The organism is Curtobacterium sp. C1 (genome assembly GCF_021049325.1).
GTDB lineage: Bacteria > Actinomycetota > Actinomycetes > Actinomycetales > Microbacteriaceae > Curtobacterium > Curtobacterium citreum.
Genome location: NZ_CP088076.1, coordinates 1,689,085 through 1,804,427, shown reverse-complemented (window position 1 = coordinate 1,804,427; position 115,343 = coordinate 1,689,085). Strand labels below are relative to the sequence as shown.

The following is a 115,343-nucleotide window of genomic DNA, read 5'->3' as shown; positions in this document are numbered from 1 at the left end:
GACGGCCCCGTTCGTGGTGACCGCCCAGCCGTCCGTGGGCAGGGGCAGGCGGATCCGCCGGTACTGCGCCACGGTCCGGGTCGTCACCGGCACCACGGTCGCGCGTGTGCCGAGGGCGGCGAGGGCGTCCTCGGCGGGACGGGTCATGAAGGACAGGGGCGCGCCCTGGTACACCTCGGCGACGACGAGCGGTGGTGCCTGGTCGTCCGGGCCCTCGAGCAGCAGGGCGGCCGCGGAGTAGACGAGCGTGCGGTCGAGGTCGAACCCGACGACGGCGCTCACGGTGTGGCCGCCGTGACGGGCTGCTCGACGACCCGGCTGCCGAGCGGGTGGATGAGGCCCACGCAGCTGTACGCCAGGTCCGGCCGGGTCACGACGGGCACGCCGCGTTCGCGAGCGAGGGCGACGACGTGTGCGACGTCGACGTCCTCGGGGTCGCGGACGAGCACCTGCCACGGGACGCGGCGGAGCAGCACGCGGGTCGTCTCGCCGACACCGGGTTTGACGAGGTGCAGGTCCTCGATGCCGTACTCGGCGCCGATCGCCTCGACGGTGCGCATGCCCCGCCAGTCCACCGCGCGGTCGGCGGCGGCCGCGGCCGCGGTGGGGGCCTGCGCCGCGTCGGTCGCCAGCGCGGCGATCACCCGGGGGCGGACGGCGTCGAACCGGTCCTCGATCGCGGCCACGAACGCTCGCGAGTGGTCGCGGTCGCCCAGGTGCCGGTACTGCTTCGCACCGTGCAGCGTGCCGAGCGGCGTCACCGACCGGTTGAACACCGTGCGCGAGACCAGGCCGGACACCGTCGAGTTGAGGCACGCCGACGGCACGAGGTAGTCGTCCCGGGTGCCGTGCAGCGGGGTGCACCCGGCCGGGTCGGCCAGCACGGCGAGGTCGTCCCGGAACCGGACTCCGTCGGTCTCCGCGAACCGGTCGAGCGCGGCCGTGAGCTCCCGGGTGATCGCGCCCTTGCCGGTCCAGCCGTCGACGAAGACGACCTGGTCGGGGTCGTGGTGGGCGGCGAGCCACCGGAGCGCGGTCTCGTCGATGCCGACGCCGCGGACGATGCTCGCCGTGACGTGGGGGAGCAGCACGCCGTGGTACCGGGCAGCCCAGCGGCGGACGAGGATCCCGATCGGGGTCCCGGCCCGGGCGAGGGACACGAGCACCGGACGCTCCCGGTCGTGCAGGACGAGCTCGGTCACGGTGCCGACCGCCTCGGCCACGCGGTCGGCCGAGCGGCGCAGCGCGTCCTCGTAGAGCCGCTCGTAGGCGGGCGACGGCACGTACTCGACGGGCAGCGACTCGGCGTAGTTGGCGCCCTCGAGCTGGATCGCGCGCTCCCGGTCGGCGGTGTCGGCCTCGAGTGCGACGTCGGCCAGGTCCTGCAGCAGCCACGTGACGTCGTCGGGCTCGTACGACCCGAACGACGGCCCGGTCAGCGGACGCGGCCCGGTGTCGGCGGGGGAGCCGCCGGACCGGTCGAGCGCCGACTCGACGAGGACCACCCGGGGCGTCACCGCGGCCAGGGCGGAGAGGAGGCCGTCGTCGCCCTCGAGCAGCGCGCGGTCCGTCCCCGGCTCGGGCAGCACGACGATCGCGTCGAAGCCGCGGACGTTGTAGGCGTACCGCTCACCCGGACCGTCGACGGTCCGTTCGCGCGACCGGAACCGGATCCCGGACCGCACCGGCCACGCGGAGTCGTCGAGCACGGCGACGGGGGAGCGGGTGGTGGTCGAGGACGTCACGTCCAGCCCGGTGCGCCGGAGCGCGTCCGCCACGACGAGCGGCGTGTGCATGTGTTCCTCGGCGCCGAGCACGAGCACGCGTCCGGGTGCGGCCCCGAGCAGGGACCGGAGGTCGGCGGCGGTGCCCTCGACGTCGGTGCGCGGCAGGCGGGTGCGGCTCGCGGGGACGCCGGTGCGGTCCGTCGCGGTCGGTGCGGCCCGCAGGGTGGTCACCTCGGCGGCCGGCCGGGAGGCACGGGGTGCGTCCGTCGGGTCGTTCCCTGTCCCGACGTGGCTGGCGCTGTCGGCGCTGACGGCGCCGGGGCTGAGGTCGACGGCGTGGGCCGCGATGAGGTCGGCGGCCGCCTGCGGCAGGCCGTCGGGCAGCGAGACCGCGCCCCGCCCGAGCGCGACGACCGTCACGGGCGCGCCGAGCTCGTCACCGAGGGCGTCGGTGGCCGCGACGTCCGCCGGGGTCCGGAGGTCGACCAGGGTCGCCACCACCCAGCGTCGCTGCGGTGCGAGGGCGTGGAGCGCGCGGATGGTCGCTCGGGCGGTCGCGCCCGTGCTCAGCTCGTCGTCCACGAGGACGACCGTGCCGTCGCCGGGGAGCCAGTCCGGGTCCTCCGGCAGCAGTCGGTGGGCGGTCGCGTGCGAGTGGGCCTCGTCGAAGCCCGCCGCGGCGACGGCACCCTCGGGGTCGTGCCGCGTCGAGTGGAGGGACCGCGCGCCGAGGGTCTCGGCGACCATCGCGCCGAGGGCAGTGGCGGTCTCCGCGAAGCCGAGAACGAGGACGTCCGGGTGGTCCGGGCGGTGGACGGCGAGGTCGGTGCGGAGCGTGGTCGCGGCGCGGTGCCGGTCGGCGCGGTCCCGTTCCCCATCCGTGGTGGCCGTCGGCAGCAGGGCCGTGAGGCGACCGATCGTCGCGTCGTCGACCCGGTGTCCGTCGTCGAGGACGTCGGCGACGCGGGCGCCCAGGACCTCGCCGGCGGCGAGGGCCACGGCCGGCACCGTGGGGACGTGCTTGGCGAGGACGGTCGAGACGAGCAGGTGCGCGCGCTTCGGGTTCCGTCGGAGGGCGACGCGCACGAGCTCGCCGAGCGGGACGGTTGCGGTCCTGTCGGGGGCGTCGGTGTCCTTCGGCGCGTCGCTGAGCACGACCCCGAGGTCGGCGGGCGTGGGCAGGGTCACGGCAGGCTCCGTTCCAGCAGGTCGACGAAGGTCACGTCGGGTGCGGCCACCCCGAACGCACGGGCCCGGAGCAGCGTCCGCTCGGCCCACTCGTGGTGGGGCTTCATCTCGTTCATCTTGTTGCCGTAGCGCGAGGCCGCGGCGCCGCCCGAGGTGTTCGCGAGCACGTCCTCGGCGTCGGAGAACTCCTCGTCGCTGACGACCGACATCGCGTGCACGAGGGGCACGTGCCGGGGATGGATCACCGTCTTGCCGGTCAGGCCGTTCGCGCGGTCGAGCGTGACCTCGCGCAGCAGCCCGTCGAAGCCCTCGAGCAGCAGCTGCCGGCGGAGGGCGAGGTCGCCCGCCTGCTCGAACGGCGTCGAGCGGAGCTGCGTCCGGAAGACCCGGTCCGAGTCGGGGTAGTGCTCCCACACCGGGCCGGCGACCACGAACCCGTCGCCCGAGCGACCGAGGACGTTCACGACCTCGCCGATCACGGACGCCAGCACCTGCACGTCGTACACCGTGAGGTGCGACGGCCGCCGGAGCCCGTAGACGCTCGACAGGTCGGTCGCGCCGATGCGCACCGCGAGGACGTCGCGCCGCCTGTCGACCAGCACGTCGCGGATCGCGGTGAGGGCGTCGGTGCGGGTCTCGCGGTGGATGATCGACGGCGACTCCAGGATGGGCATCACCACGAGCCGGTGGTCGTCCGGGCGCCCGGCGTTGCAGTCGTCCAGGACCCGGAACCAGCGGTCCCCGACGCCGTCCTGCGCCTCGAACTTCGGCAGCACGATGCCGGTCAGGACGTCGAGCGCCTCTCGTCCGACCCGGTCGGCGAAGCGCGCCAGGTGCTCGGCGTCACGGACGCGGACGAACAGCTGCGGGAGCGTGTCGGGGTCCTCCGACCGCGCGAGCTCGCGGAGCGCGGCGTCGACGTTGTCCTCGGCGCGGGGCAGGTCCGCGTCGGCGACCGAGTCCTCGAGGCAGAGCACGATGGAGGCGGCCCCGAGCTCCCGCTGCCGGCGGACGTCACGGACCAGGTCCGGACGGATCCCCGGTGTGTACAGCGTCGCGCCGAGGGCGACCGCACGGAGGGCCGTGTCGCTGCTCCGGGTGACGTCCTCGGGCGGCTGCCGGAAGAACGCCCGGTGCCCGTCCGGATCGCTCCGTTCGAGCTCGGCGAAGTGGCGCACGGGTCAGGCTCCGATCGACGGTGCGGAGAGGGTGAACCCGAAGGCGGCGAAGACCTCGCCGTCGTGCGGGGCCCGGGGGAACGGTTCGGCGCGGAGTTCGAGCTCCCCGTCGACGACCGACAGCGCGAGGATCGTCGTCGTGTCACCGGTGCCGGGATCGACCGCGAGGGTGGTGCCGTCGTGCAGTGCGACGGTCATCCGCTCGGCGCCCCTCGCGATGAACAGCGCACGGCGCAGACTGCGGACGTGCCGGAGCGCGACGAGGGCGACACCGTCGTCGAACCCGACGAGCGGCCGGTTGCCCGGGGTCTGGACGGCTCGCCCGGCGGTGGCGCCGTCGACGGTCGCCGCGCCGACGTCGTGGTCGGTGCCCTCCCAGACCGTGCTCGTGCAACCGGCGACGACGAGGCTCCCGACGGCGGAGCGTCGACGGTCGACGCGGACGACGGGCGTCCCGGCGTCGAGGACCTGCACGTCGCGGGGGTCGACAGCCGGGAACGGACGGACCCGTCGAGCGCGGGCAGCGAGCCTGGCGGCGACGCGCGCCGACGGGCCGGTCGACGTCGGTGTGGGGGTGGACCCCGGACTCGGCACGGACGGCGTGCGGGGGACGGAGGGCGTCGTCCGCGCCGTGGGGCCGGACAGGGTCAGCCCGGTCCCCCGGGGCGGGGCGCCACCGTCCGTCGGTCCTGCGATCGGTGGCGTCGCCGCAGCGCGCTGCGTGCCGGCCGTGTCCCGCGGCACCGGTGGGACCCGCCGCCGGAGGTACGGGTGCGCCGAGGTCATCGCCGCCGACCGATGCCGTGGTCGTTCCGGAGCCCGGTGAGCCCCGTCGTGTAGCCCTGGCCCACCGCGCGGAACTTCCAGTCCGTCCGGTGCCGGTACAGCTCGCCGAGGATCACGGCGTCGATGGTGTGGTTGCGGTCCGACGGCAGCGCGAAGGACACCAGTTCGCGGCCGTCCGGCGCGCTGACGCGGATCGACATCGAGCGCACCGAGCCGAGGTCGCCGGGGGAGCGGCGGTCCGGGTCGAGGTACACCGCGAAGACGATCTTGTCGACGACGTCCGGCACCGACCCGAGGTCGACGTCGATCTCCTCGTCGTCGGACTCGTCGAGGTACGCGACGGAGGCGTCGACGCTCTCGAGCTGGTTGAAGAAGACGAGGTCCTCGTCGGAGAGCACGAGTCCGTCCGCGCCGCACACGAGGGCGACGGGCACGAGCTCGGCCGACGGACCACGGCTGACGATCTGGTCCCACGCGATGCCGACGACGACCGCCGTCAGACCGGGGTTCTCGGCCGTCAGCGCGGCGTTCGCCCCGGGGACGAGCCGGCCGCTCACGAGTCCGCTCCGCGGAGTCGCAACCCCGGATCGCCGTCACCGAGACGCTCCCGCAGGAACCGGCCGTGGGTGGAGAGCTCGGCGATGGCGCCGCTCCGGATCTGTTCGTGCATGTCCTCCACCGTCTCCGCGACGACGTCGAGCTGGTCGGCGAGCGTCCGGGTGGCGTCGCTGTCGTCGCGCCGGTCCGCCGCGGGCAGCGAGCGGTACGTGCGGACGGGTGTGGGCAGGTAGTCGTCGACGACGGCCTGGAACAGGTAGCGCTGCTCCGTCGAGGCGCCGCGGGCGACGGTCGTGTCGGCGGCCTCGCGCAGGAGGTCCTCGACGTGGCGGATCCGCGAGGCGATCACCGTCGGCAGGTCGGCTCCCGCGGCACGGACGAACGCGCGCAGGTCGTCGAGCCCGGCGGCGACGGCACGGTCGTCCGCCGAGCCGCCGGCACCGCGGACGTCGATCCGGGCCGCGGCGGCCGCAGCCGCTTCTTCGGGCGTCGACGTCCGGTGCACCTCGTCGTGCCGGTGGTCGGCACGGTCGTCGTCCCGGCCGAAGAGCGCCCGGAAGCGGTCACGCACGGCGCGGGGCCGTGGAGGTCATCGGGCGACCGACCGGGGGTCGTCGTCGCTCTGCCGCGCGCGCTCCAGGTAGGGCTTCGCCCGCTGGATGCCCGCCTCGAGCGCGCTCACGGTCGACGACATGTTCTTCGCCGCCTCGGAGCGGAAGGAGTCGATGGCGTCCATCGTCTGGAACACGTTGTCGAACGCACGCTGCAGGGTCTCCACGCTGACGCCCGAGTTCGTCGCCTGCTGGTGGATCCGCGTGGTCTGGTCGCGGAGCATCTCGCTCGTCTGCAGGATCATCGCGTTCGTGGTGTTGTTCACGGCGTCGATCTGGTCGAGCACCATGCGCTGGTTCGCGAGCGCCTGGGCGACGACGACCGCGGTGCGGAGAGCCGCGACGGTCGTGGTGCGCGCTCGCTCGACGCCCTTGATGAGCTCGGTGTTGTTCTTGCGGACGAGGTCCATGGCGAGGTACCCCTGCACCGAGACCGCGAGCTGCGTGAGGATGTCCTGGTGCCGCTGGCGCACCGGGAACAGCACGTCGGACTCGAGCTTCTGCGCCTCGTCCACGCGGCCGGCGTTCCGCAGCGACTCGACCTTCGTGACGGCCGCCTGGTCGAGCGCCTTCGCGAAGACGGCGTACTCGCTCAGCTGCTGCATGGTCTCCCACAGCTGGACCTTCTCGTCGGCGAGCGTCGCGTTGTCCTTGCGGAGCTCGTCCTGGCCGGCCATGAGCGACTTGATGACGCGGTCGAGCTGCGTCTGCGCGGACTCGTAGCGCTGGAAGTACTTCGCGAGCTTGTTGCCGCCCGGGATCATCCCGAGGATCTTCCGGCCGGTGCTGAGGTCGGCCTGGTTCGGGGTCAGGTCCTCGACGGTCGAGCGGAGATCGCCCAGGGTCGTCGCGACCTTCACCTGCGCACTGTCGCCCGTCCGGCGGGCCCCCGCGACCGAGGACTGCGACCGCTCGAGCATCCGCGACGAGAACCCGCCGGACCGGGCGATCTCGCTGCTCGCGATCTGGTTGATGCCGTCGACCTTCTCGCCGAAGGCCGGGGAGCGCGGGTCGAGCGCGGCGACCTCGTCGACGAACTCGCGCGCCTGCGCCGCGATCTGCGCCTGCCGCTCGGCGTCGACCGGCACCATGCCGGGGGCGTCGTCGGGCGTGATCGTCTCCGCCGCGTCGGCCGGCCGCAGGACGAGGGCGTCCTCGGACGAGTCAGCGGGCTCCGGCGGTGCGAGGGGTCCGGGCATCGGTGTCTCCTGGGTCGTTCGAAGGGGTCGCGGGGTCGCGGGTCGAGGGGAGCGGCTCAGCCGAGCTGGACGCCGAAGTCGGTGGCGATGCCGGCGAGGCCGGTCGTGTAGCCCTGGCCGACGGCGCGGAACTTCCACTCGGCACCGTTGCGGTACAGCTCGGAGAAGATCATCGCCGTCTCGGGCGCCGCGTCCTCGGACAGGTCGTAGCGGACGATCTCGTTGCCGTCCTGGTCGAGCACGCGGGAGTACGCGCTCCGGACCTGGCCGAAGTTCTGCCGCCGGGCCTCGCCCTGGTCGATCGACACCGCGATGACCACGCGGACGACGTCGGCGGGGAGCGCCTGCAGGTCGACGGTGATCTGCTCGTCGTCTCCGTCGCCCTGACCGGTGCGGTTGTCGCCCTGGTGCGCCACGGCACCGTCGACGCTGCGCGGCTGGTTGTAGAAGATGAAGTCGGCGTCCGAGCGGACCTTGCCCGACTCGCCGAGCAGCAGCGCAGACGCGTCGAGGTCGAACTGCTCGCCCGAGGTCGTGCGCGGGTCCCAGCCGAGGCCGACCGTCGCGACGGTCAGCCCGGGGCTCGTCTTCGTGAGGGAGAGGTTGTTGCCCTTGGCGAGGGAGAGTCCAGCCATGATCGGGTCCTTCCAGGTGGTGCTGTCGGTGCGGGTGCGGAGGTCAGTCGAGGACGACGCCGAAGTCGGTCGCGACGCCCCGGAGTCCGGTGGCGTAGCCCTGGCCGACGGCGCGGAACTTCCACTCACCGTTGTACCGGTAGATCTCCGCGAAGATCATGCCGGTCTCCGACGCGGCGTCCTCGGTGAGGTCGAAGCGCACGACCTCGTTGCCGGTCTCGTCGTTCACGACCCGGCAGAAGGCGCCGCGGACCTGCCCGAAGTTCTGCCGACGGGCGTCCGCCTGGTCGATCGTCACGACGATGACGACCCGCTCGACGTCCGCGGCGACGGCGTCGAGGTCGATGAGGATCTGCTCGTCGTCGCCCTCGCCCTCGCCGGTGCGGTTGTCGCCCTGGTGGACGACCGAGCCGTCGTTCGACTGCAGCTGGTTGTAGAAGATGAAGTCGTCGTTCGAGCGCACCCGACCGTTCGCGCCGACGAGCAGCGCGGAGGCGTCGAGGTCGAACTGCTCACCGGCGGTCGTGCGGGGGTCCCAGCCGAGACCGATCATCGCGCGCCGGAGACCCGGGTCGGTCTTGGTGAGCGAGAGGTTGTTGCCCTTGGACAGCGAGAGGGTCGCCACGGAGGTCTCCTGTTCCCTGATCAGAGGGCCGCGGCCGCGGGGGCGACCAGGTCCTGGACGGTGCGGCCGTTCGCCCGCTCGCCGATCGCGCTGAACGACCAGCCGGCCGAGCCGCGGGCAACCTTCGCCATCACCATGGCGGTGTGCGGACCGGACTCGGTGAGCTCGTAGCGCACGACCTCGGGGGCACCGGCGGTGGAGTCGTCGACGACGCGGCAGAACGCGTTCTTGACGCTGTCGAAGGTCTGGCGGCTGTAGCTGCTGATCACGAACACGATCTGAGAGACGGCGGGGTGCACGGCGCTCAGGTCGATGCGGATCGTCTCGTCGTCGCCCTCCCCGGCGCCGGTGAGGTTGTCGCCGGTGTGCTGGGCGGAGCCGTCCTTGCTGCGGAGCTGGTTGAACCAGACGTAGTCGATCGGCGTGCCCTGGGCGTCGAAGAAGATCGCCGAGGCGTCGAGGTCGACCTCCGCCTCTTTCCGGCCGCCGAACAGCCCGCGCTTCGCGGCGACGGCGTCCCACCCGAGGCCGAGGCGCACGCGCGTCAGTGCGCTGCCGTCCTGCTTCATGAGGGAGAGTGACTGGCCCTTCTGGAGGCTGAGTCCCATGGTGTGACCTTTCGTTGGAGCAGTTCGGTGTCGTCCGCGCGGGACCGGTGTCGTCGCGCGGATCAGTGGACGAGCTGGGCGGGTTCCGCCGGCTGCTCGGCCGCGGCCTTGCGGCGGTTCCGGACGACGGAGGAGATGAAGGCGGCGAGGATGAAGACGACGCCGATCAGGCCCGTGACGACCTCGTTGACCTCGGTCGTGATCGTGACGAGCAGGATCACGGCGAGGGCGCCGATCGCCCAGTGCGCGCCGTGGTCGAGGTACTCGAACTCGTCGAGCGTGCCCTGGCGGACGAGGAACACCGTGAGCGAGCGGACGAACATCGCGCCGATGAGGCCGAGGCCCAGGGCGATGATGATCGGGTCCGCGGTGATCGCGAACGCGCCGATCACGCCGTCGAACGAGAACGACGCGTCGATGACCTCGAGGTACAGGAACAGCAGGAACGCCGCACGGCCGGCGACGTGCCCGAGGCGGCGCTTCTTCACGATGCGGTCGGCCTCGGCCACCATGTGGTCGGTGCTCTCGAGCGCGTCGCCCTCGTCCTCGGGGTCGTCGACGTCGAAGAGTCCGCCGAGTCCGGTGACGAGGAAGTAGGTCACGAGTCCGGCGATGCCGGCGATGAGCACGACGCTCTGGTGGTCGCCCGAGGACACCGCGAAGACGGCGAGCAGCACGAGGGCGACGACGACGTTGACCATCGGGAGCTTGCCGATCACGTGCAGCGGGCGCTCGAGCCACTTCAGCCACAGGATGTCGCGGTCCTCGAACATGAAGTCGAGGAAGATCATCAGCAGGAACATCCCGCCGAAGGCCGCGATCTGCGGGTGCGCCTCGTGCAGCAGGTAGGCGTACGTGCCGGGCTCGTCGATCGGGCCCTTCTCGAGCGCGAGCTGGACGGCCTCGACCGGGTTCAGCTGCGCGGTGATGCCGACGATGAGGAGCGGGAAGAGCACACGCATGCCGAACACCGCGATGACGATGCCCACGGTGAGGAACATCTTCTGCCAGAACGGGCTCATCCGCTCGAGGATGCGCGCGTTCACGACGGCGTTGTCGAAGCTCAGGCTGATCTCGAGCACACCGAGGATGAGCGTGATCACGACGGCGGTCCAGCTGCCGTAGATCAGCGCCGTGGCGAGGGCGAGGACGGTGATCACGAGGGACCACCCGAAGGTCTTCAGGAACACGTGCGGCGGTCTCCCGGTCGGTGCGTCGTCGAGCAGGGGCTGAGGACGTTCGCAGTCGAACGAGCCCCCGCGGCGATGCTACATGCTCGGCGCCGTCCCGCGGTGGGGCCAGCGGCCGTCCGCGGTGAATGCCGGATCGCGTTGCTTCCGCATGTACTCCTGGAACGAGGACGCCTGGTCGGCGCACCACCCGACCTGCTTCCGGTGGAGCTCCTCGGCCGAGACGCCGAGCTCCTCCGGGTACTTCGCGGCGATGGCCTGCGCCACCCTTCCCGCGGCGACGGCGTCGGCCCCGGCGTCGTGGGCGTCGTCGAGCTGCACACCGTAGAGCGCCGACGCGGCCTCGAGCGTGCGCTTGCCCTTGCGGTAGGTGTCGAGCGCCTTGTCGATCACGAGCGGGTCGACGACGTTGCCGACCACGGGGGAGGGCAGGCCGTGCCGTCGGGCCTCGCGGTCGAGCACCGTGAGGTCGTACGGGGCGTTGTAGATGACGAGCGGGATGCCGCGGGCGAACACGGCCTCGACCGCGGCGATCACCTCGGCCACGACCTCGCCGGCGGGACGGCCCTCGGCCTGCGCCCGCTCGGTGGTGTAGCCGTGCACCGCGGCGGCGCCCTCGGGGATCGCGATGCCCGGGTCGGCCACCCACGCGCCCTCGACGATGGAGCGTCCGGTCATGTCGATGAGCCCGACGTGCGCGGTGACGATCCGGGCGGTCTCGACGTCGACGCCCGTGGTCTCGAGGTCGAACACGCCGAGTGCGTGCCACCAGGGGCGACCGGAGAGGTCCTGCACCGGGGCGCCCGGAGCGGACGTGTCGGTCACTGCTGCGGAGTACGTCACGTGCCGAGGCTAGCCGGACGGTCCGACACGACCGACACGACCCGCCACGTCACGTGCGGAGGGCAGCGCCCATCCGCGGACGGTCCGACACGACCGACGCGACCCGCCCGCCGGACCCGACCCGTGCCTCCAGGCCGGTACCGGCGCCGCCCACCGGACGCGACCGCGACCGACGGCCCGGTCCGCTCCCTACTGCGCGACCGGCCGCCCGACGTGCAGCCAGTAGAACGACTGCGTCCCCATCGTCAGCGTGACGTTCCCCTCGTCGTCGAACGACGGGAACGACCCGCCGCCGAACAGGTCGTACAGCGGCCGCCCCGCGAACTCCGGCGCCGACACCGTGACCGACGTCGGGTTCGTGGCGAACGAGAACACGCACAGGACGTCCTCGGCGCTCGGCCCGAACTGCTGCCCGGAGCCCTCCCACGAGCGGACGAACGCGAGCACCGACTCGTTGTCGGTGTCCTGCACGTGCAGGCTGCCCATCCCGAACACCGGGTGCGCCTTGCGGACGTGGATCACGTTCCGCACCCAGTGCAGCAGCGAGCGGGACTGCGCGAGCTGCGCTTCGACGTTCACCTGCGCGTAGTTGTAGACGAGCGACTGGACGACCGGCAGGTAGAGCTTGCCCGGGTCGGCGGTCGAGAACCCGGCGTTCCGGTCCGGTGTCCACTGCATGGGCGTGCGCGAGGAGTCGCGGTCGGGCAGCCAGATGTTGTCGCCCATGCCGATCTCGTCGCCGTAGTACAGGAACGGCGAGCCCGGCAGCGAGAACAGCAGCGCGTGGATGAGCTCGAGCTCGGCGCGGGAGTTGTCGAGCAGCGGCGCGAGGCGACGGCGGATGCCGATGTTCGAACGCATCCGCGGGTCGTAGCCGTACCAGCCGTACATCGCCTGGCGGTACTCCTCGCTGACCATCTCGAGGGTCAGCTCGTCGTGGTTCCGGAGGAACACGCCCCACGCGGCCTTCTCCGGGACGTCGAGCGTCTCGGACAGGATCGCCTTGAGCTCGGCGGCGTGCTGCGCGCGCAGCGAGTAGAAGATGCGCGGCATGACCGGGAAGTCGAACGCCATGTGGCACTCGGGCTCCTCGTCGGTGCCGAAGAACGCGGCGGTCTCGCGGGGCCACTGGTTCGCCTCGGCCAGGAGTACGCGGCCGGGGTACTCGTCGTCGACCATCGCGCGGAGCTTCTTGATGAACTCGTGCGTCTCCGGTTCGCCCTCGCCGTTGCCGTCCTCGGACTGGAACAGGTACGGGATGGCGTCGAGCCGGAGCCCGTCCACGCCCATGTCGAGCCAGTGCCGGACGACGTCGTAGACGGCCTCGACAACCGCGGGGTTCTCGTAGTTGAGGTCGGGCTGGTGCGAGAAGAACCGGTGGAAGAAGAACTGTCGACGGACCGGGTCGAACGTCCAGTTCGACTCCTCGGTGTCCACGAAGATGATGCGGATGTTCTGGTAGTGCTCGTCGGTGTCGCGCCAGACGTAGAAGTCGCCGTAGGGGCCGTCCGGGTCCTCGCGGGACTGCTGGAACCACTCGTGCTGGTCGCTCGTGTGGTTGAGGACCATGTCGATGACGATGCGCATGTTCCGCTCGTGCGCCTTCGTCACGAGTTCGCGGAAGTCATCGAGGGTGCCGAACTCCGGCAGGATCGCCTTGTAGTCCTGGATGTCGTACCCGCCGTCGCGCATCGGCGACTGGAAGAACGGCGGCAGCCACAGGGCGTCGACGCCGAGCCACTGCAGGTAGTCGAGCTTGCCGATGACGCCCTGGATGTCACCGATCCCGTCGCCGTTCGAGTCGACGAACGAGCGGATCATGCACTCGTAGAAGACCGAGCGCTTGTGCCACTGCGGGTCGAGCGTGAGTCCGGGCAGCTGGATCGGGGCCGTGAACGTCAACCGTGCTCCTCGTCGAAGGTCGGCGGGCCGGCGGCGTGGCCCGTCCCCGCCACAGTAGGCGCGCGGCCCTGCGACTGTCCGCGGGTTGCGCGGGTCGTGTTCGGTCGCGTTCCGTCGCGTGCGGTCCGCCGGCCTGGAGGCACGGGGCGCGTCGCCGGGGCGGCTGCGGTCCGGTGCGTGGTCCGGTAAGCCGGGGTGGGCTGCGGTCCGGTCCGTCGGGGTGGGCTGCGGTCCGGTGCGTGGTCCGGTTCGTCGGGGTGGGCTGCGGTCCGGGGCGTGGTCCGCTTCGTAGACTGGCCGGGATGCGAGCGCCCGTGATCTCCCCGTACCAGTCGCTGACGGCGTCGACCCCCGTCGTGCACCGCTCCGTCGTGGTCGGCGGCCGCACGACGCACTACTGGGAGTACGGGCCGGCCGACGCGCAGGAGACGGTCCTGGCCGTCCACGGGTTCCGCGGCGACCACCACGGCCTCGAGACGATCGCCGCCCATCTGGTCGGCAAGCGGGTGCTCGTGCCGGACCTGCCCGGCTTCGGGATCTCGGATCCGCTGCCCGTGTCGGACATCGACGGCTACGTCGGCTGGCTCACCGGGTTCCACCGTGCCCTCGGGCTGACGCGGGACACCGTCGTGCTCGGTCACTCCTTCGGCTCGATCGTCACCGCGGCTGCCGTCGCCGCCGGGCTCGGCACCCGGCTGCTCGTCCTCGTGAACCCCATCGCCGCGCCGGCGCTCCAGGGGCCGCGTGCCGTCGCCACCGGCATCGCGATCGGGTACTACCGCGCGGGGGCGCTGCTGCCGCGGCCGCTCGGGCTCGGGCTGCTCCGGAACCGTGCGATCGTCCGGGCGATGAGCGTCGCGATGCTCAAGAGCCACGACCGCGACCTCCGCCGCTGGGTGCACGAGCAGCACGACCGGTACTTCTCGGCGTTCGCGGACCGCACGAGCGTGCTCGAGGCGTTCCGCACCTCGGTCACGCACGACGTGTCGGAGTACGCCGACCGCATCGACGTGCCCGTCCTGCTCGTCGCGGCGGAGCACGACGACATCACCGCGGTGCCCGAGCAGCGGGCCCTCGCGGCCCGGCTGCGGGACGCCGAGCTCGTGGTGGTCCCGGGCGTCGGGCACCTCGTGCACTACGAGACCCCGGGCGCGGCGGCCGAGGCCGTGCTCCGGCGGATGGCCGACCGACCGCGTCGCGCGGGGCACCCGCGTCGGACCGGGTCCGGCCGGGCGGACGGGGCGACCTCGTGACGCGCCTGCGGATCGGCATCGACTGCCGGTACGTCCGCATCGGGCGGCACGACGGCATCAGCCGCTTCACCGCCGGCATCGCGGCGCACCTGCCCGACCGGCACGACGCCGTGCTGCTCGTGCACGACGAACGGCAGCTCGAGTCGCTGCCGTCCGGACTGCCGTGGGAGCTCGTCCCGGCGCCGACCGACGCGGGGGAGCCGTTCGTCGCCCGGGTCGTCAACCGGCTCGGCCTGGACGCGGTGTTCTCGCCCATGCAGACCATGGGGTCGCGTGGTCGGCGGTACGCCCTCGTGCTGACCCTGCACGACCTCATCTACTACCGGAACCGCACGCCCCCGCGGGAGTTCTCGTGGCCGATCCGGCTCGGCTGGCGGCTCTTCCACCTCAGCTGGGCACCGCAGCGCTTCCTGCTCGACGGCGCCGACGGCGTGGTCACGGTCTCGCGGACGACCGCCGGCCTGATCGCGGAGCACCGGCTCACGAAGCGCCCGGTCACGGTCGCGTACAACGCGGCGGACCCGGCGGAACCGCGCGACCCGGCGGCCGGGCGGCAGCGCTCCCTCGTCTACATGGGCTCGTACATGCCGTACAAGAACGTCGAGACCCTGGCCGCCGCGCTGCCGCTGCTCGGACCGGACTGGACGCTGCACTGCATGTCCCGGGTGTCCGACGCCGACCGCCGGCGGCTCGAGCGGCTCGCACCGGCGGGCTCGATCGTGTGGCACGACGGCGCGTCCGACGAGGAGTACCTCGCGACGCTGCGGTCCGCGACGGCACTCGTCACGGCGTCCCGCGACGAGGGCTTCGGCATCCCGCTCGTCGAGGCGATGGGTGTCGGCACACCGGTCGCGGTGAGCGACATCCCGATCTTCCGTGAGATCGGCGGCGACGCCGCGGAGTACTTCGACCCGTCGTCGTCCGCGGCCGTCGCCGCCGCGGTCCGTCGGCTCGAGGAGCGCTGGGACACGGCGTCGGCGGCGTCGCGGGAGCAGGCCGCCCGGTTCCGCTGGGCGGACTCCGCCGAGCAGGTCGTGCAGGCCGTCGAACGTGCGGTGGCCGACCGGGCACGACGCCGCGGCTGACGGCCGCCCGCGCCGGAGGGCGTGCACGCCACGTCACCGCGCCCGGAGTGGTCTGTCGCGCTCCGTGCCCGATGCGGTTCACCGCGTCACCGGTCGGTCGCGGTGACCGTCGCTCCCGGGAAGACGGCGTGCGTCCGCTCCGACGCGGTCGCGACCACGGCGTCGAGCGCTGCTCCGGTCCCGCCGGTCACCACGACGACCCGCTGGAGTGCCGGGTCGTCCGCCGTGCGTTCCGGCCCGGAAGAGCAGCGCACCGCCACCACCCCGCCGACGTCCGCGACCGAGCGGGCGACCTCGAACCGCTGCCGGCTGACGGTCGCGTCCGAGGAAACGCCCACGTCGAGCGCCCCGATCCGCGCGATCGCCGTCACTCGGACGCCGTTGCCGCCGGCGTCGGCCGCGGCGGCGCTCAGCCGCGTGACCACGTCGACCTGCTGACCGGGGGAGAGCGCGGTGTCGACCACGACGACCGCGGCCACGTCGTACGCCGCGAAGGCCTGCTTGTCGGTGGTCGGGTCCTGGACCGTCTGCACGCCCGGGACCGCGCGGGCGTCGGCACGGAACCGGTCGAGGGCCGCCTGCGGCTGCGGGAACACCCCGCCGACGCCGTTCTGCACGCTGCCGACGATGGTCGACAGCACGACGGCGATCACGACGCCTGCGACCACGAACCCGAGCAGCACGAGGGACCCCCGTCGCAGGCGCTGCGCCCCGGTGACCGTTCGGACCGCCGCCGTGCCCGGTCCGAACGCGCGGTCCAGGTCGTCGTCGGAGGCGTGCCGACCCGAGTCAGCGGCGGCGAGCCGACCCGAGTCAGCGGCGGCGTGCCGACCCGGGGCCGCGGCGGCGCGCCGAGCGTCGGGCAGGGGGCGTTCGGACCACGGTGGGTCGTCGTCGGTCCGCCTGGCGTCCATGCCGTCCCCCTCACGCCGTCCGGGTCGGGCGGCCCGGGAGCCGGCCGTCCGTGCAGCGGAGCGTAGTCCGGCGACGGTCAGGGGGTTGCGGGTTCCGCGGGACGTCGCCATGGGTCAGCCGCGGCGCTCCAGCGGGTTCTGCTCCGCGAACGATTCGTCGCCGGTCTGCTCGGAGACCTCGTCCAGCGGGTCGTCGAACCGGACGAGCTCGGCTCGGAAGCGCTCGGGGTCCCAGCGGAACGAGTGCACCGACCCGTTGCGGATCGGCGTCGACCAGCGGTCCGCGGTGCCGGGAGCGGCGGCGTTGACGAGTGCACGGATCACCGCGCCGTGGGTCGCGACGACGACCGACCCCGCGTCGAACCGGACCGCGATCTCGCCGAGGGTCTCGGTGGCGCGGGCGAGGAGGGCGCTCCGCGACTCACGTCCGGGAACGACGTCGTCCGGGTAGCGCTCGACGACCTCGGAGTCGGTGAGGCCCTCGGCTTCGCCGTAGGACCGCTCGGCCAGGCCCGGGTAGGTCGACGGGACGTCGAGCCCGAGGTGGGCGGCGATGATCGACCCGGTCTCGAACGCGCGCGAGAGCGGCGACGCGACGACGGCGTCGAAGGACCGACGCGCGAGGAGTGCTGCGGCCGCGGCCGCCTGGGAACGGCCGGTGTCGTTGAGCGGGATGTCGGTGGAGCCCTGGATGCGGCGCTGCGCGTTCCAGTCGGTCTCGCCGTGCCGGACCAGGGTGAGGAGCGTCGTCACCCGTCGATCATCGCAGACGGCAGCAGACGCGCTGCCAGGGCCTCGAGCGTCTCGGTGGTCCCGCCGTCGATCTTCACCGCTGCTCGCCGGTCGCTGCGGGTGGTGCCGCGGTTCACGATGACGACCGGGTGCTTGCGGCGCGTGGCGTGGTCGACCAGGCGGACGCCGGAGTTCACGGTGAGGGACGACCCGACGACCAGGAGCGCGTCCGCGTCGGCCACGATCGACACGGCCTCGCGGAACTTCTCGGCCGGCACGAACTCGCCGAAGAACACCACGTCGGGCTTCAGCACCCCGCCGCACACCGAGCAGTCGGGCACGCGGAAGCGCTCGACGTCGGTGATCTCGACGTCACCGTCCGGCTGCAGCTCGACGTTCCCGGGTTCGTCGATCCACGGGTTCTCGCGGTCGAGCACGGCGGCGAGGTCGGCGCGTGAGAAGACCTGCCCGCACGTCAGGCACACCGCGCGGTCCATCGAGCCGTGGATCTCGACGACCCGGCGCGACCCGGACCGCAGGTGCAGGCCGTCGACGTTCTGCGTGACGACCCCGGTGACGAGCCCCGCTCGCTCGAGCGCGGCGAGGGCGCGGTGCCCGGCGTTCGGACGTGCCGCGGCGAACGAACGCCACCCCAGGTGCGAGCCGGCCCAGTACCGCTGTCGCTTCGCGGCGTCGGAACGGAACTCCTGGAAGGTCATCGGCTTGCGGACCACCCGGCCGTCGCCGCGGTAGTCGGGGATCCCGGAGTCGGTGCTCAGCCCCGCCCCGGACAGCACCGCGATCCGCTTGCCCGCGAGGAGCTCGACCACGCGGTCCAGCTCGGCCTGCATCGGGTCGGTCAGCACGTCGTCCACGGTACCCTCAACAGCCGACCGCCCAGCCGCCTTCCCACGAAACGAGCCCCGTGCACCCCGTCCGCATCGACACCCTCGACGACCCGCGCCTCGACGACTTCGCCCGACTGACCGACGTGGCGCTCCGACGGGTCTCCGAGCCAGAGGGCGGGCTGTACATCGCGGAGTCGAACACGGTGATCGAGCGCTCGGTCCGGGCCGGGCACGTGCCCCGGAGCGTCCTCGTGCAGGAGAAGTGGCTCGACAGCGTGCTGCCCCTGGTGGCGGACCACGAGGGCCCGGTCTTCGTCGGGCCCGACGCCCTGCTCGAGCAGCTGACCGGGTTCGCGATGCACCGGGGCGCCCTCGCCGCGATGCACCGTCCGGAGCTGCCGAGCGTCGCGGACGTCGTGCGGGACGCCCGGCTCGTGGTCGTGCTCGAGGACATCGTCGACCACACGAACGTCGGTGCCGTCTTCCGGAGCGTCGCCGGACTCGGCGCCGACGCGGTGCTCGTCAGCCCGCGCTGCGCCGACCCGCTCTACCGACGGAGCGTCCGGGTCAGCATGGGCACCGTCCTGCAGGTGCCGTGGACCCGCATCGGCGACTGGCCCGCCACCGGCGACGACCTCCGCGCGCAGGGGTTCCACCTCGCCGCGATGGCGCTCACCGACCGCTCGGTGGACCTGGACACCTTCGTGCAGGACGTCCCCGAGCGGATCGCGCTCGTGATGGGCACCGAGGGCCAGGGCCTCACGCCCGCGGCGATCGCCGCCGCCGACACGACCGTCCGGATCCCGATGGCGCACGGCGTCGACTCCCTCAACGTGGCCGCGGCGAGCGCCGTCGGCCTGTGGGCGGTCGCCCACGCGCAGCGGGCGGCCCGCTAGCTGCCCATCCAGTCGGCGGGCAGCAGCACTGGCCGGGAGGATCGTGGCGGGTCAGGCGGGCAGCCACCGTCCGACGGCGGTCACCAGGGCGCGGTCCGTGTCCGGCCCGCCGGTCAGGCACCCCCCGACGGGCGCGCCGTCCACGGTGAGCACCGGCGCGCTCACCGAGGGGAGGCCGCCGACGCTCGCGAGCGCGGTCATCGCGGTCGTCGCCGTCCGGACCCGCTCGAGCTCGTCCGCGTCGGCGGCGAGCGCGGGAGCCGGGCCGGGCACGGTCGGCGCCAGGAACGCGCGGTAGTGCAGCGCCTCGCGGATCGCGGCCCGGACGACGGGGAACCGCTCGCGCGCCGCCGCCACCTGGTCGGCCGGAGCGGCGGCGGCCGCGGCGAACCGTCCACCGACGACGGCGCCGAGCGCTCCCGGGTGTGCGGCGATCCAGTCGCCGTGCACGGCCGTGGCCTCGGCGCCCTGCACCAGCCGGAGCAGCTCGCGCAGCTCGTCGAGTCCGGGGAGTCCGAGCGCGGCGAGGGAGGTCTCCGGCACGTCGGGCCCGACCGCGGCGCGGAAGGCCTCCCGCGTCGCCGGGTCCGCGGCGTCGAGCAGGTCCGTCAGGACCACCGGGTCGCCGACCGGCTGTCGGGCGGTGTCGTCCGGCACCGAGGCGTCGAGCGCGCGGAGGAGCGTGTCGGCGTCCCGCGTCAGCCATCCGACGGTGTCGAACGACGGCGCGAGGGGCAGGAGTCCGGCCCGGTCGACGAGCCCGTGCGTCGTGCGGAGGCCCCACAGCCCCTGGTAGGACGCCGGGACCCGGATCGAGCCGGCCGTGTCGGTGCCCAGTCCGATGTCGGCCGTCCCGGAACGGACGGCCGACGCTGAGCCGCTGGACGATCCTCCCGGCACGGCGGTCGGGACCGCCCCGTTGGGTGGGGTGCCGTGGTGTTCGTTGCGTCCCGTGAGCGCGTAGGCGAACTCGTCGGTCCGCGCGATGCCGCGGATCGACGCGCCGGCGGCGAGGAGCGCCGCGACGGCGGCCGCTGCCGTCGCGGCGGGGACCGACTCCCGCAGGTACGTGGGGTTCCCGGCACCGACGGGGTGCCCGGGGACGGCGTAGAGGTCCTTCACGGCGACGGTCTCGCCGTCGAGCGGGCCGGTCCCGGTCGGGGCGACGAGCGGGTCGCCGAGCACGCGCCAGACCGTGGTGTCGAACGCCCGCGGGCGTCCGGTGACGTGCGCCGCCTCGATCCGCCACGTGCCGTCCTGGCGGCGCCACAGCTGGGTCTGCAGGCCGGAGCCGCCCGCGTCGAAGGTGGACACGGCGACGACCAGGGCGAGGTCGTCGGCGAGCGGTCGGACCTCGACCCGGGTCAGGGTCCGGCTCGCGACCCCACCGCGCGCGCCGCGGAAGGCGCTGATCGCGTCGTGGCCGACGAGCAGACCGCGGTCGTCGCCGCGCAGGGTCGTGGGGGAGCGGACGAAGGCGTCGTCGAGCGCGGCGAGGTCGTCGGCGGCGAGGGCGCGCTCGTAGGCGTCCAGGGCCTCGAGGAGCCCGGCAGGGGCGTCCGGCCCGCTCACCGGAGGTCCTCGAAGTCGGCCTTGCGGATGCGGGCGTGCGCCCCCGTGACGAGGTCGACCACCTGCGAGACGTTGAAGTCGGTCGCGGCGCTGAGGTACGCGTACGCCAGGTGCGGCTCCATGCCGTAGCGGGCGCCGAGGATCGCGATCGCGTGCCGGACGCAGGCCCGGACGGCCTCGTCGAGGTCGGGGTCCATGCCGGTCGGGACGAGGAACTCGTGCGTCTCGACGAGCGGCCACACGAGGTCGCCGAACCGCTGGACTGCCTCGGCAGCGGGCGTCAGGTCGAAGCGCAGCGTCGCCCGGAGCGAGGCCTCCATCGCGGTGAGCGCGACCTCGCCGTCCCCCTGCGCGAAGTGCGGGTCGCCGACGTACACCGACGCGCCCGGCACGAGCACGGGCAGGTGCAGCTGGGCTCCGGCCTGCAGCAGGTTGACGTCGACGTTCCCGCCGTGCCGCCCCGGTGGGACCGAGTGGAGCCGTTCGCCCGGGGTCGCGACACCGGTGATGCCGAGGAACGGGGCGAGCGGGAAGCGGGCGTACCGGTCGCGGGACTCGGTGAGCGGGATGCGGCCGAGCAGCCCGTCCGGTCCGGGGACGACGTCCGCGAAGACGCTCACGGTCGTGCCGTCGACCGGGTACTCGCCGTGCAGCGCGCCGCGGCCGTGCCGGTTCGACACGACCCCGTACGGGACCCGGGGCAGCGTCTCGAGCACCGTGACGGTCAGGACGTCCCCGGGCTCTGCGCCCTCGACCGCGATCGGGCCGGTGACCACGTGCGGTCCGTCGTGCTCCGGGTCGCGGCGAGCGGCACGGGCCACGGCGACCGCGTCGTCGAGGACGTGCTCGCGGGGCACGCCGTGCCGGGCGAAGAACGCCACCGGGTCGCTGCCCTGGTCCGGCAGGAGCCCCTCGTGGCTGAGCGTGTCGATCGTCACCTCGGCACCGGACGGCACCGTCATCACCGGGCGGTCGGCGTCGCTCGGCAGGCGTCCCCACAGCGCCCGCTCCGGGTCGACCGGCAGGTACCGGTCGGAGCGGACCGGACCGGTGCCCGGTTGCAGGACCGGCACGGCAGGGGCGGACGACGGCGGCGGCACGGGCGCGGTGCCCGGGGTGGATCCGTGGAGCATGTCCGTCACGGTAGGGGGCGTCCGGGGCCGCACCGGGCCGTCCTGCCGATGTTTTACACGTTCGTCACACGCGGCACCCGGTCACGCCCCGGTACGCTCCTGTGCCGTGCCAGCAGTCGTGCGTCGTCCCCGTACCGCCATCAGGAGGCCCGTGACGATCACCGTCGTCGCCGTCCTCGTGCTCGTCGTCGGGTTCCTCGTCGCGGCGGCCGTCGTGCCGTTCGCCCCGGCGAGCGCGCGGACCACGACGTACGCCGCCCCGACCTCGACGCTGCCGGCGCTGTCCTTCCCGGGCTACGGCGCGACGGCGGTCGAGGCCACCGACTTCCCGGAGAGCCTGCGGACGAGCGGGGACCGGAAGGCCCGGTCGATCGCGAGCATCTCGAAGGTCGTGACCGCGCTCGTCGTCCTCGACGCGAAGCCGCTCCGGCAGGGCCAGGCGGGTCCGACGATCACGTTCGACGCGCAGATGCAGGGGCTCTACGCGACCTACGCTGCGCAGAACGGCGAGGTCGCCCCGATGCCCGCGGGGCTGCAGCTGTCGCAGTACCAGACCATGCAGGTCATGCTCATGAAGTCCGCGAACAACTACGCCGGCGCGCTCGCACTCTGGGCGTTCGGCTCGATGGACGCCTACCAGCGCGCCGCGACGACCTGGCTGCACGCGCACGGCCTCGACGACACCACGATTCACGAGCCGACGGGCCTGGACGCGGGCAACACCTCGACCGCGACCGACCTCGTCGACCTCGGGCAGCTCGCACTCGCGGACCCCGTGGTCAAGGAGATCGTCGGCACCGCGCAGGCCACGGTCCCTGGCGCCGGGCAGATCGAGAACTCGAACAAGCTGCTCGGGATGGACGGCGTCGAGGGCATCAAGACCGGAACGCTCGACCAGGCCGGCGCCTGCCTGCTGTTCGCCGCCACCTACGAGCGGGGCGGCCGGACCGTCACGGTCGTCGGGGCGATGCTCGGCGGGGTCGACCACGACTCGCTCGACGTCGACGTGCAGCGGCTCCTGCGCTCGGTCGCCGACAACTTCCAGGTCGTCACCCTGACGCACGCCGGGCAGACGTTCGGGACGTTCTCGACGCCGTGGCGGGACGAAGCCGACGCCGTCTCGGCGAAGGCGGCCGAGGTCCTGGTCTGGGGACGGACCACCGTGACCGCGAAGACCACGCTCGAGCAGCTGACCTTCGGCGCCGCGGGGGAGCGGGTCGGGCGTGTGCGCTTCACGATCTCCGACCACGACCCGGTGACCGTGCCGCTCGTCCTCGAGCGCGGGATCGAGGACCCCGGCGTCTGGTGGCGCTGGACGAACCCGTTCCAGGGCACCGCCGCCTGACCCGAGCACCGCGTAGTGTCGGCGGGGTGACGACGACGTTCCCCCGGTCCACCCCGTCCGCCCTCGGCATCGACCCGCGCGGGGTGTCCGCGTTCCTCGACGCCCTCGAGTCCACGCCGGGTGTGGAACCCCACTCGTTCCAGCTGCTCCGGCACGGGCAGCTCGCCGCCGAGGGCTGGTGGGCGCCGTACGCCCCCGATCGCGTGCACCTGCTCTACTCGCTGAGCAAGAGCTTCACCGCAGCGGCCGTCGGCACCGCGGTCCGCGCCGGCCTGGTCGACCTCGACGCCACGGTCCTGTCGTACTTCCCCGAGCTCGACGCCGACGTCACCGACGAGCGCAGCCGGCGCATCCGCGTGCGGCACCTGCTCGCGATGGCGTCCGGGCACCGCGAGGAGGCCCTCGAGCGCGCCCGCGCCGCCGACCCGACGAACCTCGTCCGCGGGTTCCTCCTGACGCCCCCGGACGAGGAGCCCGGCAGCGTCTTCGCCTACAACCAGCCCTGCACGTACACGGCCGCGGCGATCGTCCGACGTGTGACCGGCGGTTCCCTGGTCGACTGGCTCCGCCCGCACGTCCTCGACCCCCTCGGGATCGACGACCTCGCCTGGAAGACCGACGAGACCGGCGCCGAGCTCGGCTTCAGTGGCTGCTACGCCCCGACCTCGGCCGTCGCCGCACTCGGGCAGCTGTACCTGCAGCGGGGCGTGTGGGACGGCCAGCGCATCCTCGACGAGGACTGGGTCGCCGCCGCGACGAGCGCCCAGGTCGCGAACCCGGACGAGGAGAACGTCGACTGGCGGCAGGGCTACGGCTTCCAGTTCTGGATGGCCCGGCACGGCTTCCGCGGCGACGGCGCGTACGGCCAGTTCTGCGTCGTCCTGCCCGAGCAGGACGTCGTCCTCGCCATGACCGGACAGAGCACCGACATGCAGGCCGTCCTCGACGCGGCCTGGCAGCACCTGCTGCCCGCCGTCGGTGCTGTGGACACAGACGCTGCGGACACCGACGTGGCAGCCGACACCGCCCTGGAGGCACGGCTCGCCTCCCTGGGGCTGCCTCCCGTCGAGGGGGTGGAGCTGCACGACGACGCGGACGGGTCCTACGCGGCGACCGGCGTCGCCGACGGGGTGCGTCTCGCGCGTTCGGGCGACGGCTGGCGCGTCACGGTGGACGTCGACGGCGGCACGCTGACGTGCCCGGTCGGTCAGGGCACGTGGGCGGTCGAGGGTCCGCTCGCCGCGAGCGGGGCCCGCCGGCGCGAGGGGGTCGTCGCGGTCGACGTCCGTTTCGTCGAGAGCCCGCACCGGCTCCGCCTCCGGCTCGACACCGGCACGGGCACGGCGACCTCGTCGTGGGCGACGCAGCCGTTGCACGACGGACCGCTGACGCTCCGGCGCCCGGCCGACTGATCGGCCGTCGCCCGGGCTAGGGCGTGTCGGAGCGGTGCTCGACGACGTCCTGCAGCTCCGGGCGCTTCGGGGAGACCCCGTCGCCGGAGGACGTGTGCCGGATCCGGCGCACCACCCAGGGCACGAGGTACTCCCGCGCCCACCCGAGGTCCTCGACCCGGGCCTCGCGCCACGGTCGGGACTGGAGCGGCTCAGGCACGAACGGCTCCAGCCCGTGGTCGACGCCCAGGGTGTCGAGCACGGCCGCGGCGACCGTGGCGTGGCCCGTGGGGGAGTGGTGCAGCCGGTCGGGTGCCCACATCCGCGGGTCCCGCAGCACCCGGAGCGCCCACAAGTCGGCGACGAGCGCCCCGTGCTTCAGCGCGATGGCGTGCAGGTTCTCGTTGTAGATCGCCGTCTTGCCGCGGACCATCCCGAGCACCGGGGTCATGCCGACGTCGGGGCCGGTGAACAGCACGACCGTCGCACCGTCGCTCCGGAGCCGCTCGACCATGCCGTCGAACCGCTCGGCGAGCTCGTCAGGGTCCGACCCCGGTCGGATGATGTCGTTGCCGCCGGCCGAGACCGTGACGAGGTCCGGCCGGAGCGCCAGGGCGGGCTCGACCTGCTCGTCGACGATCTGGCCGAGGAGCCGACCGCGGATCGCGATGTTCGCGTAGGCGAAGTCGTCGGTGCGGTGCGCCAGGACCTCGGCGACCCGGTCAGCCCAGCCGCGGTTGCCGCCGGGCACGGTCGGGTCGGGGTCCCCGATGCCCTCGGTGAACGAGTCACCGATCGCGACGTACCTGGACCACGGATGACGATCTGACACGTCCCGAACCGTAGTCTCGTGCCATGACGAAGGCCAACCCCGCCTGGAGCCTGCCCGAGGACCTGCTCGCCCGGATCGCGGCGCGGGCGCCCGGGTACGACGCGGACAACGCCTTCTGCGCCGAGGACCTGGCCGAGCTCCGTGCCGCCGGGTGGCTGCGGATCGGGGTGCCCGTCGAGCAGGGCGGCTCCGGGCTCGGCCTCGCCGCGACGGCGCGGTTGCAGCAGGAGCTCGCGCAGGCCGCACCGGCGACCGCGCTCGGGTTGGGGATGCACCAGGTCTGGGTGCAGGCGGCCCGCAGCGTGTCCGCACAGGGTGGGTCGTTCCTCCAGGCCGTCACCGACCACGCGGCGGACGACCACCTGCTCGCGTTCGGGGTGAGCGAACCCGGCAACGACGCCGTCCTGTTCGACTCGTCGACGACGGCGGAGCCGGACGGCGACGGGGGCTACCGCTTCACCGGGACGAAGGTGTCGACGTCGCTCGCACCGGCGTGGGACGTGCTGAGCGTGTTCGGGAAGGACACCAGCGGGCCGGAGCCGCGGCTGGTGCACGGGTTCGTGCTCCGCTCCGACGGCGACGTCGAGCACCTGGACGACTGGGACACGCTCGGGATGCGCGCGACGCAGAGCCGGACCACCCGGCTGCTCGGCGTGCACGTGCCCGCGGAGCGCATCGTGCGGTCGCTGCCGGTCGGCCCGACGAACGACCCGCTCGTGTTCGGGATCTTCGCCGCTTTCGAGCTGCTCGTGGCGTCGGTGTACGTCGGGATCGCGTCCCGCGCGGTGGACCTGGCGGTCACGGCGGTGTCCGGTCGCGCGGGGCGGGACGGGGTCCCGCGGTCGCAGGACCCGGACGTCCGTCGGACGATCGCGGACCTGCGCGGCGCCGTCGACGCCGTGGCGCTGCAGGTCGGGTCGCTCGCCCGGTCGGTGGACGAGGGCGAGGACCTGGGCGCGCGGTGGTTCCCCCTGCTCGTCGGGACCAAGGCGCGGACGGTCGACGCGGCGCAGCACGTGGTGGACGAGGCGATGCGCGTCGTCGGCGGGCGGGCGTACGCGGCGGACTCGGAGCTGGCGCGGCTCGCCCGGGACGTCCGGGCCGGGCAGTACCACCCGTCCACGCGGGACTCCGCGGCGCGGACGATCGCGGCGGCGGAGCTCGGCCCGCTCGTGTAGCGCCGCGGGAGCGCGGCGGCCGGTCGTCGGTGTCGGTGGGGCGTGGCATCATCGGCGCGTGAGCAAGCAGGACGGACGCAACCGGCTCGTCTCGGACCGTCCCGTGGACGACCTGACGGCGACGGTGCTGCACGTCGACATGGACGCCTTCTTCGCGTCCGTCGAACTGCTCGACCGTCCCGACCTGCGCGGCCTGCCCGTGATCGTCGGCCACGACTCCGACCGGTCCGTCGTCACCGCGGCCACGTACGAGGCCCGGAGGTACGGCGTGAACTCCGCGATGCCGATGGCCGTCGCCAAGCGCCGCTGCCCGAACGCGATCATCGTCGAGCCGCACTTCGAGAAGTACACGGCGAAGTCCGCCGCCGTGATGCGCGTGTTCGAGAGCTTCACGCCCCGCGTCGAGAAGCTCGGCATCGACGAGGCGTTCCTCGACGTCGCCGGAGCGCTCCGGCTCTCCGGCACCCCGTGGGAGATCGGTCGGGCGATCCGCTCCGCGGTCCTCGCCGAGACCGGGCTGCACTGCTCGGTGGGCGCAGCCTCGACCAAGTTCGTCGCGAAGCTCGCGTCCAGCCGGGCGAAGCCGGACGGGCTCCTCGTCGTCCCGGCCGAGCACACCGTCGCGTTCCTGCACCCGCAGCCCGTCTCCGCGCTGTGGGGCGTCGGCGGCACCACGCAGGAGAAGCTCGAGCGGCGCGGCATCCGCACGGTCGGCGACCTCGCGCACACCCCGCTGCCCTCCCTCGTCGCGGCACTCGGACCCGCCGGCGGCCAGCGCCTGCACGACCTGTCGTGGGGGCGTGACCCGCGGGTCGTCGACACCGGCGTCACCGAGAAGTCGATCGGGCACGAGACCACGTTCGGCCACGACCTCACCGAACGCGACGACGTCGCCCGCGAGCTCCTCCGCCTGGCCGACAAGGTGGCCGTCCGGCTCCGGCGCGCCGACGTGCAGGCCCGCACCGTGGCGCTCAAGGTCCGGTACACCGACTTCAGCACGCTGACCCGGTCGCGCACCCTCGCCGAACCCACCGACGTCGCCAAGCGGCTGCACCACGAGGCCGTCGAGCTCTACGACGTGCTGCACCGGCCGGGCAACCGGATCCGGCTCATCGGCGTCCGCGGCGAGAACCTCGTGCCCGCCGCCGCGAGCAACGCGTTGTGGGACGACGACGCGCCGTGGCGGGACACCGAGACCACCGTGGACGCCGTTGCTGCACGCTTCGGCGCGGGCGTGCTCCGGCCCGCCTCGCTCGTCCGCGGCACGCCCGAGCAGCGGCCCCCGCACGCCCGGCAGGACCCCGCGTGACGGTAGACTCGCGTGAAGTGAGCGCAGCGGAGTACGACGACCAGCAGCAGCCCGCGACACTGTGGGGCGACACCCCCGAGACCGTCGCGGACGGCGCCGTCCGCCCGCACGAAGACGCCGTGGCCCAGGCCGAGAACGCCGGCAACGCGGCCGCCGAGCACCTGTCGCCGGCGTTCCCCGAGCGGGCCGCGTGGGGCACTGCGTCCAAGCTCCGCGCCTGGCAGGTCGAGGCCCTCACGAAGTACTTCGAGAAGGAGCCGCGCGACTTCCTCGCAGCCGCGACCCCGGGCGCCGGCAAGACCACCTTCGCGCTCCGGCTCGCGACCGAGCTCCTCGCCCGCGGCACGATCGACCGGATCATCGTCGTCGCGCCGACCGAGCACCTGAAGCGGCAGTGGGCCGACTCCGCCGACCGCGTGGGCATCCGGCTCGACCCGATGTTCAAGAACGGCGACGGCATGTTCGGCCGGCACTACCAGGGCGTCGCGATCACGTACGCCCAGGTCGGCATGAACCCCGAGGTCCACCAGCGCATCACCGCAGGCGGGAAGACCCTGGTCATCCTCGACGAGGTGCACCACGGCGGCGACGCACTGACCTGGGGTGACGGCATCCGCGAGGCGTTCACGAAGGCCACGCGCCGACTGTCGCTCTCCGGGACGCCGTTCCGCTCGGACACCGCCCCGATCCCGTTCGTGCAGTACGCCCCCGACGAGCAGGGCATCCGCACCTCGGTCTCCGACTACAACTACGGCTACGGCCGCGCGCTCAAGGACGGCGTCGTCCGACCGGTGCTCTTCATGGCCTACGCCGGCCAGATGCGCTGGAAGACCCGGATGGGCGACGAGATGTCGGCCTCGCTCGGCGAGCAGGTGACGAAGGACATCACGGCGCAGGCGTGGCGCACGGCGCTCTCCCCGGAGGGCGAGTGGATGCCGGCCGTGCTGTCCGCCGCCGACAAGCGTCTGACCGAGGTCCGCCGAGGTGTCCCGGACGCCGGCGGGCTCGTCATCGCCACCGACACCACGACGGCTCGTGCCTACGCCCGCATCCTGCAGCGCATCACGGGGGAACGACCGACGGTCGTGCTCTCGGACGAGGCCGCCGGGTCCAGCCGCATCCAGGCCTTCTCCGAGGACACCTCGCGCTGGATGGTCGCCGTCCGCATGGTGTCCGAGGGCGTCGACGTCCCCCGGCTCTGCGTCGGCGTCTACGCCACGAGCGCGAGCACCCCGCTGTTCTTCGCGCAGGTGATCGGCCGATTCGTGCGCGCCCGTCGCCGTGGGGAGACCGCGAGCGTCTTCCTGCCGAGCGTGCCGAACCTGATGGCCCTGGCCGCCACCCTCGAGCTCGAACGCGACCACGCGCTCGACCGCCCGAAGGACGCCGACGACGGGATGTACAACCCCGAGGACGCGATGGTCGCCGAGGCCAACAAGGAGGACCGCGCGTCGGAGAGCCTGCTCGAGGTGCAGCCCTTCCAGGCGCTCGACTCGCAGGCCTCGTTCGACCGTGTCCTCTACGACGGCGGCGAGTTCGGCACCGGTGGCGAGGTCGGTTCGCTCGAGGAACTCGACTTCATCGGCATCCCCGGGCTGCTCGAGCCCGACCAGGTGCGCGACCTGCTCCGCGCCCGCCAGGCGACCCAGGCCAAGCGGTCGCGCGGTCGTGCGGTGAAGGACGGCCTGCCGAAGCAGCAGCCCGCGGCGGACCGCCCGATGTACCAGACGCTCAAGGAACAACGGACCGAGCTCGCCCGGCTGGTGTCGATCTGGTCCCGGCACGCCAACGAACCGCACGGCGCGATCCACGCCGAGCTCCGACGCATCAGCGGCGGCCCGGCCGTCGCGCAGGCGAGCGTCGAGCAGATCCAGAAGCGCATCGACGTCCTGCGCTCCCGCATCGGCAACCGACGCTGAGTCGCGCGTGATCGAGCAGGTCGACGACCGCACCTGGTACGTCCGACGCACCCCCGAGTCCTCACCCGAGGCGATCATCGACCGCTTCGGCGGCGGCTACCGACTCCGCCGGTTCTCGCTCACCGAGTCCCGCCGCACCCCGCACGGTGTGTACACCGGGCCGGAGCTCGCCGAGACCGCGTGGTGGCGGCTGCAGGACCGTCCACGCGGACGGTGACCGGTGCACCGACGGACCGCGGACACCCGCCGTACCGTCGCCGGATCGCGCGGCGCGGCTTGGTGACGCGACCAGGCTTCTTCCGGTAGACCGGACGCATGGCAGACTCCATCCCCCACGTCCTCGTCCTCGGCGGCGGCTCCGCCGGCTACACCACGGTCAAGCAGCTGCAGAAGCACGCGGCGACCGTGCCGATGCGCATCACGCTGGTGGACCAGAACACGTACTACACGTACCTGCCGTTCCTGCCGGAGGTCGCCGGCGGCCACATCGCGCCGAAGGACGTCACGTTCGAGCTGCGCCGCGCGCTCAAGAAGACCCGCGTCATCCAGGGCAAGGTCACCGGCATCTCGTCGAAGGACAAGACCGTGTCGATCGCCACGGCCGGTGGCGACGACCGCACCCTCGGCTACGACCAGCTCGTCGTCGCGCTCGGCTCCGTCACCCGTACGTTCCCGACGCCGGGGCTCGAGGAGTACGGCGTCGGCTTCAAGACCGTCGAAGAGGCCGCCTACGTCCGCGCGAAGCTCCTCGACAACATCGCGAAGGCCGCTGCCACGCGTGACGAGGACGAGCGTCGCCGTCTGCTCACGAGCATCTTCGTCGGCGGTGGCTACACCGGGGTCGAGGCCATCGGCGAGCTCTTCGACGTGTCGCAGGCCGCCATCAAGACCTACCCGTCGCTCGCCGGCGAGCAGCCCCGCTGGGTGCTCATCGACGCGCTCGACCGCGTGGCGCCCGAGGTCGGCCCGGAGCTGTCGAAGTGGACCCTCGAGTCGCTCCGCGCCCGCGGCATCGACGTCCGCCTGAAGACCACCATGCCGAGCTGCGAGGGCGGCGTCGTCAAGCTCTCCGACGGCGACGAGTTCGCGACCGGACTGCTCGTCTGGACCGCCGGCGTCAAGCCGAACCCGCTCCTCGACGCCTCGGACCTGCCCCGCGGCCCGAAGGGGCACCTCGCCGCGAACGCGAAGCTCCAGGTCGAAGCCGAGGACACGCACGAGGTCGTCCCGGGCGTCTGGGGCCTCGGTGACGTCGCCCAGGTCCCCGACCTGACCGCCGAGAAGCAGCCGGCGTACTACCCGCCGAACGCGCAGAACGCCGTCCGCCAGGCCGTCGTCGCCGCCGACAACGTGGTCGCCACGATCACCGGCAAGCCGCTCGAGGAGTACCGCCACCCGTCGATCGGCACCGTCGCCTCGTACGGCGTCGGCAAGGGCGCCGCGAACATCAAGGGCGTCAAGATGACGAACCTGCTCGCCTGGCTCGCCCACCGCTCCTACCACGTCTACGCGATGCCGACCCTGAACCGGAAGGCGCGCATCGTCATCGGTTGGGTCACCGGTGCGGTGTCCGGTCGCGACGCGACCTCGCTGATCAAGGAGACGGACCCCCGCCGCAACTTCGTCGAGGCGTCCAAGTCCTAGGGACGTCACCACCCCACGGACGGGAGGCGCGGTGCCGGCTGGCACCGCGCCTCCCGTCCGTAGGGTGGTGCGCCTCCCACCCGACCAGGCCGAGCGTGGCGCGCACGAGCGAGAGGAGCGCGCATGCGCGCCACGACGTACCGCGGGACGTACCGGGTCCGCGTCGAGGAGAAGCCCGACCCGCGGATCGAGCACCCGAACGACGCGATCGTGCGGGTCGAACGCGCCGCGATCTGCGGGTCCGACCTGCACCTGTACCACGGGATGATGCCGGACACCCGCGTCGGCCACACCTTCGGGCACGAGTTCATCGGGGTCGTCGAGCAGGTGGGACCGTCGGTGCGGAGCCTCGACGTGGGCGACCGGGTGATGGTGCCGTTCCACATCTCGTGCGGCAGCTGCTGGTTCTGTGCCAGGGGACTGTTCACGAACCGCCACAACGTGAACCCGAACACCACCGCGGTCGGCGGGCTCTTCGGCTACTCGCACACCACGGGCGGCTACGACGGCGGGCAGGCCGAGCGCGTGCGGGTGCCGTTCGCCGACGTCGGGCCGCAGGCGCAGCCGCTGGCCGGTCCGGCCGGCGTCGTGAAGCGGTACGCCTACCGACGCTTCAGCGAGGGTCGGCTGGCGCACTGGATGCTGTTCGTCGTCGGTGACCGCATCGACGTCGCGACGCACCGGGTGACGGACGCGCTCCGCGGCAGGCCGGACCGGCTCCTGCACGAGACCGGGGCGCGCTCGGAGCGGGGGACGCACCCGGTGCGGGCGCGACTCGGGTCGTCCCGGAGGGACCGGCGGCACCAGCTGCTCGACCCGGTCGTCGCGAACTGGGGGCGGCTCGCGGCGATCGGTGACGTGGTGGTGGTGGTGGTGCGGCGGCTGCGGCGGCGCTGAACCCTGGCGGAGCCGGGGCGCCCGTGCAGCGCCGCCCGCGCAACGCAGAAGGCCCCCTGACCGAAGTCAGGGGGCCTTGCGCTGTTCCTGTGTCCGAGGGGGGACTTGAACCCCCACGCCCTAATACGGGCACTAGCACCTCAAGCTAGCGCGTCTACCAATTCCGCCACCCGGACAGGTGTTTCCAGTTGTGTGCCAGATCCGATCCGGGCTGTTCCCCCGGCCGTTCTGACAGGAGAAGACACTAGCACGGCCCTGAACGCCCGATGAACACGGACGCGCATCCCGGGCGCGTCCTCGGTCGCGCCACCGACCGACGCGCCGACGCGGCCCGGTAGCGTGAGGGCATGAGCGACCAGCAGGCGAGCGCCGACCCGACCGAGCAGGACCTCGAGGCGACGGCCGCGATCGCGCGGGACCTCATCCGCATCGACACGACGAACTGGGGCGAGGGGAAGTCCCGCGGCGAGACCGAGGCGGCGCACTACGTCGAGGCGAAGCTCCGCGACCTCGGTCTGGAACCGCAGCTCTTCGAGTCGGAGCCCGACCGCGTGAGCGTCGTCGCTCGGGTCCCCGGTCGTGACCGGAGCAAGCCCGCCCTCGTCGTGCACGGACACCTCGACGTCGTCCCCGCCGACCCCGCGAACTGGACGGTGGACCCGTTCGGCGGCGAGGTCCGGGACGGCATGCTCTGGGGCCGCGGTGCCGTCGACATGAAGAACATGGACGCGATGATGCTCACGTCGCTCGCGGACGTCGTCGAGCGGCAGGGAGCGCCCGAGCGGGACCTGGTGATCGCGTACTTCGCCGACGAGGAGGCCGGGGGCGTGCTCGGCTCCCACCACGTCGTCGAGCACCACCCCGAGGTCTTCGCCGGGGCGTCGGCGGCCATCAGCGAGGTCGGCGGGTACTCGATCACGCTCGGCGACCGACGCGCCTACCTGCTGCAGACCGGCGAGAAGGCGCTGATGTGGATCAAGCTGGTCACCCGCGGCACCGCGGCGCACGGGTCCCACGTCATCCGCGACAACGCCGTCACGAAGCTCGCGGCGGCGGTCGCCCGCATCGGCAGCGAGGAGTGGCCGGTCCGGCTGTCGGCGACCACCGACGCGATGGTCGCCGAGGTCGCCCGGTTCCTCGGCGTCGACCCGACGGTCACCGGCCCCGACGAGGTCGCCCTCGCGACCGGGTCGGCCTCGCGGTTCATCCACGCGGCGCTGCACACGACGTCGAACCCGACGGTCCTGACGGCCGGGTACAAGCACAACGTCATCCCGGACACCGCCGAGGCGCTCGTCGACATCCGCTGCCTGCCCGGCGACGAGGAGTCCGTGCTCGCGCGCGTCCGGGAGCTCGCGGGCGACGACGTCGAGGTCGTGACGTCCTTCCGCGACATCGGGCTCGAGCAGGACTTCGGCGGCCCGCTCGTCGACGCGGTCCGGGACGTCCTCGGCCGCCACGACCCGGGTGCCCCGGTGCTGCCCTACCTGCTCTCGGGTGGGACCGACAACAAGGCACTCTCGACGCTCGGCATCGCCGGCTACGGCTTCGTCCCGCTGCAGCTGCCGGCCGACGTCGACTTCCCGGCGATGTTCCACGGCGTCGACGAGCGGGTCCCGCTCGACGCCCTGGCATTCGGGCGGCGCGTCCTCGGCGACCTGCTCGCCACGTACTGATACATTGCCGGGTCGCCCCCGCGGCACCGTCCTGCCTGCTGACCCCTGAAAGGCCCGCACGATGCACATCCTCGAGGCGATCTTCCTCGGCTTCGTGCAGGGACTCACCGAGTTCTTGCCCGTCTCGTCGAGCGCGCACCTGCGCATCGTGGGCCTGTTCCTGCCCGACGCGAAGGACCCCGGCGCGGCCTTCACGGCGGTGACGCAGCTCGGCACCGAGACCGCGGTGCTCATCTACTTCTGGAAGGACATCACGCGGATCGTCGGGCGGTGGTTGCGCTCGGTCCTCCGGCGGGACGTCCCGAAGGGCGACCCCGACGTCCGCCTCGGTTGGCTGGTGATCCTCGGCACGATCCCGATCGGGGTCGCGGGGCTGCTGCTCAAGGACTCGATCGAGACCACCTTCCGGTCCCTGTGGATCGTCGCGATCGTCCTCATCGTGTTCGGCATCGTGCTCGGCGTGCTCGACGTCGTCGGTCGCAAGGTGCGCCGCATCGAGCACATGACGTTCCGGAGCGGCCTGCTCATCGGTCTCGCGCAGGTGCTCGCCCTGGTGCCGGGTGTCTCGCGCTCCGGTGCGACCGTCTCGATGGGCCTCGCGCTCGGCTACACCCGTCCGGCCGCGGCGCGGTTCGCGTTCCTGCTCGCGATCCCGGCGGTGTTCCTGTCCGGCTTCTACGAGGCCGCGACGAGCCTCGGGGACACCGGCGCACCCTTCGGACTCGTCGACACGCTCGTCGCCACGGTGGTCGCCTTCCTCGTCGGCTTCGTCGTGATCGCCGCGTTCATGAACTACATCTCTAAGCGGAGCTTCCTGCCCTTCGTGGTCTACCGGATCGCACTCGGTATCGTGCTCATCGTGTTGCTGTCGCTCGGAGTGGTCCAGCCGTGAGGGCCTGGGAGGCCCCGTCCGTCCCCGACGTCCCCGGGGAGGGCCCTCGTCCCGTCGTGCACGACACGGCGTCCGGGCACCCGCTGGACCCGACGCGCGGCGAGGACCGTGCCGCGCTCTACGTCTGCGGCATCACGCCGTACGACGCGACGCACCTCGGCCACGCCGCGACCTACCTGGCGTTCGACACGCTCGGCCGGGCCTGGCGGGACGCCGGGCTCCTGGTCGAGTACGCGCAGAACACGACCGACGTCGACGACCCGCTGCTCGAGCGGGCCGACCGTGACGGCGTGGACTGGCGCGAGCTCGCCGCCTCGCAGATCGACCTGTTCCGTCGCGACATGGAGGCGCTCCGCGTCCTGCCCCCGGACGAGTACGTCGCCGTCACGGACGAGGTCGAGCGCGTCGCCGAGGCCGTCGCCTTCCTGCAGGAGACCGGCTACGCCTACGCGGTCCCGACGGCGGAGTCCGAGGGCGACGACCTCTACTTCGACGTGAACCGCCCCACCGAGGCGTGGACGCTCGGGGACGAGAGCCGACTGGACCGCGAGACGATGGCGCGCCTGTCGGCCGAGCGCGGCGGCGACCCCGACCGTGCCGGCAAGCGCGACCCGCTCGACCCACTGCTCTGGCGCGCTGCGCGCACGGGGGAGCCGTCGTGGGACACCGTCGTCGGTCCGGGACGTCCGGGCTGGCACATCGAGTGCAGCGTCATCGCGGGCGACCGCCTCGGCCTGCCGATCAGCGTGCAGGGCGGCGGCAGCGATCTCGTCTTCCCGCACCACGAGATGAGCGCCGGTCACGCGGCTGCCCTCGCGCACCAACCCCTCGCGAACGCGTTCGTGCACACCGGGATGATCGCCTACCAGGGCGAGAAGATCTCGAAGTCGCTCGGCAACCTCGTCACCGTCCGCGGCCTGCTCGACGACGGCGCCGACCCCCGCGCGATCCGCCTCGCACTGCTCTCGCACAAGTACTCAGACGACTGGGAGTGGTTCGACGGCGAGCTCTCGAGCGCCACGGCACGACTCGCGACCTGGGACGCCTGGGCCGCCGGCGAGCCGGCCGGACACGCGGACGACGCCGCCGACGTCGCCGCGCGCATCCGTGCACGGGTCGCCGACGACCTCGACACGCCCGGAGCGGTCGCCGCGGTGGACACCGCGATCGCGGGCGGTACGGCCGTCACGCCGGAGCTCGTCGACCTCGTCGACGCCCTGCTCGGCATCCGCCTCGGCTGACAGGTCGGCCCGCGCCGGTCGAGCGTGCACGACACGCCGCGCGTGTGCCGCTGGGCGGGCACGTCTCGTCGGCGGACGGCGCCGAACGGGCCAGATCTGGCGCGCTCGGCGCGCCGAGCGGGAGGGCGGCCTGCACACGACGCGGCTGGCGGCCCGCGGACGCGACCGCAGACGGACGGGAGGCGCGGTGCCGGCCGGCACCGCGCCTCCCGTCCGCTCGTGGGTGCGTCTACTGCTGTGGCGGCCGCCAGGGACCCTCGCCACCCGCGGTGCCGCCGTCCTTGCCGTCCTTGCGCTCCCGGCGCCGGAGGTACTGCTCGAACTCCTGCGCGATGGCGTCCCCGGACGCCTCGGGGGAGTCGACGGTGTCCCGGGCCTGCTCGAGCTGCCCGATGTAGCTCGCCATGTCCTCGTCGTCGGCGGCGAGGGCGTCGATGCCCTCCTCCCACTCCGTGGCCTCGTCGAGCAGGGTGCCGCGCGGCACGGTGACGTCGGTGAGCTCCTCCATCTTGTCGAGGAGCGACAGGGTGGCCTTCGGCGAGGGGGAGTTGTGCACGTAGTGCGGCACCGAGGCCCAGAGCGACAGGGTCGTCAGGCCCGCGGTGTCCATCGCGTCGGACAGCACGCCGAGGATGCCCGTCGGGCCCTCGTACGTGGAGCGGTCGACGTCGAAGGCCGAGCGCACCCCGGCGTCCTCGCTCGAGACGAACACCGAGATCGGTCGGGTGTGCGGCACGTCGGCGAGCATCGCACCGACGAACACCACGGCGTCGATCGAGTACACGTCGGCGAGGTCGATCACCTCGGCGCAGAAGCCGCGCCACGTCCGCGAGGGCTCGGGGCCGACGAGCACGAAGACCTCCCGCTCGGACTCGGCACCCGTGGCGCCGACGACCGGTCGACCGTCCTGGCCGGGGCCGTACAGCACGATCCGGGGCCAGGTGATGCCGCGGGAGCCGTCCTCCGACGTCCCGACCTCGGGTCGGTTGAACTGGTAGTCGACGTACCGTTCGCCGTCGATCTCGCGCAGTTCGTCGAGCCCCAGGGCGTCCACGATGCGGCGAGCGAGTCCGCTGGCCGCCTCGCCGGCGTCGTTCCAGCCCTCGAACGCGACGACGAGCAGTCGGCCGTCGCTGAAGGGGGAGTGCTGTGGCACGGAGGGGCCTCCTGGTGGTGGAGCGGGGCACGCGCGGCACGCGCGCGGCCGGACACGGGACGAGTACCCCAGGATAGGCCCGGCGCTCGTCGGGGCGCGGGGGCGTCCGCGTGCAGCGGAACCCCGACCGCTAGACTCGTCGCCCGTGACCGCCCAGCACCCCGACCGAGTCCTGCCCGCAGCCGTGCTGTGGGACATGGACGGCACGCTCATCGACACGGAGCCGATCTGGCAGCAGTCCCAGGTGGAGCTGACCGCCCGGTACGGCGCCGAGTGGACCCACGAGGACGGCCTCTCGCTCGTCGGCTCCGGCCTCGAGCGCTCGGGGGAGATCCTCAGGGACAAGGGCGTCGACATGGAGGTCGAGGAGATCGTCCAGTGGATGACCGACTACGTGACCGAGCGGCTCGACGGCGAAGAACTGCCGTGGCGCCCGGGGGCGCGTGAGCTCGTCGAGGAGCTGCACGACCGCGGGGTCCCGACCGCCCTCGTGACGATGTCCCGCCGCAAGATGGCCTTGGTCGCGGCGGAGGCCCTCGGCGCCCGTGGCTTCCGTGTCGTCGTCGCCGGTGACGACGTCGACCGCCCGAAGCCCTTCCCGGACGCCTACCTGGCCGCCGCCGACGCCCTCGGCGTCGAGGCCACGGCCTGCGTCGCGGTCGAGGACTCGGCCACCGGCGTCGCAGCGGCGGTCGCGTCCGGCGCCGTCACGGTCGCCGTCGAACACATCGTGCCGCTCTCCGAGATCGGCGGAGGCGACGTGCACCTGACGACCCTCGACGGGGTCGACGTCGACCGCCTGGTCGAGCTGACCGGCCCGGCCCTGGCCGCACGCACCGAGGCGGTGGCCCGATGACGACCGAGCAGCACGACGAGCTCGCCGGCCTGCCGCACACCGCCGGAGGCGCTCCGCACACCCCGCCGCGGGGTCCGTTCCGCGCCGGGGACCGCGTGCAGCTCACCGGCCCGAAGGGCAAGCTCACGACGCTGTCGCTGGAGACCGCGGGGGAGTACCACACCCACCGCGGTGTCCTCCGGCACGACGACGTCATCGGCCAGCCCGACGGCTCCGTGATCCGGGCGAGCACCGGCGACGAGTACCTCGCGCTCCGCCCGCTCCTCAACGACTACGTCATGTCGATGCCCCGCGGCGCCGCGATCGTCTACCCGAAGGACGCGGCCCAGATCGTGGCCTTCGCCGACGTGTTCCCGGGTGCCCGCGTGGTCGAGGCCGGCGTGGGGTCCGGCGCGCTGTCGCTCTTCCTGCTCCGCGCGATCGGCCCCACGGGCCGTCTGCAGTCCTTCGAGCGTCGCGAGGAGTTCGCGGCGATCGCCCGCGGCAACGTCGGGACCTTCCTCGGCGCCGTCCCGGACAACTGGTCCGTCACGGTCGGCGACCTGGTCGAGGAGCTCCCGGACGCGACCGAGCCGCAGAGCGTCGACCGGGTCGTGCTCGACATGCTCGCCCCGTGGGAGTGCGTGGACGCCGCGGCGGACGCGCTCGTCCCCGGCGGGCTCATCGTCTGCTACGTCGCCACGGTCACGCAGCTGTCCCGCACCGCCGAGGCCCTCCGCGACACCGGGCGCTTCACGGACCCGCAGTCGAGCGAGACCCTCGTGCGCACCTGGCACGTCGAGGGCCTGGCCGTCCGACCGGACCACCGGATGGTCGGACACACCGGCTTCCTGGTCACGGCACGCCGCCTGGCCGACGGCGTCGTGCTGCCCAACCTGAAGCGTCGCGCAGGCAAGGCGGAGTTCTCGGACGAGGACGTCGAGGCCTGGACGCCCGGCGCCGTGGGGGAGCGGTCGGCCAGCGACAAGAAGCTCCGCAAGGTCGCGCGGCAGGCGGCAGCGCAGGCCCGCAAGGTCGCCGCCGCCGAAGCCGGTGCAGCACAGCCCGGTCCGGCCGAGGGCGACCGGTAGAGTACCGACCGTGCCCGTCCTGCATCGAACGGAAAGAGGGTCCGTGCGCACCATCCCCGCACTCCTGGTCACCATCGGCCTCGCCGCCGCCCTCACCGGCTGCTCGGCCAGCGGTGCCGGCACGACGCCGCCCCGCTGCGCCGCCCCCGGGGCCGCGTCGCAGGCGGTCACCGCGAGCGGTGCGTTCGGCAAGGAGCCGAAGGTGAACGTCCCGGCCGGGCTCACCACGAAGGGCACGCAGGTCTCGGTGCTCCGCTCCGGTGACGGCCGTGCGGTCGAGCAGGGCACGCCCGTCCTCGTCGAGTACACGCTCGTCGACGGTGCCACCGGCAAGGTCGTCGAGACGAGCGGCTACTCCGGCCAGAGCGCGCTGCTCACCGCGGGTGCGGACAAGTTCGGCGCCCTCGGCGCCGCGCTCGAGTGCTCGAACGTCGGCGACCGCCTGGCCGTCGCGCTCCCGAAGAGCGCCCTGACCGCCGGGGCGAGCACCTCCACCGAGTCCTCGAAGACCGAGGACGCCGTCGTCGCCGTGGTGGACGTCCGCCGCGCCTACGACGCCCGCGCGACCGGGACCCCGCAGCTCGCGGGCGACAGGATGCCCGCGGTCGTCCTCGCACCGTCCGGCGCCCCCGGCATCACGATCCCGTCGTGGAGCGCGCCGACCAGCGACGAGTACCACCTGCTCCGCAAGGGCAGCGGCGCCGAGCTCACCGACAAGGACACCGCGGTCTTCAAGTACACGGCCGTGACCTGGGGCGACTCGACCGCCGACTCGAACGTGACCGGCTCGAACTGGACCGACGGCTCGGGCGCGCAGACGCTGCCGCTCGCCGAGGGCCAGGTCATCGACGGCGTGCGCAAGGCCGTGATCGGCCGTCACGTCGGCGACCAGGTCCTGGCGATCGTGCACCAGGGCGGTTCGGCGACGGCGTACGTCATCGACGTCCTCGGCGTCATGCCGTCCTGATCGGGTCCCTCCCGGACCGGCTCCCGCGCACCGCGTCGAGCCGTCCACCGACCGACGCGCGGGTGCACTCCGGTGCACCCGCGCTGTCGTAGGATCGGGCTCGTGCCAGCGACCCGAGCTCCCCGTGTGCCCGCCGAGGAGCGGCTCTTCAGCCTCGTGCTGGCGCTGCTCTCGACGGAGTCCGGGCTGACGAAGGCCGAGATCCTCGCGAACGTGCAGGGCTACCGGCAGCGCTTCACCCCCGGCGGCGACAACGCGTCGCTCGAGCGGCAGTTCGAACGCGACAAGGACGACGTCCGCGAGCTCGGCATCCCGCTCGAGACGATCGAGACCCCCGGGGCGGCCGGCAACAACCAGACCCTCCGCTACCGGATCCCGAAGGGCGAGTACGACCTGCCGCTCGACGTCCGGTTCACGCCGGATGAGTCGGCGCTGCTGTCGCTCGCCGCGATGGCCTGGCGCGAGGGCGCGCTGTCCGCCGACTCCCGCCGGGCCCTCCTCAAGGTCCGTTCGGCCGGCACGGACGACTCCGCCGCCGACGACACCGGCGCCGACGACGTCGAGGACCCCCGCGGCATGGCCGCCTACGCCCCGCGCCTCCGGACCCGCGACGCGGCGTTCGAACCCCTGCGGTCCGCGCTCGACCGGGCAGCGGCCGTGCGCTTCGACTACATCACCCCGGGCGAGCACGAGCCCCGGCAGCGTGACGTCGCACCGCTCGCGCTCGTCCAGCACGGCGGCCGGTGGATGCTCTGCGCGCACGAGTTCTCGACGGGCGGGACGAAGAACTACCTGCTCTCCCGGATCGTCGGTCCGGTGACGGCCCACCACCCCGGACAGCACCCCGCGCCGGCCGGCGCCGGCGAGCGGGCCCTCGCCGAGCTCGACCGGATCTGGGCCGAGCGGACCGCGCGCATCGCCGTGCAGCCCGGCTCGGACGCCGAGCGGCGGCTGCAGCGCCGTCGGGGGACCGAGGTCGACGGCGGCGGCGTGCTCGTCGTGCACCACGTCGACCCGCAGATCCTGGCCGAGGAACTCGCCGCGTTCGGTCCCGAGGTCCGCGTGCTCGAGCCCGCCGCACTGCGCGAGCGGGTGGCGGCCCGGCTCCGCGGCCTGGTCGCCGACCACACGGACCCCGAGGAGACCGCACGTGGCTGACCAGCAACCGCTCCAGGCGCAGGACAAGCTCGCGTTCCTGCTCGTGCTCGTCCCGTACCTGATCGACCACGAGCGCGTCTCGGTCGCCGACGCCGCACGGCACTTCGGGGTGACCGAGCAGCGCATCCGCCGGGCCGTCGAGCTCATCGCGGTGTCCGGGGTCCCCGGCGAGACCATGCAGTACCAGCACGGCGACCTGTTCGACATCGCGTGGGACGACTTCGAGCAGAACGACATGATCGTACTGACGAACCTCGTCGCGATCGACGACGCGCCCCGGCTCTCCGCGCGCGAGGCCTCGGCGCTCATCGCCGGGCTCCAGTACCTGTCGGCCCTGCCCGAGGCCGCCGACCGCCAGGCCATCCACGACCTGATGGCGAAGCTGTCGCGCGGCGCCGGGGGAGCGGCGTCGAACGTCGCCGTCGGCCAGGACCTGCACGACGCCACGCTCGCGACGATCCGGCGCGCGATGGCGGACGGCCGCGGGCTCGTGTTCGACTACGCCGGCCCGCGCACGCGCGGCAGCACCCGCCGGGTCGACCCGCTCCGGGTGGAGTCGATCGACACCGACTGGTACCTCCGCGCCTGGGACCTGGACCGCGACGCGCTCCGGACGTTCCGCCTCGACCGGATGTCCGCCGTGGCCGTCGACGACCGGGCCGCCGAGCGGTCCACCGCCGACGTGGTCATCCCGGACACGCTCTTCCAGCAGTCCGGCCAGGACGTCATCGTCACGGTCGAGCTCGACTGCTCGGCGCTGCCGCTCGTCGCGGACTTCCTCGCCGACACGGCCGACGCCGAGGACGCCGACGGCCGCGTCCGCATCCGTCTCGCCGCGTCGAACGGCTTCGACGGCGTGGTGCGGCTGGTCGCCGGACTGCCGGGCCGCGCCGTCGTCCTCGACCCGCCGGCGGCGCGTGCGGCCGTCCGGTCGTTCGCCGAGGCGGCCCTGGCCGCCGAGTAGCGGGCGCCTGCCGGGCCGCGCGCGCGTCACGTCGTGCGCGTCCCGTCGGGCGTGACGCGACCGCATGACGGACGGGAGGCACGGGGTCGGCCCGCACCGTGCCTCCCGTCCGCCTCGACGCGGCCTGTGCGTCGCGCCCGCGCGACCGACTTGTCGGTGCCGGTCCCGTAGGATCGACCGCATGGCTTCGACGACCGCGAGCGGGCGAGCGGAGCGGCCCGGTCGTCCGAAGAAGGACACCGAGGGCCGCATGTCGCTCGGGCAGCACCTCATCGAGCTGCGGAACCGGCTGTTCAAGGCCGTCGTCGCGGTCGCGGTCTGCGCGATCGGCGGCTGGTTCCTCACGCCGTTCGTGCTCGACGCGCTGCGCGCGCCGGTCACCCAGCTGGCCGAGGTCGGCGGCCACACCGCCGAACTGAACTTCCCGATGATCACCGGGGCCTTCGACCTGAAGCTGCAGATCGCGATCACGATCGGCATCGTCATCTCGAGCCCGGTCTGGCTTTACCAGGTGTGGGCGTTCATCGTCCCCGCGCTCGTGCGCCGCGAGAAGCAGTACGTGTTCGGGTTCCTCGGCACCGCCATCCCGTTGTTCTTCGCCGGGTGCTGGTTCGGGTGGTACATCCTGCCGCACGTCGTCGGGATCCTCGGCAGCTTCGTCTCCGCGCAGGACACGTCGATCGTCGACGCCAAGGCCTACTACGACTTCGTCATCAAGCTCATCGTCGCCGTCGGCATCGCGTTCGTCCTGCCGGTGTTCCTCGTGCTGCTGAACTTCGTCGGCGTGCTGTCGGCCGCCTCGATCATCAAGGCCTGGCGCGTCGCGATCCTGTGCATCCTGGTGTTCTGCGCGATCGTCACGCCGTCCGCGGACGTCATCTCGATGTTCCTGCTCGCCGTGCCGATGGTCGTGCTCTACATCGCGGCCTGCGCGGTGACGTGGATCCACGACCGTCGGGCGGCCAAGCGCCAGGCGAAGCTCGACGCGGAGTACGGAGCCTGATGACCACGGAACTCAGCCCCGCCGAGCGGTACCGGGCGGCGAAGGTCCGGAACCGTTCGCGCAACCTCGAGCTGTTCCGCACCGACCTGCGCTTCGACCTCGACCCGTTCCAGACGGCCGCGTGCGACGCCCTCGACCAGGGCCGCAGCGTCCTGGTCGCCGCGCCGACCGGTGCGGGCAAGACGATCGTCGCCGAGTTCGCGATCTGGCTCGCGATGCGCCAGCCCACGCCGAAGGTGTTCTACACGACGCCGATGAAGGCGCTGAGCAACCAGAAGTACGCCGAGCTCGTGCAGGCCTACGGCGAGTCCGAGGTCGGGCTGCTCACCGGCGACACGAATGTCAACCCTCGCGCCCGGGTCGTCGTGATGACGACCGAGGTCCTGCGGAACATGATCTACGCGGGCTCCGACCTGCTCGACGACCTGGCGTGGGTCGTCCTCGACGAGGTGCACTACCTGGCCGACCGGTTCCGCGGCGCGGTCTGGGAAGAGGTCATCCTGCACCTCCCCACCGAGGTCCGACTGGTCTCGCTGAGCGCGACGGTCTCCAACGCCGAGGAGTTCGGCGACTGGCTGCAGACCGTCCGCGGGGACACCGACGTCATCGTGTCCGAGGACCGTCCGGTGCCGCTCGAGCAGCACGTGCTCGTCGGCTCGAAGATGGTCGACCTGTTCGACTCCAGCGGTGCCGCGGCGACGAACCGCGTCAACCCGGAGCTCCTCCGGCTCGTCGGCGGCGCGTCCCGCAGCGAGCGGCACGGCGGCGGACACCGCGGGCGCCGTGGACGCGGCGGGTACCAGGAGCACCGCGGACCGCGCACCGAGAAGATGTTCCGCGAGCAGATCGCCCGCGTCCTCGACGAGCGCATGCTGCTCCCGGCGATCTTCTTCGTGTTCAGCCGGAACGGCTGCGACCAGGGCGTCCGCCAGGTGCTCCGCTCCGGGGTGTCGTTCACCACCGCGCAGGAGCGGCGCGAGATCCGCGAGACCGCCGAGTACCACTGCCGGACGCTCCTCGACGAGGACCTCGCCGTCCTCGGGTACTGGGAGTGGCTCGAGGGGCTCGAGCGCGGCGTGGCGGCCCACCACGCCGGACTCCTGCCCGCGTTCAAGGAGGTCGTCGAGGACCTCTTCCGCCGCAAGCTGCTCAAGGTCGTGTTCGCGACCGAGACGCTCGCGCTCGGGGTGAACATGCCGGCGCGGACCGTGGTGCTCGAGAAGCTCGAGAAGTTCAACGGCGAAGCCCGTGTGCCGATCACCCCGGGGGAGTACACGCAGCTCACCGGTCGCGCGGGCCGACGGGGCATCGACGTCGAGGGGCACTCGGTCATCCAGTGGTCCGACGGGCTCGACCCGCAGGCCGTGGCGTCCCTCGCGAGCCGGCGCACGTACCCGCTCAACTCGTCGTTCAAGCCGACCTACAACATGGCGGTCAACCTGATCGACCAGTTCGGGCGGCAGCGCACGCGCGAGGTCCTCGAGACCTCGTTCGCACAGTTCCAGGCGGACCGCTCGGTCGTCGACCTCGCCCGCAAGGTGCGGTCGCAGCAGGAGTCGCTCGACGGGTACCAGCAGGCCATGCAGTGCCACCTCGGTGACTTCACCGAGTACGCGGCGCTCCGCCGGCAGCTCTCCGACCTCGAACGGACGAACGTGCCCGGCGGCCGCGAGGCATCGCACGGCGCCAAGCGCGACCGGCAGGCGGCGATCACCGAGGTCCGTCGGCAGATGCAGCGGCACCCCTGCCACGCCTGCCCGGACCGTGAGGCGCACGCCCGCTGGGCCGAGCGCTGGTACAAGCTCAAGCGCGCCAACGACAAGCTCGTGCAGCAGATCCGTTCCCGCACGGGCGCCGTCGCGACGACGTTCGACCGGGTGACGGACGTGCTGCTGCAGCTCGGCTACCTGGTTCCGACCGGTGACGGCGACGCGACCGTCGCGCCCGGCGGCCGACGCCTGCAGCGGATCTACGGCGAGCGGGACCTGCTCGTCGCCGAGTGCCTCGAGGCGGGGGTCTGGAAGGACCTCACGCCGGCGCAGCTCGCCGCGATGGCCGCCACGATCGTCTACCAGCCGCGGCGCGAGGACGCTCCCGGCACCGAGCACGCCCTGCCCCGCGGCGCGTTCCGTCCGGCGCTCGACGAGACCCTCACGATCTGGGCGCGGCTCGACGACGTCGAGCGGGACGCACGGCTCGCCGGGTCGCAGCCGCCCACGCCCGCGATGGCGGTGGGCATGTTCCGCTGGGCGTCGGGGTCCGCGCTCGACGACGTGCTCCGCACGCTCGACCTGCCCGCCGGGGACTTCGTGCGCTGGTCGAAGCAGGTCATCGACCTGCTCGACCAGGTGAAGAACGCGGGCGACGACGACCTGTCCACGACCGCGCGGCGCGCGACGGACGCGGTGCGCCGCGGCATCGTCGCCTACGCGACGGTCTGACAGGAGGCACCATGGCGGTCCTCGGCAGCGCGGTGCGCCCGCACGGTGGTGGCGTCCGGCGTCGTCCCGGAGACGACCGGCCGTCGTCGAGCGCGCCCGTGCGGGACGCGTTCGCGGCCCTGCCGCTCCGCACCGCGCTGCCGCTCGCGGTGATCGGCGGCCTGCTCTTCGCGCTCTCGTTCCCGTCCCCCGGGTGGTGGTTCCTCGCCTACCCGGCGATGGCCTGCATGCTCCTCGCCGCGATGGGACAGCGCGCCCGCCGCGCCGCGTGGCTCGGGTACGTCGCCGGTGCCGCGTTCTGGCTCCCGGCGATCTCGTGGGCCGGTCGCTACCTCGGCCCGGTGCCGTGGCTCGCGCTCGCCCTGTTCGAGGCGGCGTACTTCGCCCTCGGCGCCGTCGCGATCGCGCTCGCCTACCGGTGGGTGGGCCGGGTGTCCCGGTCGGTCGCCTGGCGGGTGTGGGTGCTGCCGGCGGTCGTCGCGGGCCTCTGGACGGGGCGCGAGTGGTTCTCCGGCAGCTGGCCGTACGAGGGCTTCGCCTGGGGGCGCGTCGGCCTGTCCCAGTCGCAGGGACCGTTCACGCACCTCGCCGCGTACGTCGGCGTGCTCGGCGTGACCTTCGTCGTCGTGTACTGCGTCGCCGTGGTGCTCTCGCTCGTCCTCGTCGTGCCCGAGGGTCCTGGTGCGGTGCTCCGTGCACCGATCCGGGTCGCGACCGCGGGACTCCTGGTCGCCGCGGTCCTCGCCGTGCCCGCGTGGCCGACCCCGACCGACGGCACCATCCGCATCGAGGCCGTGCAGGGCAACGGACCCGCCGGGTACTTCGACGGTGCACAGCCGGGCGAGGTCCTGAACGCCCAGGTGGCCGCGACCGAGGTCGGCGCGAAGGGAGTCGACCTCGTGGTGTGGCCCGAAGCCTCCGCGGAGTACGACCCCCGGGTCCAGCCGGTGATCGCCGACGCCCTGGACACCGTCGTCGAATCCGTCGGGGCCCCGATCGTCGCCGGTGCGATCACGCAGACGGCCTCGGGCGTGCTGCACAACACGTCCTTCGTGTGGACCGCCGACGGGTGGCGGTCCTCGTACGACAAGAAGCGTCCCGTGCCGTTCGGCGAGTACGTCCCCGACCGCTGGTTCTTCTCGAAGCTCGCACCGTCCCTCATCGGGCTCCTCCAGCGCGACTACACGCCCGGCACCAAGCCGAACGTCCTCGACGTCGCGGGCATCAAGGCCGGCATCGCGATCTGCTTCGACATCGTCGACGACGGGCTCACGACCGACATGGCCCGCGGGGGAGCGCAGGTGATCCTCGCCCAGACGAACAACGCCGACTTCGACGGCACCGACGAGAACCTGCAGCAGCTCGAGATCGCGCGGCTCCGGGCGGTCGAGACCGGTCGCTCGCTCGTCAACATCTCCACGGTCGGGGCGTCACAGGTCATCGACCCGACCGGTCGGACGATCGACCGGGTGCCGGCGTACACGGCGACGTCGATGATCACCGACGTGCCGCTCGGCACGGGGACGACCCCGGCGACCGTCGCGTCCGGGTCGGTCACGCTCGTCGTCGCGCTCGGGTCGCTCCTCGCGCTCCTCGCCTGCGCGCCGTGGGGTCGACGGCGCTCCACCGCTGCCCGAGGCTGAACACCGCCACCTCCCTCTGGGAACGGTCTGTGAATGCGCCTCACCGGGATGGATGCCGCGTGGGACAGTGTTGGGGACTGCAGACGAGCGAGAGGAGCACAACCATGGCTGATCGGAGTCTCCGCGGCATGCGGCTCGGAAGTCAGAGTCTCCAGAGCGAGGAGGGCGTCGAGCTCTCCGACCGGAAGCGTGCGGTCTACCAGACGACCTCGGGGGAGACCTTCGACGTCGTCTTCTCGGCCGATGCCGAGGTCCCCCAGACGTGGTCCGAGCCCCGGACCGGTCGCGAGGGTCGCCTGCTCGGCGACGACGGCATCCCGGTCGAGGTCGCTGCAGAGGACGTCAAGGCACCGAGGACCCACTGGGACATGCTGCTCGAGCGGCGGTCCCGCGAGGAGCTCGAGGAGCTGCTCGAGGAACGGCTGGCGGTGCTGCGCGCCCGACGCGGCGCATGAGCCGCGCCACCTAGGACCGCGCGCCTGGGTCCGTTCCCGCGCGGCTGTCCCGGCCGCCGACACGACGACGCCCGTCCCGGATCTTCCGGGACGGGCGTCGTCGCGTGCGGCCGTGCGTGTGCCAGCCCGGGTGTGGCTATGCCTGCGGCCGCTCGTCCCCGAGGACGTCCTTCGTCGCGTCGTCCGCGGCCGCGAGGTGCGCGTCGACACTCCGGTCGGACTCCGCGAGCCGCTCGTCGAGCGCCGCGTCCGGGACGATGTCGGCGGCCTTCGCGTCCGGTCGGGGGTTCGACGCGGCGGCACCGTCGACCGTGGCGGTGTCGGCGAGGCTCTTGTTCGCGAGCTCCGAGATCTTCGCCAGGAAGTCCGTGCCACCGCCGGCACCCGCGACCGGGCCGGAGCCGGAGCGGCTCGCCGTGAAGCCCTTCGCGATGCCGGCGAGCGCCTCGGTGAACTCGCTCGGGATCATCCAGAGCTTGTTCGACGTTCCTTCGGCGATCTTCGGCAGCGTCTGCAGGTACTGGTACGACAGCAGCTTCTCGTCCGGGTCGCCCGTGTGGATGGCGTCGAACACGGTCGCGATCGCCTGCGCCTCGCCCTCGGCGCGCAGGACCTGGGCCTTCGCGTCACCCTCGGCCTGCAGGATGGCGGCCTGCCGCTGGCCCTCGGCCTCGAGGATCTGGGACTGCTTCGTGCCCTCGGCCTGCAGGATCGCCGCACGACGGTTCCGCTCGGCACGCAGCTGCTGCTCCATGGCGTCCTGGATCGACACGGGCGGCTCGATCGCCTTGAGCTCGACACGGCCGACACGGATGCCCCACTTGCCGGTGGCCTCGTCGAGGACGACCCGGAGCTGGCCGTTGATGTTGTCGCGGCTGGTCAGGGCCTCTTCGAGGTTCAGGCCACCGACCACGTTGCGGAGAGTGGTGGTCGTGAGCTGCTCGACGGCCCCGAGGTAGTTCGCGATCTCGTACGTCGCCGCGCGGGCGTCCGTCACCTGGAAGTACACGACGGTGTCGATCGAGACCACGAGGTTGTCCTCGGTGATCACGGGCTGCGGCGGGAACGAGACGACCTGCTCGCGCATGTCGATGAGCGGGCGGAGGCGGTCGATGAAGGGCACCAGGATGTTGAGTCCCGGGTTGAGGGTCTTGTGGTACTTCCCGAGTCGTTCGACGATGCCGGCGGTGGCCTGGGGCACGATCCGGATCGCGCGGGACAGGACGACGATCACGAAGATCACGACGACGAGGACGAGGACGAGCAGAGCGATCGTCCCGGCTGAGATGGTCACGAGGTGGCCCTTTCTCCGAGGCGGACGACCGCGGTCGACCCCTCGATCGACTCGACGACCACGGGGGCGCCGAGCGGTGGTGTGCGGTCGGGGGAGTCGGCAGCGAGCCGGGCGCTCCACGTCTCGCCGTTCGCGAGCCGGACCTGGCCGGGCGTCGACGACGTGAACGCGACGGCGACCGTGCCGGGCAGGCCGATCAATCCCTCGATGTTGGTGCGGTGTGGATCGGCACTCCGGCCCAGGGCCGCGAGGAGCCGCGGGCGGACGAGCGAGAGCAGCAGCAGCGCGACGCCCGCGGCGACGATGGCCGCGAGCCACCACGGTGCGCCGAGCAGCGCCGCGATCAACCCCCCGGCCGCCCCCGCCGCGAGCATCAGGAAGATGAAGTCGAGGGTGAAGATCTCGACCACCCCGAGCAGAAGTGTCAGTCCGATCCAGACGATGGTCTGGATCCAGTCGGTGTTCACGCGGACTCCCTCCCTCGTCGCGCACGCCGGCGTGCAGCGTCGCGACTGCCGGTACTTCCCTCCAACCTACCGTCCGCCCCTGACCCGGGGACGAACGCGGGCGGCGCGGCCCGGACCGGTTGGTAGGCTCGTCGGCGGCCGACCGGCCGGAAGACGCGACCAGGAGAACACTGTGACGAACCCCCTCGCCCCCGGATCCCTCGCCGACAAGCGCGCCCTCGTCACCGGGTCCTCGCGTGGCATCGGCGCCGACACCGTCGGCTACCTGGCGGAGGCCGGCGCGAAGGTCGTCGTGAACTACCGCAACAAGGCACGCCGTGCCGAGCAGATCGCCGAGAAGGTCGTCGCCGCGGGTGGTTCGGCCCTCGCCGTCGCCGCGGACCTGACCGACCACGACTCCGTGCAGGCGATGGTCGACACGGTCGTGTCGGAGTGGGGCGGCATCGACCTCCTCGTCCTGAACGCCTCCGGCGGCATGGAGGCCGACCTGGGCGAGGACTACGCGCTCCGCCTGAACCGCGACGCGCAGGTCGACATGCTGCAGACCGCCGTGCCGCACATGCCGGCCGGCTCGCGCGTCGTCTTCGTCACGAGCCACCAGGCCCACTTCGTCGAGACCGCCGAGACGATGGACGAGTACGTCCCCGTCGCGAAGAGCAAGCGGGCGGGCGAGCTCGCCCTCCGCGAGCTGATCCCGCAGCTCGACGCCGCCGGCATCGAGTTCGTCGTCGTCTCCGGCGACATGATCGAGGGCACCATCACCGCGACGCTCCTCAACCGCCTGAACCCGGGCGCGATCGAGGGTCGTCGGCAGGAGGTCGGGAAGCTCTACAGCGTCTCCGAGTTCGCGGCCGAGATCGCCCTCGCCGCCGTCGAGCCGATCCCCGCCGACCACACCAAGCTCGTCGGCGACGTCAGCGGCTTCACGCAGTAACGTCGTCCGGGTGACCGCCAAGCCCGGCCTGCGCCGCACCTCCCGGATCATCCTGCTCGACCCGGACGACCGCGTGTTCCTCATGGACACGCGGTCGCCGTCGTCCGACGGCGCGCACCGCTGGATCACGCCGGGCGGCGGGGTGGACCCGGGGGAGTCGCACCGGGACGCCGCGGTGCGCGAGCTGCACGAGGAGACCGGCATCGTCGTCGACGACCCGGGTGAGCCCGTGTGGACCTGGGACTTCACCGTCGAGTGGGACCTCGCCGACCACGACCGCGGCCACAGCGAGTTCTACGTCGTGCGCACGCCGGGCTTCGAGCTGTCCGACGCCGGCTGGACCGAGGACGAGCAGGTCGACATCCTCGCCTCCCGCTGGTGGACGGCCGACGAGCTGGACGCCACCGACGAGCCCTTCGAACCCGCCGAGCTCCCGGAGCTCGTCCGTCTCCACAGCCGCCGCTGAGGGGCTGTCCCGGCGCCCGCCGTGCCGCTACCGTCGTCCCATGGGCGACACCACCCGACACCCGGCCGACCAGCACGACCGGATCCGCGTCCGCGGCGCACGCGAGAACAACCTGCGCGACGTCGACGTCGACCTGCCGAAACGCCGACTGACGGTCTTCACCGGGGTGTCCGGGTCCGGCAAGAGCTCCCTCGTGTTCGCCACGCTCGCCGCCGAGTCGCAGCGGATGGTCAACGAGACGTACAGCGCCTTCGTACAGGGCTTCATGCCGTCGCTCGCCCGCCCCGACGTCGACCTCCTCGACGGGCTGACGACCGCGATCGTCGTCGACCAGGAGCGCATCGGCGCCGACCCTCGGTCCACCGTCGGCACGGTCACCGACGCCAACGCGATGCTCCGGCTCCTCTTCAGCCGCCTCGGCGAACCGCACGTCGGGGGTCCGAACGCGTTCTCGTTCAACCTCGCGACCGTCACCGCCGGCGGGGCGATCACCGTGCAGAAGGGCGAGGACGCCAAGGCCGAGCACGTCTCGTTCTCCCGGCTCGGCGGCATGTGCGCCGAGTGCGAGGGACGGGGGAGCGTCTCGGACATCGACCTGGCACAGCTCTTCGACGACACCAAGGCCCTGTCCGACGGCGCGATCACGATCCCGGGATGGGGCGGGGACGGATGGATGGTCCGGATGTACGCGGAGTCCGGGTTCGTCGACGGCGACAAGCCGATCCGCGAGTTCACCGAACAGGAGCGGGCGGACTTCCTGTACCACGAGCCGACGAAGCGGAAGATCGCCGGCATCAACATGACCTACGAGGGCCTGGTCCTCCGGGTGCGCCGTTCGTTCCTGCAGAAGGACCGCGAGGCGATGCAGCCGCACGTCCGCGCCTTCGTCGACCGGGCGGTGACCTTCACGACCTGTCCCGCTTGCGACGGCACCCGCCTGAACGACACCGCCCGGTCGTCGCACATCGCCGGCCGGAACATCGCCGAGGTGTGCGCGATGCAGGTGTCCGACCTGGCCGCCTGGCTCCGCACCCTCGACGCGCCGTCCGTGCAGCCGCTCCTCGACGGCCTGCGGCACGCGGTCGACGCCTTCGTCGAGATCGGACTCGGGTACCTGTCGCTCGACCGGCCGACCGGCACGCTGTCCGGGGGAGAGGGCCAGCGGGTGAAGATGGTGAAGCACCTCGGCTCGAGCCTGAGCGACGTCACGTACGTGTTCGACGAGCCGAGCACCGGCCTGCACCCGCACGACATCGAGCGGATGGACCACCTGCTGCTGCGGCTCCGCGACAAGGGCAACACCGTGCTGGTCGTCGAGCACAAGCCCGAGGTCATCGCGACCGCGGACCACGTCGTCGACCTCGGCCCTGGCGCCGGCGCGGACGGCGGGCAGGTGTGCTTCACCGGCACGGTCGACCAGCTCCGGGGGAGCGACACCGTGACCGGACGGCACCTCGGCGACCGCGTCGCGCTCAAGGACGCCGTCCGTCGCCCCACCGGTGTGATCCCGATCCGCGGTGCCGACCGGCACAACCTGCAGGACGTCGACGTCGACGTGCCGACCGGCGTGCTCACGGTGGTCACCGGCGTGGCCGGCTCCGGCAAGAGCACGCTCGTCCACGGATCGCTGTCGACGCTGGACGGGGTCGTCGCCGTCGACCAGAGCGCCATCCGCGGCTCCCGCCGCAGCAACCCGGCGACGTACACCGGGCTGCTCGAGCCGGTGCGCAAGGCCTTCGCGAAGGCGAACGGCGTGAAGCCGGCCCTGTTCAGCGCGAACTCCGAGGGTGCCTGTCCGGCCTGCAACGGTGCCGGTGTGGTCTACGTCGACCTCGGCATGATGGCCGGGGTCTCGACGCCGTGCGCGGAGTGCGGCGGTCGGCGGTTCGACCAGTCCGTGCTCGGCTACCGACTCGGCGGCCGGGACATCAGCGAGGTCCTGGCGATGTCCGTCGCCGAGGCCGGAGGGTTCTTCGCCGAGGGGGAGTCGCGCGTCCCCGCCGCCCACACCGTCACGCGACGGCTCGTCGACGTCGGGCTCGGGTACCTGACGATCGGGCAGCCGCTCACGACGCTGTCCGGAGGGGAGCGCCAACGGTTGAAGCTCGCGACGCACCTCGGCGACCCCGGCGGGGTGATCGTCCTCGACGAGCCGACGACCGGCCTCCACCTGGCGGACGTCGCCCAGCTGCTCGGGCTGCTCGACCGGCTCGTCGACGCGGGCCGCACGGTCGTGGTCATCGAGCACCACCAGGCCGTCATGGCGCACGCCGACTGGATCATCGACCTCGGACCGGGCGCCGGGCACGACGGCGGTCGGGTGGTCTTCGCGGGGACCCCGGCCGACCTGGTGGCCGCCCGTTCGACGCTCACCGGCGAGCACCTCGCCGCGTACGTACGTCCCGCCGGCGTCGACGAGCACTGACGCAACCGGCAGCGAACGCACGGGCAACCTGAACCGAACGCGCACGGAACGCATACCGTGTGCGGTGACGGCCCGGGTGCGCCCGCACCACCGGCCCTGATCCAAGGAGCTCCCATGTCCACGAACGGTTACCCGCCGGCCCCGAACGCCCCCGGTGGAGCCCCGGTCCGCAGCGGCGGCAACGGCCTCGCCGTCGGCTCGCTGGTCCTCGGCATCGTCGGTGTCGTCTTCGCGTTCCTGATCTCGATCGTCGGCCTCATCGCCGGCATCGTGGGCCTGGTGCTCGGCATCATCGCCCGTCGCCGCGGCCTCAGCCGCGGCATGGTGCTCGCCGGCATCGTCCTGAGCGCCATCGCGATCGTCGTCGCGATCATCTTCATGATCCTCGGCGCGGTCCTCGCGACACAGATGCTCAACAACTGACGACGACTCGGAACGGGAGGCACGTGGCGGCGTCGCCACGTGCCTCCCGTTCCGTCCGTGGCCGGGCTGCGCACTGCGCGACCGCACCCGCGGTACCCCGCCAGGTCGCGACGAGTAGCGTCCGCCGCATGACGTACAGCCAGCCGGACCCGGCAGAAGAGACCACGCAGGCAGAGGCACCCGAGCAGCCCGACACGGACCGCTCGGACCTCGAGGAGCACGGCGAGGAGCAGGCCGCGCTCGAGATCGACAGCCAGGACGTGCCCACGGGCGACGAGACGCCCGAGCACTGACGACGACGCAGGACACGTCGCCCACGGTGACCGTGGGCGACGTGTCCTGCGTGGCGGAGCCGTCGTCGACGCCCGGTGAGCAAGCGCCGATAATGCATATTATGTCAACTCAGGTCGACGCGGCAAGGTCCGGGGCGGGCTGTCGCCTCTGCCCTACCGCTCGAAGACTGCGACGGTCATGCCCGCAGACGTCGGCGGCCCGTCCATCGCGACGAGCTCGTCCGGCAGGTCCGAGAACCCGACCGTCCGGCCGATCGACTCCGCCGGCCGGAGTCGCCCGGCGACGACGTCCTCGAGCATCGCGGCGTACTCGCCGACCGCGATCCCGTGGCTGCCGAGCAGCTCCAGTTCGTCACCGATCACGCGGCCCATCGGGATCGCCGGGATCGCCTCGTCGTCGAGCAGCAGGCCGACCTGCACGTGTCGCCCCCGCGGCCGGAGCGAGGCCACCGCGGCGACCGAGGTCGCTCGGCTGCCGTAGGCGTCGACCGACACGTGTGCACCGCCGCCCGTGAGCTCCCGGACCGTCCGGACCGCGTCGTCGTCCATCGTGACCGTCGTGGCCCCGAGTGCGGCGGCGCGCTCGAGTGCGGCGGCCGAGACGTCAATCGCGACCACCCGCGCACCGGCCGCGAGGGCGACGATGACCGCCGAGATCCCCACCCCGCCGCAGCCGTAGACGACGACCCACTCCCCTGCGGCGACGCGTCCGCGGGCGTGCAGGGCGTGGTACGCCGTGCCGAACCGGCAGCCGAGCCCGGCGGCCTCGGCGAACCCGACCGCGTCCGGCAGCGCCACGAGGTTGACGTCGGCGTGCGGGACGACGACGGCCTCGGCGTAGGAGCCGGGCAGCGTGAACCCGGGCTGCTCCTGGCGCGTGCAGACCTGGGTGGCGCCGTCACGGCACTGGTCGCACGTGCCGCACGCGAAGACGAACGGCGCCGTGACGCGCTGGCCGACGGTGAAGCGGGTGACCCCGGGGCCGACCGCGTCGACGACGCCGGCGAACTCGTGACCCGGCACGTGCGGGAGCCGGACCGAGTCGTCGTGGCCCTTCCAGGCGTGCCAGTCGCTCCGGCAGACGCCGCTCGCGGCGACGCGGACGACGACGCCGTCGGAGGGCGGGGTCGGCGTCGGCAGGTCGACGATGACGGGGCGGACACCGAACTGCTCGTACTGGACTGCGCGCACGCGCTCATCCTGACAGAAGCGCAGACCGACACGCGGACGGACAGACGCACCGCCCGACGGTCCGACGCCCCACCGCGCCGCGGTCACGCCGTCGTCAGCACCAGCGACGCGTTCTGCCCGCCGAACCCGAACGAGTTGTTGAGCGCCGCCCGCAGCGATGACCGCCGCGCAGCCCCCGCCACGACGTCGAGCTGCACCGCCGGGTCTCCAGGGCCCGCACGGTCAGGATCGTCTCGACCGCCCCGGCCGCACCGAACATGTGCCCGATCGCCCCCTTCGGCGCCGTGACGAGGGCGTGCTCCCCCACTGCCCGGCGGATCGCAGCAGCCTCGCCGACGTCCCCGACCGGTGTGCTCGTCGCGTGCGCGTTGACGCAGCGTGCGGTCACTCGCCGAAGCCGGACCGGACCAACTCGGTCAGCGCGTCGACGGCGTCCTGCGCGTCGGCGCCGGTCGCCTCGATGGTCACGGTCGCACCCTTGGGCAGGGCGAGCGCCATGATCGCGAGCAGGCTCTTCGCGTCGACGCCGTTCACGCGGACGCTCGCCTCGTGCTTCGCTGCGGTCTTCACGAACTCCGCGGCCGGTCGCGCGTGCAGACCGCTCTCGTTCACCAGCTCGACGGTCGCGGACGCGGCCACGTCGTCGACGCTGGCGGCCCCGACACCCGGCCCCGTGCCTCCAGGCTGGTCGCCGTCCGCACGGGAGGCACTGCTCGCCTCCGCCTCGGACGCTGCGGCGGTCGCCGCGGCAGCGAGCACCGCGTCGACGTCGCCGCCCGTCTGGGCGGCGACGGCGGCGGCCACCGTGCCCTCGACCAAGGGCGCCTGCGACACGTGCACGCGTGCCCGCGCGTCGTCGTCGAGGAAGTCGAGCGCGGTGTCCGTCGTCAGGTACGCGGAGCCGAGGTCGCAGAGGACGACGACCGCGTCCGCCGCGCCGAGCTCCTCGAACCCCGCGGTGATCGCCTCGAAGGAGGTCCCGATCCCGCCGTCCTCGGTCCCGCCGGCGGCGACCATCGGGACGTCGGCGGCCATCTGACGGGCGAGCTCGACGGTGCCGGTCGCGACCGCCGCACTGTGCGAGACGACCAGGATGCCGACCGTCACGCGGTCTCCACCGCCGCGCGCAGGATGTACGCCGTCGACTGCGCGCCCGGGTCGCGGTGCCCGACGGCGCGCTCCCCCAGGTAGCTCGCGCGGCCCTTGCGGGCGACGAGCGGGTCGGTCGACTCGGCACCGGTGGCTGCGGCGTCCGCGGCGGCCTCGAGCACGCGCTCAGGGGCCTCGCCGGCGGTCGCGGCGGTCGCGGCGGCGTCGACGGCGGGCGTCCACGCGTCGACCATGGTCTTGTCGCCGACCTCGGCCTTGCCGCGCGAGACGACCCCGTCGCGAGCCGCGGTGAGCACCGCGACGAGCGTGTCGGCGTCGAGCTCCGACGCGTCACCGGCTGCCTGCGCGGCCTTGAGGTACGCGGTGCCGAAGAGCGGGCCGGCGGCGCCGCCGACCGTCGAGATGAGCTTCGTCGCGACGACCTTGAACACCGCACCGGGCGAGTCGAAGGAGCCGGCGTCGAGCGCCTCGACGACCGCGCGGAACCCGCGGTCGAGGTTCTCGCCGTGGTCGCCGTCGCCGATCTCACGGTCGAGCGTGACGAGCTCCGCCCGGTGGTCGTCGATGGTCGACGCGGTGCGACGCACCCAGTCGAGGGCCCATGCGGTGTCGAGCGCCAATTCGTGTTCCTTCCTGGAGGGTGGGCGGTGTCAGCGGCCCCAGCGCAGGGCCGGGGTCTCCACCGGGGCGTCCCAGAGGGCGGTGAGTTCGTCGTCGAGCACCGTGACGGTGAGCGAGAACCCCTGCATCTCGAGGGACGTGACGTAGTCCCCGACCAAACTACGCGTGACGTGGTGGCCACGGTCCGTGAGCACCTCGGCCGCGCGGCGGTAGAGGATGTAGAGCTCGGCGAGCGGCGTGCCGCCCATGCCGTTGACGAGCAGGAGCAGGTCCGACCCGGCCGGCGCGTCGAGGTCCGTGAGGATCGGTTCGAGCACCCGGTCGACGAGCTGGTCGGCCGGTGCCATGGGGATCCGCTCCCGCCCGGGCTCGCCGTGGATGCCGATGCCCAGCTCGACCTCGTCGTCGGCGAGCGTGAAGGACGGCTCCCCCGCGTGCGGGACGGTGCCGGAGGACAGCGCGAGTCCCATCGAGCGGGTGACGTCGTTGACGCGCCGCGCGACGGCCGCCACGGCGTCCAGGTCGTCGCCCCGCTCGGCGGCGGCGCCCGCGCACTTCTCGACGACGACCGTGCCGGCGACCCCGCGGCGTCCGGCCGTGTAGAGCGAGTCCTGCACCGCGACGTCGTCGTCGACCACGACGCTCTCGACCCGGACGTCCTCCATGCCGGCGAGCTCGGCGGCGGTCTCGAAGTTGAGCACGTCGCCGGTGTAGTTCTTGACGATGTGGAGCACCCCGGCTCCCCCGTCGACGGCCTTCGTCGCGGCGACGATGGGGTCCGGGGTCGGGCTCGTGAACACCGGGCCGGGGACGGCGGCGTCGAGCATGCCGTACCCGACGAACCCGGCGTGCAGGGGCTCGTGGCCGCTGCCACCGCCGCTCACGATCCCGACCTTGCCGGCGACGGGAGCGTCCGCGCGGTGCAGGTGGATCGGGTCCTCGACGAGGACGACGTGGTCGGCGTGCGCCCGGGCGAAACCGCGCACGGTCTCGGTGACGACGGCCTGCGGATCGTTGATGAGCTTCTTCATGCTGTCCTCCACGGTGGCGGGGCCGCTCGCGACGGGGCCACACCGCCGTCGTCGACCGGAGTGCGTTCACCCTACAGCGGCCGCCCGTTCGGTCGATGTGCACGTTCGTGCAGCACGATGCGGGCGTGGCGACGGCTCCTGATGGGCAACCGCACACCGGGCATGCACGTTCGTGCACTTTCGCGAACTTCCCTCGGTGGCACATCGCGCAGCGGCGATCCGCGTCACTATGCTCGGCCCCAATCACTCAACGGGGAGTGCCGGACGCAGCACCACCGGACCCCCGACCCCTACGCACAGGAGGTCACCGATGGACGGCATCGGCGTCAATTTCCTCTCCGAGCTCGTCGGTACGGCGATGCTCATCATCCTCGGTGGCGGTGTCGTCGCCGCGGTCTCCCTCACGAAGTCGAAGGGCTTCGGCGCGGGCTTCCTCATGGTCACGATCGGCTGGGGCTTCGCGGTCTTCGCCGGTGTCACCGTGTCGTACAAGTCCGGCGGCCAGCTCAACCCCGCGGTCAGCCTCGCGCAGGCGATCCTCGGCAACATCACCATCGGCCAGATGTTCCTGTACTGGATCGCGCAGCTCATCGGCGCGATCATCGGTGCGGTCATCGTCTGGCTCGCCTACAAGCAGCACTTCGACGAGGAGCCGGACGCAGCAGCGAAGCTCGGCGTCTTCTCGACCGGCCCGGCGATCCGCTCCTACGGCTGGAACGTCGTGACCGAGATCATCGGCACCTTCGTCCTCGTCTTCGTCGTCATCGCCTTCACCAACGGCAAGACCCCGGCCGAGCTCGGCGCGATCCCCGTCGCCTTCCTCGTGATCGCGATCGGTGTCTCGCTCGGTGGCCCGACCGGCTACGCCATCAACCCCGCCCGTGACCTCGGTCCGCGCATCGCCCACGCCCTCCTGCCGATCAAGGGCAAGGGCTCCAGCGACTGGTCCTACGCCTGGGTCCCGGTCGTCGGACCGCTCGTCGGTGGCGCGCTCGCAGCCGTGCTGTCGAAGGCCCTCCTCCCCCTCGTCTGACCCCTCCCGCACCGGCCGGCCCCACCCGGGGCCGGCCCCGGTCGACGCCCCGCGCCGACCGACGCACCGAACACACCCGCAAAGGAGCACCAATGGCCGACTACATCGTCGCCATCGACCAGGGCACCACCTCGACCCGAGCGATCGTCTTCGACCACTCCGGTTCGATCGTCTCCGTCGGACAGAAGGAGCACGAGCAGATCTTCCCGCGCGCCGGGTGGGTCGAGCACGACCCCGCGGAGATCTGGGACAACACGCGCGAGGTCATCGGCCAGGCGCTGTCCCGCGCGGACATCACCCGCCACGACGTCGCCGCGGTCGGCATCACCAACCAGCGCGAGACCGCGGTGGTCTGGGACAAGACCACCGGCAAGGCCGTCTACAACGCCATCGTCTGGCAGGACACCCGCACGCAGGCGATCGTCGACAAGCTCGCGGACGGCGACACCGACCGCTACAAGTCGATCGTCGGCCTGCCCCTCGCCACGTACTTCTCCGGCACCAAGATCGCCTGGATCCTCGAGAACGTCGAGGGTGCCCGCGAGAAGGCCGAGGCTGGCGACCTGCTCTTCGGCACCACCGACACCTGGGTCCTCTGGAACCTGACCGGCGGCACCGACGGCGGCGTGCACAAGACCGACGTCACGAACGCGTCCCGCACGCTGTTCATGGACCTCGAGACGCTGTCCTGGCGCGACGACATCCTCGCCGACTTCGGCGTGCCGAAGTCGATGCTCCCCGAGATCGTCAGCTCCTCCGAGGTCTACGGCCACGTCGAGTCGTCCAACCTGCTCCGCGAGGTCCCGATCGCCGGCATCCTCGGCGACCAGCAGGCCGCGACCTTCGGCCAGGCGGCGTTCGACCAGGGCGAGTCGAAGAACACCTACGGCACCGGCAACTTCCTGATCTTCAACACCGGTACCGAGATCGTCCGCTCCGAGAACGGGCTGCTCACCACCGTCGGCTACAAGCTCGGCGACCAGGAGACGCACTACGCGCTCGAGGGCTCGATCGCCGTCACGGGTTCGCTCATCCAGTGGCTCCGCGACAACCTCGGCATCATCGGCAGCGCCCCCGAGGTCGAGGCACTCGCCAAGACCGTCGAGGACAACGGCGGCGTCTACTTCGTCCCGGCGTTCTCGGGTCTGTTCGCGCCGTACTGGCGTCCGGACGCCCGCGGTGCCCTCGTCGGCCTGACGCGCTACGTCAACAAGGGCCACATCGCCCGTGCCGCGCTCGAGGCGACGGCGCTCCAGACCCGCGAGGTCCTGGACGCGGTCAACGCCGACTCCGGTGTCGAGCTGACGGAGCTCAAGGTCGACGGCGGCATGACCGCCAACGACGCCCTCATGCAGTTCCAGGCGGACATCCTCAACGTGCCGGTCGTCCGACCGGTCGTCGCGGAGACCACCGCCCTCGGTGCCGCCTACGCCGCCGGTCTGGCCGTCGGGTTCTGGGCGAACCTGGACGAGCTGCGCGCCAACTGGCAGGAGGACAAGCGCTGGGAGCCCCAGCTCGACGACGCCGAGCGCGACCGTCAGCTCCGCCTCTGGAAGAAGGCCGTCACGAAGACCTTCGACTGGGTCGACGAGGACGTGCGCTGACCCGCGTGTGAGGTGACCGCCTGGAGGCGCGGTGCCGGTCCGACGGACCGGCACCGCGCCTCCGGTGCGTGGCTGGCTGGTCCGCTGGTGTGTCCGCTGGTGCGCCTGCTCGCGAGACGCCGCCACGACGACGAGACGCCCCCGGATCCGGGGGCGTCTCGGTGGTTCGGGGGCGCTTCTGTGGTTCGGCTGCGGCTCGGCTCGGCTCGGCTCGGCGCCGCGGCGTCGCTGGGTCAGGCCGCGGGGGCCGCGCCGACCCAGTCGGCGAGCTTCTGCGCCGCTGCGCCGGAGTCGATCGCCTCGGCGGCCACGACGAGCTGCTCGCGGAAGCGCTGCAGGATCGGCTGGTCGGCCTGGTCGGGGTCCTCGGCGAGCCGGAAGGACACCAGTCCCGCGGCGGCGTTCAGCAGGACGATGTCCCGGACCGGGCCGGTCTCCCCCGCCAACACCCGGTGGACCACGGCGGCGTTGTGCTCCGGGTCGCCGCCGAGCAGGTCCTCGGTGCGCGCCCGGGCGATCCCGAGGTCACGCGGGTCGAGGTCGTGTTCGATGACCCGGCCGCCGGTGACCTCCCAGATGTGCGAGTGCCCGGTCGTGGTGAGCTCGTCGAGGCCGTCGTCCCCGCGGAACACCAGCGCCGTCGCGCCGCGGGTCTGGAACACGCCCGTGATGATCGGCACGAGCTCGAGCTGGGCCACTCCGACCGCGTTCGCCTCGCACCGGGCGGGGTTGACGAGCGGGCCGAGGAAGTTGAAGACGGTCGGCACACCGATCTCGCGGCGCACCGGAGCCGCGTGCGCGAAGCCGGGGTGGAACGCGCTCGCGAACGCGAAGGTCAGACCGACACGCCGGAACGTGTCCGCTACCCGCACCGCGTCCATCGACAGGTCGAGTCCGAGGGCGGCGAGCACGTCGCTCGACCCGGACTTGGACGAACTCGCGCGGTTGCCGTGCTTGACGACCGGCACGCCCGAGGCGGCGATCACGATCGCGGCCATCGTCGAGACGTTCACGGTGCCCACGACGTCGCCGCCGGTGCCGACGATGTCGAGCGCCATCGGGTCCACGTCCAGTGGGACAGCGGCATCGAGGATGGCGTCGCGGAACCCGACGACCTCGTCGACGGTCTCGCCCTTCGCGCGCAGGGCGACGGCGAACGCGGCGATCTGTGCTGCTGTCGCACGCCCCTGGACGATCTCCTCCATGGCCCATGTGGACTGCCTGATCGAGAGGTCCTCGCGCGCCATGAGCGCGCTGATCACCGCAGGCCAGGAGAGTGAGAGCGACATGCCTCGATCGTAGTGAATTCGAGAGACCCGCCAGTCTGCTGCGAAAACACTGTCACAGGTTTCGGCCATAATGGAGGACGTGACTAGCACCCCTCTCTCCAGATCCGCCAGCGGTCCGGTCCTGAACAGGCCGAACGCCGTTGCCGTGGGGACGATCGTGTGGCTGGGCAGCGAGGTCATGTTCTTCGCCGGCCTGTTCGCGATCTACTTCACGCTGCGCAGCACCTCGCCCGAGCTCTGGGCGACCGAGACGTCCAAGCTCGAGGTGCCCTTCGCCTCCGTGAACACGATCATCCTGGTGCTGTCCAGCTTCGCCTGCCAGTTCGCGGTCTTCGCCGCCGAGCGCTTCCAGGTGCACCGCACGAGCTGGAACCCGAAGGACTGGGGCATGACGGAGTGGTTCTTCGTCACGTACTGCATGGGCGCGATCTTCGTCTGCGGCCAGATCTTCGAGTACGCCAACCTCTGGCACGAGGGCGTCACGCTCTCCTCGAGCGCCTACGGCTCCGCGTTCTACATGACCACCGGCTTCCACGGCCTGCACGTCACGGGCGGTCTCATCGCGTTCCTCCTCACCCTGGGTCGTGGCTTCGCCGCCAAGAACTTCGGGCACAAGGAGGCGACCACCGCGATCGTCGTGTCGTACTACTGGCACTTCGTCGACGTGGTCTGGATCGGTCTCTTCGCCGTCATCTACCTTCTCAAGTAGGAACTGGACACCCCGCACAGCATGTTCAACAGAACCAAGTCCAAGAAGGGCCGCCGTTCCCCGATGGCGACCGTGTCGCTCATCGTCGTGGGTCTCATGACCACCGGCGGTGCGTACGCGCTGTTCAGTTCGACGGCCAACGCCGACGACAGCACGACCACCGTGGCCTCGAGCCAGTCGAAGGTGAACGAGGGCCAGAAGCTCTTCGCCTCGAACTGCGCGACCTGCCACGGTCTCGACGCGCAGGGCACGAGCGAGGGCCCGTCCCTCATCGGTGTCGGCGCCGCGTCGGTCGACTTCCAGGTCGGCACCGGTCGCATGCCGATGGCAGCCCAGGGCCCGCAGGCCGAGGAGAAGCCCGCCCAGTTCACGGACGAGCAGATCGACGCCATGGGTGCCTACGTCGCATCGCTCGGCCCCGGCCCGGCCGTCCCCTCCACGTCGCTGACCGACGGCAAGGGTGACGCCGCCGAGGGCGCAGAGCTCTTCCGCATCAACTGCGCGATGTGCCACAACGTGGCCGGCGCCGGTGGTGCGCTGACCGAGGGCAAGTACGCGCCGAACCTGCAGACGGTCTCCGGCAAGCACATCTACGAGGCCATGGCCACCGGCCCGCAGAACATGCCGGTCTTCAACGACCTGAACCTCACGCCCGAGCAGAAGGCCGACATCATCACGTACCTCAAGTACGTGCAGGACAACAAGTCGCCCGGCGGCTTCGCCCTCGGCTCCCTCGGCCCGGTGGCAGAGGGTCTGTTCATCTGGATCTTCGGTCTCGGTGCGGTCGTCGCGATGACCGTGTGGCTGACCGCGAAGACCAACTGATCGTCCGTGTCGAACGACACTGAAGGGAACACCATGGCAGAGCACGACGACGAGGCACTGAGCTCGTCCTCGGCTGTCGAGAAGCACGGCACGACCAGTACCCCGGCAGGCACGGCGGTCGTCCCCGCCGACCCGTTCGAGAACCCGGGCGAGCCGCCGCACCGCGCGCGCCGCACCGACGTCGACCCGAAGAAGCAGCGCCTGGCCGAGCGTCAGGTCGCCACGTTCTTCTACCTGTCCATCGTGGGCAGCGTCCTGGCGATCGCGGCCTACGTCGCGTTCCCGATCGACCCGGAGAACTTCGGCACCGTCCGCGCCGGCAACCTCTGGCTCGGCCTGGCCATCGCCCTCGCGCTCATCGCCCTGGGCCTCGGCGCGGTCTACTGGTCGAAGACGCTCGTCGTCGACCGTGAGATCTCCGAGATGCGCCACCCCACCCGTGGGACCGACGCGACCCGCGCCAAGGCGGTCGAGGCGTTCCAGCTCGCCGACAAGGAGTCCGGGTTCAGCCGTCGCAAGCTGATCCGCAACTCGATGATCGGCGCCCTGGCCGCGTTCCCGCTGCCCGGCATCGTCCTCGTCCGTGACCTCGCCCCGGCAGAGGACCCGAACGAGCTGCTCCGTCACACGTTCTGGAAGTCGGGCATGCGCCTGACGAAGGACCCGACGGGCCTCCCCATCCGGGCCTCCGACGTCACCATCGGTTCGGTCTTCCACGTGATCCCGGACGGCATGCTGGACTCGGAGCACATGCTCGAGGAGAAGGCCAAGGCCTCCGTCCTCCTCATGCGCCTCGACCCGAAGGACCTCAACCCCGCCAAGGGACACGAGGACTGGGGCTACGACGGCATCGTCGCCTACTCCAAGATCTGCACCCACGTCGGGTGCCCGGTCGCGCTCTACGAGCAGCAGACGCACCACCTGCTGTGCCCGTGCCACCAGTCGACGTTCGACGTCTCGAACAACTGCGAGGTCATCTTCGGCCCGGCCGCACGTCCCCTCCCCCAACTTCCGATCGCGATCGACGACGACGGCTACCTGGTCGCCCAGAGCGACTTCCACGAGCCGGTCGGACCGTCCTTCTGGGAGCGTGAACGCTGATGACCAGCACCACAACCACCACCCCTTCGTCGACGGCCACGAAGCCGGCGCCGGAGCGCGGATCCCGCATCATCGGCGGGGTCGCGAACTACATCGACGAGCGCACCAGCATCTCGGGCCTCGTGAAGGAGGTCGGGCGGAAGATCTTCCCCGACCACTGGAGCTTCATGCTCGGCGAGGTCGCGCTGTACAGCTTCGTCGTCGTCCTGCTCTCCGGGACGTTCCTGACGTTCTTCTTCCAGGCGTCGATGACCGAGGTCGTCTACAACGGCTCGTACGTGCCGCTGAAGGGCGTCGAGATGTCGACCGCCCTGCAGTCCACGCTGAACATCTCGTTCGACATCCGCGGCGGACTCTTCGTCCGGCAGATCCACCACTGGGCGGCCCTGCTGTTCGTGGCCTCGATCATGCTGCACATGGCCCGCGTGTTCTTCACGGGTGCCTTCCGCAAGCCGCGTGAGCTCAACTGGGTCTTCGGCTTCGTGCTGTGGATCCTGGCCATGGCCGAGGGCTTCACGGGCTACTCGCTCCCCGACGACCTGCTCTCCGGCAACGGTCTCCGCATCATCGTCGGCATGATCGAGGGCGTCCCGGTCATCGGCGTCTGGATCGCCTACCTGCTGTTCGGCGGCGAGTTCCCGGGCACCGACATCGTCGGCCGCCTGTACACGCTGCACATCCTGCTGCTCCCGGCGATCCTGGTCGCGGTGCTCGGCGTCCACCTCGTGCTGGTCGTCATCAACAAGCACACGCAGTTCGCAGGCCCCGGCAAGACGAACGAGAACGTCGTCGGCGTCCCGATCCTCCCGGCCTTCGCCGCGAAGGCCGGTGGCTTCTTCTTCATCGTCGCGGGCATCCTGGCCCTCATCGCGTCGCTGTTCACGATCAACCCGATCTGGAACTACGGCCCGTACGACCCGTCCCCGGTGTCCGCCGGTACCCAGCCCGACTGGTACATCGGCTTCGCCGACGGCGCGCTCCGTCTGGTGCCGCCGCACTGGGAGGTCGTGTGGTTCGGCTACACGGTGTCGTTCAACATCCTCGTGCCGATCGCGGTCCTGATGTTCCTCATCATCGCGATGTTCATCTACCCCTTCATCGAGGCGTGGGTGACCGGTGACAAGCGCGAGCACCACCTGGCCGACCGTCCTCGCAACGCCCCGACCCGCACCGCCTTCGGTGCCGCGGGCATCACGCTGTACGCCTCGCTCTGGGCGGCTGCCTCGTCCGACATCATCGCCACGCACTTCATGGTGTCGATCGAGCACGTGATCCACGTCATCCAGGCCACGACGGTCCTCGGCCCGTTCGTCGCCTTCTGGATCACGAAGCGCGTCTGCCTCGCGCTGCAGAAGAAGGACCGCGAGATCGTCCTGCACGGCTACGAGTCGGGCCGAATCGTCCGCCTGCCGCACGGCGAGTACATCGAGGTGCACGAGCAGCTCGACGAGTACGAGCGCTGGAAGCTCCTGCAGTTCAACGAGTACAAGCCCCTCATGATCCGTCCGGACGCCAAGGGTCGGATCACCGCGGTGCAGAAGACCCGTGCACGCCTCTCCCGCTTCTTCTTCGAGGACCGCATCGCTCCGGTCACGAAGTCCGAGCTCGAGGCCGCGCACGCCGCTCACCACGGTCCGGAGATCGACAGCACCACCCCGGCCCCCGCGGTCGGTGCCGGGAACCACTGACATTTCTCGGCAAGAACGAACGAGCCCCTCGTCCACTTCGTGGTCGGGGGGCTCGTTCGTTCGCCTCAATTTCAGAGAAACACGCTTCCGGTTCACCTCGGATTCAAGAACGAGTGGTGGACTCGTGGAGAACGGTGTGGCACTGTGTTGCACCACGCATCCGCCAACGGAACGAGACACCGATGGACAGCCGGACGGCCGAACACCCCAGGCCGAACCACTTCCTCCTCCACCTCAGCGACACCCACCTCGTGGCGGGTGACGGCGACCTCTACGGGGACGTCGACTCCGCAGCGCGGCTGCAGGCGATCATCGCCGACATCGAGGCCTCCGGGACCCACCCCGAGGCGATCGTCGTCACCGGCGACGTGGCCGACAAGGGTGAGCCCGGCGCCTACGCCCGGGTCCGCGACATCGTCGAGCCAGCCGCGGCCCGGATCGGCGCGCAGGTCATCTGGGCCATGGGGAACCACGACGAGCGCGGCGCCTTCCGCCAGGAGCTCTTCGGCCTGCAGCCCACCGACCGCCCCGTCGACTTCGTGTACGACGTGAACGGCCTGCGCGTGATCACCCTCGACACGAGCGTCCCGGGTCAGCACCACGGCGAGGTCTCCCCCGCGCAGCTCGACTGGCTCGCCGAGGTCCTCTCCGAGGCAGCGCCGCACGGCACGATCCTCGCGATGCACCACCCGCCCGTGCCGAGCGTCCAGGACCTCGCCGTCCTCGTCGAGCTCCGCGACCAGGCGGCCCTGGCCGAGGTCGTCGAGGGCTCCGACGTCATCGCGATCATCGCCGGCCACCTGCACTACTCCACGAGCGCGGTGTTCGCCGGCATTCCGGTCTCGGTCGCCAGCGCCACGTGCTACACGCAGGACCTGACGGAGTACCAGGGCGGTACCCGGGGACAGGACGGCGCGCAGTCGTTCAACCTCGTGCACGTCTACGGCAACAACGTCGTGCACTCGGTGGTCCCGGTCGGGCACTACTCGACCGTGGGGCAGCCCGTCTCCGCTACGGAGACCGAAGCACGTCTCGCGGCCGCGGGGGTCTCCATCCCGGCCGCGGTCGAGCCGGCCCCGGTCACGGCGAGCATCCCGGTGTTCACCCTCGACGCGGTGCCCACCAGCCCCGTCCGCCGCTGACGAGCACGGCGCCGCGGAGTCGCAGCGCTGCGTGACCGCGGTGCTGCGGCCTCACGTTGCCCGCGTCGGTGCGCGCCGAACGCGCACGACACCCCGTGAGCGCGACGCCGAGCGTGCACAGAACGTCGGGCGGCGACGCCGAGCGTCCCAGATCTGGCACACTCGGCGCCCATCACTCGGCTCGCCCGGCGCCGGGCGCCAGCGCTACTCCGCGGTGCGCTCCCACGGCGCCGGGAACGGGAAGTACCGCTCCAGGAAGTCCGTGACGCGCGCTGTCCGCTCCTCGTCCGAGACCTCGGGGAAGCTGCCGTCGTTCAGGCAGAAGAAGTCGACGTTCCGCTTCTTGAGCAGGTCGTCGAGCGCCTTGAGCCCGGACTGCATCGTCGTGTCGACGTACCGGACGGTGGCGTTCTCCTGCATGATCGCGCGACCGGTCAGCAGTGCGTAGTAGTGGTACAGCGAGTTCGTCACCGAGATGTTGTCGGCGGCCCGGAAGCGCGACGCCGCAGTCGCCCGGAACTCGTCCGCGAACTCGTGCTCCATCTCGGTCATGATCGACGCCCGGAGCGGCGTGGGTGCGTGCTCGAGGTGCCTCGTGGTCACCGCGCCGAAGCGCTGCTGGAGCAGGCGACGGTTCACCCGGGCGGAGTTCTCGAACCCGCTGCGAGCCGGGTTGTTCGAGCCGAGCCCGATCCGGGTCGTCGCGAGGATGAACTTCGTGACCGACCCCGGGCTGAAGAACACCGACGGGTCGACCGAGCGACCGAAGAACATGTCGTCGTTCGAGTAGATGAAGTGCTCGCTGATGCCCGGGATGTGGTGCAGCTGCGACTCGACGGCCTGCGAGTTGTGCGTGGGCAGCACGGAGGGGTCCGCGAAGAACTCTTCACTCCGGACGATCCGCACCTTCGGGTGGTCGGCGAGCCAGTGCGGCGCCGGCGAGTCGGTGGCGATGTAGATCTGCCGGATCCAAGGGGCGAAGGTGTGCACCGATCGGAGCGCGTACTTCAGCTCGTCGATCTGCCGGAAGCGAGCGGGGGCGTCGTCGCCCTCCCCCAGCACGGCGTTCGCCTGCGCGGCCTGGCGGGCGCGCTGGTACTCGATCGCGTTGCCGTCGACCCACGAGAAGACGATGTCGATCGGGAAGCGGATGTCCGACACGTGGTCCTCGAACATGTGCTCGACGGTGCGCCACGTGCGGCCGTACCGCTCGATGTCGACGACGACGAACTCCTCGATCGGCAGGGACCGCCGCATGAGGGCGTTCTCCTTCGGCGCGAGCACCTCGGTGTCGGTGACGCGCCAGAACTCGAGCTGCACGCTCGTCTCCGCGCCGTAGCGCAGGCGTCCGAGGGGCTCGAGGCGGGGGCGGAACACCCGCAGGACCGGCTCCTCGACCGGACCGAGCCCGTCGTCGATGACGAGCACCGCGGGCTTGCCCGGCGGCTTGGCGTAGAACGGCTCGTTCGCCGAGGCGGCCATCACGGCGCTCTCGGCCCGCTGGCGGTCGCGCTCGTCGACCGCGATCACGGGGCGCTGGTCGTTGCCGCGGATGAGCAGGTGGTCGACGTCGCCGGCGGTGAGCGCGTCGTCGAGGAACAGGAGGTCCTCGATCATCGACTGCTGGGGCGTCAGGTGCCCGTTGACCAGGGTCAGCCGTCCCTTGCGGACGACGACGTCGGGACGATCGAGACCGCCCGAGGACGGTCGAGGGTTCAGCAGAGGACTCTCGGTCGCCGGCTCGGTCTCGTGGCTCATCCATGCCCTTCGGATCGTGTCGCCGGGCCCTGCGCCCGGCTCCTGTGATCCTACCGTCCGGCGGTCACCCCGGTCGGCGGGTCGGCTCGCGCCGCCGACGTGGTGCGCTACGGCCTGGAGGCGCTGCTCGCGTCTGCCTGACGCGGCACCTTGACGAGGATCCCGACAGCGACGAACAGCGCGGCCACGACGAGTTGCAGGGCGGCCCAGACCTGCCCCGGGATCGGCACGACGACGACCGGGTTCCAGCAGACCGCGACGGCCGCCATGGCCACGGCGGCCCACCACGTGCGTCCGCGCACCGCGAAGACGAGCACGATGAGCGCGAGCACGGTCACGCCCCACCGGACGAACACGAACGCCGACGAGTCGATGATCGCCACGAACGCCAGCAGGAGCATCGCCGCGATGAGCGACGGCGCGAGGGCGGGCCGCGTGAACGGCGGGGTGGTCTTCGCGGTGGTCGCCCCGCGGCCGGCGGTGCCCGGTCGCGACGAGGGCACACCGGTGAGCGACGACCCCGCCGGGGGCCGACCCTTCCGTGCCATCAGGCGCCGGCCTCCTCGAGGTCGATCGCCTGGATCGGGCGCGACATCGGCGGGAGGCCCCGGAGCCGCTCGAGGGCGGGTTCGAGCTCCGCGACGACGGCGCGGTAGCCGTCCTCGGTCAGGTGCAGGCCGTCGTCGGTGTACCGCTCGTCGAGGTGGTCGCCGTCCGCGAGGGCGGGCCAGAGGTCGAGGTACTGCGCGTGGCAGGTGGCGACGAACTGGCGCAGGTGCCGGTTGGCCGCGTCGATCTTCGCCGCCCACTCGGCCTGTCGGGGCAGGATCGACACGAGCAGCAGGCGGACGCCAGGCAGTTCGCGGCGGAGCGTCACGAGGACGGACTCGACGCCGCGGACGACGTGCTCGACGCTCGCGCGGTGGTTGCCGAAGTCGTTGGTGCCGATGAGCAGGACGATCGCCTCCGGCTGCTCGGCGACGACGGCGTCCAGACGCTCGAGGACGCCGTCGGTGGTGTCCCCGCCGATTCCTTGGTTGACGACGTGCTCACCCGGGAGCCAGGCGTCCCAGGAGCCCTGCTCGGTGATGCTGTCACCCAGGAACAGGAGCGGTCCGTGTCCCTCGGTCGTGGCTGGCCGATCGGTCATGCTGCCTCCTCGTGGACGGGTGCCTCGGACCCATTGTGCTGGGTCCAGTTGCGCCCCGTCGACTCCGTGTGCTCGGACTCGCGCTCGGCGGCAGCCGTGATGCGTTCCACCATGCCGGGGAAGATCACCCCGTGGAACGGCAGGATCGAGTACCAGTAGAGCCGGCCGGACAGCCCCTGCGGGAAGTAGATCGCCCGCTGGTGGTAGTCGCTCCCACCGCCGTCACTCGGTGTGACGGTCATCTCGAGCCAGGCGCGACCCGGCGACTTGAACTCGGCGCGCAGGCGCAGGTACCGCCCACGCTCGAGGCGCTCGACCCGCCACCAGTCCAGGGCGTCGCCCTGCTCCAGGCGCTTCGGGTCGCGGCGGCCGCGGCTCAGGCCCACCCCGCCGGCGAGCTTGTCCATCCAGCCCCTGGCGACCCAGGCGAGCGGGAACGAGTACCACCCGTTGTCGCCTCCGATGCCCTCGACGACGCGCCAGACGTCCTCGGCGGACGCGGAGGTGTGCCGGCGGCGGTCGTCGACGTAGACGGTGTGCCCGGCCCAGTCCGGGTCGCTCGGCAGCGGGTCCGCGGGGGTCGCCGCGAGCGTGGCGCTCCGCCAGCTCGTCTCGACCTCGCCCTTCCGCATCCGGGCGAGTGCGAGCCGCACCGCTCGTCGGTAGGACGTCAGGCCGCCCTCGGGTCGCGGCACGACGTCGTCGATGTCGTGCTCGCGCTGGATGCACTCGAACTGCAACGACTCGATGATCGGCGTCGCGAGCTTCCGTGGGATGGGCGTCACGATGTTGAACCAGTGCGCGGAGAGCCCGGGCGTGAGCACCGGGAGCACCGTGAACCGCCGCTGCGGCAGCTTCGCCTCGACCGCGTAGCCGTTGAGCATCTGCCCGTACTTCAGGACGTCCGGGCCGCCGATGTCGAACGTGCGGTTGACGTCGGCCGGGATGTCGAGCGCGGCGACGAGGTAGTACAGGACGTCCCGGACGGCGATCGGCTGGATCCGGTTGCGGACCCACCGCGGGGCGGGCATCCACGGCAGGACGTCGGTCACGTGCCGGATCATCTCGAACGAGGTGCTCCCGGAGCCGATCACGACGCCCGCCTGGTACGCGATCGTGGGGACGCCGGAGGCGAGCAGCACGTCCCCGACCTCCTTCCGGCTCCGCAGGTGCTTCGACAGCTCGCCGTCGGGGTGCAGCCCGCCGAGGTACACGAAGCGCCGGACCCCGGCGGACTTCGCCTCGCGCGCCATCGTCTCGACGGCCTGGCGCTCGGCCTGCTCGAAGTCGCCGTCGGCCCCCATCGCGTGGGCGAGGTAGTAGACCGCCTCGACGCCGTCGACGGCGGACCGGACGCCGGCGGCGTCCTGCAGGTCACCCTGCGCCACCTCGACGTCGTCGTGCCAGGGAACGTCCTGGAGTTTCCGGGGGGTCCGCACGAACACCCGGACCTGGTGTCCGGCCTCGAGGAGACGGGGGACGAGTCGGCCGCCGATGTACCCGGTGGCGCCGGTGACGAGGACGTGCATGCGGGGCACGGTACGCCGGTCGCCTCCGGGTAGGCTTGCCGGGTGGACAACGCAGCGCTCCCCATCGACACGCACGCCATCGACGCCGACGCCGTGCGAGCCCTCATCGACCACGCGATCCTGAAGCCCGAGCTCACCCGCGCCGACGTCGACGCCCAGCTCGACGAGGCCGCGGCGTACCGGGTCTTCAGCGTGTGTGTCCGCCCGAGCGACGTCGCGCACGCCGTGGAGCGCCTGACCGGCACCGGGGTCGGCGTCGGGACGGTCATCGGCTTCCCGCACGGCACCACGTCCACCGGCGCCAAGGTCGCCGAGTCGCTGCAGGCCCTGGCAGACGGCGCGTTCGAGCTCGACATGGTGCAGAACATCGGTGCCGCGAAGTCCGGCGACTGGCAGCGCGTCGAGGACGACGTCCGCGCGGTCGTCCAGGCCGCCGGGGACACCGTCGTGAAGGTCATCCTCGAGACCGCGTTCCTGACCGACGACGAGATCGTCGCCGCCTCGCGTGCCGCCCAGGCAGCGGGCGCGGCGTTCGTGAAGACGTCGACCGGGTTCGCCGGCGGCGGTGCGACCGCCCCGCACATCCGGCTCATGCGCGAGACCGTCGGCGCAGGCACTGGGGTGAAGGCCTCCGGCGGTGTGCGCGGTCTCGACACGCTGCTCGAGATGGTCGAGGCCGGCGCCGACCGCATCGGGACGAGCGCCTCGGCGCGCATCCTCGACGAGGTCGCGCACCGCGCACAGACCGGAGCCGCCTCGTCGCTCGGCGACGACTCCTCGTCCTACTGAGCAGATCCACCCGTCCCGACCGCACCCGCGGCCGGGACCGCACCACCTGACCGACCCGCACCGGGCCGGGTCGTACCGGGCGCGACGATGCGTCGACCGGCCGCCCCGAGCCTCCCGTCCGCCGCATCGGAGCGCGCATGACCGACAGCACCGTCCCCGTCCCCCTCGCCCTGGCCGTCGACCTCGGCGGCACGAAGGTCGAAGCGGCCCTCGTGACCGACGCCGGCGTCGTCCTGCCGGCCACGCGCTTCCGCAGCCCCACCGGGCCGGGACGCACGTCCGAGGAACTGCAGGCAGCCGTCGACGAGGTCGTGACGAGCGCCCTCGCCGCACTGCCGGCGGACGGCGTGCTCGTCGGTGTCGGCGTCGGTTCCGCTGGTCCCGTGGACGAGCAGCACGGGCTCGTCTCGCCGCTGAACATGCCGGTGTGGCGCGGGTACCCGCTCCGCGATCGCGTCGCTGCCCACGTCCCCGCCGACGTCCCGGTCACCCTTCGCATGGACGGCCTCGCGATCACGCTCGCCGAGCACTGGGTGGGCGCCGCGCAGGGACACGACCACGTGATGGGCATGATCGTCTCGACCGGGGTCGGCGGCGGACTCATCCTGCACGGCCGGACCGTCAGCGGCCCGACCGGCAACGCCGGGCACGTCGGACACGTCGAGTGCGGCGGGTTCGACGACCCGTGCGCGTGCGGTGGCACCGGCTGCCTCGAAGCCGTCGCGAGCGGCCCGAAGACGGTCGCCTGGGCGCAGCGCCAGGGGTTCACGGGGACCACCGGCGAGGAGCTCGCGGCCGCCTACGCCGCCGGCGACGAGGTCGCGGTGGCCGCCGTCAAGCGCAGCGGCCGCGCCCTCGGGCAGGCGATCGCCGCGGCGACCAGTCTGGTCGACCTCGAGGTCGTCGCCATCGGCGGCGGGTTCTCCCACGTCTCCCCCGACCTGTTCGAGTACGCCCGCCAGGCTGTCGCCGAGCGGGTCGAGTTCGGCTTCGTCACCAAGGTGCGCATCGTGCCGACGGGGCTGTCGCAGGACGGCCCGCTGATCGGCGCCGCCGCGCTCGTGCACCGCGCCGACGTCCTGCGCTGAGGTCCTGCGGCTGAGGTCCTGCGGCTGAGGTCCTGCGGCTGCCGTCGTGCGCCGACGGCGCCGGCGGTTGTCCACAGAGGCTGTCCTGCCGGCGCACGCTCCGGCAGGATGGCCGGGTGCCGTCGTCCCGACTCCTGACCAGTACGGACTGGCCGGAGGCGGAGCTCCGCGCCGCCGTGCTCGCCGGTGAGCTCGTGCCGGTGGGGTCCTGCTGGGCCTCCGTCGCCGAGACTCAGGTGCCGTCGCTCCGTGCCGAATCCTGGGCGGTCGACGTGCCCGATCGTCGGCTCGTCGCGTGCGGTGGCAGTGCGGCGTGGATCTGGGGCGGTCGGTCGTGTGCTCCGGAGCCGGCGGAGGCGGCCGCACCCCTCGGCATCCGGGTCGCCGACGTGACGACCGTGCGCGTGCGGCAGGTACGCGTCGGGCCCGAGGACACCGTGGCGCTCGACGGCGTGCGTGTGACGACACCGGTCCGCACGGTCGTCGACCTGCTCCGCGCCATCGGGGACCTCGACCCGGACGCCGCGGACGCCGTGCGGGGGCTCTTCGCGGTGGGTGCGACCGAGCCTGAGGCGGTCCTGGCCGCGCTGGACGCGCTCGGGACCGTCCCGATGGTCCGTCAGGCCGCCCGGCGGCTCGACGCGCTCCTGGACGCACCGCTCGGTGGGTGATCGGCTGCTGTCACGTCAGCCGGCGCTGACGCGGTAGACGTCGTAGACCGCGTCGATGCGCCGCACCGCGTTGAGCACCCGGTCCAGGTGGGTCGTGTCGCCCATCTCGAACACGAAGCGGCTCAGCGCGAGGCGGTCCGACGAGGTCGAGACGGTGGCGGACAGGATGTTGACGTGGTGGTCGGTCAGGACCCGCGTGACGTCGCTGAGCAGACCGGAGCGGTCGAGCGCCTCGATCTGGATCTGCACGAGGAACACCGACTTGGACGACGGTGCCCACTCGACCTCGATCATGCGGTCGGGCTCGTTCATGAGCGACTTCACGTTCGTGCACGAGGCCTGGTGCACCGAGACGCCCTGGCCGCGGGTGATGAAGCCGACGATCTGGTCGCCCGGCACCGGGGTGCAGCACTTGGCGAGCTTGACGAGGATGTCGGGCGCACCGCGCACGAGCACCCCGCTGTCGCTGTTGCGGAGCTGCCGGCTCGTGACCTGCCGCGGGAACGCGAGCTCGGGCTCGTCGGTCTCGGCTTCGGTCTGGACGCCCGCGAGGATCTTCTCGATGACCGACTGCGTGGAGACGTGTCCCTCGCCGATCGCCGCGTAGAGCGCCGAGACGTCCTCGTAGCGCATCGCCGAGGCCACCTCGGAGATGGAGTCCTGGCTCATGATGCGCTGGAGCGGTAGGTTCTGCTTGCGCATCGCCCGAGCGATGGCGTCGCGGCCCTGCTCGATCGCCTCTTCGCGGCGCTCCTTGGTGAACCACTGCTTGATCTTGTTCCGCGCGCGCGGACTGCGGACGAACGTCAGCCAGTCCTGGCTCGGGCCCGAGTCGGGGTTCTTCGACGTGAAGATCTCGACGACGTCGCCGCTGGACAGCTGGCTCTCGAGCGGCACCAGGCGGCCGTTGACCTTGGCACCCATGGTGCGGTGCCCGATCTCGGTGTGCACCGCGTAGGCGAAGTCGACCGGGGTCGCGCCGGCGGGCAGCCCGATGACCTTGCCCTGCGGCGTGAAGACGTACGTCTCCTTCGCGCCGATCTCGTACCGGAGCGAGTCGAGGAACTCCCCCGGGTCGCTCGTCTCCGCCTGCCAGTCGGTGATGTGGGCGAGCCACGCCATGTCCTGGTCGTCGGTGGTGCTCGTGTCGACGTCACGGCCCTGCGCACGCTGCTTGTACTTCCAGTGCGCCGCGACACCGAACTCGGCGCGCTGGTGCATCTCGTGCGTGCGGATCTGGATCTCGACCGCGCGGCCCTGGGGTCCGAGCACCGTGGTGTGGAGCGACTGGTACAGGTTGAACTTCGGGGTGGCGATGTAGTCCTTGAAACGCCCGGGCAGCGGGGTCCAGCGGGCGTGCACCGAACCGAGCATCGCGTAGCAGTCGCGCACGGTCGGGACGAGCACGCGGATGCCGACCAGGTCGTAGATCTCGTCGAACTCGCGCCCGCGGACGATCATCTTCTGGTAGATCGAGTAGTACTGCTTCGGCCGGCCCATCACGTCGCCGCGGATCTTCGACGCCTTCAGGTCCTTCTTGAGGGTGCCGATCACGTTCTGCACGAACTGCTCGCGCTTCGGCTGGCGCTCCTTGACCAGGCTGTCGATCTCGACGTAGAGCTTCGGGTGCAGGACCGCGAACGACAGGTCCTCGAGCTCCAGCTTGATCATCTGGATGCCGAGTCGGTGCGCCAGGGGCGCGTAGATCTCGAGCGTCTCCTTCGCCTTGCGCGTGGCGGAGGCGGACTCGACGAAGCCCCACGTGCGGGCGTTGTGCAGACGGTCCGCGAGCTTGATGACGAGCACCCGGATGTCCTTCGACATCGCGATCACCATCTTGCGGACGGTCTCGGCCTGGGCGCTGTCGCCGTACTTGACCTTGTCGAGCTTCGTGACGCCGTCGACGAGCATCGCGATCTCGTCGCCGAAGTCGGCGCGGAGCTCGTCGAGCTGGTAGTCCGTGTCCTCGACGGTGTCGTGCAGCAGCGCTGCGGCGATCGTGATCGTGCCGATCCCCAGGTCGGCGAGGATCTGCGCGACCGCCACCGGGTGCGTGATGTACGGCTCGCCCGACTTGCGCTTCTGCCCGTCGTGCGCACGCTCCGCGACCGAGTACGCCCGCTCGATGAGCGTCACGTCGGCCTTCGGGTGGTGCGACCGCACCGTCCGGATCAGCGTGTCGACGGCGCCGGCCGGCTGCGCCCGCGAGAAGAGCCGCGGCAGCAGGGACCGGAGCGACCCGATGTTCCCGGTCGTGTTCGGACCGAGCGGACTCGTCGGCCGCGGCGCCGAGCCGGGTCGGCTCGCACCGGGCTCGGTCGCACCCTGGGGCGTGGACTCACGGGTGTCCGTCATGATGCGCCTCCAACGACCGGTGTCCGGGTACGGTCCAGCAAGACTACGCGCGTCCGGTCAGTGCTCGTGACGCGGTTCGCCCTGGGCGTCCTCGGCGGTGGCACCCGCGCGGACGACCGGCTCGCCGGCCTGCTCCCACGCGGTCATCCCGCCGACGAGGTTCACCGCGGGGACGCCCGACTGCTCGAGCGCGGCGACGACCCGGGCGGACCGGCCGCCGGAGTGGCAGACGACGATCGCGGGCTGATCGCCCCCGTCGATCTCCTGCCAGCGGGCGACGAGCTCCGACATGGGCACCAGCGTCGCCTCGGGAGCGTGGACCTCGTCCCACTCCCCCTGCTCGCGGACGTCGAACAGCCGCGCACCGGCATCGATACGGCGACGAGCCTCGGCGACGTCGACGTCGTGCACCTCGACCGCCATCAGACGGCCTCGGCGGTCGCGTCGACCTCGCGCTGCCGCTTCTCGGCGGCCTGCCGCTTCTTGGCGTCGGCCTGCTTGATCTTCGGCTCGTTCTCGCGCAGGTGGGCGTACATCGGCGACGCGATGAAGATCGTCGAGTACGTGCCCACGATGATGCCGATGAACAGCGCGAGCGAGATGTCCCGCAGCGTGCCGGCGCCGAGCACGTAGGAGCCGATGAACAGGATCGCCGCGACGGGCAGCAGGGCCACGACCGAGGTGTTGATCGACCGGACGAGAGTCTGGTTCACCGCGAGGTTCACCGACTGGACGAAGGTCCGGTGCGACTCCTGGCTCGTGTTCTCACGCACCTTGTCGAACACCACCACGGTGTCGTACAGCGAGTACCCGAGGATCGTCAGGAAGCCGATGACCGCGGCGGGCGTGACCTCGAGCCCGACGATGCCGTACACGCCCGCCGTGATGAGCAGGTCGTGCAGCAGCGCCACCATGGCGGACACGGACATCTTCCACGTGCGGAAGTACAGGGCCATGACGACGGCGGCGAGCACGAGGAAGATCACGAGTCCGCGGATCGCCTGGGCGAGCACGTCGGCACCCCACGTCGCACCGATGTACGTCGAGGCGACCTGGTCGTCGGAGACGTCGTACGCCTTCGCGAGGGCGTCCTGCACCTGGGTGGTCTCGCGGTCGGTCAGCTGCTCGGTCTGGACGCGGATGCCGTCCTGGCCGACCTGCGAGACGCGCGGGATGCCCTCGGGGACGATCGACTCGACGGTCCGGGTCGCGATCGACTGGTCGGTCGAACCCGCGTTCGAGATCGTGAACTCGGAGCCGCCGGTGAACTCGATGCCGAGCTGGTACCCGCCGCGGAGCCACGGCACCGTGAGGGACACGACGATCGCGATGATCGCGACGAGGTACCACGTCTTGCGTCGGCCGACGATGTCGTACGAGCGCTTGCCCGTGTAGAGGTCGCTGCCGAACTGGCTGAAGCTGGCCATCAGTCGTCCTTCCCGTCCGGCGTCGTGCCGTCCTGCGCGCCGGAGGCCTGCTGGGCCTTCCGCTCCGCGATCGTCTGGCGGCGCTGGGCCTCGCCCGCGCTGCGCTGGCGCTTGCCGTCGACCACGGGAGCGCGGAACTGCGCGCGACCGCGGTAGACCGCGCCGAGGGCGGACGGGTCGAGTCCGCTGAACCGGTGGCCCTCGCCGAAGAACCGGCTGCGGGCGATGAGCTGCATCATCGGGTGCGTGAAGAGCACGACCACGACGACGTCGATGAGCGTGGTGAGGAGCAGCGTGAACGCGAAGCCCTTCACGTCGCTGACCGCGAGGATGTACAGCACCACGGCGGCGAGGAAGTTGATCGAGTCGGACGCCAGGATCGTACGGAGCGCCCGCTTCCAACCGGACTCCACCGCGCTCTCGAGCCCGCGGCCGTCCCGGAGCTCGTCACGGATGCGCTCGAAGTAGACGATGAACGAGTCCGCCGTGATGCCGATGGCCACGATGAGGCCCGCGACGCCCGCGAGCGAGAGCCGGTAGTCGACGCGCCACGACATGATCGCGATGACCAGGTAGGTGATCACCGCGGCGACGCCGAGCGACAGGACCGTGACGAACGCCAGCGCGCGGTACTGGATGATCGAGTAGATCACGACGAGGATCAGACCGATCAGACCGGCGACGAGACCGCCGACGAGCTGCGCGGTGCCGAGCGTCGCGGAGATGTTCTCGTTCGACTGCACCTGGAAGTTGATCGGCAGCGCGCCGTACTTCAGCTGGTCCGCGAGGGTCTTCGAGGTCTCCGCGGTGAAGTTGCCGGTGATCTGCGCCTTGCCGTTGGTGATCGCCGCGTTCGACGCCGGCGCGGTGATGACCGTGCCGTCGAGGACGATGGCGAACTGGTTCTGCGGCGGCTGGAGCTTGACCAGGCGGCTGGTGACCTCGCGGAAGTCGTCCGAGGCCTTGCCCTTGAAGGTCAGGTTGACGGCCCACTGGCCGGTCGTCGCGCCCTGCGAGTCGGTGGCGAGCCCGGAGGTCGCGTTGCTGATGCCGGAGCCGGAGACCTCGACCGGGCCGAGGATGTACTTCGCGGCGCCGTCCTGGTCACAGGTGACGAGGGGCTCGTCGTCGGGTGCCGTCGTGACGTCGTCCGGGGCCTTGCAGTTGTAGTTCGTGTACAGGTCCTGCAGCGCGGGCGTGACCTGTGAGAGGTCGCTGCCGTTCGTCGCCTTCGCGGTCGGCGTCGCCTCGAGCGACGCGGGCGGGGTGTACGGCGTCGGCGACGCGGAGGAGCCGTTCGCGCCCCCGACCGAGGTGCTCGTCGCGGCCTCGGTGTACAGCACCGGGCGGAAGGTGAGCTTGGCGGCGGCCTCGATGCGGTCGATGGTCGCCTTGTCCGGCTTGCCCGGGATGGACACGACGATGTTGTTCGTGCCCTGCGTGTTGATCTGCGACTCGGAGACACCCGTGGCGTTGATGCGCTGGCGGATGATGTTGACCGCCTGGTTGAGCTGCTGCGACGTCACCGAGCCGCCCTGCGTGTTCTGCGCCGCGAGCGTCAGCTGCGTGCCGCCCTGCAGGTCGAGCGCCAGCTCCGGCACCCAGCTCGCGCCGGCGAACCACTTGCCGGTGTCGTCCTTGGTGTTCGCTGCCAGCACCGATGCGGCGGTGTTCAGGCCCGCGAGTGCGGCCATGATGATCACCAACCAGGTGAGCGAGCGCAACGCCTTCTTGACGGGTGTCGATCGTGCCACCGGTCGTCTCGTCTTTCTGTTCAGGACCGACGGCGACGCCGGCGGCAGGAGTGAGGCCACCGGGTCACGAGGACCCGGTGGCCCGGGGGTGTCAGTCTTCGGTCTTGCGCTTCGCCGCGTCGGTCTCGGTCGGCTCGACGCGCTGCCCGAACTCCGGCTCGTCGCGACGGTCGTCCTTGCCGAGGTCCAGGACCGGAGCCGCGGCTGCGTCGTCCGTGGTCACGGTCTCGTCGACGTCGGAGGCGTTGTCGTCGACCACGCGGGAGAGCGTCTGACGGTGGACCGTCACGACGGTGCCCGGGGCGATCTCGACGTCGGCGGTGACCTTCTCGTCGTCGACGGAGAGCAGCGTGCCGTAGAGGCCGAAGGAGAGCATGACGCGGGCGCCCGGCTGCATCTTCGTCTGCAGCTCGGCCTGCTGCTTCTTGCGCTTCCGGCTGCTGTAGAACATGAAGGCGGCGAACGCGACGATGATGACGATGAGGAAGATGGATTGATCCATGATGGCGTTGCCTTCTCTGGTTGCTCGGCTTCGGGCCGTAGCAGTCTAGGGCACGGGTCTGCACCCGTCCGGTCGCACGGCGTGCTGCACCCGGCGCATGACTCAGGATATAGAATACCGCATGCCGCTATTCGTCGTCGAACAGGTCCGGCTGCATCCCGGTGGCGGCGCCCGGCGTCAGGCCGAAGTGGCGCCAGGCCTGCGGGGTGGCGATCCGACCGCGCGGCGTCCGCGTGACGAGGCCGACCCGCACGAGGAACGGCTCCACGACGGACTCGATGGTCTCGGACTCCTCGCCGACGGACACCGCGAGGGTGTTCAGGCCGACCGGACCCCCGTCGAAGCGCGTGAGCATCGTCTCGACGACTGCGCGGTCGAGGCGGTCGAGACCGAGTTCGTCGACGTCGTACAGGTCGAGCGCCCCCTGGACGGCCGTCATGCCGTCGGCGGTGCCGTGCACGAGCGCGTAGTCCCGGACCCGGCGGAGCAGACGGTTCGCGATGCGCGGGGTCCCTCGGGAGCGCCCGGCGATCTCGCGGAGCGCCGAGCGGTCGATGCGCAGGTCGAGCAGGTGCGCGGCGCGGATCAGGACCTGTTCGAGCTCGTCCTTCTCGTAGAACTCGAGGTGTGCCGTGAAGCCGAAGCGATCGCGCAGGGGGTTCGGGAGGAGGCCCGCGCGGGTGGTCGCCCCGACGAGCGTGAACGGCGCGAGGTCGAGCGGGATGCTCGTCGCGCCAGCACCCTTGCCGACCATGACGTCGATGCGGAAGTCCTCCATCGCGAGGTAGAGCATCTCCTCTGCGGAGCGCGCCATGCGGTGGATCTCGTCGATGAACAGGACCTCGCCCGGGACGAGCGACGAGAGCACCGCCGCGAGGTCACCGGCGTGCTGGATCGCCGGCCCGCTCGACATCCGCAGCGGACGGCCGGACTCGTGCGCGACGATCATCGCGAGCGTCGTCTTGCCGAGACCGGGCGGCCCGGCCATCAGGATGTGGTCCGGCGTGCGCTCCTGCATCGCGGCGGCCTTGAGCAGCAGGTCGAGCTGGCCGCGGACCTTGCGCTGGCCGACGAACTCGTCCAGGGACTTCGGCCGGAGCGCGCCCTCGAACGCGAGCTCTTCCTGCGACTCGGCGCCGGCGGAGGTGATGCCGCTCACCGTCCGGCCCCCGCCGGACGGAGGGTCCCGAGCGCGGCGCGGAGGAGCGACTGCGTGCCCATGGCGGCGGCGCCCGGGTCGGTGGCGACGACCGAGTCGACGGCGGACTGCGCGGCGTCCTCGCGCCACCCGAGGCCGACGAGCGCCGAGACGACGTCGATCGCGGCGGGGTGTGCCCCGGCGGCACCCGCGACCGTGGCGCCGGCGGGTGCCTGCTCGAAGGCGACGAGCTTGCCGGAGAGCGCGACCGTGATGAGCTTGGCGGTCTTCGGGCCGATGCCGGAGACCTTGCGGAAGACGGCGTCGTCCTCGGCGGCCACGGCGTTCGCGACCTGGGCAGGGTCGAGGTGTGCGAGCACCCCCATCGCGGACTTCGGGCCGACGCCCGACACGCTGCGCAGGAAGTCGAAGACCTGCAGCGCCTCGGCCGACTCGAAGCCGAACAGCTGGTGCTCGTCCTCGCGCACGATCATCCGCGTGCGCAGGAACACCTCTGACCCGTGGCGCATCGTCAGCGCGTGCGCCGGGGTGACGGTCACGGCGTACCCGACTCCCCCGACCTCGACCACGACGGCCGATCCGGCGATGTCGATGCAGGTTCCCCGGAGGCTCGCGATCATGCTCCGAGCCTAGGGCTGCCCACCGACGGAGCCGGCCCGCCGCGCGGCACCGCCCCGGCCGGGAGCGAACGGTGCGCCGCCGCCCGGACGCGCCGCGGCGGCCGCGCGGGCGAGCGGGGAGTCCGCGGTGCCGGCCTGCGCGTCCCGCCAGGCGCGCTGTGCCGGGGTGAGCGTCGCCGGACCGGGGCCGACCCGGTCGGGTGATCCGAGCCTCCAGGCATGGCACACGGCCAGCGCGAGCGCGTCCGCGGCGTCCGCCGGCTTCGGGGCCTCGTCGAGTCCGAGCACCCGGGCGATCATGGTCTGCACCTGCCGCTTGTCGGCGTTGCCGTAGCCGGTGACGGCGGCCTTGACCTCGGACGGCGTGTGCAGTCCGACGGGCAGACCGCGCGCCGCCGCGGCGTGCAGCGCGAGTCCGGCGGCCTGGGCCGTGCCCATCACCGTCCGGACGTTCGCCTGCGCGAAGACGCGCTCGACGGCGACGGCGTCCGGACGGTGCTCGTCGATCTCGGCGGCGATGCCGTCCGCGATGCGGAGCAGGCGCTGTTCGAGCGCCATGTCGGCCGGCGTGCGCACGACGGTGACGTGCACGAGCCGGGCACGCCGGTTCGGTGCGACCTCGACCACGCCGACGCCGCACCGGGTGAGCCCGGGGTCGACCCCGAGCACCCGGAGCATCGGACTAGTCCTCGTCCTCGTCGAGCTCGGCCTGGACGTCCGCGGGGATGTCGAAGTTCGCGTAGACGTTCTGCACGTCGTCCGAGTCCTCGAGCGCGTCGATCAGCTTGAAGACCTTGCGCGCGGTGTCCGCGTCGACCGGGACCTTGACGCCGGGGACGAACTCGGCGTCGGCGGAGTCGTAGTCGATGCCGGCGTCCTGCAGCGCGGTGCGCGCAGCGACGAGGTCGGTCGCCTCGGTGATGACCTCGAAGCCACCGCCCTGGTCGATGACGTCCTCGACGCCCGCGTCGAGCACGGCCGTCATGACGGTGTCCTCGTCGAGGCCGTCGACCTTCGTCACCGAGATGACGCCCTTGCGGGAGAAGTTGTAGGCGACGCTGCCCGGGTCGGCCATGGTGCCGCCGTTGCGGGACATCGCCGTCCGGACCTCGGCCGCGGCGCGGTTCTTGTTGTCGGTGAGGCACTCGACGAGCATCGCGACGCCGTTCGGGCCGTAGCCCTCGTACATGATCGTCGTGTACTCGATCGACTCACCGGTCAGACCGGCACCGCGCTTGATGGCGCGGTCGATGTTGTCGTTCGGCACCGAGGTCTTCTTGGCCTTCTGGACCGCGTCGACCAGGGTCGGGTTGCCCGACAGGTCGGCCCCGCCCATCTTGGCCGCGACCTCGATGTTCTTGATGAGCTTGGCGAACGACTTCGCGCGGCGCTGGTCGATGACCGCCTTCTTGTGCTTGGTCGTTGCCCACTTGGAATGCCCGGACACGGTGCTCCTTGGTCTCGCTGAAGATCCGGACCAGTCTACCGGCCGGGAGGATCGGATCGCCGCCGCCCCGCGGGTCGCGTCCCAGCCCGGTCGCGCCCGGCATCCGGGGCAGGCGTCAGGCGGAGCGGACCATCGCCAGGAAGCGACGGTGGAAGCGGTCCTCGCCCGCGACCTCGGGGTGGAACGCGCTCGCGAGGACGTTGCCCTGCTGCACGGCGACGACCTGTCCGTCCGCGAGGGCGCCGAGGACCTGGACGTCGGTGCCGTGCTGCTCCACCACGGGCGCGCGGATGAACACCGCGTGCACCGGGGCCTCGCCGAGCGCCGGCATCGGGATGTCGGTCTCGAAGGAGTCGTTCTGGCTGCCGAACGCGTTGCGGCGCACCGTCGTGTCGAGCACGTCGAGCGTCTGCTGCCCCGGGATCCCCGCGGCGATGCGCGACGAGAGCATGATCATCCCCGCGCAGGTGCCGTACGTCGGGAGCCCGCCGCGGATCGCCGCGGACAGGGGCTCGGCCACGCCGAACGCCCGGGAGAGCTTGTCCATGACGCTCGACTCGCCGCCCGGGATCACGACACCGTCGAGGGCGTCGATCTCCTCCGGGCGGCGGAGCGGCACGACGTCGGCGCCGAGCTCCGTCAGCGACGCGATGTGCTCGCGGAAGTCACCCTGCAGCGCGAGGACCCCGATGCGGGGTCGGGCGCTCACCAGCCGCGCTCGGCGAGACGGTGCGGGGCGGGGACGTCGGCGACGTTGATGCCGACCATGGCCTCACCGAGCCCGCGGGACACCTCGGCGATGACCTTGGGGTCGTCGTGGAAGGTGACGGCCTTGACGATGGCGGCGGCGCGCTTCGCGGGGTCGCCGGACTTGAAGATGCCGGACCCGACGAACACGCCGTCGGCACCGAGCTGCATCATCATCGCGGCGTCGGCCGGGGTGGCGACACCGCCGGCGGTGAAGAGCACGACCGGGAGCTTGCCGGTCTGCGCGACCTCCTTGACGACGTCGAACGGCGCCTGGAGCTCCTTCGCGGCGACGTAGAGCTCGTCCTCCTTGAGGTACCGGAGCGCCGCGATCTCCTTCGAGATGGTGCGGATGTGCTTCGTCGCCTCGGACACGTCACCGGTGCCGGCCTCGCCCTTGGAGCGGATCATCGCGGCACCCTCGGTCATGCGACGGAGTGCCTCGCCCAGGTTGGTGGCGCCGCAGACGAACGGCGTGGTGAAGTTCCACTTGTCGATGTGGTTGACGTAGTCGGCGGGCGACAGGACCTCGGACTCGTCGATGTAGTCGACGCCGAGCTCCTGGAGCACCTGTGCCTCGACGAAGTGGCCGATGCGGGCCTTCGCCATGACGGGGATCGACACCGAGGCGATGATCTCCTCGATCATCGAGGGGTCGGACATGCGGGCGACGCCGCCCTGGGCGCGGATGTCGGCGGGGACGCGCTCGAGGGCCATGACGGCGGTCGCGCCGGCTTCCTCCGCGATGCGGGCCTGCTCGGCGTCGACGACGTCCATGATCACGCCGCCCTTGAGCATCTCGGCGAGACCGCGCTTGACGCGGTCGGAGCCGGTGATCGAGGTGCCGTTGGTGCCCGAGGTGCTGGTGCTGTCGCTCATGATGCCCTCCACTCTAGTGCGCCGTCGGCCAGCCTTCCGCGACGAGTCGGCGGGTGTCCCCCAGCAGCTGGGACATCGACTTCGTCCGGGCGATGATCGGGAAGAAGTTCGAGTCCGAGGCCCACCGCGGGACGACGTGCTGGTGCAGGTGCCCGGCCACCCCGGCGCCCGCGATCTCGCCCTGGTTCATGCCGATGTTGAAGCCGTCGCAGTGCGACACGGCACGCAGCACGCGCATCGCCGTCTGGGTCAGCTCCGCCATCTCGCGGGTCTCGTCCGGCGTCGCCTCGTCGTAGAGCGGGACGTGCCGGTACGGGCAGACGAGCAGGTGGCCGTTGTTGTACGGGAACAGGTTGAGCAGGACGTAGGCGTGCTCGCCGCGGGCGACGATGAGGGCGTCCTCGTCGGACTTCCGGGGCGCCTCACAGAACGGGCAGTCGTCCTCGTGCCCGCGGCCCTTCCCCTCTCGACCGGCGTCGATGTACGCCATCCGGTGCGGGTTCCAGAGCCGCTGGAAGGCGTCCGGGACGGCCGCGCCGGTCGCGGCGTCCCGGATGACCAGCGGGTCGGGACCGACCACGTCGTCGACGTGACCGGTCCCGGGGACCGACGGCGTGCCTCCCGGCTGCTCGGCGACCATCAGACCTGCGTGCGGTCGCGGATCGCGGTGAGGATGCGTTCGACCGCCTCGTCCACGGGCACGCCGTTGTCCTGGCGGCCGTCGCGGAAGCGGAAGCTCACGGCGCCGGCGTCGCGGTCGTCGCCGCCGGCGATGAGCTGGAACGGCACCTTCGCCTTGGTGTGCGTGCGGATCTTCTTCTGCATGCGGTCGTCCGAGTGGTCGACCTCGGCGCGGACCCCGTGCGAGCGGAGCTTCGCGACGACCTCGTCGAGGTAGTCGCCGTACTCGGCGGCGACCGGGATCGCGACGACCTGGACCGGGGACAGCCACGCCGGGAACGCGCCCGCGTAGTGCTCGGTGAGGACGCCGAAGAAGCGCTCGATCGAACCGAACAGGGCGCGGTGGATCATCACCGGGCGCTGACGCGAGCCGTCCGGCGCCGTGTACTCGAGGCCGAAGCGCTCCGGCAGGTTGAAGTCGAGCTGCACGGTCGACATCTGCCAGGTGCGGCCGATGGCGTCACGGGCCTGCACCGAGATCTTCGGGCCGTAGAACGCCGCGCCCGCCGGGTCCGGGACGAGCTCGAGCCCGGACTCCTCGGCGACCTCGCGCAGGGTGTTCGTCGCGACCTCCCACACCTCGTCGTCGCCGACGTACTTCTCCGGGTCCTTCGTGGAGAGCTCGAGGTAGAAGTCGTCGAGGCCGTAGTCGCGGAGCAGCGAGAGGACGAACTGGAGCGTCGTGGTGAGCTCCTCCTTCATCTTCTCCTGCGTGGTGAAGATGTGGGCGTCGTCCTGGGTCATGCCGCGGACGCGCGTGAGTCCGTGGATGACGCCGGACTTCTCGTTGCGGTAGACCGTGCCGAACTCGAACATCCGCAGCGGCAGGTCGCGGTAGGAGCGGGCCTGCGAGCGGTACGCCAAGATGTGCATCGGGCAGTTCATCGGCTTGAGGTAGTAGTCCGCCCCCTGCCGCGTGACGTTGCCGTCCTCGTCCGTCGCCTGGTCCATGTGCATGGCCGGGAACATGCCGTCCTTGTACCAACCGAGGTGGCCCGACTGCTCGAACAGGTCGCCCTTGGTGATGTGCGGCGTGTAGACGAAGGAGTAGCCCTCCTGTTCGTGCCGGCGGCGCGAGTAGTCCTCCATCTCGCGGCGGATGATGCCGCCCTTCGGGTGGAAGATCGCCAGGCCCGAGCCGATCTCGTCGGGGAACGAGAACAGGTCGAGCTCGGCACCGAGCTTGCGGTGGTCGCGCTTCGCTGCCTCCTCGAGCCGGAGCTGGTACGCCTTGAGCTGCTCCTTGTCCGGCCACGCCGTGCCGTAGACGCGCTGCAGCTGCGGGTTCTTCTCGGAACCTCGCCAGTAGGCCGCCGCCACGCGCATGAGCTTCGACGCGTTGCCGATCCAGCGGGTGTGCGGCACGTGCGGGCCGCGGCAGAGGTCCTGCCAGACGACCTCGCCGGACTTCGGGTCGACGTTCTCGTAGACGGTGAGCTCGCCGGCGCCGACCTCGACGCTCTCGCCGGAGTCGCCGTCGGCCGCTGCGCCCTTGAGGCCGATGAGCTCCTGCTTGTAGGGCTCCCCCGCCATGCGCTCACGAGCCTCGTCGTCGGTGACCACGACCCGGCGGAAGCGCTGGGCCTGGCGGATGATCCGGTCCATGCCCTTCTCGATCGCCTTGAGGTCCTCGGGCGTGAACGGCTCGGCGACGTCGAAGTCGTAGTAGTAGCCGTCGGTGACGGGCGGCCCGATGCCGAGCTTGGCGTCCGGGTTGATCTGCTGCACCGCCTGTGCGAGCACGTGCGCGGCGGAGTGTCGGAGGATGTCGAGGCCGTCCTGCTCCTGCAGCGTCACCGCCTCGGCGGTCTCGCCGTCCTGCACGGCCGCGTCGAGGTCCTTCAGGACACCGCCGACGCGGATGGCGACGACGCCGCGCTCGCCGTCGAAGAGCTCGGTGCCCGTCGTGGCCGTCGTCGCGGTGCGGGGCTCGGGTGCCTGGGGCAGGTCTGCGGGCTCGGGTGCGACTGCGTCGGTCACGATCGTGGTGCTCCTCGGTTGGTTCAGGGGTGGGTCAAGACTAGTGCGCGGTCGCGCCGGTTCAGGCGGGCACGCGCCCGAGCGTGGTGACCGGCAGGCGCGGCTCGAGGCGCTCGCGCCCGGCCAGGCCGTCGAGCTCGAGGAGCGACGCGAAGCCGATCGCCTCGTAGCCGGCACGCTCGAGCAGCGTGACGGTGGCCGCCGCCGTGCCACCGGTCGCCAGGACGTCGTCGACGACGAGCACCCGGGTCCCCTGCGGCAGCTGGCCCGGGCGGAGCTCGAGCTCCGCCTCGCCGTACTCCAGCGCGTACTGCTCGCTGAGGACCTCGCCGGGGAGCTTCCCCGCCTTGCGGACGGTCAGGACGCCGACCTGGTGCTGCGCGGCGATCCCGCCGGCGAGGGCGAACCCGCGGGCCTCGATGCCGGCGACCGCCTGGAACCCCGCGCCCACGGCGAACGGTGCGGCGAGGGCCTCGCAGACGCGGCCGAACGCGACGGGGTCGGAGAACACCGGGGTCACGTCGCGGAACAGGATGCCGGGCTTCGGGAAGTCCGGCACGATCGCGGTGAGACGTTCGACGAGGGCAGCAGCGGTTTCGGTCACCGCACAACGGTAGTCGACCGCGTGGGCGGACCACGCCGAGGGCGGTCCCTGCCCCTCGTTCTGGTGCTCGACGCGCGGGCCCGTGAGGGGTTCCCATTGGACGAGGACCGGTCGACCGGGTGCACGGGGCGCCCTCCTGGTCGGGAGGAACCGTGCACCACCGCGTCAGCACCCTGGCCACCGCCGCCTTCACGGCGGCGATCGTGGTCGTCGGCCTGTCGGTCGCGCCGAGCAGTGCGACGGCTGCCACACGGACGGCCCGCGCGCCGATCGCGGCGGGCACCATCAGGACGGCACCCGCGAGTGCGGTGTTCGCCGGCGGACTGACCATGCAGCCGGACAACCAACCCGCCGCCGCGGCCGCGGCACTCGCCGCCCAGGGCAGGACCGCCGACGCGGCAGCCGCTCGGACGATCGCCGCGCAGCCCATCGCCACCTGGCTGGGCGACTGGCTCCGCGGCGACCAGCTGGACCGCGTCGTGGCCCGCAACCTCGCCGCGGCCGAGAAGAGCGGGACGACCCCGGTGTTCGTGACCTACGCGATCCCGAACCGGGACTGCGGTGGGTACTCGGCCGGCGGACTCAGCGCAGCGGAGTACCCCGTGTGGAACCAGCGGATCGCGACGATGCTCCGCGGCCACCGCGCCGTCGTCCTCGTCGAACCGGACTCGCTGTCCCACCTGACCTCGTGCGTGTCCGAGAGCGCGACCCGTCCCGCACTGGTGGCCTCGGCGGTCCGTGCGTTCGCCGACGCCGGGGTCCCCGCCTACCTGGACGGCGGGAACGAGGACTGGAACCCGCCGGCCGTGCAGGCGGCGCTGCTGCAGCGCGCGGGCATCGACCGAGCACGGGGTTTCTACACGAACGTGGCGAACTTCTACGGTGTCGACGGGGAGCGCGCCTACGCCGACCGTCTCAGCGCACTGGTCGGCGGCGCGCGCTACGTGATCGACGTGTCACGGAACGGCCGCGGGTGGCGCGGCACGTGGTGCAACCCGACGGGCGCCGGACTCGGGCAGTCGCCGCGGGTCACCGCCGGGACCACGCGGCTCGACGCCCTGCTGTGGGTGAAGACCCCCGGCACCAGCGACGGGACCTGCAACGGCGGACCGGCGGCTGGGACGTGGTTCCCGGCGTACGCGGTGGCCCTCGTGGCGAACCGGAAGCGGTAGCGCGGACGGTTCGACGCGCGTCGAACCGACGAAGCGACGTCGAACCAGGCGGGATGCCTGGTTCGACGTCGCGTTCGTGGTTCGGAGCGACGGCAGCCGGCGGCCGAGCAGCCGCGACCGCGGGGCTCAGCGCCACATGCGCATGACGGCGCTGTGCACGAGCAGGTCCACCTCGCGCTGGCGCCGCTCGCGCTCGAGTCGCAGCCGGGTGGCGTGGTCGACGGCGTGCCGCACGTGGTGGGTGCGCCGACTCCAGATGATCAGGGACATGCCGACCCGGAGGGCGATGCGGTCGGCGAGGGAGACCCGGCGCCGGAGCGCACGGGTACTGGGAGGGCGGACGTCGAGGTCGTTCGACACGGTGGTGCCTTTCTGGCAGGAGGGCAGGACGGAACAACCCGCAGGGGGCGGGCAGGAATGCAGTGCCGGCGCGCGCCGGAAATGCACGCGACGACATTCCGCGCGGCGACCGAGAATGTCGACACGCGGTACTGGAGGATCGTGGGGACGTCGTCCGCTCAGCCCACGGAACGCGCCGCGCGCGTCCGGTCAGGACCGGGTCAGCGCCGAGCGGACGCGTCCCGGATCGGACCCGCAGAGCGGAACCTTCAGGGCGCGTCAGCCGCGCGGATCAGCAGGCGCGCAACGAGCACAGACTCATCGAGAGTGCAGACTCGTCGCGAGCGCGGCCGGGTGGGCTGGAGCGGACGTCCCGCGTCAGCGGTGACGGATCGGGGAGCCGCCGATCCCACGGACTCCACGGAACGGGTTCATCGCGGTGATCATCATCTTGTCGGCCCCCTTTCATCGTCGTTCAGCCGGTGGTGCTCGTGAACACTATCCATCCCGGGAAAGCGAGCGCAACCCTTTTCTCGAAGAAATCCGGAAGAAGTTCCAGATCGCATTCCGCACACGACGACGGCCCGGTACCGAAGCGGTACCGGGCCGTCGTGTGGCGAGGGTCAGACCAGGGCGGTGTGCACGACACCGACCACGAGCGCGCCGTCGACCACGTCCACGCGGACGGTGTCGCCCTCGTGCACGGCCTCGTCCACGACCAGGCTCGCGATGCGGTCGTCCACCTCGCGCTGGATGAGCCGACGGAGCGGACGGGCGCCGTACTCCGGCTCGGCACCGTGCTCGGCGAGCCAGGCGGCCGCGGCGTCGGACACCGACAGGGTCATCCCCTGCGCGAGCAGCCGCAGGGACGTGTCCCGCAGCAGCAGGTCGACGATCGACCGGAGCTGGTCCTGCTCGAGCTTGCGGAACAGCACGATGTCGTCGATGCGGTTGATGAACTCCGGACGCACGGCCTCGCGCAGCCGCCCCATCACGCGGCGCCGCAGGTCGTCCTCGTCGAAACCGCCGTCCCCCGCGGCCGAGAAGCCGAGCGCACCGGACCGCGAGGCGAGGAACTCCGACCCGATGTTCGACGTCATGACGACGACCGTGTTCCGGAAGTCGACGGTGCGTCCCTGTCCGTCGGTCAGACGCCCGTCGTCGAGCACCTGCAGGAGCAGGTTGAACACGTCCGGGTGCGCCTTCTCGACCTCGTCGAGCAGGATCACCGAGTACGGGTTGCGCCGCACGCGTTCGGTGAGCTGCCCGGCCTCGCCGTAGCCGACGTACCCGGGAGGGGCACCGACGAGCCGCGAGACCGTGTGGCGCTCGCCGAACTCGCTCATGTCGAAGCGGAGCATCGCCGACTCGTCGCCGAAGAGCGACCCGGCGAGGGCCTTCGCGAGCTCGGTCTTGCCGACACCCGTCGGGCCGAGGAACAGGAAGCTCCCGACCGGCCGACGACGGTCGCCCATGCCGGTCCGGCTGCGCCGCACGGCGGTCGCGACGGCGCGCACCGCGTCGTCCTGGCCGACGACCCGCTCGTGCAGCTCGTCCTCCAGGCCGGCCAGTCGGCTCCGGTCACCCTGCGTGAGGCGGGTGGCGGGGATCCCGGTGGCCCGGGACACCACCGCGGCGACGTCGGCCTCCGTGATCGTGCGGTCACCCGGTGCCGGACGGGAGGCGCGGCTGCCGTCGTCCTGCGAGGCGGCGGTGATCCGTGCCTCCAGTCCGTCGATCTCGTCGCGCAGGCGCGACGCCTCCTCGTAGCGCTCCTCGGCGACCGCGGCGTCCTTCGCCGTGGCGAGGGACGCGACCTGCTCTCGCAGGGCGGCCACGTCGACGTCGCCCGAGCGGGCCAGCCGCCGGCGGGCGCCGGCCTGGTCGATGAGGTCGATCGCCTTGTCGGGCAGGTGCCGGTCGGTGACGTAGCGGTGCGAGAGCTCGACGGCGGCGCGGAGGGCCTGGTCGGTGTACTCGACGTCGTGGTGCTCGGCGTAGCGGGGCGCCAGGCCGGTCAGGATCGCGACCGCGTCCTCGACGCTCGGCTCCCCCACGGTGACGGGCTGGAAGCGGCGTTCGAGGGCGGCGTCCTGCTCGATGCGGCGGTACTCGGCGAGCGTCGTCGCACCGACGAGGTGCAGCTCGCCGCGGGCCAGCCGCGGCTTGAGGATGTTGCCGGCGTCCATCGAGCCGCCCTCGCCGCCACCGCCGGCGCCGACGATGGTGTGCAGCTCGTCGACGAAGACGATGAGTTCGTCAGCGTGCGCAGTGATCTCGTCCATCGCGTTCGTCAGGCGCTCCTCGAAGTCGCCGCGGTAGCGCGTGCCGGCGAGCATGCCGGCGAGGTCGAGGGCGACGACCCGCTTGCCCTGGAGCAGCACGGGGACGTCGCCGTCGGCGATGCGCTGCGCGAGCCCCTCGACGACGGCGGTCTTGCCGACGCCGGGCTCACCGATCAGGACGGGGTTGTTCTTGGTGCGGCGGAGCAGGATCTCGACGGTCTGCTCGATCTCGTCGGCGCGCCCGATCACCGGGTCGATGCCGCCCTGGCGGGCGCGCTCGGTGAGGTCGGTGCCGAACTGATCGAGCGTCGGGGTGTCCGACTGCCGCTGCTGCTCGTCGGTGTCGGTGGTGCCGGGCACGGGTCGCCCCTCTCGCGCCGCCGCGGCGGCCTGCTGTGCGTACGACTGCATGACCTGCGGGGTCACGCCGGCGCTCGCCAGGAGCTGACCGGTGACGGTCTCCTGGTCCATGACGAGCGCGAAGAAGACGTGCTCGGGGTCGGTGTAGGTGCTGCCGAACCCGCGCGCCGCCTGGGTGGCCTCGACGAGGATGCGCTGCGCGCTCGGGGTGAGGGCGGGGCGGGCGTCGACGGGTGCGTCGGACGGGGCGGGCAGGCGCTGCTCGACCTCGTGCGCGAGGTGCTCGGGGTCGACGCCGGCGGAGCGGACGACCGCGTCGAAGGGTTCGGTGGCGACGAGCTCGTGCAGCAGGTGCAGCGCGTCGAGCTCGCGCTGTCCCTGGGACACGGCGTACCTGGCGGTGCGCTGGAGCAGCTCGTGGGTGCGACGGCTGAGCAGTCGCGTGATGTCGACCGGGCGTCCGAGCGGGACGGACCGCCGGGCGCCGGTCTCCTGGGCCGCGAGGAGTCGTGCGAGGAACTCGTCGAACGAGTCACTGCCGCTGGTCGGGCCGAACGTCTCTGGCAACGGGACCTCCTGGGAATTTGAGTGCCTTCGACTCAATGCAACGCAGGAAGAGCGGGCTCATTCCCGTTCGTCGGAGAAAGTTGCGGCGACCCGACTCAGGTCCGCGCTATCGCCGCGGTCCGGGCGTCCGTGGCGGTGATCAGGTCCGTGGGCGCGAGCTCGATGTCGAACCCGCGGCGGCCGCCCGAGACGAAGATGCTCGCGTACGTCAGGGCCGACTCGTCGACGACCGTCCGCAGCCGGGCCTTCTGGCCGACCGGGCTGATCCCACCGACGACGTACCCCGTGCGCTTCTCGGCGAGGGCCGGCAGCGCCAGCGAGGCCTTCTTGCCGCCGAGGGCCGCGGCGATCGCCTTGAGGTCGAGCCGGTTCGCGACCGGGACGACCGCGACCGCGAGCTGGCCGTCGACCGAGACCACCAGGGTCTTGAAGACCTGCTCCTCGCGCAGGCCGAGCGCGGCCGCTGCTTCTTCGCCGAAGTTCGTCGCCGTCTCGTGGTGCTCGTAGACGTGCGGGGTGTACGGGATCCCCGCCCGCTCGAGGGCGAGGGTCGCTGGGGTGCTCGGCGATCCTGCGGTCATGGCGTCGATCCTGCCCGTCCGCTCCTGCCGGTCGGCTGCGGCGCGCGGGCGTTACGCTGAACGGGTGATCACGCTCGTCGAGGGACTGCTGCGCATCGTCGCGGCGCTCGTCCTCGGCGACCCCGCGGTCGGACCGGCCCCGCTGCTCGCGGTGGCCGCCCTCGGGCTGACGGCCGTCGCGATCGGTGTCGTCGTCGTGCACCTGCTCGCGGTCGTCCTCGGCATCGCACGGCTCCCCCGCCCGGGTCCGGCCGCTGCCGAGGCCGCGGAGCTCGTGACGCGGATCGCGTGGAGCCACCCCGACGCCGACGGACACGTCCGCGGTCGGGCACCGGGAGCACCCGTCCCGGCCTGATCCCGGACGGTGACGACCACCGACGGTGACCGGGCCGCACGCACCCGTGCCCCTCCCACCGATCGGAACCCCGTGGACACCACCACCCTGCCCGTCGTCGGCCCGCTGCTGCACGGCGGCGCCGACCTGCTCACCGCGCTCACCGGCGCCCTCACCCCCGTCGGCGGCGGGTTCGCCGCCGCCCTGGCCGTCGTCGCGCTCACGCTCGCCGTCCGCGTCGCGCTCGTACCCCTGTCCGTGCTGCAGGTCCGGGCCGAACGGGACCGCCGCCGACTCGCCCCACAGCTCGCGGCCCTGCGGCGACGGTACGGATCCGACCGCGAGCGCCTGCAGCGTGCGGCCCAGGAGCTGTACACGTCCGAACGGGTCTCGCCGCTCGCCGGGTGTCTGCCGGTGCTCGCGCAGGCACCGGTGCTGTCGCTCGTGTACACACTGTTCACGCACGCCACGATCGACGGCGCCGTCAACGTGCTGCTCGACGCCACACTCGTCGGGATCCCGCTCGGGCACTCGCTGCTCGTCGTCCTCGCCGGGCCGCTCTGGACGCACGCGTGGGTCGTCCTCGTCCTGCTCGCCGTCCTGACCGTCGTGGTTGAGGCGTCCCGTCGCGCGGCCCTGCGCTGGAACCCGGTCGCGCAGGACGGCACCGCACCGGCCGCCACGGTCCGCGTGGGGACGGCCGTCGCCCGGTGGGCACCGTTCGTCTCCGTGGTGTTCGCCGCGGTCGCTCCGCTCGCCGCGACGCTGTACGTCGTGACGAGCGCGGTCTGGACGCTCGGCGAACGAGCCGTGCTGCGCCGGGTGCTGCGCTAGCCGCCCTGCCCCTCCTGCTGCGGGCCCTGGTCGACGGGGTCGTACTCGGACCCGCGGCCCTGCTCCTCGTCGGCCGTCGGGACGTGGCGCTCGGTGCCGCTGCCGCCGGGGCTCGTCGCGACGTAGTCGGCCTCGCCGGATTGGGTGTCGTGCGACAGCGCCTCGAGGGTCTCCGGGTCCGCGTCGTGCCGGACGGCGTCGTGGCGCTCGGCGTCGGCTCGTTCGTGTTCGTGCTGGTCGGTCATGCGTCCCGTCTACCCGTCGCCGACTGGACAGTGCCCGCCGCGACCGGACGCGCGGGGCGCTCCGGTGGGAACATGGCGGACGTCCGGTGCGTCCGGACCGGGAGCGCACATGGCCGACGACGACGTCGCGACGGAACGGGCGCGGCTCGAGGCACTCGCGTGGGGTGCCGAGACGCCGCCGGACGAGGCTGCGCGGGCGCGGCTCGCCCTGCAGGCCCTGGCGGGCAGCACCGCGGACCACGGACGGGAGGCACGCCCCGCGCCCGCCCCGCCGGCCGAGCCCGACGGCCGGTCACGCCGCGTGGCCAGCCCCGGCGCGGTGCCGGACCGCGCGGCCGCACCGGTCGCCGCCGTGGCGACAGCCGCGCCGGAGGCGACCACGGACGGACCGGAGGCGCGGGACGGCGGTGGGGCGGGCCTCCAGGCCGGTGCACCGCAGACGGTCCGCAGCCGCCTCGCCGGGCTGCTGTGGACGGCCAGGCCGCGCGTCTGGATCGCGCTCGGCGCGGCGGCGACCATCGCGGTCGCCTTCGCCGCCGGCACGCTCGTCGGCACCGCGCGCGACCAGCCGGCCGCCGGACCGAGCACCACGCCGACGCCGGGGACGGTCACGCTCGAGGAGCTGCTCGACATGCCGCAGACGTACGCGGACCAGCTGCCGGGCCCCGTCGAGGCGCCGGTGAGCCTGCGGACGACGCGACTGGTGTTCACGAACCGGGCGCTCGACGGGAGTGCCTTCGAGACACCATGGAACGTCTGGGCCGGCATCGGGACGGACCGCTCGACCATCTGCCTCGTCGCGACGGCGAACCGGCTCGAGTCGACGACCGCGTGCTACCCGCGCGAGGAGGCACTGCACGGGTCGGTGTCCCTGTCCGCGCAGTCGATGAGCGGGACGCTGACGCTGACCCTGCGTGGCGGTGGCGTGCAGGGCACGGTGACGAACGAGAACTGATCGCAGCGGATCGGGAATGCCCGCACGGGCGCTGCGTTGGAGCGCTCCTAGGACTTTCTCGGCGAACCCCCTCGCGCGATCTGGATGCACCGTGCAACACTGGTTGAGCGCACTCGCCGTGGAGTCGTCCACAACACCCCGGGTCGTCCGACCCGGTCCACACCACCGCGAGCGCGCATCGCGCACCACCGTCACGACGGTCGGTCCGACGCGTGCTCCGCCGTTCCCCGGAGGAGGTCAGCAGCGTGTCCACGAACACCACCACCTCGGCCGTGTCGACGAACACGAGGCCGATCACCGTCACCACGCAGTCCGTCGTCGGCATCGCCGTGCTCGGGCTCGCCACGTTCTTCGCGATCACGACCGAGCTCATGCCGGTCGGTCTGCTCGGCACCATGAGCCGCGACCTCCGGGTCAGCGAGTCCACCATGGGCATCGTCGTCACCGTCTACGCCGCGGCCGTCGCCCTGCTCGCGCTCCCGCTGACGTCGTTCACCGCGCGGCTCCCCCGGAAGACCGTGCTCGTCGCGACGCTAGTCGGGTACGCGGTGTCGAACGTCCTCGTCGCCACGGCGCCGTCGTTCGCGGTCGTCTGCGCGGGCCGGGTCGTCGGCGGCGTCGCGCACGCGCTGTTCTTCTCGGTCGCGTCGGCCTACGCCACGCGCATCGTGCCGCCGCGGCTCGCCGGCCGGGCGATCGCGTTCGTCTACTCGGGCAGCTCGCTGGGCTTCGTCCTCGGCGTCCCGATTGCGACGTGGGTCGCGCAGACCATCGGGTGGCGTCCGGCCGTCGGCGCCGTCGCCCTGGCCGCCGCGGCGCTCGCCGTCGTCGCCGCCGCGTTCCTGCCGGCCGTCCGCGGCAGCTCCTCGCCGCACATCGGTTCACCGCGCGCCTGGGCGCGGACCGGGCTGCTCTCCGTCGTCGTCGCCGACCTGCTGCTGTTCGCCGGTCACTACGTCGTCTACACGTACATCGGCCCGTACGCGATCGACGCCGGGCTCGACGCCGGCATGGTCAGCGGCGCGCTCCTCGTGCTCGGCGGCACCGGGGTCGTCGGCCTCTGGCTCGCCGGGATGTTCGTCGACCGGGCACCCCGCCAGACGCTGCTCGCAGCGATCGCCGTGATGGCCGCCGCGTTCGCCACGATGCCGTTCGTGCACGGCTCGCTCGTCGGCACGATGGTGGTCGCCGGGATCTGGATGGCGGCCAACGGCACCACCGGCACGCTGTTCATGGCGGCGGCGATCCGCACCGGCGGAGTCTCCCCCGACATCGCGGGCGCGCTCGTCAACGGGGCGTCGAACATCGGCATCGCGGGCGGCGCGGCGATCGGCGGGCAGGCACTCGGGGCCGTCGGGCTGCAGTGGCTGCCGTTCGCGGGTGCGGTCGTGCTCGTCGGCTCCCTCGGGGTCGTCGTCGCCGCTCGCCGCGGGTTCCCCGTGCACACGCACGCGCAGGAGCACCTGTCGACGTCGTCGATCGAGGCGATCACGTCCTCGCTCGCGGTCGTCACCACGTCGGTGCCGGTCGTGAGCCGGGCGATCCAGACGCTCACCGGGCCGGTCGCCGTCGCGACGGGCTCGGTGCCCACCCGCCGGCGGCGCTGAGGGGCGCGGGGCGGGTGCCGAGCGGGCCAGATCTGTCACGCTCGGCGTCGTCCGCCGACACGGTCTGCACGGTCGGCGATCGACGGGCGGGGTGTCGTGCGCGCTCGGTGCACGCACGAGGACGGGCGGGTCGACTGGTGCCGGCCCGCCCGTCCTCGTGTGCGTCAGTCGCGCTGCTGTGCCGGGCGTCGCCGGGAGCGGACGCCCCGGGCGGTCAGCACGGCACCGCCGAGGAGCACGAGTGCGCCGGCGGCGACGAGCGCCGGGGTGAGCTCGGCGCCGGTGTACGCGAGCGGACCGGCCGCGCCGCCGCCGGTGGTCCCCCCAACTTCGGCGACCGGCTGAGCCACGGGCGTGCTCGGGGAGGGCGTCGGGGTCGGCGTGACCGCGGCTGCCGACAGCGCGATGGTCAGCGGCGTGGGCGTCCCACCGACGGCGACCGTGGTCACGGTGACCGGTTCGCTGTCGACGTCGCCGGTGGAGGCGACGACGGAGTACTCGGTCTCCGGCCGCAACCCGGAGAGCACGAACGCGCCGTCCTGGTCGGTGGTCACGGTCACCGCGGCCCCGTCGGCCGGGTCGGTCGGGGTGGCCACGACCTCGACGTCCGGTGCGGGCGTGCCGTCGGCCTCGGTCACGGTGCCCGGCTGGTCCACCGTCGGCAGCGGCAGGACGAAGTCGACCGGGGTCGACGCGGCGCCGGTGTCCACGGTCGTGACGACCTGCGCCGCCGCGCCGTCGACGGTGATCCGGTACGGCGTGCCGGGTGTGAGGCCCGCGAGGTCGTAGGTGCCGTCCGCGTTCGTCGGGACGACCACGACCGCCCCGGCGCCGGCGTCGACCGGTCGCGCCGTGACGGTGACGCCGCCGATCGGCGTGCCGTCCTCGTACCGCACGGACCCGGGCTGGGAGACCGTGGCCGGGACGGGCGTGGTGAACGGGAAGTCCGCCGTCGCCGTGCCGTCGGCCGCGACGGTCACCGACACCTCGGTCGGCCCGGCGGTGCCGGTCGGCGTGGTGGTCCGGACCGTGTAGGTACCGGGGCGGACACGGAGGTCGTAGGTGCCGTCCGCCGCGGTGTCGAACGAGGCGACGACCTCGCCGCCCTGCAGGAGCTCGATCCGCGCCGGATCGCCCGGTGCGGTCCCGTCCACCGTGACCCGTCCGCCCACGGTGCCGAGCGGTGCCTGGACGACGAGCGGCGGGACGGTCGCGGCCGGGGCACCGTCGGCGCCGGTGGTCGCGGTGACGGGCGTCGCGCCGTCAGCCGTGGCGACGACGGGCGTACCCGCGGGCAGACCGGGCACGGTGTAGCGGCCCTCGGCGTCGGTGACGACCTCGGCCAGGGTCGCCCCGGTGGCCGGGTCGGTCACGACCACGGTGACGTCGGCGACCGGCGTGCCGTCGGTGTCCACGACGGTCCCGTCGACCACGACCGTGCCGGGAGGTGTCGCGAACGCGAAGTCGGCGTCCGTGACGTCCGCGCGGAGGGACACCGGTGCCGGTGCCGCGGTGACGGTGGCGTTGTCGGGCGTCGCGACGGTCACGCGGTAGCCGTCGGCCTGCGTCAGCGCGTCGAAGGTGTACCGGCCCTGGCCGTCCGTCGTGGTGGTGTACTCGGTGCTGTTCGGCGCGGTGACGGTCACGAGCGTGTCCGGCAGGGCCTCGCCTTCGAGCCTCGCGGTCCCGGACAGGGACGAGGTCTTGTTCGCGAACCAGGTCTGGTAGACGGGGAACCCGCTCCGCTGCTGGTAGGTGATGGTGAGCGTGGCGAGGGAGGCCGTCGGCGTGAACCAGGCGGACGCGCCCGCGGTGTCGTTCGCAGCGGCGTTCCCGACCAGGACGCCGGTCGCGGGGTCCCACGTCGGTCGATCCTGTCCGGGAGCGACGCCCCCGGGGTCCGACGGGCAGCTCCACCCGCCCGGCGAGACCGTCGAGCAGGAGTTGTACGAGCCCTGGTAGCCGAGCTGCGCGACCGACGCCGGCGACCCGTCCGCGAGCGTCGCGGAGATCGTGGCCTGGTCGGCGTCGATGTCGCCCAGCACGAACGACCAGCCGCCGGCACCCGGGGTCCCGCCCGCGAACATGTAGGTCGTGACGGCGGCGCTCGCCGCGTTCGGTTGGTCGACGGCCGGCCGCTGGTTCAGGTAGGTGTTCCCACGGCTGTTGCCGTAGACGGCCCCGGGCGGCGTGGACGGCCCCTGGCCCGTCGTCGCACCCGAGACGACCGCCGCCTGCCGCGAGGTCGAGGTGAAGGTCGTCTCCGGGAAGCCCGGCAGCGACACCGAGCCGGTGTAGGCGCGACTACTGCCGTCCACCTCGAAGGCTCCCCAGTGCCCCGTCGTCGCGGCGGACGCGGACGTCGCGCCGGTCACCGCCAACCCTGCTCCCAGGACGAGACCGGTGATCCCGGCCGTGATCGTGCGCCATCCGCGCATGCGTGCTCCCCTGTCCCGCGCCGAGTGATCCTCGACGTTTCCTCAGGCTGCCAGGAGACGCGGAAGCGGGACCGTCGTCGTCCGGAAGCCGCACACACGGCGGTCAGTCGATCGCGAGCAGCCGGTCGAGCGCGACGACCTGTCCGGCGACGAGCAGCGCGCGGGCCTCGTCGGCGCCGACCCACCGCCCATCGTCGACCTCCGGCACCTCGACGAAACGACCCGATCCCCGCGGGAGCTCGAGACGGACGGTGTTGCTCCGGACCGCGTCCACCACGAAGTCGTCGGCTCGCCGCGCGAAGACGCGGACGCGCTTGCCCGATGCCTGCCGGACCTCGCCGAGGTCGACGGTGGGGCCGTCCGGGGCAGGCACGCCGACCTCCTCCGCGAACTCCCGGAGCGCCGCTGCGAGCGGGTCCTCGCCGGGGTCGAGCAGGCCCTTCGGGATCGACCAGGCGCGGGGGCGTCGACGCCAGAACGGTCCGCCCATGTGCACGAGGAAGACCTCCGGCCCGTCCCGGTCGGCGGTCCGTCGGTGCAGCAGGAGTCCGGCGCTGGTGACCACGGCCCGAGCGTAGTGCGGACCCTCGGCGATCCCTCAGGACGGCCACGGCGCAGACCGGTCCGGAGGGCGTAGCTTCCGGGACCAGAGGCGCCGAACGACGCCCCGGAGGACCCCGGACGAGGAGGTCGATCGGGATGGACGGACGATGGACGACGGTCACGCTGGCGGCGGACGCCGCGCGACCCCACGACGAGGCCGTGCGGTGGGTCACCGAGCACGCCGGCGGTGTCGAGCGGGTGCACGTCATCGGTGTCGACCCGGCGAGCGAGGCCCGCATCGGCCCGGACGGCGTCCGGGTCGCGGACGCCGTGGCGCGTGCCGTGCAGGACGGCGTGCCGACGGCCGACGTGACGGTCCGACGGCACGCGGGCTCCTTCGCCCGGGCACTCGTGGACGAGTCGGACGACGGCGACCTGCTGGTCGTCGGCACCTACCGGGGACGACGCGGCTCGACGGCCGGCGGGGACCCGGCCCGCGTCGCCGAGCGCGCGGCGGTGCCCACTGTGGTCGTGCCGGAGGGACCTCACCCGATCGCCGGAGACGTCGTCCTGGCAGTCGACGAACCGCTCGACGCGCACGCCGAGGCCCTGGCGGTCGCGGAGGCCCGGCGGACGCACCGGCGGCTGACACTGCTCCGGGCGTGGGAGATGCCCGTGCTCACCCGGACCGGGCTCACCGACTTCGCGGAGGAGCCGCTCCGGTGGCGCACCCGGAACGCCGAGCTCCTGCAGCGGGTCACCGCCGCCGTGACGGCTCGGCACCCGGACGTCCGCGTGCACCCGCTGCTCGTCGAGGGACGTCCGGGGCACGCCATCGCCGCGCACACCCGGCGGGCGTCGCTCGTGGTGCTCGGCGTCGGACACGTGCACGCACTGTCCGGCTCGGTGCTCCACGACGTCCTGCGCGAGACGGTGTCGCCGGTCCTGGTCGTCCCGCCCGCGGCGCACACCGCGACCGCGATCGACGAGGTCAGCGCCTGACACCGCGCCGGGCCGGGTCCGGCAGACGGCAGCGGACCCGGTCCGAGCCTCGGCGGCAGCCGGTCAGCCGGCCAGGTCCCGCACCGCTGCGGCCACCCGACCGGTCAGCCACGCCACCCCGCGCTCGTTCGGGTGCAGGGCGCCGGGGACCAGGTCGATCCGGCTGAGGTTGCCGCTGCCCTCGAGCGACACGCCGGCGACGTAGGAGCCCTTCGTCGCGCAGGCCGAGTGCGCCTGCGACGCCGCGAAGACGTCGACGAACCGGACCCCGGCCGCCCGCGCGGCGTCGGCGGACACGGTGTCGAGCTCCTCCTGCACGCCGTGCAGGTAGCGGACGTCGGTGTCGGTGAAGGGGAAGGTGTCGGACGGGAACGACCCCGCGAGGGAGCCGAGGTCGAGCGCGGACCGGAAGCAGCCGCCCCTCGGCGTGTGCTCGGCGTCCGGGAAGATCGCCGGGTACCCGAGGAACACGACGACGGCGTTCGGCGCCGCGGCGCGGACGGCCCCCAGCGTCTCGGCGATCGACAGCGCCACGCGGGACCGGATCTTCACGCCGAGCTGGTCCTCGCCGTCGCGGACGAGCGTGCTGCGGCACGACGGGGCGTCGCGGCCGGAGAACACCGGGCCCTTCGACGACAGCGCCAGGCACGACGCCGCGGTGCCGAACAGGTCGGCGTCGTTCCCACCGATGGTGATCGTCACCAGCCGCGTCCGGTCGGACAGTGCTCGGACCTGCGGCGGCACCCCGCGGAACTGGAAGCCCGACACGACGTCGTCCGAGGTCGCGCCCGCGCAGGTGACGTCCGTCAGCGCGAGCCCGAAGCGCGCGGCGATGCGGTGCGGGTAGTCACGCGCGGACTGGGCGCAGGCGTCGGTGGGCAGGTGCGTCGCGTCGTCGAGCCCGTACCCGGCCGAGTACGAGTCGCCGAGCGCGACGTACTCCGACCCCGGCGGGATCGCGGCGAGGGACTCCGGCGGGTCGGACGGGACCGGGTACGGCGCCGGCACGGGCCACATCGGCGCGGCGACCGCCGCACCCGAACCACCGACACCAGCACCGCCGCCGAGCGCGGACGCGCCCACGAGCGCCACGACCGCCAGGCCACCGAGCACGGCACGGCGGAGCGCCGGACGGACGCGGCGGAGCACCGGACGGGAGCGGGTCAGGACGAGCCTCCGGGGAGTCGGGACGCGGACGGGACCACCCAGGCTAACCGTCCCGCCCGAGCGTCACCGACGACCGAGTCGCCGCTCTCCCCCGCTGCCGGTCTGGTACTGCAGGCCGTAGTGCTCGTAGAGCACCGGCTCGGTCGACGCCTCGAGCTCGCCGTCGGTCGGGATCGACGGCGCGTCCTTGACGAGCTTCTTCGGGAACGCCACGCGCAGGTGCTTCGGTGCCACGGTCGCCCCGACGAGCGGGACGAAGAGGAGCTTCTGGAACCCGACGAGGCCCGTCGTCACCGATCCGAACGCCGGCTCCGAGGTCGCGGTGTCGTAGTAGATGCTCTCGAGGGTCCCGACCTTGTCCTCGGCCTCGTCGACGACCGTCAGGCCGATCCAGTCGCGGATGTCAGTTGCTTCGAACACGGCGGGCTCCCATCGGAGGCGGAACAGGTCCGGTCCGACGCTACCGGGCGGCGGACGGGACGGTCACGGCGAGCGAGTCCACGGCGTCGAGGACGTCCTGCACGCCGACCGCGAGGAGCGCCGGGTCCGGGTCCTCGGCGAACACGTCGCCGCGCCGCACCGACGCGTCGGTCAGCACCACGTGCGGTCCCGAGGCCGGCGGTCCCCACGCCTCCGGCGGCGCCGGACCGAACACGACGACCGACGGCACCCCGTAGGCCGACGCGAGGTGCGCCGCACCGGTGTCGACGGTCACGACGACGCTCGCGGCCGCGACGACCGCCGCGAACGGCTGCAGGTCGAGCACGCCGGCCAGGACCGCGTCGGGTGCCAGCCCGGCCGCCTGCGCGACGGCGGCGGCGCGCTCGACGTCGTCCGTGCCTCCCGTCAGGACGACCCGGTGTCCGCGTTCCCGCAGCCCGCGCGCGACCGCGGCGAACCGGTCCGTCGGCCAGTGCCGGGCACCGTGGAAGGCGCCCACGTGCACGACCGCCGCACCGGGCGCGACCGACGGCTCGGCCGGACGCGCGATCGCGACCTCGTCGGCGTCCGCCGGGATCCCGTGCCAGGTCAGCAGGCGCGCCCACCGCTCGCGTTCGTGCACGTCGTCCGGCCAGGGCGGGCCGTCGTTGCCGTGGAGCGGGTCGGCGTGCCCGATCACGCGCCGTGCGCCGAGGGCGGCGACGAGGTCCGAGGACTCCGGGCCGACGCCGTGCAGGTTCACCGCGACGTCCACCACGCCGGCCGGCGCCGCGATCGCGTGGTCGAGTCCGTGCTGGGCGAGGTGCACGTCCACGGGCAGCAGCTCGACCACCGGTGCCAACCAGGCCGTCGTGGCGAGCGTGATGCGGTGGCCGGGGAAGGCCCGGCGGAGGGCGTGCAGCGCGGGGACGGCGACGAGCGCGTCCCCGAGCTTGATGGCGCGGAGGACGAGCAGGTCCGGGCGCCCGTCGGACGGGGGCAGTACGGGGACGGCGGTCACCGCGCCGACGCTAACCGGACGTGCCTGGGGTGCTTCACGGCGTCGGACCGGTAGCAGTGCAGCATGCCCCTCGCGACGGACCGCGTCATCCGCGGTGTCCTCTTCGACCGTGACGACACGCTCGTGATCGACGTCCCCTACAACGCCGACCCGCACCGGGTGGTCCCCGTGCCGGGTGCGCACCGGGCCGTCGAACGGGCACGGGACGCCGGGCTCCGCGTCGGCGTCGTCACGAACCAGTCGGTCGTCGCCAAGGGCATGGCCACCCGCGAGCAGGTCGACGCCACGAACGCCCGGGTCGACGAGCTCGTCGGACCCTTCGACGTGTGGTGCGTCTGCCCGCACGACGCCGGGGACGCGTGCCGGTGCCGCAAGCCCCGGCCCGGCATGGTGCTCGACGCCGCGGCGGCGCTCGGCCTGGACCCCGCCGAGCTCGTCGTCGTCGGGGACATCGGTGCCGACGTCGGTGCCGCGCTCGCCGCGGGGGCGCAGGGGATCCTCGTGCCGACCGCGCGGACCCGGGCGGAGGAGGTGGCGGCCGCGGACACGGTCGTCGGCTCCCTCGACGAGGCCGTGGACCTGTTGCTCGCCCGCGTCCCCGCGGAACAGGCGTGAGCGGCAGCACGGGCCTGCCCGGCAGGACCGACACCGGCACCGGCGCCGACCCCGCCCGCCGCCCCCGCGTCCTCGTGGTCCGCCTCGACTCCTTCGGCGACGTCCTGGTCACCGGTCCGGCCGTCCGCGCCGTCGCCGCCGGCGCCGCCCACGTAACGATGCTCTGCGGCCCGCAGGGTGCCCCCGCCGCCGACCTGCTGCCCGGGGTCGACCGCGTGCGCGTCTGGGCGGCGCCGTGGGTGACCGAGACCGCCCGCCCGATCGACGACGCCCTGCTCGGCGAGTTCCGCGCGCTCGTCACCGAGGAACAGCCGGACGAGGCCGTCGTCCTGACGTCCTTCCACCAGTCACCGCTGCCGGTCGCGCTGCTCCTGCGCCTGGCCGGCGTGGCGCGCGTCACCGGCGCCTCGGTGGACCACCCGGGGTCGCTGCTGGACGTGCGCCTGCGACCGGGCGAGGACCTCCCCGAGGACCTGCCCGAACCCGAGCGCGCCCTCCACATCGCCGCGGCCGCCGGGTTCGCGCTGCCCCCGACCGACGACGGGAGGCTCGTGGTGCGCCACGACGCCGTCGCACCACCCGAGGTGGTCGCCCTGGGTCGGTACGTGGTCGTGCACCCCGGCGCGAGCGTGCCCGCCCGCGCGTGGCCGGAGGCCCACCACCGCGCGCTCGTCGCCGCCTACGTCGAGCGCGGGGTCCCCGTGGTCGTCACCGGCAGCCCGGGTGAGCGGGCGCTCACGGCCGCGGTCGCCGGGGACACCGCGCTCGACCTCGGCGGTCGGACCAGCCCCGCCGAGCTCGCCGCGGTGCTCGCCGGCGCCGAGGTGGTCGTCGTCGGGAACACCGGGCCCGCCCACCTCGCCGCCGCGGTCGGCGCCCGGATCGTCAGCCTGTTCTCGCCCGTGGTGCCCGCGGTCAAGTGGGCGCCCTACGCGCCGGACGTCGAACTGCTCGGCGACCAGCAGGCGCCGTGCCGCCTGAGCCGGGCCCGCGAGTGCCCCGTCGCCGGACACCCCTGCCTGTCCACGGTGCGCGTCGAGGACGTCCTGGCGGCCCACGAACGGCTCCTCGGACGCGCTCCGCGGATGAACACGCGAAGCCTGCGAGGTCCGGCAGCGGGCGCTGCGTAGCGTGCGCCACTGCTCCTCCTGCTCCTCGCCGACCCCGGCGACGGAGCGTCCGGGAGGGGCTCAGGACGAGACGGAAGGCCCTGCATGCGGATCCTCGTGTGGCACGTGCACGGCGGCTGGATGGACGCCTTCGTCCGCGGCCCCCACGAGTACCTCATCCCGACCACCCCGGCGCGAGACGCCTGGGGGCTCGGACGCGGCGGCCGCGACTGGCCGGCGAACGCGATCGAGATCGACCCCGCCGACGTCGCCGACGCGGAGGTCGACGTGGTCGTCCTGCAGCGCACCGAGGAGCTCGAGGAGGCTGCGCGCCTGCTCGGCGGCCGCGAGGTGCCGACGGTCTTCGTGGAGCACAACGCACCGCGCGTCGACGTACCGAACAGCCTGCACCCGCTCCGCGACCGCGACGACCTGCTGATCGCGCACGTGACGCACTGGAACGCCCTGATGTGGGACTGCGGGACCACCCGCACGACCGTCGTCGAGCACGGCGTGGTCGACCCCGGGCCGCTGTACACCGGCAGGCTCGAGCGCTTCGGCGTCGTGATCAACGAGCCGGTGCGCCGCGGCCGGGTCGTCGGCACCGACCTGCTCCCCCGCTTCGCCGCGGTCGCTCCGGTCGACGTCTGGGGCATGGGCACCGAGCGGCTGCCCGAGGCTGGCCTCGGCGACCGCGTCGTCCCCCGCGGCGACGTCCCCGCCGACCCGATGCACGCGGCCCTGGCCGAGCGCCGCGCCTACGTGCACCCGAACCGGTGGACGTCGCTCGGCCTGTCGCTCATCGAGGCGATGCACATGGCGATGCCGGTGCTCGTCCTCGCGACGACCGACGCACCGCGGAGCGTGCCCGCCGACGCCGGCGCGATCGCGACCGACGTGGCGGACCTGGTCCGCGCCTCCAGGACGCTCCTGGAGGACCCCGAGGAGGCGCGCCGACGGGGCGCCGTGGCACGGGAGGCCGCGCTCGCACGGCACGCGCTGCCCCGGTACCTGGCGGACTGGGACGACCTCCTCGACGACGCCGTCGCGCGGGGTGCGCGACGCGGACGCGCGACGGCCGTCGCGCTGGAAGGGAGCACCCGATGAAGATCGCCATGGTCTCCGAGCACGCGAGCCCGCTCGCGGTGCTCGGTGGTGTCGACGCCGGCGGGCAGAACGTGCACGTCGCCGAGCTCTCCGGGGCGCTGGCCGACCGCGGCCACCAGGTGACGGTGTACACCCGCCGCGACGACGCCGCACTGCCCGTCCGGGTGCCGCTGCGTCCGGGCGTCGAGGTCGTGCACGTCGACGCCGGACCCGCCCGGCACGTCCCCAAGGACGACCTGTTCCCGTTCATGGACACCTTCGCCGCGGTGCTCGCGGCCGAGTGGTTCGTGGACCGCCCCGACGTGGTGCACGGGCACTTCTGGATGTCCGGGCACGCCGCGCTCGACGCCGTCCGGCAGGTCCAGGCCCGTACCGGCGGCGTCCGCATCCCCGTCGTGCAGACCTTCCACGCGCTCGGCGTCGTGAAGCGCCGCCACCAGGGGTCGGCGGACACGAGCCCCGCGGAGCGCGAGTGGGTCGAGCCCGCGGTCGGGCGGAGCGTCGACCAGGTCGTCGCGACCTGCTCGGACGAGGCGTTCGAGCTGAAGGCCCTCGGCGTCCCCCTGCACGCCATCTCGGTCGTACCGTGCGGCGTCGACACCGAGCTGTTCACGCCAGACGGGCCCGCCGAGGAGCGGGGTCGCCCGTTCCGGGTCCTGACCGCCTCCCGGTTGGTCCGGCGGAAGGGCGTCGGCACCACGATCGCCGCCCTCGCCCGGCTGCTCGACGAGGGTCGCGACGTCGAGCTCGTCGTCGTCGGCGGTGCCGGCACCGCGGGGTCCGACCTGGTCGACGACCCGGAGTACCAGCGCCTGGACGCCCTCGCGCGCTCGCTCGGCGTCCGCGACCACGTGACCTTCCGCGGCCAGCTCGGGCAGCACGACATGCCCGCCGTCTACCGGAGCGCCGACGTCGTCGTGTGCGCCCCCTGGTACGAGCCGTTCGGCATCGTGCCGCTCGAGGCGATGGCGTGCGGCCGACCGGTCGTGGCGTCGAGCGTCGGCGGCCTGATCGACACGGTCGTCGAGGACGCCACCGGCCTGCACGTCCCCCCGCGGGACGAGGAGGCCGTCGCCGAGGCCGTCGGACTCGTGCTCGACGACAGCGCCCGGCGCGAGGCCTACGGTCGCGCCGGACGGGAGCGTGCGGAGGCCCGCTACACCTGGCACAAGGTCGCCGCGGACAGCGAGCGCGTCTACGAGCGGCTCGTCGCCGGGTCCGGTGCCACCGTGCCCTCTCCCGACGTCGCCGCGACCGGCACCGCCCCCGCCGCGGTGCCCACCCCCATGACCACGGGCTCCCGCCCCACCCGCGCCGGCCGGACCCTCCGCCCGTCGCTCCCGACGGAGAGGACCGCACGATGACCATCGACCAGCAGACCGGGACCCTCGACCCGGGCACCGAGCGCACGAGCGTCCGGACCGTCGTCGACCACATCGCCGCGTCCGTGCCGGTGATCGCGTCCCTCGTCGACCACCAGGACCACATCGCGGCGTGGGCGGACGACATCGCCGGGCGCCTGGTCGCCGGCCGCCGGCTCCTCGCCGCGGGCAACGGCGGGTCCGCGGCCGAGGCGCAGCACCTGACGTCGGAGCTCACCGGCCGCTTCGACGGTGACCGGCCCGCGTACTCCGCGATCTCGCTGCACGCCGAGAGCTCGGCGGTCACGGCCATCGGGAACGACTACGGCTACGACGAGGTCTTCGCCCGCCAGGTCACGGCGCACGCCCGGGCCGGGGACGTCCTCGTCCTCCTGAGCACGAGCGGCAAGAGCCCGAACCTGCTCCGTGCGGCGGCGGCCGCGCGGGCAGTGGGTGCCCGGTCGATCGCGATGACCGGCCCCGGTCCGAACCCGCTCGCCGACGCGGTCGACGACGCGATCTGCATCGACGGCCCCTCCGCGAACGTGCAGGAGGCGCAGCTCGTCCTCGTGCACGCGCTGTGCCGGGCGATGGAGCCCGCCCTCCGTCGCGGGGGCCGTCGGTGACCGGCAGCACGACCGGCAGCACGGGCACCACGACCGGCAGCGCCGCTGGCCGCACCGGCGGCACCCGCCGCCGCGTCGTGGTCGTCGGGGACACCCTGCTCGACGTCGACGTCTCCGGCACCAGCGAACGCCTGAGCCCCGACGCCCCCGTCCCCGTCGTCGACGTCCGCACCGACGACCGCCGCGCCGGCGGAGCCGGTCTCGTCGCCTCGATGCTCGTCCGCGAGGGCCACGACGTCACGCTCGTCACCGTCCTGGGCGACGACGACCGCGCCGCCGAGGTCCGCGCCCTGCTCCCCGACGTCGACGTCGTCGCCGGCCCGTCCGGGGTCGCCACGCCCGTCAAGACCCGCGTCCGGGTCGTCGACCACGCCCTGGTCCGGATCGACGAGGGCTGCGCGACACCGCCCGTCCCCGACACCACGGCCGCGATGACCGCCGCGCTCGAGGGCGCCGACGCGATCGTGGTCGCCGACTACGGCCGCGGAGTCGCCGCCTCCTCCGAGCTCCGCGACGCGCTCGAGCGCGTCGCCACCACCACCCCGGTCGTGTGGGACCCGCACCCGAAGGGCGCCGCGCCCGTGCCCGGCACCGCGGTCGTGACACCGAACACCGCCGAGGCCCGACGCTTCACCGACGTCCCCGGCGACGGCGTGCCGTTCGCCACCGACGCGGCGGCCGCCCTCGTCGAGACCTGGGGCGTCGACGCCGTCGCCGTCACCATGGGCGACCGCGGCGCCCTCGTCGCGAGCCGCCGCCGCACCGCGCCGGACCGCGACACGGCGCTCGACAGCCGGTTCGTGCCGGCCCCGTCCGTCACCGCCGGGGACCCGTGCGGCGCCGGCGACCGGCTCGCCGCGGGCGTCGCGATCGCCCTCGCCGAGGGCGCCGACGTCACCGACGCCGTCGCCGCGGGCGTGCTCGCCGCCTCGGAGTACCTGGCCGCCGGTGGCGTGACGGCACTCTTCGCGGACGACGGCCCCGCCCCGGTGCCCGTCCCCGGCGTGGACCGCGACGCCCTCCGGGTCGTGCACGAGGTCCGGAGCGCCGGCGGCACCGTCGTCGCCACCGGCGGGTGCTTCGACCTGCTGCACGCCGGGCACGCCCGGACGCTCTCCGCCGCGCGGGCGCTCGGCGACTGCCTGGTCGTCTGCCTGAACTCCGACGACTCGGTCCGGGCGCTCAAGGGCCCGGAGCGGCCGATCATGAGCCAGGAGGACCGCGTCGAGCTGCTCCTCGCCCTGGACTGCGTCGACGCCGTCGTCGTCTTCGACGAGCACACCCCGGACGAGGCGCTCCGGCGCTTCCGCCCGGACGTCTGGGCGAAGGGCGGCGACTACGCGGCCAGCGAGCTCCCGGAGTCGGCCACCCTGGCCGAGTGGGGCGGCCGCGTCGTGACGGTCCCGTTCCACGCGGGCCGCTCGACCACCCGGCTCGCCGCCGCCATCGCGCGCGTCGGCTGACGGCGCCCGTCCCGACCACCCCCGGCCTGGAGGCACGGCGCACCGCCGCCACGTGCCTCCCGTCCGGTGGTCCGCACCACCACACCGCCCGTCGGCGCCGCCGACGGGCCGCACCACGCCCTCCGGAAGGAAGCACATGCCCGTCCCCACCACCCCCATCGGTCGCGTCCTCGTCACCGGCGGCGCCTCGGGTCTCGGCGCGGCGGTCGTCGCCGCCGTCACCGAGGCCGGCGGCACCCCGATCGTGCTCGACCTGCGGGTCGACGCGGTGCCCGAGGGCGTCGACGCCGTCGCGGTCGACGTCACCGACACCGAGGCCACCGAGCGTGCGGTCCGCGAGGCCGTCGAGCGCCACGGCGGACTCGACGCGGTCGTCACGGCCGCCGGGATCGACAAGCCCGCGCCGATCGGGAGCATCTCGTCCGGCGACTGGGAGCGGATCGTCGGCGTGAACCTGCTCGGCACCGCGGCCGTCGTGCGCGCGGCGCTCCCGGCGCTCGAGGCCACGCACGGCCGGGTCGTGACGATCTCGTCGTCGCTCGCGCTCCGCGGCGTCGGCGACGGCACCGCCTACTCGGCGTCGAAGTTCGGCGTCCGCGGGTTCTCGCAGGCGCTGGCCGCCGAGTCCGCCGGACGCATCGGCGTGACGAACATCATCCCGGCGGGCATGCGCACCGCGTTCTTCGAGGGACGGACGGAGCAGTACAAGCCGGGTCCGGACGCGCAGCTGATCGAGCCGGAGTACGTCGCGAACTCGATCCTGTTCGCGCTGTCGCAGCCGGCCGGGTGCGAGATCCGCGAGCTGTCGATCATGCCCGCGACCGAGCCCAGCTGGCCGTAGCCCGTCGAGCGCGGACGAGGCGCGGTACCCGTGGGTACCGCGCCTCTCGCGTGCGCGAGAGTGCCACTTCTGGGGCGCTCGGCGCAGCCGAGCGACCGGAAGCGCCCGCGAGCCGACACGCCGACGGGGTGTCGTGCGCACTCGGTGACCGGCAGGGCAAGGGTGGGGCGTGCCTCCAGGCTGGCGCCGCCGTTTCAGGGGCCGACGGACGAGGGGGCGATGCTCCCCCGCGAGAGTGCCACTTCTGGGGCACTCGACGCAGCCGAGCGACCGGAAGCGCCCGCGAGCCGTCACGCCGACGGGGTGTCGTGCGCACTCGGTGACCGGCAGGGCGGGGGTGGGGCGAGCCTCCAGGCCGGTGCCTGGGGTGTCAGGGACCGACGGCCACGGGGTGGGCGGTCGTGGCCAGCAGGTCGGCGACGTCCGCGAGGACGGCGTCGGGCGTCACCTCGTCGACGTAGGACGGGTCGTGCGGGCAGCGCTCCGCGGTCCAGCCGACCTGCGTGACGTCGATGCCGCACACCGGGCACCGCGTGACGAAGGACAGGTGCACGCGGTGGCGACCGCGGTCCGTCGGGCCGGCGTTCACCACGTTGCCGAACCAGAACACGCCCACGGTCGGCGTGCCCACGGCCACCGCGAGGTGCCTCGGACCGGAGTCGTCGCCGACCATGACGTCGGCGGCGGCGAGCACGGCGGGCAGCTGCGACAGGGGCAGCGTGCCCGTGCGGTCGTGCAGGTGGTCGTGCAGCGCGGTGGGGACCGCGCCGCGGATGGCCTGGGCCGCCGGGACGTCGGATGCGTCCCCGACGAGCACGACGTCGTCGCCCGCGTCGAGCCGGGCGGTGACGACGGCGGCGAAGCGCTCCGGGCTCCAGCGACGGCGGGGGTCCGTGGCGCCGGGGTGCACCGCGACGAGCCGCCCGGCGACGCCGAGCTCTGCACGGACGGCGGCCCGCTCGCCGTCCGTCACGCGGACGCGCGGGTCGAGGGTGACCGGTGCCGCTCCGGCGAGCGAGGCGACCTCGAGCCCGCGGAGCACCTCGTGCTGGTAGTAGACGTAGCGGACCCAGCGCTCCAGGACCTCGGCGTCCTCGGTGGCGGTGCCGACGGTGTGGCGGGCGCCGAGCCGGAGGAGGAACGGGTTCGAGTTGCGGCCGCCGCCGTGCACCTGCACCGCGAGGTCGAAGCGACCGTGCAGGCGTGCGACGAACGCCTCGAGGTCCGGGGCACCTTCACCGCCGTCACGGACGCCGGGGGCGACGGGCAGCTCCTCGAACGCGTGCACCGCGTCCGTCCTCCCGCGCAGCACGGCCGGTGCGAGCGGTGCACCGAGCAGCGTGATGCGCGCCTCGGGGTACGCGGCGGCGAGGGCCTCGAGCGCGGGGACCGCGAACATCAGGTCGCCCAGTCCCCCGCCACGGAGCACCGCGATCTCCCGGACGTCGTCGAAGCGTTCTCCACCGTTGCCGATCAGTTCCACCCGACCCGTCTACCGGAGGACTCCCGGGAACACGGTCGGGCACCGGCTCGGCGGCGCGGAGCGCCGCGCTCCGTTGCGCTTCGCGGATGGGCCGGAGCGAACCCGGACCGGCGCCCAGCAGCAGCCGGGCAGCGTGGGGCCTCCCGCCCGCGCACCCGAAGGACACCATGACCCTCGCCGCTCCGTCCCCCGCTTCGACCGACGCCGCCGCCGCTCCTGCTGCTCCCTCCGCTGCGGACGCCGATGCGACTTCCGCTGCGGACGCCGCGATCGTCGTCACCGATCCCGTCTCCGGTTCGGTCGCCAGCACCACCCGGCGGTCGACCCCGGACGAGGTCCGCGACGCCGTCGCCCGCGCCCGTGCCGCCGCGCCCGGCTGGGCCCGGACCGCGCCGGCCGAGCGGGGTGCCGCACTCCACCGCGCGGCCGCGGTCCTCCGTGAACACGCGCAGGAGCTCGCCGACCTGAACACCCGGGAGACCGGCAAGGTCCCCGGCGACGCGCTCGGCGGGGTCGAGGCGGGCATCGGCACGCTCGTGCAGTACGCGGAGCTCGGACCCGTCCACCGCGGCGAGGCCCTCCGCGGGCAGTTCGGTGCCGCCGACTGGTCGGTGCCGCACCCCCGGGGCGTCGTCCTCGCGCTGACGCCCTGGAACGACCCGGTCGCCGTGGCGTGCGGGATCCTCGGCGCCGCGGTCGTCACCGGCAACACGGTCGTGCACAAGGGCAGCGAGCGGTGCCCGGCGACCATCGCGCGGCTCAACGAGCTCCTGGCGGAGGCGCTGCCGGACGGCGTGCTCGTCGGCGTCGACGGCGACGCGGCCACCGGTGAGCTGCTCCTCGAGCAGGACGGCATCGACGTCTACGCCCACGTCGGCTCGACCGCGACCGGGGACCGCCTGACGGCCGCCGCCGCGACGACCCGCGCACACGTCATCCGCGAGAACGGCGGCAACGACGCCGTGGTGGTCGACGGCGACGTCGACCCGGTCTGGGCGGCCGCGCAGGTCGCCCTCGGCGCCTTCGCCAACACCGGGCAGATCTGCACGAGCGTCGAGCGGGTCTACGTGCACCGCGCCGTCGCCGAGCCGTTCGTCGCCGCGCTCGTCGCCGAGGCCGAGCGCCGCACGGCGGCACCGGCCGCCGAGTTCGGGCCGCTCGTCGACGACCGGCTGCGCGCCACCGTGCAGGAGCACGTCGACGACGCGGTCGCCCACGGCGCCGTCGTGCGGACCGGCGGGGTCACCCCGGACGGTGCGGGCACGTTCTACCCGGCGACGGTCCTGACGGACTGCACCGACGAGATGCTCGCGATGACCGAGGAGACCTTCGGTCCGATCGCCCCGGTCCGCGTCGTCGAGGACTTCGACGAGGGCCTCCGGCTGGCAGCGGCCGACCGCTACGGACTCGCGGCCACCGTCCTCACCGCGGACACCGGGCACGCCCTGCGCGCCGCGGCGGAGCTGCCGGTCGGGACCGTCAAGGTCAACGCCGTCTTCGGCGGTGCGCCCGGCGGCAGCGCCGAACCGCGCGGCGCCTCCGGTGCCGGGTTCGGGTACGGACCGCACCTGCTCGACGAGATGACGACCACCACGGTGGTGCACCTCGAGCCGGCGCCGGCGCGCGTGACGTGGGCCGACGCGACGGCCGACGCCGATGCCGAAGCCACCGGCGGCGCGATGGCCGACGCCACCGACGGCGCGACGGCAGACGCCGGCGCCGACACCGACGGTGGTGCCCGGTGACCGCCGACGTCCGCCTCGTCCGCGACCTCGTCGCCACCGTCGACGACCGCGAACCCCTCGTCGTCGTGATCGGCGACTGCATCCTCGACCGCTGGACCGTCGGCGAGGCCGAACGGGTCTCCCGCGAGGCCCCGGCGCCCGTCGTCCGCGTCACCGGCACCGTCGCCGTCCCCGGCGGCGCCGCGAACACCGCCGTGAACGCCCGCGCCCTCGGCGCCCGCGTCCGCATGGTCGGGCTGGTCGGCGACGACGAGTCCGGCCGGGTCCTGCGTGACCGGCTGACCGCGGCCGGCGTCGACACGTCCTTCCTCGTGGAGGTCCCCGGCGGCACCACGACCACGAAGTCGCGCGTCGTCGGCGGCGACCGCGTGGTGGTCCGCGTCGACGAGATCGCCGAGACCCCCGACGCCGCGACCGGCCAGCGTCTCGCCGACGCCGTCCGGCGGGCGGTCCGGTGCGCCGACGCCGCCGTGGTGTGCGACTACGACCTCGGCGTCCGTGCCGAGGACGTCGTCCCGGTGCTCGACGCCGACCGCCCCGCGGCCGTCGTCGTCGACGCGCACGACCTCCGCCGCTGGGCCGGCCTGCACCCCGACCTCGTCACGCCGAACGCCGGCGAGACCGCCGCCCTGCTCGGCCACGACCTCGGCACCGGGTCCGCCCGCGTGCAGACCGTCGTCGACGCCCGCGCCGAGGTGCTCGCCCGCTCGGGCGCCCGCGCCGCCGTCGTCACGCTCGACAAGGACGGCACCGTCCTCCTGGAGCCCGGTTCCGACCAGGGCTTCCGGACGCGTGCGACCCCCGCGTCCGAGCAGCA

General features: G+C 72.7%; 107 protein-coding genes, 1 tRNA gene and 2 pseudogenes (2 of these 110 only partly in view). 53 read left to right on the top strand and 57 right to left on the bottom strand.

Going from position 1 to position 115,343, the window contains the following annotated elements:
* From LQK89_RS08780 to treS, 13 genes are all read right to left on the bottom strand, one after another.
* Positions 1-282, bottom strand: the 5' portion of a protein-coding gene (locus LQK89_RS08780; RefSeq protein ID WP_231048893.1) for an HAD family hydrolase. It extends 528 nt beyond the left edge of the window; only the first 282 of its 810 coding nucleotides appear in the window; the start codon lies at positions 280-282; its stop codon lies off the left edge, out of view.
* Complete coding sequence (locus LQK89_RS08775) at positions 279-2,915, bottom strand: phosphoribosyltransferase domain-containing protein (RefSeq protein WP_231048892.1); 2,637 nt, start codon at positions 2,913-2,915, stop codon at positions 279-281. The genes LQK89_RS08780 and LQK89_RS08775 overlap by 4 nt, the downstream gene beginning before the upstream one ends.
* Positions 2,912-4,093 carry an HpcH/HpaI aldolase/citrate lyase family protein gene (locus tag LQK89_RS08770; RefSeq protein WP_231048891.1) on the bottom strand — a complete coding sequence of 394 codons (1,182 nt, stop codon included), beginning with the start codon at positions 4,091-4,093 and terminating at the stop codon, positions 2,912-2,914. The genes LQK89_RS08775 and LQK89_RS08770 overlap by 4 nt, the downstream gene beginning before the upstream one ends.
* A gap of 3 nt (positions 4,094-4,096) precedes the next feature.
* Positions 4,097-4,567, bottom strand: coding sequence for a hypothetical protein (locus tag LQK89_RS08765; protein ID WP_231048890.1), 471 nt, complete (start codon positions 4,565-4,567; stop codon positions 4,097-4,099).
* 308 nt (positions 4,568-4,875) lie between these two features.
* Positions 4,876-5,436: a TerD family protein gene (locus LQK89_RS08760; RefSeq protein WP_231048889.1), complete on the bottom strand. Its 561-nt coding sequence runs from the start codon at positions 5,434-5,436 to the stop codon at positions 4,876-4,878.
* The gene (locus LQK89_RS08755; protein WP_231048888.1) at positions 5,433-6,008 is read right to left on the bottom strand and encodes a hypothetical protein; all 576 of its coding nucleotides are present in this window, start codon (positions 6,006-6,008) and stop codon (positions 5,433-5,435) included. The genes LQK89_RS08760 and LQK89_RS08755 overlap by 4 nt, the downstream gene beginning before the upstream one ends.
* A gap of 18 nt (positions 6,009-6,026) precedes the next feature.
* A complete protein-coding gene (locus LQK89_RS08750; RefSeq protein WP_231048887.1) occupies positions 6,027-7,247 on the bottom strand; it encodes a toxic anion resistance protein in 1,221 nt (406 codons plus the stop codon).
* Between the two features lie 56 nt (positions 7,248-7,303).
* Positions 7,304-7,882, bottom strand: a complete 579-nt coding sequence (locus tag LQK89_RS08745) for a TerD family protein (RefSeq protein ID WP_058740895.1) — start codon at positions 7,880-7,882, stop codon at positions 7,304-7,306.
* Positions 7,883-7,925: 43 nt separating this feature from the next.
* On the bottom strand, positions 7,926-8,507 hold the full coding sequence (locus tag LQK89_RS08740) for a TerD family protein (RefSeq protein ID WP_058740894.1): 582 nt from the start codon (positions 8,505-8,507) through the stop codon (positions 7,926-7,928).
* Between the two features lie 20 nt (positions 8,508-8,527).
* Positions 8,528-9,115 carry a TerD family protein gene (locus tag LQK89_RS08735; RefSeq protein ID WP_231048886.1) on the bottom strand — a complete coding sequence of 196 codons (588 nt, stop codon included), beginning with the start codon at positions 9,113-9,115 and terminating at the stop codon, positions 8,528-8,530.
* A gap of 62 nt (positions 9,116-9,177) precedes the next feature.
* Positions 9,178-10,305 carry a DUF475 domain-containing protein gene (locus tag LQK89_RS08730; RefSeq protein WP_114849908.1) on the bottom strand — a complete coding sequence of 376 codons (1,128 nt, stop codon included), beginning with the start codon at positions 10,303-10,305 and terminating at the stop codon, positions 9,178-9,180.
* Positions 10,306-10,383: 78 nt separating this feature from the next.
* Positions 10,384-11,100: a 3'-5' exonuclease gene (locus LQK89_RS08725; protein ID WP_058740911.1), complete on the bottom strand. Its 717-nt coding sequence runs from the start codon at positions 11,098-11,100 to the stop codon at positions 10,384-10,386.
* Positions 11,101-11,337: 237 nt separating this feature from the next.
* The gene (gene treS / locus LQK89_RS08720; RefSeq protein WP_058740891.1) at positions 11,338-13,050 is read right to left on the bottom strand and encodes a maltose alpha-D-glucosyltransferase; all 1,713 of its coding nucleotides are present in this window, start codon (positions 13,048-13,050) and stop codon (positions 11,338-11,340) included.
* A 302-nt stretch (positions 13,051-13,352) separates the two neighbouring features.
* On the opposite strand from treS, the gene LQK89_RS08715 reads away from it, so the two are divergent.
* Complete coding sequence (locus LQK89_RS08715) at positions 13,353-14,303, top strand: alpha/beta fold hydrolase (protein WP_231048885.1); 951 nt, start codon at positions 13,353-13,355, stop codon at positions 14,301-14,303.
* 5 nt (positions 14,304-14,308) lie between these two features.
* Positions 14,309-15,388: a glycosyltransferase family 4 protein gene (locus tag LQK89_RS08710; protein ID WP_231050767.1), complete on the top strand. Its 1,080-nt coding sequence runs from the start codon at positions 14,309-14,311 to the stop codon at positions 15,386-15,388.
* An 86-nt stretch (positions 15,389-15,474) separates the two neighbouring features.
* Here the strand turns inward: LQK89_RS08710 and LQK89_RS08705 are convergent, their stop codons facing one another.
* The 3 genes from LQK89_RS08705 to LQK89_RS08695 all read right to left on the bottom strand — a co-directional run bounded on the left by LQK89_RS08705 (position 15,475) and on the right by LQK89_RS08695 (position 17,885).
* A complete protein-coding gene (locus tag LQK89_RS08705) occupies positions 15,475-16,302 on the bottom strand; it encodes a hypothetical protein (RefSeq protein WP_231048884.1) in 828 nt (275 codons plus the stop codon).
* A gap of 114 nt (positions 16,303-16,416) precedes the next feature.
* On the bottom strand, positions 16,417-17,055 hold the full coding sequence (locus tag LQK89_RS08700; protein ID WP_144801140.1) for a histidine phosphatase family protein: 639 nt from the start codon (positions 17,053-17,055) through the stop codon (positions 16,417-16,419).
* Positions 17,052-17,885 carry a Sir2 family NAD-dependent protein deacetylase gene (locus tag LQK89_RS08695; RefSeq protein WP_058740909.1) on the bottom strand — a complete coding sequence of 278 codons (834 nt, stop codon included), beginning with the start codon at positions 17,883-17,885 and terminating at the stop codon, positions 17,052-17,054. The genes LQK89_RS08700 and LQK89_RS08695 overlap by 4 nt, the downstream gene beginning before the upstream one ends.
* 74 nt (positions 17,886-17,959) lie before the next feature.
* Between LQK89_RS08695 and LQK89_RS08690 the strand changes: the two genes are divergently transcribed.
* Positions 17,960-18,778: a TrmH family RNA methyltransferase gene (locus LQK89_RS08690; RefSeq protein ID WP_231048883.1), complete on the top strand. Its 819-nt coding sequence runs from the start codon at positions 17,960-17,962 to the stop codon at positions 18,776-18,778.
* Between the two features lie 51 nt (positions 18,779-18,829).
* Here the strand turns inward: LQK89_RS08690 and LQK89_RS08685 are convergent, their stop codons facing one another.
* Positions 18,830-20,350: an AtzH-like domain-containing protein gene (locus LQK89_RS08685; RefSeq protein ID WP_231048882.1), complete on the bottom strand. Its 1,521-nt coding sequence runs from the start codon at positions 20,348-20,350 to the stop codon at positions 18,830-18,832.
* Positions 20,347-21,483, bottom strand: a complete 1,137-nt coding sequence (locus LQK89_RS08680) for an acetamidase/formamidase family protein (RefSeq protein ID WP_231048881.1) — start codon at positions 21,481-21,483, stop codon at positions 20,347-20,349. Before LQK89_RS08680 ends, LQK89_RS08685 begins: the two co-directional genes overlap by 4 nt.
* A gap of 151 nt (positions 21,484-21,634) precedes the next feature.
* Here LQK89_RS08680 and LQK89_RS08675 point away from each other — a divergent pair, with 151 nt between their 5' ends.
* The gene (locus LQK89_RS08675; RefSeq protein ID WP_058740885.1) at positions 21,635-22,828 is read left to right on the top strand and encodes a D-alanyl-D-alanine carboxypeptidase family protein; all 1,194 of its coding nucleotides are present in this window, start codon (positions 21,635-21,637) and stop codon (positions 22,826-22,828) included.
* Positions 22,829-22,854: 26 nt separating this feature from the next.
* Entirely contained in the window at positions 22,855-24,240 is a 1,386-nt protein-coding gene (locus LQK89_RS08670) for a serine hydrolase domain-containing protein (RefSeq protein WP_231048880.1), read from the top strand.
* 16 nt (positions 24,241-24,256) lie between these two features.
* Here the strand turns inward: LQK89_RS08670 and LQK89_RS08665 are convergent, their stop codons facing one another.
* Entirely contained in the window at positions 24,257-25,051 is a 795-nt protein-coding gene (locus LQK89_RS08665; protein ID WP_231048879.1) for an SGNH/GDSL hydrolase family protein, read from the bottom strand.
* A gap of 23 nt (positions 25,052-25,074) precedes the next feature.
* On the opposite strand from LQK89_RS08665, the gene LQK89_RS08660 reads away from it, so the two are divergent.
* From LQK89_RS08660 to LQK89_RS08635, 6 genes and pseudogenes are all read left to right on the top strand, one after another.
* Positions 25,075-26,229 (top strand): acyl-CoA dehydrogenase family protein, encoded by a 1,155-nt coding sequence (locus LQK89_RS08660; RefSeq protein WP_231048878.1) that lies wholly within the window; start codon positions 25,075-25,077, stop codon positions 26,227-26,229.
* Positions 26,230-26,287: 58 nt separating this feature from the next.
* Positions 26,288-27,538 carry a DNA polymerase IV gene (gene dinB / locus LQK89_RS08655; RefSeq protein WP_231048877.1) on the top strand — a complete coding sequence of 417 codons (1,251 nt, stop codon included), beginning with the start codon at positions 26,288-26,290 and terminating at the stop codon, positions 27,536-27,538.
* A gap of 119 nt (positions 27,539-27,657) precedes the next feature.
* Entirely contained in the window at positions 27,658-29,457 is a 1,800-nt protein-coding gene (locus tag LQK89_RS08650) for a DEAD/DEAH box helicase (RefSeq protein ID WP_058740907.1), read from the top strand.
* Positions 29,458-29,464: 7 nt separating this feature from the next.
* A complete protein-coding gene (locus tag LQK89_RS08645) occupies positions 29,465-29,674 on the top strand; it encodes a hypothetical protein (RefSeq protein WP_114851209.1) in 210 nt (69 codons plus the stop codon).
* Positions 29,675-29,772: 98 nt separating this feature from the next.
* On the top strand, positions 29,773-31,101 hold the full coding sequence (locus tag LQK89_RS08640; RefSeq protein WP_058740879.1) for an NAD(P)/FAD-dependent oxidoreductase: 1,329 nt from the start codon (positions 29,773-29,775) through the stop codon (positions 31,099-31,101).
* Between the two features lie 123 nt (positions 31,102-31,224).
* A pseudogene (locus LQK89_RS08635) lies at positions 31,225-31,668 on the top strand (alcohol dehydrogenase catalytic domain-containing protein); the annotation flags it as partial.
* A gap of 420 nt (positions 31,669-32,088) precedes the next feature.
* On the opposite strand, the gene LQK89_RS08630 reads toward LQK89_RS08635, so the two are convergent.
* A tRNA-Leu gene (locus LQK89_RS08630) sits at positions 32,089-32,174 on the bottom strand.
* Positions 32,175-32,345: 171 nt separating this feature from the next.
* Between LQK89_RS08630 and LQK89_RS08625 the strand changes: the two genes are divergently transcribed.
* From LQK89_RS08625 to mshC, 3 genes are all read left to right on the top strand, one after another.
* Positions 32,346-33,674: a M20/M25/M40 family metallo-hydrolase gene (locus LQK89_RS08625; RefSeq protein ID WP_058740876.1), complete on the top strand. Its 1,329-nt coding sequence runs from the start codon at positions 32,346-32,348 to the stop codon at positions 33,672-33,674.
* Between the two features lie 61 nt (positions 33,675-33,735).
* The gene (locus LQK89_RS08620; protein ID WP_231048876.1) at positions 33,736-34,566 is read left to right on the top strand and encodes an undecaprenyl-diphosphate phosphatase; all 831 of its coding nucleotides are present in this window, start codon (positions 33,736-33,738) and stop codon (positions 34,564-34,566) included.
* Positions 34,563-35,807 carry a cysteine--1-D-myo-inosityl 2-amino-2-deoxy-alpha-D-glucopyranoside ligase gene (gene mshC, locus LQK89_RS08615; protein WP_231048875.1) on the top strand — a complete coding sequence of 415 codons (1,245 nt, stop codon included), beginning with the start codon at positions 34,563-34,565 and terminating at the stop codon, positions 35,805-35,807. The genes LQK89_RS08620 and mshC overlap by 4 nt, the downstream gene beginning before the upstream one ends.
* Positions 35,808-36,036: 229 nt before the next feature.
* On the opposite strand, the gene LQK89_RS08610 is transcribed toward mshC, so the two are convergent.
* Positions 36,037-36,963, bottom strand: a complete 927-nt coding sequence (locus LQK89_RS08610; RefSeq protein ID WP_141861596.1) for a proteasome assembly chaperone family protein — start codon at positions 36,961-36,963, stop codon at positions 36,037-36,039.
* Between the two features lie 145 nt (positions 36,964-37,108).
* Between LQK89_RS08610 and LQK89_RS08605 the strand changes: the two genes are divergently transcribed.
* The 9 genes from LQK89_RS08605 (at position 37,109) to LQK89_RS08565 (ending at position 47,520) form a co-directional block, all read left to right on the top strand.
* Complete coding sequence (locus LQK89_RS08605) at positions 37,109-37,819, top strand: HAD family hydrolase (RefSeq protein WP_231048874.1); 711 nt, start codon at positions 37,109-37,111, stop codon at positions 37,817-37,819.
* Positions 37,816-38,889 (top strand): tRNA (adenine-N1)-methyltransferase, encoded by a 1,074-nt coding sequence (locus tag LQK89_RS08600; RefSeq protein WP_231048873.1) that lies wholly within the window; start codon positions 37,816-37,818, stop codon positions 38,887-38,889. The genes LQK89_RS08605 and LQK89_RS08600 overlap by 4 nt, the downstream gene beginning before the upstream one ends.
* Before the next feature lie 43 nt (positions 38,890-38,932).
* Positions 38,933-39,856 carry an FKBP-type peptidyl-prolyl cis-trans isomerase gene (locus LQK89_RS08595; protein WP_144801156.1) on the top strand — a complete coding sequence of 308 codons (924 nt, stop codon included), beginning with the start codon at positions 38,933-38,935 and terminating at the stop codon, positions 39,854-39,856.
* 102 nt (positions 39,857-39,958) lie between these two features.
* A complete protein-coding gene (locus LQK89_RS08590) occupies positions 39,959-41,014 on the top strand; it encodes a helix-turn-helix transcriptional regulator (protein ID WP_144801158.1) in 1,056 nt (351 codons plus the stop codon).
* Positions 41,007-41,978, top strand: coding sequence for a helix-turn-helix transcriptional regulator (locus LQK89_RS08585; protein WP_058740870.1), 972 nt, complete (start codon positions 41,007-41,009; stop codon positions 41,976-41,978). Before LQK89_RS08590 ends, LQK89_RS08585 begins: the two co-directional genes overlap by 8 nt.
* Positions 41,979-42,228: 250 nt before the next feature.
* Complete coding sequence (tatC, locus tag LQK89_RS08580; RefSeq protein ID WP_114851203.1) at positions 42,229-42,981, top strand: twin-arginine translocase subunit TatC; 753 nt, start codon at positions 42,229-42,231, stop codon at positions 42,979-42,981.
* On the top strand, positions 42,981-45,422 hold the full coding sequence (locus LQK89_RS08575) for a DEAD/DEAH box helicase (protein WP_231048872.1): 2,442 nt from the start codon (positions 42,981-42,983) through the stop codon (positions 45,420-45,422). The genes tatC and LQK89_RS08575 overlap by 1 nt, the downstream gene beginning before the upstream one ends.
* An 11-nt stretch (positions 45,423-45,433) precedes the next feature.
* Positions 45,434-47,065, top strand: a complete 1,632-nt coding sequence (gene lnt / locus LQK89_RS08570; protein WP_231048871.1) for an apolipoprotein N-acyltransferase — start codon at positions 45,434-45,436, stop codon at positions 47,063-47,065.
* A gap of 104 nt (positions 47,066-47,169) precedes the next feature.
* On the top strand, positions 47,170-47,520 hold the full coding sequence (locus LQK89_RS08565) for an RNA polymerase-binding protein RbpA (RefSeq protein ID WP_058740868.1): 351 nt from the start codon (positions 47,170-47,172) through the stop codon (positions 47,518-47,520).
* A 136-nt stretch (positions 47,521-47,656) separates the two neighbouring features.
* Here the strand turns inward: LQK89_RS08565 and LQK89_RS08560 are convergent, their stop codons facing one another.
* Both LQK89_RS08560 and LQK89_RS08555 read right to left on the bottom strand, forming a co-directional pair.
* On the bottom strand, positions 47,657-48,814 hold the full coding sequence (locus tag LQK89_RS08560; protein WP_231048870.1) for an SPFH domain-containing protein: 1,158 nt from the start codon (positions 48,812-48,814) through the stop codon (positions 47,657-47,659).
* Complete coding sequence (locus LQK89_RS08555; RefSeq protein ID WP_231048869.1) at positions 48,811-49,281, bottom strand: NfeD family protein; 471 nt, start codon at positions 49,279-49,281, stop codon at positions 48,811-48,813. The genes LQK89_RS08560 and LQK89_RS08555 overlap by 4 nt, the downstream gene beginning before the upstream one ends.
* Positions 49,282-49,453: 172 nt before the next feature.
* Here LQK89_RS08555 and LQK89_RS08550 point away from each other — a divergent pair, with 172 nt between their 5' ends.
* From LQK89_RS08550 to LQK89_RS08530, 5 genes are all read left to right on the top strand, one after another.
* Entirely contained in the window at positions 49,454-50,215 is a 762-nt protein-coding gene (locus LQK89_RS08550) for an SDR family oxidoreductase (protein WP_174777189.1), read from the top strand.
* Between the two features lie 10 nt (positions 50,216-50,225).
* The gene (locus LQK89_RS08545; RefSeq protein WP_174777190.1) at positions 50,226-50,681 is read left to right on the top strand and encodes an NUDIX hydrolase; all 456 of its coding nucleotides are present in this window, start codon (positions 50,226-50,228) and stop codon (positions 50,679-50,681) included.
* Positions 50,682-50,721: 40 nt separating this feature from the next.
* Positions 50,722-53,106 (top strand): excinuclease ABC subunit UvrA, encoded by a 2,385-nt coding sequence (locus tag LQK89_RS08540; RefSeq protein WP_231048868.1) that lies wholly within the window; start codon positions 50,722-50,724, stop codon positions 53,104-53,106.
* 114 nt (positions 53,107-53,220) lie between these two features.
* Positions 53,221-53,529, top strand: a complete 309-nt coding sequence (locus LQK89_RS08535) for a DUF4190 domain-containing protein (RefSeq protein ID WP_231048867.1) — start codon at positions 53,221-53,223, stop codon at positions 53,527-53,529.
* 128 nt (positions 53,530-53,657) lie between these two features.
* Positions 53,658-53,822, top strand: coding sequence for a hypothetical protein (locus LQK89_RS08530; RefSeq protein ID WP_174777193.1), 165 nt, complete (start codon positions 53,658-53,660; stop codon positions 53,820-53,822).
* Between the two features lie 153 nt (positions 53,823-53,975).
* Here the strand turns inward: LQK89_RS08530 and LQK89_RS08525 are convergent, their stop codons facing one another.
* From LQK89_RS08525 to dhaK, 5 genes and pseudogenes are all read right to left on the bottom strand, one after another.
* Positions 53,976-55,013 (bottom strand): alcohol dehydrogenase catalytic domain-containing protein, encoded by a 1,038-nt coding sequence (locus LQK89_RS08525; RefSeq protein ID WP_231048866.1) that lies wholly within the window; start codon positions 55,011-55,013, stop codon positions 53,976-53,978.
* Positions 55,014-55,269: 256 nt separating this feature from the next.
* A pseudogene (locus tag LQK89_RS18110) lies at positions 55,270-55,401 on the bottom strand (hypothetical protein); the annotation flags it as partial.
* The gene (gene dhaM, locus LQK89_RS08520; RefSeq protein ID WP_058742689.1) at positions 55,398-56,120 is read right to left on the bottom strand and encodes a dihydroxyacetone kinase phosphoryl donor subunit DhaM; all 723 of its coding nucleotides are present in this window, start codon (positions 56,118-56,120) and stop codon (positions 55,398-55,400) included. The pseudogene LQK89_RS18110 and the gene dhaM, both read right to left, overlap by 4 nt.
* Positions 56,117-56,743 (bottom strand): dihydroxyacetone kinase subunit DhaL, encoded by a 627-nt coding sequence (gene dhaL, locus LQK89_RS08515; RefSeq protein WP_231048865.1) that lies wholly within the window; start codon positions 56,741-56,743, stop codon positions 56,117-56,119. The genes dhaM and dhaL overlap by 4 nt, the downstream gene beginning before the upstream one ends.
* A gap of 30 nt (positions 56,744-56,773) precedes the next feature.
* On the bottom strand, positions 56,774-57,775 hold the full coding sequence (gene dhaK, locus LQK89_RS08510; protein WP_231048864.1) for a dihydroxyacetone kinase subunit DhaK: 1,002 nt from the start codon (positions 57,773-57,775) through the stop codon (positions 56,774-56,776).
* 310 nt (positions 57,776-58,085) lie between these two features.
* On the opposite strand from dhaK, the gene LQK89_RS08505 reads away from it, so the two are divergent.
* Positions 58,086-58,808, top strand: coding sequence for an MIP/aquaporin family protein (locus LQK89_RS08505; protein ID WP_058742687.1), 723 nt, complete (start codon positions 58,086-58,088; stop codon positions 58,806-58,808).
* A gap of 92 nt (positions 58,809-58,900) precedes the next feature.
* A complete protein-coding gene (gene glpK, locus LQK89_RS08500; protein ID WP_058743203.1) occupies positions 58,901-60,412 on the top strand; it encodes a glycerol kinase GlpK in 1,512 nt (503 codons plus the stop codon).
* A gap of 233 nt (positions 60,413-60,645) precedes the next feature.
* Here glpK and trpD read toward each other — a convergent pair whose 3' ends face one another.
* Positions 60,646-61,701, bottom strand: coding sequence for an anthranilate phosphoribosyltransferase (gene trpD / locus LQK89_RS08495; RefSeq protein WP_231048863.1), 1,056 nt, complete (start codon positions 61,699-61,701; stop codon positions 60,646-60,648).
* 70 nt (positions 61,702-61,771) lie between these two features.
* Here trpD and ctaE point away from each other — a divergent pair, with 70 nt between their 5' ends.
* The 5 genes from ctaE (at position 61,772) to LQK89_RS08470 (ending at position 67,166) form a co-directional block, all read left to right on the top strand.
* Complete coding sequence (ctaE, locus tag LQK89_RS08490; protein ID WP_058743205.1) at positions 61,772-62,410, top strand: aa3-type cytochrome oxidase subunit III; 639 nt, start codon at positions 61,772-61,774, stop codon at positions 62,408-62,410.
* A 21-nt stretch (positions 62,411-62,431) separates the two neighbouring features.
* On the top strand, positions 62,432-63,235 hold the full coding sequence (qcrC, locus tag LQK89_RS08485; protein ID WP_058743206.1) for a cytochrome bc1 complex diheme cytochrome c subunit: 804 nt from the start codon (positions 62,432-62,434) through the stop codon (positions 63,233-63,235).
* A 33-nt stretch (positions 63,236-63,268) separates the two neighbouring features.
* Positions 63,269-64,336, top strand: a complete 1,068-nt coding sequence (gene qcrA / locus LQK89_RS08480; protein ID WP_058743207.1) for a cytochrome bc1 complex Rieske iron-sulfur subunit — start codon at positions 63,269-63,271, stop codon at positions 64,334-64,336.
* Positions 64,336-66,024 carry a cytochrome bc1 complex cytochrome b subunit gene (qcrB, locus tag LQK89_RS08475; protein ID WP_058743208.1) on the top strand — a complete coding sequence of 563 codons (1,689 nt, stop codon included), beginning with the start codon at positions 64,336-64,338 and terminating at the stop codon, positions 66,022-66,024. Before qcrA ends, qcrB begins: the two co-directional genes overlap by 1 nt.
* A 182-nt stretch (positions 66,025-66,206) precedes the next feature.
* Positions 66,207-67,166 (top strand): phosphodiesterase, encoded by a 960-nt coding sequence (locus tag LQK89_RS08470; RefSeq protein ID WP_114851188.1) that lies wholly within the window; start codon positions 66,207-66,209, stop codon positions 67,164-67,166.
* 204 nt (positions 67,167-67,370) lie between these two features.
* Here the strand turns inward: LQK89_RS08470 and LQK89_RS08465 are convergent, their stop codons facing one another.
* The 4 genes from LQK89_RS08465 to LQK89_RS08450 form a co-directional block, all read right to left on the bottom strand.
* Complete coding sequence (locus LQK89_RS08465; protein ID WP_174778461.1) at positions 67,371-68,924, bottom strand: stealth conserved region 3 domain-containing protein; 1,554 nt, start codon at positions 68,922-68,924, stop codon at positions 67,371-67,373.
* Between the two features lie 107 nt (positions 68,925-69,031).
* Positions 69,032-69,472, bottom strand: a complete 441-nt coding sequence (locus LQK89_RS08460) for a DUF6804 family protein (RefSeq protein WP_229666691.1) — start codon at positions 69,470-69,472, stop codon at positions 69,032-69,034.
* On the bottom strand, positions 69,472-70,074 hold the full coding sequence (locus LQK89_RS08455) for a GDSL-type esterase/lipase family protein (protein ID WP_058743211.1): 603 nt from the start codon (positions 70,072-70,074) through the stop codon (positions 69,472-69,474). The genes LQK89_RS08460 and LQK89_RS08455 overlap by 1 nt, the downstream gene beginning before the upstream one ends.
* A complete protein-coding gene (locus tag LQK89_RS08450) occupies positions 70,071-71,603 on the bottom strand; it encodes an SDR family oxidoreductase (protein ID WP_231050744.1) in 1,533 nt (510 codons plus the stop codon). Before LQK89_RS08450 ends, LQK89_RS08455 begins: the two co-directional genes overlap by 4 nt.
* Before the next feature lie 42 nt (positions 71,604-71,645).
* Here LQK89_RS08450 and deoC point away from each other — a divergent pair, with 42 nt between their 5' ends.
* The 3 genes from deoC (at position 71,646) to LQK89_RS08435 (ending at position 74,151) form a co-directional block, all read left to right on the top strand.
* Complete coding sequence (deoC, locus tag LQK89_RS08445) at positions 71,646-72,392, top strand: deoxyribose-phosphate aldolase (protein WP_174778462.1); 747 nt, start codon at positions 71,646-71,648, stop codon at positions 72,390-72,392.
* A 137-nt stretch (positions 72,393-72,529) separates the two neighbouring features.
* The gene (locus tag LQK89_RS08440; RefSeq protein WP_058743040.1) at positions 72,530-73,480 is read left to right on the top strand and encodes an ROK family protein; all 951 of its coding nucleotides are present in this window, start codon (positions 72,530-72,532) and stop codon (positions 73,478-73,480) included.
* A gap of 116 nt (positions 73,481-73,596) precedes the next feature.
* The gene (locus LQK89_RS08435) at positions 73,597-74,151 is read left to right on the top strand and encodes a hypothetical protein (protein WP_231050743.1); all 555 of its coding nucleotides are present in this window, start codon (positions 73,597-73,599) and stop codon (positions 74,149-74,151) included.
* Between the two features lie 15 nt (positions 74,152-74,166).
* Here the strand turns inward: LQK89_RS08435 and LQK89_RS08430 are convergent, their stop codons facing one another.
* The 14 genes from LQK89_RS08430 to LQK89_RS08365 form a co-directional block, all read right to left on the bottom strand.
* Positions 74,167-76,506, bottom strand: coding sequence for a RelA/SpoT family protein (locus LQK89_RS08430; protein WP_231050742.1), 2,340 nt, complete (start codon positions 76,504-76,506; stop codon positions 74,167-74,169).
* Between the two features lie 57 nt (positions 76,507-76,563).
* On the bottom strand, positions 76,564-76,929 hold the full coding sequence (locus LQK89_RS08425) for a rhodanese-like domain-containing protein (protein ID WP_114851181.1): 366 nt from the start codon (positions 76,927-76,929) through the stop codon (positions 76,564-76,566).
* A complete protein-coding gene (gene secF, locus LQK89_RS08420) occupies positions 76,929-77,933 on the bottom strand; it encodes a protein translocase subunit SecF (RefSeq protein WP_231050741.1) in 1,005 nt (334 codons plus the stop codon). Before secF ends, LQK89_RS08425 begins: the two co-directional genes overlap by 1 nt.
* A complete protein-coding gene (gene secD / locus LQK89_RS08415; RefSeq protein WP_231050740.1) occupies positions 77,933-79,687 on the bottom strand; it encodes a protein translocase subunit SecD in 1,755 nt (584 codons plus the stop codon). The genes secF and secD overlap by 1 nt, the downstream gene beginning before the upstream one ends.
* 91 nt (positions 79,688-79,778) lie before the next feature.
* Complete coding sequence (locus LQK89_RS08410) at positions 79,779-80,189, bottom strand: preprotein translocase subunit YajC (RefSeq protein ID WP_175325934.1); 411 nt, start codon at positions 80,187-80,189, stop codon at positions 79,779-79,781.
* Between the two features lie 127 nt (positions 80,190-80,316).
* Positions 80,317-81,348, bottom strand: coding sequence for a Holliday junction branch migration DNA helicase RuvB (gene ruvB, locus LQK89_RS08405; protein ID WP_058743034.1), 1,032 nt, complete (start codon positions 81,346-81,348; stop codon positions 80,317-80,319).
* The gene (ruvA, locus tag LQK89_RS08400; protein ID WP_231050739.1) at positions 81,345-81,968 is read right to left on the bottom strand and encodes a Holliday junction branch migration protein RuvA; all 624 of its coding nucleotides are present in this window, start codon (positions 81,966-81,968) and stop codon (positions 81,345-81,347) included. The genes ruvB and ruvA overlap by 4 nt, the downstream gene beginning before the upstream one ends.
* Positions 81,969-81,977: 9 nt before the next feature.
* Entirely contained in the window at positions 81,978-82,646 is a 669-nt protein-coding gene (ruvC, locus tag LQK89_RS08395; RefSeq protein ID WP_331000579.1) for a crossover junction endodeoxyribonuclease RuvC, read from the bottom strand.
* 4 nt (positions 82,647-82,650) lie between these two features.
* Positions 82,651-83,415: a YebC/PmpR family DNA-binding transcriptional regulator gene (locus LQK89_RS08390; protein WP_058743032.1), complete on the bottom strand. Its 765-nt coding sequence runs from the start codon at positions 83,413-83,415 to the stop codon at positions 82,651-82,653.
* A gap of 115 nt (positions 83,416-83,530) precedes the next feature.
* Positions 83,531-84,124 (bottom strand): pyridoxal 5'-phosphate synthase glutaminase subunit PdxT, encoded by a 594-nt coding sequence (pdxT, locus tag LQK89_RS08385; protein ID WP_114851174.1) that lies wholly within the window; start codon positions 84,122-84,124, stop codon positions 83,531-83,533.
* The gene (gene pdxS / locus LQK89_RS08380; RefSeq protein WP_231050738.1) at positions 84,121-85,041 is read right to left on the bottom strand and encodes a pyridoxal 5'-phosphate synthase lyase subunit PdxS; all 921 of its coding nucleotides are present in this window, start codon (positions 85,039-85,041) and stop codon (positions 84,121-84,123) included. The genes pdxT and pdxS overlap by 4 nt, the downstream gene beginning before the upstream one ends.
* A 13-nt stretch (positions 85,042-85,054) precedes the next feature.
* A complete protein-coding gene (locus LQK89_RS08375; RefSeq protein ID WP_083520116.1) occupies positions 85,055-85,681 on the bottom strand; it encodes an HIT family protein in 627 nt (208 codons plus the stop codon).
* Positions 85,681-87,669: a threonine--tRNA ligase gene (gene thrS / locus LQK89_RS08370; RefSeq protein WP_180226180.1), complete on the bottom strand. Its 1,989-nt coding sequence runs from the start codon at positions 87,667-87,669 to the stop codon at positions 85,681-85,683. Before thrS ends, LQK89_RS08375 begins: the two co-directional genes overlap by 1 nt.
* A 94-nt stretch (positions 87,670-87,763) precedes the next feature.
* Positions 87,764-88,306 (bottom strand): adenine phosphoribosyltransferase, encoded by a 543-nt coding sequence (locus tag LQK89_RS08365; RefSeq protein ID WP_058743030.1) that lies wholly within the window; start codon positions 88,304-88,306, stop codon positions 87,764-87,766.
* Positions 88,307-88,458: 152 nt separating this feature from the next.
* On the opposite strand from LQK89_RS08365, the gene LQK89_RS08360 reads away from it, so the two are divergent.
* Positions 88,459-89,478, top strand: coding sequence for a glycoside hydrolase family 6 protein (locus LQK89_RS08360; RefSeq protein WP_231050737.1), 1,020 nt, complete (start codon positions 88,459-88,461; stop codon positions 89,476-89,478).
* A gap of 126 nt (positions 89,479-89,604) precedes the next feature.
* Here the strand turns inward: LQK89_RS08360 and LQK89_RS08355 are convergent, their stop codons facing one another.
* From LQK89_RS08355 to ybaK, 3 genes are all read right to left on the bottom strand, one after another.
* On the bottom strand, positions 89,605-89,838 hold the full coding sequence (locus LQK89_RS08355; protein ID WP_058743028.1) for a hypothetical protein: 234 nt from the start codon (positions 89,836-89,838) through the stop codon (positions 89,605-89,607).
* 602 nt (positions 89,839-90,440) lie between these two features.
* Complete coding sequence (locus LQK89_RS08350) at positions 90,441-93,029, bottom strand: ATP-dependent Clp protease ATP-binding subunit (RefSeq protein ID WP_231050736.1); 2,589 nt, start codon at positions 93,027-93,029, stop codon at positions 90,441-90,443.
* A gap of 95 nt (positions 93,030-93,124) precedes the next feature.
* On the bottom strand, positions 93,125-93,610 hold the full coding sequence (gene ybaK, locus LQK89_RS08345) for a Cys-tRNA(Pro) deacylase (protein WP_058743027.1): 486 nt from the start codon (positions 93,608-93,610) through the stop codon (positions 93,125-93,127).
* Positions 93,611-93,674: 64 nt separating this feature from the next.
* Between ybaK and LQK89_RS08340 the strand changes: the two genes are divergently transcribed.
* Both LQK89_RS08340 and LQK89_RS08335 read left to right on the top strand, forming a co-directional pair.
* Entirely contained in the window at positions 93,675-93,965 is a 291-nt protein-coding gene (locus LQK89_RS08340) for a hypothetical protein (protein ID WP_231050735.1), read from the top strand.
* 72 nt (positions 93,966-94,037) lie between these two features.
* Entirely contained in the window at positions 94,038-94,778 is a 741-nt protein-coding gene (locus tag LQK89_RS08335) for a YidC/Oxa1 family membrane protein insertase (RefSeq protein ID WP_231050734.1), read from the top strand.
* On the opposite strand, the gene LQK89_RS08330 is transcribed toward LQK89_RS08335, so the two are convergent.
* Entirely contained in the window at positions 94,775-95,023 is a 249-nt protein-coding gene (locus LQK89_RS08330; protein WP_058743025.1) for a hypothetical protein, read from the bottom strand. The genes LQK89_RS08335 and LQK89_RS08330 overlap by 4 nt on opposite strands.
* 109 nt (positions 95,024-95,132) lie before the next feature.
* Here LQK89_RS08330 and LQK89_RS08325 point away from each other — a divergent pair, with 109 nt between their 5' ends.
* Positions 95,133-95,978 (top strand): hypothetical protein, encoded by an 846-nt coding sequence (locus LQK89_RS08325; protein WP_231050733.1) that lies wholly within the window; start codon positions 95,133-95,135, stop codon positions 95,976-95,978.
* Between the two features lie 245 nt (positions 95,979-96,223).
* Entirely contained in the window at positions 96,224-97,585 is a 1,362-nt protein-coding gene (locus LQK89_RS08320) for an MFS transporter (RefSeq protein ID WP_231050732.1), read from the top strand.
* A 164-nt stretch (positions 97,586-97,749) separates the two neighbouring features.
* Here the strand turns inward: LQK89_RS08320 and LQK89_RS08315 are convergent, their stop codons facing one another.
* Positions 97,750-100,023 carry a carboxypeptidase regulatory-like domain-containing protein gene (locus LQK89_RS08315; RefSeq protein WP_231050731.1) on the bottom strand — a complete coding sequence of 758 codons (2,274 nt, stop codon included), beginning with the start codon at positions 100,021-100,023 and terminating at the stop codon, positions 97,750-97,752.
* A gap of 103 nt (positions 100,024-100,126) precedes the next feature.
* Positions 100,127-100,588 (bottom strand): NUDIX domain-containing protein, encoded by a 462-nt coding sequence (locus LQK89_RS08310; protein WP_144801202.1) that lies wholly within the window; start codon positions 100,586-100,588, stop codon positions 100,127-100,129.
* A 134-nt stretch (positions 100,589-100,722) separates the two neighbouring features.
* Here LQK89_RS08310 and LQK89_RS08305 point away from each other — a divergent pair, with 134 nt between their 5' ends.
* Positions 100,723-101,568, top strand: coding sequence for a universal stress protein (locus LQK89_RS08305; protein ID WP_231050730.1), 846 nt, complete (start codon positions 100,723-100,725; stop codon positions 101,566-101,568).
* 63 nt (positions 101,569-101,631) lie between these two features.
* On the opposite strand, the gene LQK89_RS08300 is transcribed toward LQK89_RS08305, so the two are convergent.
* The 3 genes from LQK89_RS08300 to LQK89_RS08290 all read right to left on the bottom strand — a co-directional run bounded on the left by LQK89_RS08300 (position 101,632) and on the right by LQK89_RS08290 (position 104,176).
* Complete coding sequence (locus tag LQK89_RS08300) at positions 101,632-102,717, bottom strand: SGNH/GDSL hydrolase family protein (RefSeq protein ID WP_231050729.1); 1,086 nt, start codon at positions 102,715-102,717, stop codon at positions 101,632-101,634.
* Positions 102,718-102,798: 81 nt separating this feature from the next.
* Positions 102,799-103,155 carry a PRC-barrel domain-containing protein gene (locus LQK89_RS08295; RefSeq protein ID WP_058743018.1) on the bottom strand — a complete coding sequence of 119 codons (357 nt, stop codon included), beginning with the start codon at positions 103,153-103,155 and terminating at the stop codon, positions 102,799-102,801.
* A gap of 40 nt (positions 103,156-103,195) precedes the next feature.
* The gene (locus LQK89_RS08290) at positions 103,196-104,176 is read right to left on the bottom strand and encodes a glycosyltransferase family 9 protein (protein ID WP_144801206.1); all 981 of its coding nucleotides are present in this window, start codon (positions 104,174-104,176) and stop codon (positions 103,196-103,198) included.
* Between the two features lie 63 nt (positions 104,177-104,239).
* On the opposite strand from LQK89_RS08290, the gene LQK89_RS08285 reads away from it, so the two are divergent.
* The 7 genes from LQK89_RS08285 (at position 104,240) to LQK89_RS08255 (ending at position 111,298) form a co-directional block, all read left to right on the top strand.
* Positions 104,240-104,791, top strand: coding sequence for a D-glycero-alpha-D-manno-heptose-1,7-bisphosphate 7-phosphatase (locus LQK89_RS08285; RefSeq protein WP_231050728.1), 552 nt, complete (start codon positions 104,240-104,242; stop codon positions 104,789-104,791).
* A gap of 74 nt (positions 104,792-104,865) precedes the next feature.
* Positions 104,866-105,921: a glycosyltransferase family 9 protein gene (locus LQK89_RS08280; protein WP_231050765.1), complete on the top strand. Its 1,056-nt coding sequence runs from the start codon at positions 104,866-104,868 to the stop codon at positions 105,919-105,921.
* Between the two features lie 84 nt (positions 105,922-106,005).
* The gene (locus tag LQK89_RS08275) at positions 106,006-107,007 is read left to right on the top strand and encodes a glycosyltransferase (RefSeq protein WP_174778484.1); all 1,002 of its coding nucleotides are present in this window, start codon (positions 106,006-106,008) and stop codon (positions 107,005-107,007) included.
* Positions 107,004-108,371, top strand: coding sequence for a glycosyltransferase (locus tag LQK89_RS08270; RefSeq protein ID WP_231050727.1), 1,368 nt, complete (start codon positions 107,004-107,006; stop codon positions 108,369-108,371). The genes LQK89_RS08275 and LQK89_RS08270 overlap by 4 nt, the downstream gene beginning before the upstream one ends.
* A complete protein-coding gene (locus tag LQK89_RS08265) occupies positions 108,368-108,994 on the top strand; it encodes a D-sedoheptulose-7-phosphate isomerase (protein WP_144801212.1) in 627 nt (208 codons plus the stop codon). The genes LQK89_RS08270 and LQK89_RS08265 overlap by 4 nt, the downstream gene beginning before the upstream one ends.
* Positions 108,995-109,071: 77 nt before the next feature.
* On the top strand, positions 109,072-110,457 hold the full coding sequence (locus tag LQK89_RS08260; RefSeq protein WP_231050764.1) for a PfkB family carbohydrate kinase: 1,386 nt from the start codon (positions 109,072-109,074) through the stop codon (positions 110,455-110,457).
* Positions 110,458-110,593: 136 nt separating this feature from the next.
* A complete protein-coding gene (locus LQK89_RS08255) occupies positions 110,594-111,298 on the top strand; it encodes an SDR family oxidoreductase (RefSeq protein ID WP_058741779.1) in 705 nt (234 codons plus the stop codon).
* A gap of 370 nt (positions 111,299-111,668) precedes the next feature.
* Here LQK89_RS08255 and LQK89_RS08250 read toward each other — a convergent pair whose 3' ends face one another.
* Positions 111,669-112,781 (bottom strand): glycosyltransferase family 9 protein, encoded by a 1,113-nt coding sequence (locus LQK89_RS08250; protein WP_231050726.1) that lies wholly within the window; start codon positions 112,779-112,781, stop codon positions 111,669-111,671.
* Between the two features lie 167 nt (positions 112,782-112,948).
* Here LQK89_RS08250 and LQK89_RS08245 point away from each other — a divergent pair, with 167 nt between their 5' ends.
* Both LQK89_RS08245 and rfaE2 read left to right on the top strand, forming a co-directional pair.
* On the top strand, positions 112,949-114,526 hold the full coding sequence (locus LQK89_RS08245) for an aldehyde dehydrogenase family protein (protein WP_231050725.1): 1,578 nt from the start codon (positions 112,949-112,951) through the stop codon (positions 114,524-114,526).
* Positions 114,523-115,343 carry the 5' portion of a D-glycero-beta-D-manno-heptose 1-phosphate adenylyltransferase gene (rfaE2, locus tag LQK89_RS08240; RefSeq protein ID WP_231050724.1) on the top strand. 712 nt of this gene lie beyond the right edge of the window, so 821 of the gene's 1,533 nt are visible here — the first part of the coding sequence; its start codon is at positions 114,523-114,525; its stop codon lies beyond the right edge, outside the window. The genes LQK89_RS08245 and rfaE2 overlap by 4 nt, the downstream gene beginning before the upstream one ends.

Excerpts from the sequence above, each read along its gene's own strand:
- LQK89_RS08750 (WP_231048887.1), bottom strand. The coding sequence starts at position 7,247 with ATGCCCGGACCCCTCGCACCGCCGGAGCCCGCTGACTCGTCCGAGGAC.
- LQK89_RS08745 (WP_058740895.1), bottom strand. The coding sequence starts at position 7,882 with ATGGCTGGACTCTCCCTCGCCAAGGGCAACAACCTCTCCCTCACGAAG.
- LQK89_RS08735 (WP_231048886.1), bottom strand. The coding sequence starts at position 9,115 with ATGGGACTCAGCCTCCAGAAGGGCCAGTCACTCTCCCTCATGAAGCAG.
- LQK89_RS08715 (WP_231048885.1), top strand. The coding sequence starts at position 13,353 with ATGCGAGCGCCCGTGATCTCCCCGTACCAGTCGCTGACGGCGTCGACC.
- LQK89_RS08705 (WP_231048884.1), bottom strand. The coding sequence starts at position 16,302 with ATGGACGCCAGGCGGACCGACGACGACCCACCGTGGTCCGAACGCCCC.
- LQK89_RS08695 (WP_058740909.1), bottom strand. The coding sequence starts at position 17,885 with ATGCAGGCCGAGCTGGACCGCGTGGTCGAGCTCCTCGCGGGCAAGCGG.
- LQK89_RS08680 (WP_231048881.1), bottom strand. The coding sequence starts at position 21,483 with ATGCTCCACGGATCCACCCCGGGCACCGCGCCCGTGCCGCCGCCGTCG.
- LQK89_RS08660 (WP_231048878.1), top strand. The coding sequence starts at position 25,075 with ATGACGAAGGCCAACCCCGCCTGGAGCCTGCCCGAGGACCTGCTCGCC.
- LQK89_RS08640 (WP_058740879.1), top strand. The coding sequence starts at position 29,773 with ATGGCAGACTCCATCCCCCACGTCCTCGTCCTCGGCGGCGGCTCCGCC.
- LQK89_RS08625 (WP_058740876.1), top strand. The coding sequence starts at position 32,346 with ATGAGCGACCAGCAGGCGAGCGCCGACCCGACCGAGCAGGACCTCGAG.
- LQK89_RS08620 (WP_231048876.1), top strand. The coding sequence starts at position 33,736 with ATGCACATCCTCGAGGCGATCTTCCTCGGCTTCGTGCAGGGACTCACC.
- LQK89_RS08600 (WP_231048873.1), top strand. The coding sequence starts at position 37,816 with ATGACGACCGAGCAGCACGACGAGCTCGCCGGCCTGCCGCACACCGCC.
- tatC (WP_114851203.1), top strand. The coding sequence starts at position 42,229 with ATGTCGCTCGGGCAGCACCTCATCGAGCTGCGGAACCGGCTGTTCAAG.
- LQK89_RS08575 (WP_231048872.1), top strand. The coding sequence starts at position 42,981 with ATGACCACGGAACTCAGCCCCGCCGAGCGGTACCGGGCGGCGAAGGTC.
- lnt (WP_231048871.1), top strand. The coding sequence starts at position 45,434 with ATGGCGGTCCTCGGCAGCGCGGTGCGCCCGCACGGTGGTGGCGTCCGG.
- LQK89_RS08565 (WP_058740868.1), top strand. The coding sequence starts at position 47,170 with ATGGCTGATCGGAGTCTCCGCGGCATGCGGCTCGGAAGTCAGAGTCTC.
- LQK89_RS08540 (WP_231048868.1), top strand. The coding sequence starts at position 50,722 with ATGGGCGACACCACCCGACACCCGGCCGACCAGCACGACCGGATCCGC.
- LQK89_RS08535 (WP_231048867.1), top strand. The coding sequence starts at position 53,221 with ATGTCCACGAACGGTTACCCGCCGGCCCCGAACGCCCCCGGTGGAGCC.
- LQK89_RS08530 (WP_174777193.1), top strand. The coding sequence starts at position 53,658 with ATGACGTACAGCCAGCCGGACCCGGCAGAAGAGACCACGCAGGCAGAG.
- dhaK (WP_231048864.1), bottom strand. The coding sequence starts at position 57,775 with ATGAAGAAGCTCATCAACGATCCGCAGGCCGTCGTCACCGAGACCGTG.
- LQK89_RS08505 (WP_058742687.1), top strand. The coding sequence starts at position 58,086 with ATGGACGGCATCGGCGTCAATTTCCTCTCCGAGCTCGTCGGTACGGCG.
- glpK (WP_058743203.1), top strand. The coding sequence starts at position 58,901 with ATGGCCGACTACATCGTCGCCATCGACCAGGGCACCACCTCGACCCGA.
- trpD (WP_231048863.1), bottom strand. The coding sequence starts at position 61,701 with ATGTCGCTCTCACTCTCCTGGCCTGCGGTGATCAGCGCGCTCATGGCG.
- ctaE (WP_058743205.1), top strand. The coding sequence starts at position 61,772 with ATGGAGGACGTGACTAGCACCCCTCTCTCCAGATCCGCCAGCGGTCCG.
- qcrC (WP_058743206.1), top strand. The coding sequence starts at position 62,432 with ATGTTCAACAGAACCAAGTCCAAGAAGGGCCGCCGTTCCCCGATGGCG.
- qcrA (WP_058743207.1), top strand. The coding sequence starts at position 63,269 with ATGGCAGAGCACGACGACGAGGCACTGAGCTCGTCCTCGGCTGTCGAG.
- qcrB (WP_058743208.1), top strand. The coding sequence starts at position 64,336 with ATGACCAGCACCACAACCACCACCCCTTCGTCGACGGCCACGAAGCCG.
- LQK89_RS08470 (WP_114851188.1), top strand. The coding sequence starts at position 66,207 with ATGGACAGCCGGACGGCCGAACACCCCAGGCCGAACCACTTCCTCCTC.
- LQK89_RS08465 (WP_174778461.1), bottom strand. The coding sequence starts at position 68,924 with ATGAGCCACGAGACCGAGCCGGCGACCGAGAGTCCTCTGCTGAACCCT.
- LQK89_RS08460 (WP_229666691.1), bottom strand. The coding sequence starts at position 69,472 with ATGGCACGGAAGGGTCGGCCCCCGGCGGGGTCGTCGCTCACCGGTGTG.
- LQK89_RS08455 (WP_058743211.1), bottom strand. The coding sequence starts at position 70,074 with ATGACCGATCGGCCAGCCACGACCGAGGGACACGGACCGCTCCTGTTC.
- LQK89_RS08450 (WP_231050744.1), bottom strand. The coding sequence starts at position 71,603 with ATGCACGTCCTCGTCACCGGCGCCACCGGGTACATCGGCGGCCGACTC.
- LQK89_RS08440 (WP_058743040.1), top strand. The coding sequence starts at position 72,530 with ATGACCGACAGCACCGTCCCCGTCCCCCTCGCCCTGGCCGTCGACCTC.
- LQK89_RS08430 (WP_231050742.1), bottom strand. The coding sequence starts at position 76,506 with ATGACGGACACCCGTGAGTCCACGCCCCAGGGTGCGACCGAGCCCGGT.
- LQK89_RS08425 (WP_114851181.1), bottom strand. The coding sequence starts at position 76,929 with ATGGCGGTCGAGGTGCACGACGTCGACGTCGCCGAGGCTCGTCGCCGT.
- secF (WP_231050741.1), bottom strand. The coding sequence starts at position 77,933 with ATGGCCAGCTTCAGCCAGTTCGGCAGCGACCTCTACACGGGCAAGCGC.
- LQK89_RS08410 (WP_175325934.1), bottom strand. The coding sequence starts at position 80,189 with ATGGATCAATCCATCTTCCTCATCGTCATCATCGTCGCGTTCGCCGCC.
- ruvA (WP_231050739.1), bottom strand. The coding sequence starts at position 81,968 with ATGATCGCGAGCCTCCGGGGAACCTGCATCGACATCGCCGGATCGGCC.
- ruvC (WP_331000579.1), bottom strand. The coding sequence starts at position 82,646 with ATGCTCCGGGTGCTCGGGGTCGACCCCGGGCTCACCCGGTGCGGCGTC.
- pdxS (WP_231050738.1), bottom strand. The coding sequence starts at position 85,041 with ATGAGCGACAGCACCAGCACCTCGGGCACCAACGGCACCTCGATCACC.
- LQK89_RS08375 (WP_083520116.1), bottom strand. The coding sequence starts at position 85,681 with ATGGTCGCCGAGCAGCCGGGAGGCACGCCGTCGGTCCCCGGGACCGGT.
- ybaK (WP_058743027.1), bottom strand. The coding sequence starts at position 93,610 with ATGACCGCAGGATCGCCGAGCACCCCAGCGACCCTCGCCCTCGAGCGG.
- LQK89_RS08330 (WP_058743025.1), bottom strand. The coding sequence starts at position 95,023 with ATGACCGACCAGCACGAACACGAACGAGCCGACGCCGAGCGCCACGAC.
- LQK89_RS08325 (WP_231050733.1), top strand. The coding sequence starts at position 95,133 with ATGGCCGACGACGACGTCGCGACGGAACGGGCGCGGCTCGAGGCACTC.
- LQK89_RS08315 (WP_231050731.1), bottom strand. The coding sequence starts at position 100,023 with ATGCGCGGATGGCGCACGATCACGGCCGGGATCACCGGTCTCGTCCTG.
- LQK89_RS08305 (WP_231050730.1), top strand. The coding sequence starts at position 100,723 with ATGGACGGACGATGGACGACGGTCACGCTGGCGGCGGACGCCGCGCGA.
- LQK89_RS08285 (WP_231050728.1), top strand. The coding sequence starts at position 104,240 with ATGCCCCTCGCGACGGACCGCGTCATCCGCGGTGTCCTCTTCGACCGT.
- LQK89_RS08275 (WP_174778484.1), top strand. The coding sequence starts at position 106,006 with ATGCGGATCCTCGTGTGGCACGTGCACGGCGGCTGGATGGACGCCTTC.
- LQK89_RS08270 (WP_231050727.1), top strand. The coding sequence starts at position 107,004 with ATGAAGATCGCCATGGTCTCCGAGCACGCGAGCCCGCTCGCGGTGCTC.
- LQK89_RS08265 (WP_144801212.1), top strand. The coding sequence starts at position 108,368 with ATGACCATCGACCAGCAGACCGGGACCCTCGACCCGGGCACCGAGCGC.
- LQK89_RS08255 (WP_058741779.1), top strand. The coding sequence starts at position 110,594 with ATGCCCGTCCCCACCACCCCCATCGGTCGCGTCCTCGTCACCGGCGGC.
- LQK89_RS08245 (WP_231050725.1), top strand. The coding sequence starts at position 112,949 with ATGACCCTCGCCGCTCCGTCCCCCGCTTCGACCGACGCCGCCGCCGCT.